Source organism: uncultured Microbacterium sp., assembly GCF_947632095.1.
In the GTDB taxonomy this organism is placed as follows: domain Bacteria; phylum Actinomycetota; class Actinomycetes; order Actinomycetales; family Microbacteriaceae; genus Microbacterium.
The window spans coordinates 1-84,736 of record NZ_CANROA010000005.1; the positions used below are offsets into that span (position 1 = coordinate 1).

An 84,736-nucleotide genomic window follows, 5' to 3' on the forward strand; every position below is an offset into this window, starting at 1 on the left:
GACATCCGCTTCCACCGCGAGATCGTGCGGATGACCGGCAACGCCTATCTCGCGAGCCTCATCGAGAGCCTCAGCAGTCAGACGGTGCGCGCACGCGTCTGGCGCGGCCTCACCGAGCAGAACGCCGTGGAGCGCACGCTTTCCGAGCATCGCGCGATCGCCGATGCGATCGCTCAGCACGACCCGAACCTGGCGACCTCGCTGGCCACCGCGCACATCGCGGGTGTCGAGCGGTGGTTGCGCCAGGCTGCGGCGGCCGGTACGACGCCGCCGGAGGATGCTTCGGCCTGAGCCGCAGCGTCAGGCCCCGATCCGCGCCATGGCGGCGTCGAACTCGGCAGCCGAGCTGTCGCTGACGGGGTCGTGGAGGAGCGCGTCGAGCACATCCGGTGCGGCGGTGAAGAACGGGATGCCTGCCAGACGCAGGGCCACGATGTCTTCGGGGGTGCGCAGGCTGGCGGCGAGCACGTCGGTGGCGCTGTCGGCGCACACCGCCTGCATTCGCGTGATGAGCGTTTCGCCGTCGACGCCGGCATCGCGCAGGCGCCCGAGGTAGGGCGCGATGTAGCGCGCGCCGATGCCGGCCGCGGCGAGCGCCTGCCCGACGGAGTAGACGGCGGTGATGAGCACGCTGGCGCCGTCGGCGACGAGGGCGGATGCCGCGGCGAACCCGGCGCTCGTGGCGGGGACCTTCACGGCCACCCGGTCTCCGAGTGCACGGATGCCCTCGGCGTTGCGCAGCAGCTCGTCGCGGGTCGTGCCCCAGGTCTGAAAGAAGATCTCGCGGGCGCCCTCGGATTCCCAGCGGGCGTAGAGCTCGGGGATCTCGGCGGCGGTGCGTCCACCGCGCTCGAGGATCGTGGGGTTGGTGGTGACGCCGTGGACGACGCCGGCGCTGAGGAGGCGGCCGACGCGGTCGAGATCGGCGCTGTCGACGTAGAGGCGCGGGGCACGGGGTTCAGACATGGGATGACTCCTGGGGACAACCTGTCGTTACAGGTACGGATTCGGCTAATGTAATGACAGGACTCGGCCAAGTCAAAGGAGCCCCATGACCGATTCGCCCGCTGCCGCCCGCACCGGCGTCGTCATCGTCGGAAGCGTGACGGCCGATGTGACCACTTTCTCCCAGCGCCTTCCCGCACGCGGCGAGACGATCCTCGGGGACCAGTTCACGCTCTTCCTCGGCGGCAAGGGCGCCAACCAGGCGGTCGCCGCCGGCCGCGCCGGAGCCCGCACGAGCTTCGTCGGCTGCGTCGGCGACGACCTCTTCCACGACCTCATCGTCGACGGCCTCACGAGTGCGGGCGTCGACATCACGCATCTGCGCACCGTGCCGGGCCCCACCGGAATCGCGCACATCCGCGTCGATGCATCGGCGCAGAACGACATCGTCATGGTGCCGCTGGCCAACGCCCACCTGAGCACCGAGCAGATCGACGCGGCCCTGGCCGAGCTCGCCCCGACCACCTCGGTGCTGCTGACCCAGCTCGAGACGCCGTCAGCGCTCACCGCGCACATCACCGCTCGCGGCCGCGAGCACGGCATGACCGTGATCCTCGATCCGGCACCCGCCGCGCCTCTTCCCTCCGAGGTGTGGCAGACGATCGACATCGTCACCCCGAACGAGACCGAGGCGTCCGTCCTCAGCGGCATCACCGTCACGGATGCGGCCAGCGCCGAGCAGGCCGGCCGCTGGTTCCTCGAGCAGGGGGTGGCCGCCGCGGTCATCACCCTCGCCGAGCAGGGGTCGTGCGTCGTCACGGCCGAAGGCACCGAGATCATCCCTCCGCTGCGGGTCGAGGCCGTCGATACGACCGCGGCGGGCGATGCCTACGCCGGCTATCTCGGTTCGGCGCTCGCGAACGGCGCCTCGCTGGGAGATGCCGTGCGTCTGGCCACGGCCGCCGGCGCACTCACCGTCACGAAGCAGGGCGCCTCGCCCAGCCTGCCGCTGCGCGGCGACGTCGATGCCTTCCGCGCCTCCCGCGCGGCCGTCTGATCCGGAGGAGAACGATGCGCAAGACATCCACCACGATCAACCCGACCCTCTCCCGCGTGATCAGCGAGACGGGGCACACCGACCTCATCGTCGTCACGGATGCCGGACTGCCGATCCCGCCCGGCTCGGAACGCATCGATCTCGCCTACCGTCCGGGAGCCCCGGCCTTCTTCGATGTGCTCGACACGGTGCTCGCAGAGATGGTCGTCGAGGGTGCGACGGTGTCGGCCGAAGTCGCCGAGCACAGTCCCGAGGTCCTCGAGGCGCTGCGCGAGCGACTGCCCGGCATCACGATCGAGCTGGTCCCGCACGTCGATTTCAAGAGGCGCACCCATGCGGCACGCGCTTTCGTACGTTCAGGTGAATTCACGCCCTACGCGAATGTCATCCTGCACGCGGGTGTGGCCTACTAAATGTCCGAGTCAACCTCCGAGGGCGGCATCGATCGGCGCTCGGCCGCTCCCATGTACGACCAGCTGCGCCAGCTGATCGTCGACAGCATCGAGCGCGACGGACTGCAGCCGGGTGACCCGTTGCCGAGCGAGCACAGCCTGTGCGAGCGCTACGGCATCTCGCGCACGGTCGTGCGTCAGGCTCTCGCCCAGCTCGAGCACGAGGGGCTCGTCGAGCGCGTCAAGGGCAAGGGCACGTTCGTCTCACGGCCGCGCACGGCCGAGTCCCTCGTGCACACGCTCATCGGCCTGTACGACGATGTCGAGCGCCGCGGTGGCCATGTGCACAGCGATATCCTGCGCCATGAGCGCGAGAAGGCGACGTCCGACGTCGCCGAGGCGCTCGAGATCCCGGTGGGCTCCCCGGTGATCGCGCTCGAGCGCCTGCGCCACGTCGAGGGCGAGCCGTGGTCGTATTCGACGACATGGATGCCGGAACAGGTCGGCGAGGTCACCCTGGGCGTCGACCTGTCGGAGTCATCGCTGTACCGGCTGCTCGCCGAGCACGGCATCACCGCGACGGATGGCGTACGTTCGGCCGAGGCGACGGTCGCCACGCACGAACAGGCACGGCAGCTGGGCGTGAGCACCGGTTCTGCGCTTCTTCGGCTGCGCAGCACGAGCCGCGATGCCCACGGCACCCCGATCGAGTACTTCATCGCTCTGCACCGCGGAGACCGCTCCCGGTTCGAGTTCCAGCTGCGGCAGGAGCAGTCCCAGGCGTCGCTGCTGCACGTCGACGGGAGCGGCATGACCTCGCGGGCCGGTACAGTTTCTGTCTGAGGCCGACCCGCGCGCACGAGAACGGGTCATTCGGGAGGGACGCTGATGACGGACGAACGAGTGCCGGACACTCCCCCGATCGAATTGGCGCCGCCTCTGGTCTCCGCTGCTCCTCCGAGCGCGCCGGCGGCTCCCCCCGTTCCTCCGGCAGCGGGCACCGGCCCGGCGCTGCCGCCCTATGCGACGGCATCCGCCCCTCCTCCCGGATACGGCGGCTATCCGGTGTCGCCGTACTCTGCTCCGCCGACTTCGCCCTCGGGCGGGAACAAGCGTGCACTGGTCATCATCCTGATCAGCGTGCTCTCGGTGGTCGTGATCGCGATCGCGCTCGTCGCCGCGATGGTCGCCTCCGTGCTGACGGCATCGCCCGAGCCGATGCCCGCACCGGTGTTCCCGTCGACTGCCGAGCCGCTTCCCAGCACCGCCCCGTCCGCGGGTGGGAATCCGATCTCCGACGGTGAGGACGATGCTCTCGCCGGTGCGGAGATCGCCGACAGGCTCGAGACCACGATCGAGGACTACAAGCGGGCCCGCAGCGACGGGTCCCTCTGGGACAGCATCCCCCAGACCGAGCGCAACGAGACCGCCGTCACGGCGTTCCTCTACCTCCTCACCGATATGAAGGTCGCGACGATCTGGGGCGTGGATGCGGCGACGGCCGCCCGATACGAGACCGAGATGATGCGCCTCGAGGATGCTCTGCTCGCCGAGCAGCCGCTCGGGAGCAGCGTGAAGATCGTGCTGTCCGACCGCACGTTCGAATACGATGGCGAGACGGGAGAAGGCGGGTACACGGATGAGTGATGAGCAGCACCAGAGCGTCCCTCCGCTGACAGATTTCTCCGACCGCGAGGGCCCGGCCCCCGGACCCCTCACCCGGCCGGCACCCGTGATCCGGCCGCAGAAGAAGAAGCGCCGCTGGGCCGTGGCGGTGCTCATCGCCGCGATCGTGGGCGCGATCGCCGTCGCCGCGGTCGCGGTGGAGAACGCGTACGGCACCGAGGCTGCCGCACCCTCGACCACAGCCGACGCACATCTCGAAGGCTGATCCGCTCCGACCGGTGCGCTTGAGCCCCGGCCCGGCTACGCTGACCGCATGACCACTCTGATCCTCACCGTCGCCGGATCCGATCGTCCCGGCCTCGTCGCCGCCGTCGCCGATGTCGTCGATGCGCACGGCGGCAACTGGGAGAACAGTCAGCTCGCCGAGATAGCCGGAGTCTTCGCCGGCGTCATCCAGATCTCCATCACACCCGAGCATGAGACGGCTCTCGCCGGTGCGCTGCGCACGCTCGACGGGCTGCTCACGATCGCGGTGCACACGGGTGCGGATGCCGCGACGCCCGCCGAGCGTCCGATCACGCTTCAGGTGCTCGGCAATGACCGCCCCGGCATCGTGCGCGAGGTCTCGGCGGTGCTGCGCGGGCACGATCTCAGCATCCAGGACATGCTGACCGAGACGCGGGACGCGGCAATGGCCGGCGGCCGTCTCTTCGAGGCGACCGTCTCGGCGACGGTCCCGGAGTCCACGGATCTCTCGGCGATTCGCGCCGACCTCGAACGGCTGACGGCCGAGCTGCAGGTCGACATCACGCTCGACTGAGCGATCAGGCCGCCGCCGCGGCCGGGGCGATGTCCTGAGCCTCTCGCCGTGCACGCAGGACGGTGACCGCGCCGATCACGATGGCCGCGATCCCGGCGAGAGCGCTGACGCCCGCGAGGTACGCCCCGCCCGGCGAATGGTCGCCGCCCGCGATCCAGAAGGTGTCGGCGAGCGCCATGCCCGGGCCGAACGAGGCGACGAAATAACCCGGCGCTCCAAGCATCACGAGCACGAGCATCGCGGACGCCGTCGCGAGGGGCGGTGCGGCCAGGACGACGCACACGATGGCCGTGATGAGCGTCACCAGCACACCGATCCCGAGGAAGAACACCACGCCACCGGTACCCGGAGTCTCATTCGCCGCCGCCATCCGCCCACGGATGTCCTCGATCGTCGCGCCCGGGACCGCGGCGAGCGGATTCAGCACGAGGATCTGGACTGCGGCGGCCACCGCATAGGCGCAGACCGCCACGACTCCGAGAACGGCGATCAACAGGGTGGGGCGACGATGCGATGCAGTCATGCCGGGCACCCTACCCCGCTGGGTCGGGAAAGCGCCTCAGGCCCCGGTTCCGTTGACGATCGCCGCGCGCTCACGGAAGCCCTCGGCGGTCACGCGGTCGAGGGCGACCTCCTTGCGCACCTGCGCGGCTCGCTCGTAGAGGGTCTTCTCGCCGTAGCTGGTGAGAACCTTCACGAGCACGGGCAGCAGCTCGATCATGAAGAACAGCGCAGCGATCAGCCAGTGCGCCCAGAGAATCGTCGGCTCGCGCTCGGAGAGCGCGTTCAGCGCGGTGATCTGGCTGAGCAGACCGGTCGCTCCGGCGTTGCCCTGGGCGACCGAGTCGGCCCGGGCGTTGTAGGCCGCGAGCGCGGCTTCATGGGTCTCACGGGCGGCGGGCAGCTGCTGCTCGGCCAGTTCGCGGTTCTGCTGCTCCGAGGACGCCGCGACGTCCTTCGCGGAAGCACTGGCCGACTCGAGGCCCTCGTTCGCGGTGCGCAGCTGCCCGGCGAGTGCGTCGTACGACTGCTGGGCCTGCGCGAGCTGAGCCTTCGCGGCATCGGAGCTCGCCCCCTCGCCCGATAGCCCGGTGCAGCCCGGGACCTCGCCGACGCCTTCACCGGTCAGCTCGCACTGGTAGAGCGCGCGGGCCTGGTCGATGACGAGCTGCTGATCCGCCAGCTTCTGCGTCAGACCGTCGACGGTCGACTGCGCAGCCGCCTGACCCGCGGACATCGGGTCGGTGCCGGTGACGATACCGGTCGCCGCCTGGTTCTCGAGCGCGTTCAGTCGTTCGGTCGCAGCATCCAGCGCGCTCTTCTCGGGGCCGGAGTCGAGGGCCTCCTGGTCTTCGAGCGACTGGGAGATGTTCGAGGTGGCGACTTCCTGGGCGATGTCGTTGTTGAAGATCTGCAGCACGAGCGGCTCGGCGACGACGAAGCCGATGATGACGGCCATCACGATTCGCGGAATTGCGAGGCCGATGAGCTTGAGAACCTTCGTGGTCGAGCCCATGGTCGAGGTGAGGAAGCGGTCGAGGTTGAAGATGATGAACAGCCACACGACGGCCAGAGGTGCAGCGATCCACAGGGACGCACCGGCTCCGGTCGACAGGGCGAACAGCATCGAGATCGCCGAGACCAGTGCGGTGCCGGCGAGCACGAAGAACATCTGCACGTAGCGGGTCGTCTCCAGCGGCACGGCGTCGATCACCTCGCCGTCGGCGCCGCCGAGGATCGCGAGCGTGCGCAGACGACCGCGGAGGCCGCCCGGGCGCGACGGGGCGTAGTCCTCGTCATCGTCGTAGCGGGGCGCGGCGACGGGGCCACCGGTGAGCGGCGAGATGCGTTGGGGCTGAGCAGGGGCGGCAGGAGCCGCAGGTGCGGAGGCGCGGGGCGATGCCGGTGCGGATGCTGCGGCAGCCGGCTGCGCCTCGGGCATGGGCTGCGCGGGGACCGGGGTCACCGGCAACGCCATGGTGGAGGTCATGTTCGCGGGCGGCGCGGCAGGTGCGAGCGCATCGACCGTCCCGGCGACCGAGAAGTCGACGAACGGCATCGGGGCGAGCAGCTGCGAGGCTCCCGCGGGAACCGCGGGCTCAGCATCCATGTTCTCCGACCCGGTGGGACGGTATTCACGGATGAATTCGAGCTCCTCCTCCGGGGTTTCCGGGGATCCGTCGAGCAACATGTTGCCCTGCGAGTCGAAACGTCCCGGGCGGTGAGCGGAATACGGCATCCTTCTAACTTACGAAATTCCGCCTGTATGAAACGTGCAAGCGCCTGCTGGCGCCGCTGTCACAGCGCTGCCGCGGCGGCTTCGTCCTCGGTCGTGGCGACCAGCTGGCCGCACGCCCCGTCGATCTCCTTGCCGCGGGTGTCACGGAGGGTCGTCGGAACGCCCGCGTCGTTCAGACGACGCACGAACTCGTTCGTGACCTCGCGGGTCGACGAGGTCCACACCGACTCGGGGGTCGGGTTCAGCGGGATCGGGTTCACATGCACCCAGCCGCGTCCGCGCTGGTTGAGCTTCTCGGCCAGCAGGTCCGCACGCCAGGCGTGATCGTTCATGTCCTTGATGAGCGCGTACTCGATCGAGACGCGACGCCCCGTCTTCGCGTAGTACTCGTAGGCGGCATCCAGCGCCTCGTCGACCTTCCAGCGCGAGTTCACCGGGATGAGCTCGTCGCGCAGCGTGTCGTCGGGCGCATGCAGGGACAGGGCGAAGGTCACCGGGATGTTCTCATCGGCGAGCTTCTTGATGGCGGGCACGAGGCCGACCGTCGACACGGTGATGCCGCGGGCGCTCATCCCGAGGCCCTCGGGCTGCGGGGCGACCATGATGCGCACAGCATCCATGACGCGCTTGTAGTTGGCCAGGGGTTCACCCATGCCCATGAAGACGATGTTCGAGACGCGCTCCATGGAGTGGTCGTCGGACTTCTTGCCGCCGAGGCCGCCCTCGGCGATGAGCCGGTTGGCGCGCACGATCTGCTCGATGATCTCGGCGGTCGACATGTTGCGGGTGAGGCCCGCCTGTCCGGTGGCGCAGAACGGGCAGTTCATGCCGCATCCGGCCTGGCTCGACACGCACAGCGTGATGCGGCCCGGGTAGCGCATGAGCACGGATTCGACGAGCGCGCCGTCGTGCAGGCGCCACAGGAACTTGATCGTGTCGCCCTTGTCGGTCTCGACACGACGCACCTCGGTGAGCAGCGTCGGCAGCATGCCGGCGACGAGCTCGTCGCGCTGCGCGGAGGGCAGGTCGGTCATCTCGGCCGGGTCGGACGTGTAGTGCGTGAAGTAGTGGGTCGCGAGCTGCTTGGCGCGGAAGCCGGGAAGCCCCAGCTCCTTCACCTTCTCGACGCGCTCAGCGGGCGTCAGGTCGGCGAGGTGCACGGGCGGCTTGCCGCGCTTCGGGCTCGCGAACTGCAGCAGCGGACGACCGGACTCGTCCTTCTTCTGGGTCCACCCCTCCGTGCGCGGTCGCACCTGGGTGGTGGCGGGCCCCGTGGAACGGATGCGGGTCGGCTCAGTCATACCTTCCAGGGTACGCGGTGACGGGTGAGAGGATGCTGGAGCCGCCGACTACGCTGGCGGGATGGAAGCGCTCATTCTGCTCGCCGTCATCGTGCTCGTGATCGCTCTGCTGCTGCTGGTCGTCGCCGCGGTCCTCGCCTCCGCGGCGCGTCGACGCATCCCGCGGTTGAAGTCCGCCGCGACGCAGGCGGTGACCACGCTGTCGGCCGATACCGAGGAGCGTGTGCGGCAGCTGCTGGCGGAGGGCAAGCAGATCGAGGCGGTGAAGCTCGTCCGCGAGCAGACCGGCGCCGGGATGCTGGATGCCAAGCAGGCCGTCGATCGCCAGGCATCCGGTCTTCCCGCCGCCCCGATGACGCTGCCGAGCACCGTTCCCTCCCCCGAGGCATCCGCGGAGATCGACCGGCTGCTCGATGCGGGACGGCACATCGAGGCGATCAAGGTTCTGCGCGAGAACACCGGACTCGGGCTCAAGCAGGCCAAGGACCGTATCGACGCCTGGCGCCCAAGCTTGTAATTACAGGCTGGCCTCGCCAGAATGGGACCGCACCCCGATGAAGGAGTCCCATGACCGACCGTCTCGCCCGCGTCCGCGAAACCGGCGTCCTCGCCGTCCTGCGCGCACCTTCTCCTGAGATCGCCCTCGACACGGCCGAAGCGATCATCCGCGGGGGCATCCCCGGCATCGAGGTCACCTACTCCACCCCCGACGCCCCCGCCGTGATCCGCGAACTGATCGCCCGCCACGGCGATGCCGCCGTGATCGGCGCCGGAACCGTCACCACGATCGAACAGGCCGAGGCCGCAGCCGACGCCGGCGCGGAGTTCCTCGTCAGCCCGGGAACCCTGCCCGATCTCACCCGCGCCATGATCGACACCGGCCGCACCGTGATGACCGGCGCCATGACCCCGACCGAGGTGATGACCGCGCTCGCGCTCGGCGTCGACGTCGTCAAGATCTTCCCCGCCTCCTTGGGCGGACCCGGCTACCTGGGCGCGCTGCGCGGCCCCTTCCCGGATGCCCCGCTCATGCCGACCGGTGGCGTGAGCCCCGAGAACCTCCCCGACTGGTTCGCCGCGGGAGCCGTGGCCGTCGGCGCGGGCGGCGATCTGGCGAACACGGCATCCATCCGGGCATCCGACTGGGACGACATCACCCGCCGCGCCGCACGCTTCGCCGACGCCCTCACCGCCGCGCGCGGTTGAGCCGGGCGCTCCGCCCGGCTCAGACCGGCCCGCTCAGTCCAGGAAGATGTCCGGGAACAACCGGTCGTCGGGCGTTCCCGGAACCGCGGCATAGCCGGAGAAGTCCGTCACGCCCGCGGCCTCGAGCACGTCCTCCACGATGAGCGTCTGCCCGGTCCGCGCGGACGCGGGCGCCGTGATCACGGCATAGGCGGCATCCGCGTAGATCTCCGGTGTGCGGCTGGCGGCCATCACCCGGTCGCCGCCGAGCAGGTTCTGCACCGCGGCGGTCGCGATCGTCGTGCGCGGCCACAGGGTGTTCGCCGCGACCCCGGCATCGGCGAACTCGGCGGCGAGGCCCAGCGTCGCCATCGTCATGCCGTACTTCGCCATCGTGTAGCCCGTGTGCGCGCCGAGCCAGCGCGGGCTGAGGTTCAGAGGCGGCGACAGCGACAGGATGTGCGGGTTCTCGGACTCGCGCAGCTGCGGGATCGCGGCACGCGAGAGCATGAACGTGCCCCGAACGTTCACGTCCTGCATGAGGTCGTACTTCTTCGCGGCGAGATCGAGCGAGGTCGACAGGTCGATGACGCTGGCGTTGTTGATGACGATGTCGATGCCGCCGAACTCGCCCTGCGCCGTCATGACGGCCTCGGTGATGTCGCTGTCGTCGCGCACATCGCCGACGATCGGCAGCGCCTGCCCTCCGGCTTCCCGGATCTGCCCGGCAGCCGTGTGGATCGTGCCTTCGAGCTTCGGGTGCGGTGCGTCGGTCTTCGCGAGCATGGCGATGTTCGCACCATCGCGGGCGGCGCGAAGCGCGATCGCGAGGCCGATGCCGCGACTGCCGCCCGACATCAGGATGGTCTTGCCGGCGAGTGTGGTCATGAGGTTCTCCTCGGTCGTTGTCGGGATCATTTCGGCGCCATGCGGATGGCGCCGTCGAGACGGATGGTCTCGCCGTTGAGGTAGTCGTTCGCGATGATGCTCTCGACGAGCGCCGCGTATTCGGCGGGGAGACCGAGACGCGCGGGGTACGGCACCTGCTGGCCGAGCGATTCCTGCGCGGCCTCCGGGAGGCCGGCGAGCATGGGCGTCTCCATGATTCCCGGGGCGATCGTGCAGACGCGGATGCCGTGGCGCGCGAGCTCGCGGGCGATCGGCAACGTCATGGCATGGACGCCGCCCTTGGAGGCGGAGTAGGCGGGCTGGCCGATCTGACCGTCGAAGGCGGCGACGGATGCCGTGTTGATGATGACGCCGCGGTCAGGTCCCTCACCGCGCGCCATGACGGCGGCGGCCTGCGAGACGACGTTGAAGGTGCCGATGAGGTTGATGCGCACGATGCGTTCGAAGGCGGCGAGGTCGGCGGGATTGCCGTCACGGTCGAGCACCTTCGCGGGCGGGGCGATTCCGGCGCAGTTGACGACGATGCGCAGCGGCGCCGCCGCGTTCGCCGCCGTGGCGGCGGCCCCGGCATCCTCGGCGTTCGTGACATCGCCCGCGATGAACGTGCCGCCGATCTCCGCCGCGATGTCGGCGCCGGGCGATGAGGGCAGGTCGAGGATCGCGACCTGCGTCCCGGATGCGGCGAGCGCGCGGGCCGTGGCGAGGCCGAGGCCGGAGGCTCCGCCGGTGACGAGTGCGGAGGTTCCCTGGATCTGCATACGTTCTCCCTTGAACAAGTGTGCGACGCAGTCCCAGCATACGCAGGTCTGCGTCTCAGCCCTCTGGCGGGATGCTCCGTCGGGGTGTTGGCTGAGGGCATGGATCTGCGTCGCAAGCGAGCCTATGACACGCCCTCCGATGGCGGTGGTTTCCGGGTGCTCGTCGACCGCCTGTGGCCGCGCGGGGTGTCGAAGGAGCGCGCGCACATCGATCTGTGGGCGAAGGAGACCGCGCCGAGCCCGGAGCTGCGCAGAGCCTGGCACGCGGCCTCCGATGACGCCTGGGGCGAATTCGCCGATCGATACCGCGCGGAACTCACCCACGAGACGGCGGATGCCGTGGCCGCTCTCGCCGCGGAGATCCGCGGCCACTCCGTGGTCACGCTCATCTACGGGGCCCGAGATCCCGAGCACAACCATGCCGTCGTGCTGGAGGAGGCGCTGCGCGCGCTGCTGTGAGCGGACCCGGTCAGACGCTCGGTCCGAAGATCGGATTCCACGCCCCGGTGATGACGGCAGCGGTGATCGCGATCGCCGAGATTCCGGCGCCGATGAGCAGCAGCATCCATTCCCGGAAGCCGAACGTCGACGGCCGCGCCCAGGTCCGGCGTCCTGAGGCGCCGAATCCCCGCGCCTCCATCGCGGTCGCGAGCTTCGCACCGCGCCGGATCGACAGCACGAGCAGCGCGAACACCATCCCGAGCAAGCGCCGGATGCGTCCTCGATCGGCGACTCCACGCGCCCGGCGGGCGAGTTCGAGGGCCCGCCAGTCGTCGAGGAACAGGCCGACCATGCGCAGCCCGGCGAGCGCGCCGAGCACGAAGCGGGCCGGGAGCCGCACGATCTGCGCCAGGCCATCCGCGAGGTCGGTCGGGTCGACCGTGACGAACAGCACGACCGAGGGCAGGGCGATCGCCAGCACCCGGAACATCGTCGCGAGGGCCAGCTCGAGCGATCCCTCACTGATGCGCACGACGAACCATTCGAAGAACAACGGCCCCGATGTCTCGCCGTAGAGGGCGATCGTCACACCCGTCAGGGGTGCGGCCAGCCACACGGGCCATGTGCGCACCCAGAACTCGCGCCAGCCGATGCCGACGAAGAGGAAGAGCACGCACTCGAGCAGGAGGGCGACCGCCGCCGAGACGATGTCGAGCGTGAGGATCAGCGGGATCGCGATCAGCGCGCTGACGCCGAGCTTCGCGACGGGGTTGATGCCCGCGACGATCCCCCCGCGCGCGCGGGAGGCGAGGAGCGTCACCGGATGCCGCCGAGCTCGACGCGTTCGGCGTGCAGCGCCGCGACGACGTCCGGGTCGTGCGTGACGGTGATCACGGCCGCGCCCTCATCCCGCAGGCGGGCGAGCATCGCGACGAGCTCCGCCCAGGTGCGGGCATCCTGCCCGAAGGTGGGTTCGTCGAGAACGAGGACGCGGGGTCGCGTCGCGAGGGCGGCCGCGACGGTCAACCGTCGCTTCTCACCGCCCGAGAGCGTGTAGGGGTTCGCCTCGGCGAGACGTTCCAGGCGCAACCTGTCGAGGAGCTCGTCGATGCGTGCGACGATCTCTGCCTCATCGAGCCCCAGTGCTCGCGGGCCCACCGCCAGCTCTTCCCGCACGGTCTTCGCCAGCAGCTGATGCTCGGGCTCCTGGAAGACCATTCCGATGCGTGTGAGGAGCTGGTGCGACGCCCAGCGGATCGGTCGCGGACCGGCGCCGGCGGCGAGCTCATCGGATGCCTCGACCTTCCCCGCCGCGGGCGGCAGGAGCCCCGCCAACGTGAGGCCGAGGGTCGATTTGCCCGCGCCGTTGGGGCCGGTGATCGCGAGGGCATGACCCGCACGGATGTCGAGGTCGATGCCGGATGCGACCGGCTTCCCCGTCACCCGCGACACCCCGAGATCGCGGGCACTGAGCAGGACATCCCCGGGGCTCTGCAGCGGAGGAGGGGGAAACGCGGGAGGATGCCCCGGCACCCACACCCCGTCAGCGGCGAGATCCGCACCCCGAGAACCGAGAACCTCTTCGGTCGTGCCATCGGCGAGCACTCCGCCCTCTCCCACGACGATCACACGCGTGATGAGCGGCAGCCAGATATCGAGTCTGTGCTCGACGACGATCAGCGTCGCGGGGTGCCGCTCCAGCATCCGTTCGACGGCATCGCGCACTTCGACGACGCCCGCCGGGTCGAGGTTCGCCGTCGGCTCATCCAGCAGGACGAGCCCCGGCCGCATCGCGAGGATGCCGGCGAGAGCCAGGCGCTGCTTCTGCCCGCCCGACAGCGCCGCCGTCGGATGATCCAGCGGGACATCGAGCCCCACAGCATCCAGGGCCGACCGCACCCGCGACCAGATCTCCTCGCGCGGAACACCGAGGTTCTCGCATCCGAAGGCGACGTCGTCGCCGACGCGGGCGAGGATCACCTGCGAATCCGGATCCTGCAGAACCAACCCCGCGCGTCCGCGCGCAGCTGCCGCCGGTTCGCCGTCGATCAACAGGCTCCCGACGCTCTCTCCCTCGTCATCACCGCCGAGAACGCCCGCAAGCCCGTGCAACAGGGTCGATTTTCCCGCCCCTGACGCGCCCAGCACGAGCACCCGCTCACCGGGATCGATCCGCGCCGAGACGTCGTTGAGCACCCATGCGAGCCGGCTCGCATGACGCCACCCCCACCCGCGCGCCTCGACCGCCGCGGGCCGCATCTCACCCGCTGGCACGTCAGACGCGTTTCCGGGCCTCACGGCCGGATCCGAAACGGTCGAGCGCGCCCGTCGCGGCAAGACCGCGCACGAGCGTCCAGCCGAGAGCACCCGCCAGCAGAGCACCGGAGACGACCGCGCTGATGAGATAGATGACCGTGAACGTCGCACCGGAGCCGGCGAACCACAGGATCATGTTGTTGATGCCGCCGAGCAGGCCCGCCATCGCGCCGGCGAGCATCGCCACCGGCAGAGACCAGTACCGGTAGGCCAACAGCAGGAAGACGATCTCAGCGCCCAGCCCCTGCACCAGGCCAGCCTCGATCGTGAGGAATCCGCCCCACTGCGCCCCGGCGAGCGCCGAGACGACCGCGGCGATGACCTCGACGTAGATCGCGGCGCCGACCTTGCGGATCACGAGCCCGCCGATGACACCGGCGATCAGCCAGGGCCCGTCGAGAAGGCCCTGGAGCCCCGGCAGGAGCGGTTCGAGCAGAGCCTTCGGCCCGAGATAGCCGACGTTCCATGCCAGGAACAGGAAACCGCAGGCGACGCCGAGAACACTGGCGACGACGATGTCGACGACGCGCCAGCGCCAGATCTCGGGCCGACGGGTCACCGTCCGGGTGGATTCGGACATGCGTGTAGACGTACTCATCATGAGCTCCTCCCTGCGCCGGCATTATCCGGATCAGGTTCGACGGTCGAAGCGCGGTTCGCTCCCTCTCAGCCCGACACTCCGGGCTCCCGTGGTTGTGCTGACGATCATACCCACGTCGCGAACACCCTGCTGACAGGCGATATGCCCTCGGATTAGGTAGCGTTATGACGTGACCCTTGACGATGCCACGCCGGAATCCGGCACTCTCTCGCGCCGGGCGCGTCGCTCGCTCCTGCGAGAGACGGGTGCCGACAGCACCCCGGCGTTGCCGTTCCGCGATTCGGCGGATTCCGATTCCGAGGTCGTCCCACCCCGGTACGCCCGCTCTCCCCAGCCGGATGCCACCGAGCCCGCGGCGGATGCCCCGGGGCCCCGACGCGTCGGTCCGGACGTCATCACCTCTGCCCTCTCCCTCGCCTCGGCCGTGCGCCGCTCCACGCCGGAGGTCGACTTCGACGACCTCGATCTCTCCTCCCCCGGCGCTCTTCCGCCCGAGGGCGGATCGACCGGCGAACCCTACGATCTGGGCGACCAGGTCGACGGCACGGCGGACTTCTTCTCGATGGTCGACGATCTGAGCTCAGCTCCCGATACCGGTGCGGTCACCATGCCCGCCCCCGTCGTTCCGGAGGCCCCGCTCTGGCCGGATGCCGACGTCCCTGCTTTCTTCGCCGCTGAAGCGGCCGCTCCCCCGGTCACCGACATCTTCGCCTCCGACGACGGCGACCCGGTGGACGAATTCCTCGAGGAAGCGGTGGCGCCCGAGCCCCCGGTGGCACGATGGGCGGATGCCGATCGTCCGGCCACCGCGCTGACCTGGCTCGAGACGGACGATGTCGCCGCGAGCACCCGTGCGGCAGACATCGATGCCGACGTCGAGGACGGCGGACCGGACATCCTCGCCGACGCCCACTTCGCCCCCGCTTGGCTCCGGCCGCGCTGGCTGGCGCCGATCGGCACGCTCGCCGCACTCGCGATCGGCTATTCCGCGACGACCCTGCTGTGGCCCCTGCACGAGGTGCCCCCGGTCATCCAAGCCGTCGAGGTGCAGACGATCGCCGCGGCGGCTGCCGCACCGACCTGGCCATCCACCGGCAGCGCCGGCGTCGGGATCGCCGGGATCTCCTCGGCGGCGTCCACGGGCGATGTCGCATCGATCGCGAGCATCACGAAGGTCGTCAGCAGCCTCATGGTGCTCGACCGACTGCCTCTGGCCCTCGGCGAGCAGGGGCCGGAGTTCTCGTTCGGGTACCGCGACAGCGCCGAGTACTGGGATTACCGCCGCTCCGACCAGTCGTCGCTGGACGTTCCCGTCGGTGGTGTTCTCACCGAGTACCAGATGCTCCAGGGCGTGCTGCTCGGTTCGGCGAACAACTACATCGACCGCCTGGCCCGCGAGCTGTGGGGATCGGACGAGCAGTTTGCCGATGCTGCGAAGGAGTGGCTCGCCGATCGCGGCCTCAGCGATATCACGATCGTCACACCCTCCGGCTTCGATGAGGGAAACGTCGCCACGCCCGCAGCGCTGCTGCGCCTGGGCGAGATCGCGATGAAGAACCCCGTTTTCGCGGAGATCGTCGGCACCGCCTCGGCCGATATCCCGGGCGCCGGCCGGGTGGAGAACACCAACGGGATGCTCGCCGATGCGGGCGTCATCGGCATCAAAACGGGAACACTCGTCGGGTGGAGCCTGCTCACCGCGAAGGACGTCGCGGTCGGCGACACGACCGTGCGCCTGTTCGCCTCCGCGCTCAATCAGAACGACAACGCGGCCCGTCTCGCGGTGACCCGGACCCTGTTCGCCGAGGTCGAGGCGGCACTGACCGCGCTCGAGCCCGCGGTGACCGAGGGAACCGTGGTCGGCGAGGTGACGACTCCGTGGGGTGCCGCCGTCGACGTCCGTGTGGATGCCGATGCCACGGTGGTGCTGTGGAACGCTGCGACCGCGACCGCGGATGTCGCCTTCGACTTCGGCGACGAGCGCACCGCGGGCGACCGCATCGGAACGCTGACCGTGACCGGCCCCGTCGACTCCGTCGAGGTCGCCGTCTCGCTGGGCGACGACATCGCCGATCCCAGCCCGTGGTGGCGTCTCACGCATCCGCTGGACCTGTTCGGCCTCACCTCGAACGGCTGATCCCCTTATGGGCGGTCGGTGGCCGCCTGTTCGAACTGCGACTGGTAGAGCCGCCAGTAGGCGCCCCGGGCGGCGATCAGCTCGTCGTGTGAACCCTTCTCGACGATGTCTCCGTGCTCCATCACGAGGATGAGGTCGGCGTCTCGGATCGTGGAGAGGCGGTGCGCGATGACGAAGGACGTGCGCCCTTCGCGCAGCGCCGCCATCGCGTTCTGCAGCAGCAGCTCGGTGCGGGTGTCGACGGCGCTCGTCGCCTCGTCGAGGATGAGGATCGACGGCTGGGAGACGAAGGCGCGGGCGATCGTGATGAGCTGTCGCTCGCCGGCAGACACGTTCGCCGCGTCTTCTTCGAGGATCGTCTCGTACCCTTCGGGGAGAGCATGCACGAATCGGTCGACATAGGTGGCCTTCGCCGCCGCCAGGACCTCGTCATCGCTCGCACTCGCGCGGCCGTACCGGATGTTCTCGAGGATGGACCCGGCGAACAGCCACGGGTCCTGCAGCACCATTCCGGTTCTCGAGCGCAGATCGTCGCGCGTCGTTTCGGAGATGTCCTGCCCGTCGAGCAGGATCCGTCCGCCATCGAGCTCGTAGAAGCGCATGATGAGGTTCACCAGCGTGGTCTTGCCGGCACCGGTGGGGCCCACGATCGCCACGGTCTGCCCCGGCTCGACGCGGAAGGACAGGTCGGTGATCAGCGGATGATCCGGGTTGTACGAGAATGACACGTTCTCGAACTCGATGACGCCGTCGCCCTCCGGCACAGCCGGCGCATCCTCGGCATCCGGCTCCTGCTCATCCGCATCGAGGAAGTCGAAGACCCGCTCGGCCGAGGCCGTTCCGGACTGCACCACCGCGGCCATGCCGCCGAGCTCCGACAGCGGCTGCGTGAACTGCTGCGAGTACTGGATGAACGCCTGCACATCGCCGAGCCGCAGCTGACCGCTGGCGACCATGAGACCGCCGAGCACGGCGATGCCCACGTAGGTGAGGCTCCCGACGAACGTCATGGCGGGCATGATGATGCCGGCCAGGAACTGCGCCCGGAAGCTCGACTGGAACAACTCCTCGTTCTCGATCTGGAACTTCTCCAGCGCGTCCTTCTCGCGGCCGTAGACCTTGACGAGGGCGTGCCCCGAGAAGGCCTCTTCGACCCGGGCGTTGAGGCGTCCGACCTTGCGCCACTGCATGCCGAAGGCCTTCTGCGAGCGCGGTCCGATGATCCCGAAGATGACGGCCATGAGCGGCAGCGCGACGAGCGCGACGAGCGCCAGCTGCCAGGAGATCGAGAACATCATCACGAGCACGCCGATCACCGTCAGCACCGAGGTCAGCGCGCCCGAGAGCGATTGCTGCATCGTCTGAGTGATGTTGTCGATGTCGTTGGTGACGCGGGATATCAGCTCGCCGCGCTGCACCTTGTCGAAGTACGACAACGGCAGCCGGTTGATCTTCGCCTCGACGTCCTCGCGCAGGCGCCACATCGTGCGCACCATGATGACGTTGATGACGTAGCCCTGGATCCAGGTCAGCAGCGCGGCGCCGATGTAGATCGACAGCACCGCGATGATGATCCAGCGCAGCCGCTCGAAGTCGACACCCGCACCCACCTGGAAGTCGCTGAAGGCCGCGACCATGTTCGCGAAGTCGTCCTGCCCCTGCGCGCGCAGCAGGTCGACGACCTGCCCCTGCGGCAGCCCGGCCGGAACGCCGCTGTCGGCGAGGCTCTTCGAGATGAACCCCTCGTAGATGATGTTGGTCGCCTCGCCGAGGATCTTGGGGGCGGCGACAGTCAGCACGACGCCGAGCGCTCCGAGGATCGAGACGAAGACGAACCACAGCGCGGACGGCTTGAGGAGCCCGATCATGCGGGCGAAGCTCTTGCCGAAGTTGTCGGCCTTGCCGGGGGCGACCGCATCGAAATCTCCGGAGGTGAGCCGCGCCTGCTCGGCGAGCTCCGCCTCGTACTGCTCCTCGGCCGTCAGCTCGAGCGGTGAACCGGTCGTCACGCTCGTGGGAGCCTGTTCGTCGGCGCTCATGCGTCCACCCCCAGCTGCGATTCGACGATCTCGCGGTAGGTCTCGTTGGTCGTGAGCAGCTCGCCGTGGCGCCCCATCCCCACCATGGTTCCGCCGTCGAGCACGACGATGCGGTCGGCGTCGATGATCGTCGAGACCCGCTGCGCGACGACGATCTTGGTCACGTCGGGCAGTTCGCGCCACAGGGCCTGTCTCAGACGCGCGTCGGTGGTCAGGTCGAGGGCGGAGAAGGAGTCGTCGAAGATGAGGATCCGCGGGCGGTGGACGATGGCCCGCGCGATCGCCAGGCGCTGCCGCTGCCCGCCGGAGACGTTCGTTCCGCCCTGTGCGATGCGCGAGTCGAGCCCCTCGGGCATCGCCTCGACGAAGTCGCGCCCCTGCGCGATCTCGAGTGCGTGCCAGAGCTCGGCGTCCGTGGCCTCCTCGCGCCCGTAACGCAGGTTGGATGCGACGGTTCCGGTGAACAGGAAGGGCCGTTGCGGCACGAGCCCGATGCTCTGCCACAAAGCATCGACATCGGCATCGCCGACCGCGGTGCCGCCCACGGTCACCGTGCCATCGGTCGCGTCGAACAGTCGAGGGATGAGGGAGATGAGCGTGGTCTTGCCGGCACCGGTCGAGCCGACGATCGCGACGGTCTCACCGGGTTCGGCCCGGAACGACACATCGGAGAGCACGGGCGCCTCCGCCCCGGGGTACGTGAAGCCGACCGACTCGAGGGCGATCGCACCGGGGACGGGGAAATCGACGATGCCGTCGACCGGACGTCGCATCGAGGATTCGGCCTCGAGCACCTCGCCGACGCGCTCGGCAGAGACGGCGGCCCGCGGGATCATCATCGCCATGAAGCTCGACATGATCACGCCCATCATGATCTGACCGATGTACTGCATGAAGGCGAACAGCGTGCCCACCTCGACGGCGCCCGCGTTGATCTCGATGCCGCCGAACCAGATGACCCCGACAACCGTCACGTTGAGGATGAGCATGAACAGCGGGAACAGCAGCACGAACAGTGAGCCGATCTTGCGGCCGAGCACCATGAGGACGGTGTTCGCCTCGCGGAAGCGGTTCTCCTCGATGCGCTCGCGCACGAAGGCGCGCACGACCCGCACGCCGGTGAGCTGCTCGCGCATGATGCGGTTGATGGCGTCGAGCTGGGCCTGATTCCGTCGGAACAGGGGAACCATCCGGCTGATGATGATGACCGCGACGATGAGGAGGACGGGCACCGAGACGGCGATCAGCCAACTGAGCCCCACGTCCTGCTGCACCGCCATGATGATGCCGCCGATGGCGAGCAACGGCGCCGTGACGAACATCGTGGCGCCCATCATCGCGAGCATCTGCACCTGCTGCACGTCGTTCGTGTTGCGGGTGATGAGCGATCCCGCGCCGAACTGCGAGACCTCCCGCTCGGAGAACCCGCTGACGCGCGAGAAGACATCGGCGCGGATGTCGCGCCCGGCGGCCATGGCCGCCCGCGCCGCGAAATAGGTCGCCACGATCGAGCAGATGATCTGTCCGAGGGAGACGACGAGCATGAACGACCCGGTGCGCCAGATGTAGCCCGTGTCTGCCTGCGCGACGCCCCGGTCGATGATGTCGGCGTTCAGACGCGGCAGGTAGAGCGTCGCCAGGGCACTGGCGAACTGGAAGACGATGACACCGAGCAGGAGCCACCGGTACTTCGACAGATACCGGACGAGGATCTTTCCGAGCATGAGGGCGTCCTTGTGGGAATGGGCCGCACCGACCACAAGACAGCGTGCCACGTGCCGCCGACATTGAGAACGGTGGTCCGCTCAGGGCGAAACGATCCGCAGGTGAGCGGCCCTTTCAGCTGAAGAGCGCGACGGCCGGCCGGAAGGCCCGGGCCCCCGCCGCGGCATCCGCCCTCAGCCCCGCGATCGTCGCCGGCTGCCAGCGCGGCGACCGATCCTTGTCGACCAGCTGAGCGCGGATGCCCTCGACGAGATCGGGGTGGTTCTCGACGAACCACATGACCCGCCGATACTCCCCGATCAGCGCATCGCGCAGATCTCCGGTGCGCGCTTCGCGCACCGCCTCGAGGGTGACGGCGAGTCCCGTCGGCGACAACTCGGCGAGGGTCGCGGCAGCGGCGGATGCCGCGACCTCGGGCCGCGAGGACAGACGACGCATGATGCTCTGCACGTCATCCGCGGAGAACACCTCGTCGATCCAGCGCCGGTCCTCGACGAGCCCGGACTGCTCCGGCGTCTCGTCGAACAGCAGAACGAGCTCGGAGGGGCTCGTCGGGTCGGCGCGCTTGCCGAGGGCCTCGCGCAGTTCATCGAGGTGGCGCGAGGGAACGAAGTGATCCGCGAAACCGGCGTAGACGGCATCCGCCCCGCTCATGACCCCGCCCGTCAGGCCCAGGTACTCGCCGAGCCGACCCGGTGCACGGCCCAGCAGATACGTGCCGCCGACGTCGGGGGTGAAGCCGATGCGCGTCTCGGGCATCGCCAGACGACTCCGCTCGGTCACGATGCGGATCGCCGCATGCCCGGCGAGGCCGATCCCCCCGCCCATCGTCACGCCGTCGGCGATCGCGACGACGGGCTTCGGGTACTCGGCAATCGCCAGGTTCAGCGCGTACTCGGCACGGAAGAACTCGGTGGTGCGCTCCGGGTGCCCGGACCGGATCTGATCGTGAAGAGCACGGACATCGCCGCCGGCGCAGAGGCCTCGGTCACCGGCCCCATCGATGAGCACGATGTCGATGTCGGCGTCGTCGCGCCAGGCGTCCAGCGCCGCGGACAGGCCGCGGATCATGCCGATGTCGAGGGCGTTAATCGCCTGCGGCCGGTTGAGGGTGAGACGTCCGAGGGAGCCCTCGGTGCGAACCAGAATGGTGGATGCCGCGTCGATGTCAGTCACGTCTGCCACGTTACCGCGGCACGAAGTGCTTGCCCCGCGCTCGTCAAAGGCGCGATTCTGCGGAATCTCCGGCAGGATAGAGAGCACCCACACGCAGGAAGGCCCCGGATGCCCCACGGACAGCTGATCGAGTTCGCCCACGTGACCAAGCGCTTCGGCGCGGTTGCGGCCGTCTCGGACTTCTCCGCCCGTGTCAACCCCGGCGTCGTGACCGGGTTCCTCGGTCCGAACGGTGCGGGCAAGACGACGACGCTTCGCATGCTCCTGGGACTGGAGCGTCCGACGAGCGGCACCGCCTCGATCGGCGGCACCCGCGTATCGGATCTGCGCAACCCCGGTCGTGTGATCGGCGCCATGCTCGAAGACCCGGGCTTCCGTCCGCGCCGCACCGTCGAGCGCCACCTCACTGCGGCGGCCAAGGCGAACGGTGTTCCGGTCCGCCGCGTCTCCGAGCTCATCTCGTTCGTGGGTCTCGGCTCCGATGCCGACACCCGCATCGCAGCCCTGTCGCTGGGCATGCGCCAGCGTCTGAGCGCGGCGACCGCGCTTCTGGGCGACCCGGGCGTCCTCGTTCTCGACGAGCCGGCGAACGGCCTCGATCCCGAGGGCATCCGCTGGATGCGCACCCTGATCCGCGGCCTCGCCGACGAGGGGCGCACGGTGCTCGTTTCCTCGCACGTGCTGTCCGAGGTCGAGCAGATCGCCGATGAGATCCTCGTGATCGCGCAGGGGCGGCTGAAGTTCGCCGGTTCGATGGAGGACCTCGCCGACCCGCGCACGGGTCCGGTCGTCGTCGATGCCAACGATCGCCGGGGGCTCTCGCGCATCCTGCGCGGCGCCGGGTACCAGCTCGAAGTCCTCCGCTCCGGACTGACGGTGCGCGGAGGCGATGCGGAGTCCATCGGCAACCTCGCCGCCCACGCCGGCATCGCCCTGTCGACCCTGCAGCAGCGCGGACCGACGCTGGAGGACGTCTTCCTCGACCTCGTCCACGACCGCTACGTGCGTCCGACGGCGGCGCCTGCGACCGCAGCCGTGCCGATCATCGCCGAACACGACGACCCCGTCGCGCTCTCCGAGCAGAACGTCGCGGCCCCACGGCCCGCTTTCCCGGTTCAGGATGCTCCGACGCCTGGCCCCGTTGAGGAAGAGGCCACCGTTCTCGCTCCCGTCGAGGACATCGTCGAAGAACCCGTCGCTCCCGCCGTCGAGGAACCCGTCGCTCCCGCCGTCGATAAGCCCGTGGCGCCCGTCGCCACGGAGACGACTGCTCCGGTCCCGGCCACGGCCGAAGAGACCGTCGAAGAGGCGTCGCCCGCCGACCAGGAGCCGACCGAGCGTGACGCGACGGAGGCATCCGCGGCCGCTGAGCTCTTCGCATCGACGCCCATCGCCGCGGCCCTCGTCGAGGAGCGCCCGCTTCCGGGCCTGGCCGGCCTCGCCGCCATGGCCAGCGTCTTCAACGCCACGCCGGTCGCAGAGAACGCCGAGCTCCCCGTCGCGGATGCGGAGTCCGAGACGGAGCCTGCTCCTACCGCTGAGGAGAGCACGCAGCCCGTGGAGGCTGAGACCGCGTCCACCGTCGAAGAGGCCGCCGGTGACACGGCTGTTTCCGACGAGTCGTCCGCCGAGGCGGAGCCGGCCGCTGCTGAGCCCACCGCCGCGGATGAGGGCGTCCCCGCAGAGGACACCGTCGTAGCGGATGCCCCCGCGGTCTCCGCAGTCGAGGCCCCCGCCCCCGACGCTTCGGTCACGGAGCCGTCGGCGGACGAGACCTCCGCTCCCGCCCCGGTGGAGCAGGACGCACCCGCCGAGGCGACCGTGCCCGGCACGGAGAGCAACGAGGTTCCGGCGGGAGCCGAAGCCGCTGCCGAAGAAGCGCCCGCAGGCGCCGATGCGGCACCCGTGGCAGCGCCCGCCGGTCCGCTGATCGACGCCCCGGTCCTCGGTGAGTTCCCCTCGTTCGCACCGGTGCCCACCTTCGACGAGCAGTTCCGCACCGCCGAGACGCCCGCCGAGGCGACGCCTCCGGCCGAGGCATCCCCTGCACTCTCCGCAGACGACGAGCCGCTCGACGTGGCCGATCTCTTCAGCGTGGTCCCCGATATCGTGACCGCGCCGATCCCCGCGGCAGACCCTGCTCCTGCGACAACGGAGCCCACCGCCGAGAACGCGCCCGAAAGCCTCACCGACGCCGAGCCGTCAGCCGTCGACGCGTTCTTCAACGCGTTCGCAGCGGATGCCGACGAGAACGCCGACGGCACGTCTTCCTCGGACGACGAGCAGCGCTGAGGTCAGGCCGGCCGCGGCCGGATGACGGGCCGCTGACGCCCGCGAACAACCGGGATCGACCCCGTCTGCGCGATCTCGGCGACATCGACGAGCTCTTCCGAGACGTCCAGGCGCAGGGCCTGGGTCAGAGCGAGCCCGTTCCGCGTCGTGAAGAGCAGCCGCTGGAACTCCACATCACCCTCGAGATCGATGACGACACTCGGCCAGCGTCGGCGGAGCAGGACGAAATCAGTCGTCGCCGCGCCCTTCCAGGTGCCGGCCGCGAGCAGGCCGGGCAGGTGGGTTCCGGGCCCGGGCGCACCCCGCAACCACGTCCACGGGTCATCGGTGAGCTGAACCTTGACAATCGTCTCGCGGACGATGCGCAGGTTCTCGCGACGGAAGCTCGCAGCCCGCTCGACCGGGGAGAGCACAACCTCGAGCTGTGTCTGATCCAGGAGCAGCGTCACCATGCTTCCAGTCTGCCAGTCCGCTCCTGCGAACGGACTGCAAGATCCTCACAGGAGGGCAACGATCGGCTGTCGGACGCGCACAGCGCCCGACAGCCGAGCAGGACGGTTCAGTCGCGCGTTGCCGCAGCTGCCGCGCGGGCGGCCGCGGGCAGAGCCGCCTCGATCGCGGCCAACGCCTCGTCGTCGTGCGCCGCAGTGAGGAACCAGGCCTCGTAGACGCTCGGAGGCAGCACGACGCCCTGCTCGCGCATCGCGTGGAAGAACGGGGCGTAGCGGAACGCCTCCTGCTCCAACGCCTCGGCGTAGGTGCGCGGCGCTTCGGCGGCGAACACGACGCCGAACAGGCTGCCGGCACGCGGGACGGCGTGCACGACGCCCGCTTCGGTCAGCGAGGCGTCCAGGGCGTCGGCGATACGGGCTGCCGCAGCATCCACACGGGCGTAGACGGCGGGAGTGGCCAGACGCAGGGTCGCGAGGCCGGCCGCGACCGACAGCGGGTTTCCCGAGAGGGTGCCTGCCTGGTAAACCGGTCCGATGGGAGCGAGGTGGTCCATGATCTCGGCGCGCCCGCCGAGGGCGGCCAGCGGCATGCCCCCGCCGACGACCTTGCCGAAGGTGATGATGTCGGGCAGGTACTCCTCGCCGAGCGAGGCCTGCAAACCCCAGAATCCCGCCGGGTGCACCCGGAAGCCCGTGAGCACCTCGTCGAGGATCATGAGCGCCCCGTGCGCGTGCGCGGTGTCGGCGATGAAGCGGTTGAAGCCGGCATCCGGCGCCACGACGCCCATGTTCGCGGCTGCCGCCTCGACGACGACGGCGGCGATGTTCTCACCGTGCTCGGCGAAGACCGCTTCGAGCGCGGCCCGGTCGTTGTAGGGGATCACGAGAGTCTGAGCGGCGATCGGCGCGGGGACTCCCGCCGAGCCCGGCAGGGCGAGCGTGGCGACGCCGGAGCCCGCCTCGGCCAGCAGCCCGTCGGAGTGTCCGTGGTAGTGGCCGGCGAACTTCACGAGCAGATCGCGTCCCGTCGCACCGCGGGCCAGACGGATCGCCGTCATGGTCGCCTCGGTTCCCGTCGACACCAGACGCACCTTCTCGACCGGCGCGAGGTCTCCCACACGCACGCGCTCGGCGATCGTGCGGGCGAGCTCGACCTCGCCCTCGGTCGGGGCGCCGAAGGAGAGGCCGCGCGTCGCTGCCTCCTGAACGGCCTCGACGACCTCGGGATGCGTGTGCCCGAGAAGCGCGGGGCCCCACGACGCCACGAGATCGATGTACTCGTTCGCCGAGGCATCCGTCACGCGCGCACCCTGCGCGGACGCCAGGAACCGCGGCGTGCCGCCGACGGACCCATAGGCGCGCACCGGCGAGTTCACCCCTCCCGGGGTCACCTCGCGCGCGGTCTCGAACAGGTCGTCATTGCGGTCGATCATGGATGCCTCCCGGACGTGGATGCTGGAGTGGAACTCGTGCGGCTGGATCAGCGCGCGTCGAGCCACTGGGCGGCCTCGGTCGCCCAGTAGGTGAGGATCGCGTCAGCGCCCGCGCGGCGGATGGAGAGGAGCGACTCGAGGACAGCCGCCCGACGATCGATCCAGCCGTTCGCGGCGGCGGCCTCGATCATCGCGTACTCGCCGGAGATCTGGTAGGCCCAGACGGGGATCTGCACGTTGTCACGGACCTCGCGCAGCACGTCGAGGAAGCCCATGGCCGGTTTGACCATGACGATGTCGGCGCCCTCGGCCTCATCGATCAGCGCCTCGAGCAGGCCCTCGCGGCGGTTGCCGGGGTCGAGCTGGTAGGTGCGCCGGTCGCCGGTGAGCTGCGAGTCGACGGCCTCGCGGAAGGGGCCGTAGAACGCGCTCGCGTACTTCGCGGCATAGCCCAACAGCATCGTGTCGGTGAAGCCCTCGGCGTCCAGACCCTGACGGATGACGGCCACCTGGCCGTCCATCATGCCCGACAGCCCCAACAGCTGGGAGCCGGCGCGCGCCTGGGAGAGCGCCATCGACACATAGCGGTCGAGGGTCGCGTCGTTGTCGACGGAGCCGTCCGCGGCGAGCACACCGCAGTGGCCGTGATCGGTGAACTCGTCCAGGCACAGGTCGGTCTGCACCACGAGCGCATCGCCGACCTCCTCGACCAGTGCGGTCGTGGCGAGGTTCAGGATGCCGTTCGGGTCATCCGCTCCGGAACCCTGCGCATCGCGCACTGCGGGAACGCCGAACAGCATGACGCCGCCGACCCCGGCCTCGGCGGCCTCGGCCGCCGCGCGGCGCAGCGAGTCCATGCTGTGCTGCACGACACCGGGCATCGAGCCGATGGGCTGCGCCTCGGCGAGACCTTCGCGCACGAACATCGGCAGCACGAGCTGACGGGCCTCGACCGACGTCTCGCGCACGAGGTTGCGCACCGCCGGACTCTGGCGCAGACGGCGCGGACGGATCTCGGGGAAGGAGCTCACGGCGCGAACTCGTCTGCAGCGTGCGGGAGGGTGAAGTGCGAGACCGCGTCGATCAGTGCGTCGACGGTCTGCTTGTCGGCGACGACCGTGATCGGCAGGCCGGCCTTGCGCGCATCGCTCGCGGTGCGCGGGCCGATCGCAGCGAGAAGCGTGTCATCGGGGATCTCCGGGAACTGCTCGCGCACCTGCTTGGCGACGGAGCCGCTCGTGATGAGGATCGCGTTGATCCGGCCGCTGTCGACATCGCGACGGATCCGGTCCGTGACCGGAACCCCGACCGTGCGGTAGGCAACGATGCTGGACACATCGTGTCCCGCCGCGATGAGCGACTCGGTCAGCACCGGCTTCGCGATCTCGCTGCGCAGAGTCAGGATGCGACGGGGCTCGGGTTCGAGCGCCATCATCTGCTGGGCCATGCCGGCCGCGGAGTTGTCTTTCTCGGGGACCAGCGCGACCTCGTAGCCGACGGCCTGCAGGGCGGCCGCGGTGGTCTCGCCGACCGCGGCGATCTTCGTGGTCTTGGGCACGACGGCACGGTGCGCGAAGAGCACGTCGACGGTCGTGGCGCTCGTCACCGTGAGCCAGTCGAAGGCACCGGCGGCCAGCTTCTCGAGCGCGTCGTCGAGCGCAGCCTGATCATTGGTCGGGCCGAAGTTGATCAGCGGTGCGACGACAGGGACCGCGCCCTGCGCCCGCAGACTCGCGGCGACGCCGTCGCCCCACGGGCCTCCTCGCGGGACGAGGACGCGCCAGCCGGTCAACGGCTTCTCATGGTTCGTTTCGGGTGTAGTGGTCATCAGAGTGCTCTCAGGAGACGTAGTCGGCCGCCCCTTGTTCGAGCAGCCGACGGGCGACAGAAAGACCGAACTGGCGAGCTGCGTCATTCGGGTCCGCACCATCGGCAGCATCCGCATCGTTGCCACTGCCGTTCAGACGAATATACCCCTCGTCCAGGCCTTCGGTGACGTCGAGGCCGATCCGGCCGGTGCCCGCGGGCTCGTAGACGATGGTTCGCAGGCGGACAGAGTCGCCGGTGACGACGGCATGCGCCGCCATGGGAGCCTGACAGCCCGCGTCGAGCCCCTCGAGCACCCCGCGCTCGACCGTGATGGCCAGACGGGTGGCCGCATCATCGATCTGCGCCAGCGCGTCACGCAGCTCCTGCGGAGCATCCGCCGTCGTCTCGACCGCGAGGGATCCCTGACCGGGTGCGGTGGGCCACTCGCTGAAGCCCAGGTCTTCACGCGCGAGCGTCAGCTCCGCTCCGAGACGGGACAGGCCCGCGGCCGCGAGGATGACGGCATCCAGCTCACCGGTCTCGACGCGTTCCAGACGCGAATCCACGTTGCCGCGGATATCGACGACCTCGACCTGCGGGGCGCGACGACGCACCTGCGCGATACGGCGGGGCGAACCCGTGCCCACCTTCGCACCCGCCGGGAGCAGGTGCAGCGGCGTGCCGTCGCGGGTGATCACGACATCGCGGGCGTCTTCGCGCACCGGCGTCGCACCGATCACGAGGCCTTCGGGCATCGCGGTCGGCAGGTCTTTGAGGGAGTGCACGAGGATGTCGCACTCGCCCGCGAGCAGAGCCTCGCGCAGACGGGTGGCGAAGACGCCGACTCCGCCGATCTCCGAGAGGGATGCCCGGTTCGTGTCGCCTTCGGAGACGATCGGGACGAGTTCGACACGACGGCCGGTGACCTCTTCGAGGGCGGCGGCGACGTGTCCGGACTGGGCTTGGGCCAGCGCGCTGCGGCGCGTGCCGAGACGGATCGGGGCGTTCATTTACTGCAGCACATCCGCGATCTCGTCGAAGCGCAGGCGGCGCCCGGTGTAGAAGGGCACCTCCTCCTTCACGTAGCGGCGGGCCTCCGTATAACGCAGGTCGCGCATGAGGTCGACGAGCTCGGTGGGGTCGTCCGCTTCGAGCGGCAGCAGCCACTCGTAGTCGCCGAGCGCGAAGGCCGCGACCGTGTTGGCCACGACGCCGCGGAACGCGGCCCCCTTGCGGCCGTGATCGGCGAGCATCGTGCGGCGCTCGCTCTCGTCGATCAGGTACCACTCCGGAGTGCGCACGAAGGGGTACAGGCACAGCCAGCCCTTCGCCTCGACGTCGCGGAGGAAGCCGGGCACATGAGCGCGGTTGAACTCGGCATCGCGGTGCACGCCCATGACGTTCCAGACGGGCAGGAGCGTGCGCAGCATCTCGGTGCGGCGCAGGCGACGCAGCGCCTGCTGAAGCTCTTCGGCGGTATCGCCATGCAGCCAGACCATGAGGTCGGCATCGGCCTTGAGACCGGAGACGTCGTAGAATCCGCGGATCGTCACGCCGGAATCTTCGATGTGGCCGGCGATGTTCTCCAGCTCGGTCGCATCCGCCTCGATGACGGGTGCGTCGGGATTACGGCGCCACACCGCCCAAAGGGTGAAACCGGACGGGTTCTCTTCGCTCACTTCGGACATGCATCCAGTCTGCCCCTTTCTTCCGAAAGGGGCCAATGCGCGTCCTGGTCAGCGTGCGATGGCGCGGGCGACGGCCCAGACGAGGCCGCCGATACCGGCAGCGAGGACGACCGCTCCGGCGATCGCGCCGGCCGGGTTGCGTTCGGCGAACGCACGGGCGCGGGCTGCGCCGCGCACCGATGCCTTCTCGATGCGTCGCGGCACGTTGCCCTTGATCTCGATCGCGGCGAGCGCCGCCTTCAGCTCTGCGCGAGCGGATGCCACGGGATCGGTGATCCCCGCCGGCACCGCCGTGCGGGGCAGATTCTGATCAGAAGTCGTCATCGCCCGCCTCCTTCACAAGTCGAATATCGGCGGCAACGGCCTGTCCGGGGTTCTCCCGACGCAGCGCCTTGCGGAATTTCAGCAGGCCGAGGATCACGCAGACGGCGAGGCAGACGATCAGCAGTCCGATCACCGCCAGCACCGCGAGCCAGGCCGGCCACCAGGAGGCGAGCCCAACGACGGCGAATGTCAGGAGCATCGGGACGAGCCAGAACAGGAAGAACAGCGCGATGAGGAACCAGACGCTGCCGATTCCCGCATCCTTCGCCGTGCGCGAGATCCAGGCCTTCGCCGCGTCGATCTCGGCCTTGACCAGGGTGGTGACGAGCTCGGGCAGATCGCCCAGCAGCGTCAGGAGACTGTCATCCGCGCGGTCGCGGTATCCGCGGGCCATGTCACTTGCCGTTCGTCGAGGTCTTCGCAGCCGCGGAGGACTTCTTCGCGGGAGTCTTCTTCGCCGCTGTGCTCTGCGCCTCGTCGACGGCGTTCTCGAGGTCGGCCGCGGCCTTCTTGCCCGTGGCGATCGCCGCGTCGAGCTTCGCGCCCGGAGTATCCGAGGAGCCCGCGGCCTTGGCGACCTTCACCACGCCGTTCCAGAGCGCGCCCGGAACAACGGCGGCCTTCTCGCCGACGTAGCTCTTGGCTCGCTGGACCTGGTTCTGCACGGGGTCGAGGTGCCAGACCTTCAGCCACTGCGTCTTGATCTGCTCGTAGCGTTCGCGTCCGGCACGCGTGCCGAGCACGTAGCCCACGCCGAGTCCGACGACGATTCCGATCTTCCCCTTCATGGGGTTCTCCTCACGTTGTTCCGCTCGAGCCGGGGGCGTATGCACCGCCGGCCAGGTCTCCCAGCGTAACGCCATATGCCGAGATCGGCATCTACTGGTTGACAGCGGCCCGGCTCAGCCCCAGAGGAGGGCCCGTCGCACGCGTTCTGTTTCATCGACGGCATCGGGGATGACCTGAGCCAGCCCCGTCCCCGACAGCCAGGCGCCGACGGCGCCGAGCCCGTCGATCTTCGCGACAGCCGCCCGGACGGACCGGCGCCGCTCGCCGGCGCCGAGCAGCGAGACCGGCTGCGACTGCGTGAAGCGGGACCGGTGCGCGGCGATGAGACTCTCCGGTGCGAGGTGAACGCCGAGAAGAGCGGATGCTTCGGACAGCGCGAGCTGCGCGGCGGCATCGTCGTCGAGAGCGGCCGTGGCCGCCGGCTCGCCCTGCGATCCGAAGGAGACCCGGACGATGTGGCGGCCCCCGGCGCTCTCGCGGAGCCACTCCCATTTGACGGTGGCGTGCGTGAGCGCCTTTCCGGTGTGGCTGCCGGGCACTGTGAGCACACCGGTTCCGCGGGGCGCGGCATCCAGCACCGGAGCATCGATCAGGAGCGAGACGATCTCGATCTCCGGCGCCTGGCCGGGAGTTCCGAGACCGGGTACATGATCGGCGAGCAGGTCGCGGGCGACGGGTTCCGCGGTGGCGATGATCACGGCATCCGCGACGATCGTCTCGACCGTCGGCTCCGCACCCTCCTCGGATGCTTCGTCGTCGCCGGCGACGGTGACGGTGACGATCCAGGAATCGCCCTCACGGGCGATCTGCTCGACCGCGGCCTCCGTGCGGATCGTCGCCCCGAGCAGTGCAGCATCCGCGGCGAGCGCATCGATGAGCGTGTGCATGCCGCCCGAGAGCGCCTCGACCGCCGAGCCCGGCGCCTTCCTCGCCCGCTCGGCCCGATCGGCGATCATCTGCGCGACCGCGACGGACAGCGACCCGGTTAGGGTGAGCGTCTCGTTGAGTCCGGGAGCCGCGATCTCCGGATCGACGTCATCCGGGTGCGCAGAGTACACGCCCGCCGTGACGGGCGCCACGAGCAGGTCGCGAACCTTGGCGCCCATGCGCGTCTCGACGAGGTGACCGAGGCTGCGGTCCTTGCCGATCGTCAGCAGCGGACGCACACGGTCGAGGTAGGCGCGCCACGCGCCGCCCCAGCCGATGATGCGGCGCACGTCCTCGGCGAAGGGGTTGGCCGGGATGCCGAGCACACCGCCCTTGGGCAGCGGAGCCGGCGCGATGCCGGGAGCGCCGACGAGCCAGGCACCGACAGGGTTCGGGGTGACGACACGATCTGTCAGAGCCAGCTCATCGATCAGTTCGCGGACGTGACCGCCGCGCGTCGCATAGCTCTCGGCTCCGGCATCCACCATCACACCATCGAGCTCCGCCCGCCGGATGGCACCGCCGAGAACGTCCGCGGCCTCGAGCAGAGTGACCCGCATGCCGACCTTGGCGCATTCGCGCGCCGCGACCAGCCCGCCGACGCCGCCGCCGACGACCACGACATGGCGCGAAGCCGCGCGGGCGGCGAGGTCCTCGGGGGCGTCCGTCATGCGCCCAGGCCCTGCTGGGCGTGCGCGAGCTCGACGATGCGCGTCAGCTGGTCGGGGTCGGTCTCCGGCGGAACGCCGTGACCGAGGTTGAGGATGTGGGCGCGCGCGGAACGGCCGCGGCGCAGAACCTCGAGGACGTGCTTCTCGAGGATCTCCCACGGAGCCTGCAGCAGTGCCGGGTCGATGTTGCCCTGCAGCGTCACATCCGGGCCGAGGACCGCCGCGGCCTCATCCAGCGGCATGCGCCAGTCGACGCCGACCGCCGAGGTGATGCCGTCGAGGCGCATGTCGCCCAGGAACGGTCCGGTGCCGACGCCGAAGTGGATGACCGGCACGGGAAGGTCGATGACCGACGCCTTCGAGTGCGGTGCGATGTGCGCTCGGTAGTCGTCCGGGTTCAGAGAGCCCGCCCACGAGTCGAACAGCTGCACCGCCGAGGCGCCCGCGTCGATCTGGGCTTCGAGGAACCGGCGCGAGACGCGGGAGAGCCAGTCGGCCAGACGATTCCAGGACTCGGGGTCGGCGTGCATCATGGCGCGCGCTCGCAGGTGCTCCTTCGACGGGCCTCCCTCGATGAGGTACGCGGCCAGCGTGAAGGGCGCACCGGCGAAGCCGACGAGAGGGGTGTCGCCCAGCTCTGCCGTGATGATGCGGATGGCCGCGGTGATCGCCTCGTGATCGAGGTCGGCGGGATCGATCGCCGTGATGCGGTCGACATCGGCGCGCGTGCGCACCGGGTTCGCGAACACCGGGCCCCGGCCCGGCTCGATCTCGACCTCGACGCCCGCCAGACGCAGAGGGATGACGATGTCGCTGAAGAAGACGGCCGCATCGACCTTGTGCCGGCGCACCGGCTGCAGGGTGATCTCGGCTGCGAGCTCCGGGGTCAGGCAGGCATCGAGCATCCGCGTACCGACCCGCAGCTCGCGGTACTCGGGAAGGGAACGACCGGCCTGACGCATGAACCAGACCGGGGTCTGCTCGGGGCGGTCACCGGCGAGAGCGCGCAGCATCGGAGAGTGTGTGGCAGCCATGCCTCCATCCTCCCATCCGTACTGAGGAATCGTCCCTTCAGCTCCCTCTACGGTTCGCGGCGTAGACTGGAGGGGTGCTGCTGTGCGTGACGGCGAGTCACAAGACCGCCTCCTTCGAAATGCTCGAACGATTGAGCCGCACCCCTGACGACGTCGCCCCCAATCTTCTGGGTCTGGCTTCGTGCGTGCAGGGGGCCGTCGTCGTCGCCACCTGCAACCGCTTCGAGGCGTACATCGAGGTCGACGAACCGGTGACCGCGGCCGGCGCCGTCGGCGTCGAAGCCGTGCTGGAAGCCATCGAGCAGACCGCCGGCATCCCCGCCGAAGAGCTCGAGGGCGCCTATGAGGTGCACTCCGGCCGCCATGTCGCCGAGCATCTGTTCGCCGTGGCATCCGGTCTCGAATCGGTCGTCCCCGGTGAGGGCGAGATCGCGGGCCAGGTTCGCCGCGCCCTGAAGTCCGCCCGCAAGGAGGGCACCACCTCCCCCGAGCTCGAGCGTCTCTTCCAGCGCGCCAGCCAGGCCCAGCGCAAGGTCAAGAACGTCACGGCGCTCGGCCGTGCCGGCCGCTCGCTCGTGCGCCTCTCGCTCGAGCTCGCCGACAGCCGCATCGCCGACTGGTCCGCCGAGAAGGTGCTGCTCGTCGGAACCGGCGCCTACGCAGCCGTCACCCTCGCGACCCTGCGCGAACGCGGCGCCGTCGACATCTCCGTCTACTCCCCTTCGGGCCGTGCGGCCGTCTTCGCCGAGAAGCACGACATCACCGCCGTCCCCGAAGACGACTACGCCCGCATCGCCTCGCGATCCAGCCTCCTCATCACCTGCACCAACGCCGCCGAGGAGCCGGTTCTCGGCCCGCAGCACCTGCAGGCGCCCACCGGTCCCGTCCCCGCGGGCTGCCCCATGGGGCAGAACTCCCAGCTCGTCATCGACCTGGGAATGCCCCGCAACGTCGACCCCGCCGTCGCCTCGCTCGAAGGCGTCGCCCTCCTCGACCTCGAGACGATCCGCCTGCACGCCCCGCTCGAAGAGCTCCAGGCCACCGATGCCGCGCGCTCCGTGGTTCGCGAGGCCGCCGACACCTTCAACGTCGTCGGCGACCGCCAGAGCGTGACCCCCGCCGTCGTCGCGTTCCGAACGCACATCCTCAGCCTCATGGAGGCCGAGATCGACCGGGCCCGCGCCCGCGGCGATGAGGACGGCCGGGTCGAGCAGGCCATGCGCCACCTCGCCGGGGTCCTCACCCACACACCCACGGTGCGCGCCCACGAGCTCGCCGCCGACGGCCGCAGCGCCGAGTTCATCTCCGCCCTCGAGACGATCTACGGCATCACCCCCGAGGTCCCGGCCGCGGCATCCGACATCGCCTGACTCCGCCGAGAGAGCTCGGGCGCGTGCTACGGTGGCGTCGCTCGAATCTCGAAACCGGAGTGAACTGTGTCATCAGCCTCGACGCCCGCGCGTCTGCTCGCCCTTCTGTCCGCGGGAGTCCTGGCTCTCGCCCTCGCAGCCTGCAGCTCATCCGCGCCGACGGCTGAATCGTCGAGCGCCGAGCCCGCACCGGTCGAAACCGTCGAACCGGCCGAGCCGACGGCCGAGGACATCGAGGGCCGCTGGTGCCCGACACCCGAGAGCGCCGCCACCGAGGGGTGCGTCACGATCGCCCTCCCGAACGCCGTCTACGACGACGCCGTCACGGTCGAGCTCAGCGAACCCGTCGCCGGCGACCCGGCCGATGGCTTCGCCTTCTCCACCCCGGGCGCCCCCTTCGGCACCTATTTCCCCGCCGGTTTCGAGATCCCCGGCGGCACCCCCGACTACTACCCGGGCGCCGACCTGCCCGATCAGGACCGCATCTGGAACGGTCAGACCGGTGCGCTCCTGCTGCGCGCGACTCCTCCCGAGATCACGGCCGCGAACTGCGCAGATGTCTCGGGCTCCGCAGCCCTCGCCGGATGGAGCGGCGAGCTCCCGGCAGCGCCGTCGGCCATGTGGGACATCCGCGACACGATGGGCTGGGCCGCCGAGACCTACGATGCCTGCACCGCCCTGTCATGGATCGTCGTCCCTCTGACCGATTGCTGCCTGGGCGGGTACCCGTTCGCGGTCATGCTCTTCCACGAGGGCGAGTTCGCGGGGATGGCCACGGAAGAGATCTACGGACGATTCCCCGAGGTCGCCCGCGTCGCCGACGACGAGCTCACCATCACCTGGTCGTGGGTTCCCGACGGCGGATCGAACGCCGGGCCCTACGACACCGCCACGTCGACCTTCACCTGGGACGACGAGGTCGTTCGCACCGGAGACCTGCCGCCGGTCTCGTTCTGAGTGCGGCGCCCTGCACGACCGCAGCAATGTCTGCGCCAGTACGGTCTAAGCCAGCAGCGCGCAGTCCGGGGCGGCCGCCGCGAGGCGGGCATCGAGCGTCAGCAGACGGCACTGCGCCGCCCGCGCGAGCACGACGTACATGGCGTCGTAGGCGCTGATGTTGTGGCGCAACGCGTAGACGGCCGGAAGTGACGCGACCATCGGCACCTGCTCGACCCCGAGGTCCTCGAACTCACGGAAGGCCCGCAAAGCGAGTTCGTCGCTGATCTGACCGCTGAGGGACCACCCGCGGACGACGGAGGCGACCTCCGCCGTCAGATGCTGCGGTGCGATCAGCTCGTGACCGTCGAGCAGCACGGCCGCCCGTCGCCCCTGTTCCGTTCCGAGCAGGATCTCGGCGACCGCGGATGCGTCGACGACGAGCGTCATCGACCGGGCCGCTGCTCGGCGAGCACTTCTACCGCAGGCTCGAGCACCGCGGCCCCGCGACTCGCGATCCGCTCCAGAAGCTCGGCTCGGCTCGGACGCGTCGCGAGACGGTCGAGCTCGCGCAGCAGGTAGTCGCTGAGCGAGCGGCCCTCGAGGGCTGCCTTCGCCTTGAGCGCTCGGCTCGTCTCCTCCGAGACGTTGCGGACCTGGATTGTTGTCATGCATTCAGCATACGTCGCATGTAGTTTGCATGTCGAGGCATTCGAACAGCCTGCACCGCTATTTCCGCGATTTCCGCTCCAGTACGAGACTTGCCGCATGGCCCTTCGCATCGCCGGAGACACCGCCGCCGACGATCTGCTGACCGACAACTCGCTCGCCCTGCGCGAAGCATCCGATCCCTAGGGCGACGAGGGCGCCTCCCGCAGCGTCGCAGACATCGTCCCGACGGGATCGCTCGCGCTCGTCCGCGCGAACAAGGAGGCGGTGAAGGCGACCGCTCAGGCTGCGAAGCAGAGGCCCGCTCCCGGTGTCAAGGGCGCTGCACGATCACCGCCCCTCGCGCAGACTCAACCCATGTCGACCAATGTGCGCCGCCTCGCCTGTACGCCCGATGACGTCTTCCGCGTCCTCGCGGACGGATGGATCTATCCGGGCTGGGTTGTCGGAGCATCCCGCATGCGCGACGTCGAGGAGACCTGGCCGCAGGCCGGTGCGCGGCTGCACCATTCCGTGGGGGGTCTGGCCGGCACTGCTCGACGACACGACCAGCAGCGTCATGTGGGACCCGCCGCGGCGGATGGTCATGACGGCGCGCGGTTGGCCGATCGGCGAGGCGCGGGTCACGCTCGATGTGCGCGATTCCGAAGGCGGATGCCTCGCGCGAATCCGTGAGGACGCCATCAGCGGCCCGGCGACCCTTGTTCCCGAATTCCTCCGCGACGCGATGCTCCGCGTGCGCAACGCCGAGACCCTGCACCGCTTGGCCTATCTCGCCGAGGGGCGCGCCGGAGACTCTCAGCTCCCGTAGCGGTCGGCGATCTCCTGCGTGAGCGCGGGCCAGACGCGCTTATGGTCCTCGCCGAAGGGCACCCCGGAGAGGAACGCCGCAGCGATGTCCCGCGATCGATCGATGAAGAGGAAACTGCCCTGCGCTCCGAAGTGCCCCGCGGTCTCGGGCGGGAAGGTGTCGGCGAGCCAGTGCGGCGACTTCTCGGCCTTCAACTCGAAACCGAGCCCCCACTGGCAGTCGGCGTAGGCACCGTAGCCGGGAACGATGCCCCGCAACCCCTGGTGCGATGGGCTCAGTGCCAGGTTTCGGAACGAGGCGGGGATCAGTGTCGGACGCAGCACCTCGCGCCCGAAGATCAACAGGTCGTTGATCGAGGCCCGCCCGCCCGCGGATGGACGCCCCGTCACGTCCGTCTCGGCCATCCCGAGCGGACCGGTCACCTCGCGCGCCATCCATTCGCTGAACGGGATGCCGACGGCATCCGCCACGTGCGCGGCCAGGGCGTCGAACCCGGCGTTCGAATAGATGCGCCGCTCACCGGGAGCCTTCTGCGGCTCGGCGCCCTCCATCGGCAGACCGCTCGTGTGATCGAGCAGGTCGAGCACCGTCGATCCTGCGGGGCCGGCAGGATCATCGAGGTCGAGCAGGCCGTGATCGATCGCGACGAGAGCACCCCACGCCGTCAGCAGCTTCGTCACCGAGGCGAGCGCCACCACGGCGTGCGGGTCGCCCTGCACGGCGAGCGTCTCGTCGGGGCTCGTCACACCGACGAGAGCGGTGTGCGGGAAGCCGTCGGTCGCGGCGAAGGTCGTCGTCTCCATTCCTCTATCCTGCCGTGCTTCCCGGAGTGCGGCGTGGCATGATCGAGCCATGCAGCCCACCTCGGACGACATCGGTGCGGTGATCGCCCGAGCGAAATCGGCCAAGCGTCGCCGTGACGCGCAGACGCTCGTCGCGCTGATGCAGCAGGTCTCCGGCCGCGATGGGCGCGCGTGGGGGACGATCATCGGGTTCGGCGCCTGCCACTATCGCTATCCGACGGGCACGGAGGGCAATTCGCCACTGCTCGCGTTCGCCCCGCGCGCGAGCGCGACGACGATCTATCTGCTCGATGGCGTCGATGCTCATGCGGATGCCCTCGCGGTCCTCGGGCCGCACACCACCGGCGCCGGATGCCTGTACATCCGCGACCTGGAGATGATTGATATCTCCGTGCTCGAGAGCATCCTGCATCGCTCTCTCGCCTGGATCGAGGCCGGCGGCTCAGAGGGCATGGCACTCACGGCGACCGACTGAGAGCAACGAAAGCGTCGAGCTCCCGCCCTGCACGCAGGACGGGAGCTCGATGGAAGGGCTTCGCGGGTCAGGCGCCCTTGAGACGCGCGGCCAGGTACTCGTTCAGCTCGGCGACGGGAACGCGCTCCTGCGCCATCGTGTCGCGGTCGCGCACGGTCACGGCGTTGTCCTCGAGCGAGTCGAAGTCGACCGTGACGCAGAACGGGGTACCGATCTCGTCCTGACGGCGGTATCGGCGGCCGATGGCGCCCGCATCATCGAAGTCGATGTTCCAACGGCCGCGCAGCGAGTCGGCCACCTCTCGAGCCAGCGGCGACAGCTTCTCGTTGCGCGAGAGCGGGAGAACGGCGACCTTGACCGGCGACAGCCGCGGGTCGAGCTTGAGCACCGTGCGGGTGTCGGTTCCGCCCTTGGCGTTGGGGACCTCTTCTTCGACGTAGCTGTCGACGAGGAACGCCATCATGGAACGCGTCAGGCCGAAGGACGGCTCGATGACGTAGGGCGTGTAGCGCTCACCGGATGCCTGGTCGAAGTAGGTCAGGCTCTGGCCGGATGCCTCGGAGTGGCTCGACAGGTCGAAATCGGTGCGGTTCGCGACACCCATGAGCTCGCCCCACTCGGATCCGGCGAAGTTGAAGCGGTACTCGAAGTCGATGGTGCCGGCGGAGTAGTGCGCGCGCTCGTCATCGGGGACGTCGAACTGGCGCATGTTCGCCGGATCGATGCCCAGGTCGACGAACCAGTTCCAGCAGGCCTCGACCCAGTGCTCGAACCATTCCTGGGCCTCGGCCGGCGGCACGAAGAACTCGATCTCCATCTGCTCGAACTCGCGGGTGCGGAAGATGAAGTTTCCGGGCGTGATCTCGTTGCGGAACGCCTTGCCGACCTGACCGATGCCGAACGGGGGCTTCTTGCGGCTCGCGGTGAGCACGTTGGAGAAGTTCACGAAGATGCCCTGCGCGGTCTCGGGGCGCATGTAGTGCAGGCCCGACTCGTCGTCGACGACGCCGAGGTAGGTCTTGACGAGGCCGGAGAACGACTTGGGCTCGGTCCACTTGCCGCGGGTGCCGCAGTCGGGGCAGGCGATATCGGCCATGCCGTTCTCGGGCTTGCGGCCCTTCTTGGCCTCGAAGGCCTCGAGCAGGTGGTCCTCGCGGTGGCGCTTGTGGCACTGGAGGCACTCGACGAGCGGGTCGCTGAAGGTTGCGACGTGACCGGAGGCCTCCCACACGCGCTTGGGGAGGATGATCGAGGAGTCCAGGCCCACCATGTCGCCGCGTCCGCGGACGAAGGTCTGCCACCACTGCCGACGGATGTTCTCCTTCAGCTCGGTGCCGAGGGGGCCGTAGTCCCATGCTGAACGGGAACCGCCGTAGATCTCACCCGCTTGGAAGACGAACCCGCGGTGGCGGGCGAGGCTGATGACCTTGTCAAGACGGGACTGTTCGGCCACGGTGGCTCCAATGGTCGCAAGAGGGAGTGGATGAAGCGGATCGCGGACATGCCGCGCCTGCTTCCATCTTATCCGCGCCCTCGCGGGGGTTCAGCCCTCGACGGATGCTGCGGATGCTGCGGATGCTGCGGATGCTGCCGCAGCCGCCCGGCCCGCCAGGCCGGAGGCCTTCCGGGGCGTGCGAAGGGCACGAGCCGCCCCGCCGCACTGTCTTCGACGAGCTGCTGCGCACGGGCGATGCGGGTCGCCGGCCGCTTCGCGGTGGCGATCCCTGCCGGCGCCATACGCCCATCGACGATGAGGCGCTCGGCATGCGCGACGTTGACCTTCGACCATGTGCTGCCGCGCTTGCGCGGCGTCCAGCGTTGCCGGCGTCGATCCTCATCGATGGGCTGCGACACCGAGTCGATCCATCCGAAGCACAGTGCCTCGGGCACGGCATCCGCCCATGTCAGTCCGCGATCGGCGACGTGCGCTTTGCGCGTCTCGATCCACAGCTCGCTCTCGTCGGCGTGATGGCGCTCCAACCATCGCCGGAACGCCCCCGCATCACGGAAGAATACCGCCGGCTTCTCCTCCGAGCCGCCCGGTCGCCCCATCGCATCGTCCATACCCGCCAGGTTGCCACCGGCCTCCGACATCACGACGCGCGGATGCCGGGTCAGCGATTCGGGAAGGCCTGCCCGCCGCCCGCGGCGAGCGCCTCGGCGACGATCTCGATGTGCTCATGCATCATCTGCTCGGGCATCTCCGTCAGCATCCCGTCCCAGTAGGAGAGCACGGCTCCGCGCCCCTGCATCATGCCCTCAGGGCGGGCGAACGCCCACAGGTGCAGATGCGCCGCACCATCGTTCCACCGAGAGAAGTGGCATCGGGCGACTGACGGAATCGTCTTCACCGCTTCGGAGATGCGCTGCATGAGCGGCCCGAGCCCCGCGAGCACATCTACCGGAGCATCCTCCAGCAGCCAGTGCTCGCGCGGTTGGATGGCGCCGATGAACGGGAGCCCGCCGGTTTCCCACCCGCCGTCGATGCGCCAGTGCTCGTCCTGCCAGATCGTGAACTCGCTCGGACGGCAGCTACGGCACGTGCTCGGGTCGGCTTCCCCGCCGCGCGGCTTCTCCGGGATGAGAAACGGTTCGAGGGGTCGCATCGCGACGCTCTCATAGGCTTTGGCGGGCCCGCCCGTCATCCAGGCGCCATCCGGCGTCTCGCCGACATTCTGCAGCCGGTGCCATGGAGTGTCGGCCGGATGCTGTACGAACTCGGTATCTGCGCTCACTCGAGCATTCAACCAGAGCCGCCGCCCCTCATCTCACTCGGTGAAGAGGTACCCGCGTGCGGTGTCGAAGCCGACGATCTTCAGACCGCGCTCGAGGAGCGGTTCCATCTCACCGCGCAGGCGCAGGCGCCATTCGTGTGCGGCCTCGGGATCGCTCTCGCGCATCGCCTCGATGTCGGTGGGGATCTCGAGCGTCGCCACGTCCGCGTCGTCCGCCGGGGGCTTGGCGATGTCGGCGAGCGCCCAGCGCACGTCGAGCCGGTCACTCGCGTCACCGGCGTCGCCGCCACCGAAGATGCCGTAATGGTTGACCGAGTACCCCGTCACACGCGCGCCGAGCACGGTGAGGAAGAAGTGCGCGTTGCGCGCGACCAGAGGGTCGAAGGTCCAGGTGATGTGGCCGACGTCGCGCGAGAACGCCCACTGGCGCTGGTGGCCCTTGAGTTCACGACCCCAGCCGCGGCCGCGGTACTCCGGCAGCAGCGCGGTGATGTGCGAGTGCATCGTGCGCTCTCCCGGGACCCCGAAGAAGGCGATGGATGCTCCGACCATGCGCTCGTCGCCGGCTTCATCGTCGAACAGCCCGACGACGTAGTTGCCCGACTGCTGGAGCGCACGCAGAGTACCGGCGTCGATGACGCGCTCCGGGCCGCGGATGCTGTCGAGCAGGGCCTGCGCCTGGATGATGAGTTCAACGGTGTCGAGTTCACGGATGCTTCGCACTCCCCCAGTCTGCCCCGCGAAACCCCTGAGACGGAACCCGAGGCGCGGGAACAGCCGCCGGCGCCGGAATGTCAGCGCACGACATCGCCGCATAACAGTGCAGTCACGGCCAAGGCATTCACGGTTGTGAACGCAAACATTTAGATGTTTAATGGTTCCCACAGGCACAGATGCCCGGCATCCGGCCTCACCGTCAGTCACATGACCCTCAAAGGGGAGAACACCTCATGGCCACCACACGATTCACCCGCACCGCCGCGGTCGTCACCGTCGGCGCGCTCTCGGCCTTCGGCCTCGCCGCGTGCAGCTCGTCCGACTCGGGCACCGCAGACGGCGAGCCGATCACGATCGAGTACATGCACCGCCTCGACAACGGCGAGAACATGGCCACGGTCGCCGAGATCACCGAGCGCTGGAACGAAGAGCACCCCGACATCCAGGTCAAGACGACCAAGTTCGACGGCGCCGCGACCGACATGATCCTCAAGCTCGAGACCGACGTGAAGGCCGGCAACGCGCCCTGCCTCGCCCAGGTCGGCTACTCCGAGGCCCCCCAGCTCTACGTCAAGGGCCTCCTCATGGACGTCACCGAGCACGCCGAGAAGTACAAGGACAACTTCTCCGCGGGCGCCTACGCAGGCATGCGCGTCGGCGACGTCGTCGTCGGCCTCCCCCAGGACGTCGGCCCCCTCGTCTACTTCTACAACGAGGCCGAGTTCGAGAAGCTGGGCCTGACCCCGCCGACCACGCTCGACGAGCTCAACGCCGACTCCGCCACGGCCGCAGCCGCCGGCAAGTACATCACCGCCTTCTCGGCGGACGAGGCCACCCACTGGCTGGCCGCGCAGTCCGCCGCAGCCGGCGACACCTGGTTCTCCACCGAGGGCGACGAATGGGTCGTCGACACGGAGGGCGAGGGCTCGCAGGTCGTCGCAGCCCTCTGGCAGGGCCTGCTCGACAACGATCACACCCTCAAGGCCGACCGCTGGGGCGAGCCCTTCACCGCCGCCCTCAACGACACGACCCTCATCGGTCACATCGGCGCAGCGTGGGAGGCGGGCTTCCTGCTCGACACCCTCGACGGCACCGAGGCCGAGGGCCAGTGGCGCATCGCGCAGCTGCCCGACTTCGGCGCTGGCCAGCTCTCCGGCCCGGACGGCGGCTCGGGCGTCGCAGCGCTGAAGGGCTGCGAATACCCGGCCGAGGCCATGGAGTTCACCAACTGGTTCAACACCCAGATCGACGACCTCTCGTCGCAGGGCCTCGTCGTCGCGGGCAACGGCACCCCCGAGACTCCCGAGAAGATGCTGCGCCAGTTCGGCAACCAGGACGTGCTCGCCGAGCTGTCGACCGCGACCGCGAACATGAACCCGGACTTCCCCTACGCACCCGGCTTCTCCACGCTGTCCTCGATGCAGGAGACCGCGGCCGGTGTCGTCGCCGGTGACAAGAAGGTCGCCGACATCTTCACCACTGCGCAGAACACGGCCGTCAAGGCGCTGACCGACCTCGGTCTGCCGGTCGCCGAGTAACAACCCGCTCTGCCCGACAGAGCAAGCAAGCGCCGGCGGAGGGCACGATAACGTGTCCTCCGCCGGACCATTTTCCCGAAAGGTGAGATCACACCGTGACCACTACTGCTGAGGCCGCGCCCCGACGGCCGCGCATGAAGAAGGGATTCCGCGCCCGCCAGGAAGCGCGCAACGGCTGGCTGTTCATGGCCCCGTTCTCCCTTCTGTTCATCCTGGTCTTCCTCGTGCCGCTGATCATCTCCGTGCGCTCCGCGTTCTTCTCGCAGGTGTCTTCCGGCGGCGGCCTGTTCGGCGGCGGAGAAGCCGTCGACACCTTCGTCGGATTCGACAACCTCGCCGCCGCGGCATCCAATGAGGCCTTCTGGCTCGGCATGGCGCGCGTCGTCGGTTACGCCGCGTTCCAGATCCCGGTCATGATCATCGCGGCCCTCGCCCTGGCCCTGCTGCTGGACTCGTTCCTCGTGCGGCGCCCGGCGTTCTTCCGGCTCTCGTTCTTCCTCCCCTTCGCGATCCCCGGCGTCATCGCCGCCATGATCTGGCTGTACATGTACACCCCCGAGGTGTCGCCGTTCATGCCGTTCCTGCCCGAGGGAACCGACTTCATGGCCCCCGGCACGATCCTCGCCTCGATGGCCAACATGACCACCTGGACCTACACCGGGTACAACATGCTGATCTTCCTCGCGGCCCTCCAATCGATCCCGAACGAGCTCTACGAGGCCGCCCGCCTCGACGGAGCCAACGGCCTGCAGATCTCCATGAAGATCAAGGTCCCGATGGTGCGCGGCGCCGCCCTCCTCGCCGTTCTGCTGTCGATCATCGGTACGATCCAGCTGTTCAACGAGCCCATGATCATGCAGGGCGCGAACCGTTGGATGGGCCTGGACTACACACCCATGATGCTCACCTACAACTCGATGATGGGTCAGATCTCGCCATCGGGCAGCGGTCCGGCATCCGCATACTCGCTGCTGATGGCCGTCATCGCCGGCGCCCTCGCCGTCGTCTATGCCCTCCTGCAGCGGAAGAAGGCCAACTGACATGAGCACCACCCGCCTGATCACCGCACCCGAGCGCGCCAAGAAGGCGCGCCCATCCAAGGTCTCGCACCCCGACATGCCCCCGCGCTCCATCGCCCCCGGTCCGGTCGCGAAGACCTTCGGCATCATCGCGCTCGTCGTCGCGACGCTGTACTTCCTCGTCCCCGTCTACTGGGTGATCGTCGCATCCACCAAGAGCAACTCCGACCTGACGCGCACCTTCGGGTTCTGGTTCGCCGAGTGGAACCTCGACGCCAACTACGACAGCCTCATGAACTGGACCCAGGGCCTGTTCTGGCGCTGGGTGGGCAACTCGATCCTGTACTCGACGACCGCCGGCGTCATCGGCACGCTGTTCGCGATCATGGCCGGATACGCCATCGCGAAGTTCGTCTTCCCCGGCAAGAAACTCGCGGTCGGCATCATCATGGCCGGCCTCCTGCTGCCCGTCGCCCTGCTGACGGTGCCCCTGTACATGGAGTTCCAGGCCCTCGGACTTGCGAACACCATGTGGGCGATCATCATCCCCTCGGCCGTCTCCCCGTTCGGCGTCTTCCTGGGAATGGTCTACGCCGAGACGTCGGTGCCCACCGAGCTGCTCGAAGCCGCCCGCATCGACGGCGCGAGCGAGGCGCGGATCTTCTTCACGATCGTGCTCCGCCTGCTGTCGCCGGCGATGGTGACGATCTTCCTGTTCATCTTCGTCGCCACGTGGAACAACTTCCTGCTGCCGTTGATGATGATCTCCAGCGCCGAGCTCAAGCCCGTGACCCTGGGCCTCTACGGCATGATGAGCTACTTCGCCCCGCAGAAGGGCGCCGTCATGCTCGGCGCGCTGCTCGGCGTGATCCCGCTGATCATCCTGTTCTTCAGCCTGCAGCGCTACTGGCGCTCGGGCCTGGCGGCCGGCGCCGTCAAGGGCTGACACCCGCATTCACGAAGGGCTCGCGACCTGCTGGTCGCGAGCCCTTCGTCGTCGTACCCGGCGTGCATCGGCGGCGTGCGCGGGTGCGCGGCGCGAGGGAGAAGGAAAACCTGGCTCCAGAGGCGTCCGAAGCCATGTCTTTCGTCCCGCATGCGCGAACCTCGGCCAGAGAGACAGTCTCGAAACGGCATCCACCGATCTCACTCACCAGATTGCTTAACTCCTCGTCAAGTGATTGACTCAACTTCATGGAAAGTGACTCCGAAGGCCAGCAGCATGTGACGTCCGCGCGCGAAGCACTCGATACCATCGCCAACGATCGCGAACGCGTCGGGAAGCGAATGAGAGCAGAGACCTGGTGGGGCGCTCCCGCGCAGGGTTTCGGGGTGGCACTGCTGGTCGCAGGCCCTGCCGCCGGCTTCCAGTGGGCCTGGCTGCTCTTCCTCTCGAGCACCTGGGTCTTCGTCGGTGTCGAGGTCTACTTCCGTCGACGCAGCGGCCTGAAGATCTCACGCCCTGCGGGCCCACGCGGTCTCGCGCTCCTGGTCGGCTTCACCCTGCTGATCCTCGTGTCGCTCGGGATGAGTGCGGTGCTCGCACTCATGGGCCTGCGCGGCTGGGTTCTCGTCGTCGCTGCGATCGCCGGCATTCTCGCCTGGCTCGGCGTCATCGCTTACGACCGCATCTATGCATCAGAGGTGCGTCGTGCGAAGTGAGCCCCGCTTCGACGAGGCGATCCACGCGCCGACCCGGCTGCGTCTGTGCGCGATGCTCCGGCCCCTGGATGGCGCCGACTTCTCGGCGATCGCGACGACCCTCCAGCTCAGCGAGGCGAACCTCTCGAAGACCGTTCGAAATCTCGTCGAGCTCGGCTACCTCCGCAGCAGCAAGCAGGCCTCACTCGAGCGCTCCGATGCCCGTCAGATCACCACCGTCACGCTCACTCCGATGGGGCGCCGCGCCTTTGACGGGCACCTGGCCGCGCTTCGCGCGATGGCAGGCGAGTAGGAAGCGACGAAAGGGCGGGATGCCGAAGCATCCCGCCCTTCTCGAATCAGCGTCAGGAACCGATGAACTCCTCGACGGGGCCGTACTCGGCCGTCTCGCGGATCTCGACGGCGCTCGCGAGGCCGTCGGTGTCGAGCACGACGATCTCGTTGGCCCCGGTCTTCCACAGCGGACCGGGTGCGTAGAGCGTGACCTGGGGACCACGGTTCCAGAGGCGGCCGAGCAGGAATCCGTTCAGCCAGACCAGGCTCTTGACTCCGCCGGGCAGGGCGATCCAGGCATCCGCCGGGGTCTCGACCTCCACCGTCGCGACCGCGAGGCCGTCGGTGCCGTCGGTGCCGTCAGTACCGTCAGCGGTCGGAGCATCGAGCGGGAGCGCGCGGTGCGTCCAGCCGTGCACGAATCGACGGCCGTTGATGCGAACCCCTCCGACGATGCCCTTGCGGGCACCGGTCTGCGGGCCGTAGTTGATGCGGCCGAGGCTCTCGACGAGCAAGGTCAGGATGCCGCGGCGCGCACCGCCGGGGATGGACAGCGTGTGCTCGCCGTCGTGCTCCATGACGCCGATGCGCTCGTCGTCGATGTAGACCACGGCGCGGTCGGCGAGACCGTCGATCGTGACCGTGCTGTCCGCGGGCACGTCGATGCGTGCCTGGTAGACGACGATGCCGTCCTCGACGCCGAGTTGCTCGAACGTCTGCGGCATGGCGCTCGCCTCGCCGACGGCGGGGAGCGTCTCCAGAAGCGCGCGCAGGCCCATGGTCGGAGTCAGCGCGACCGTCTGCGCGGGCTGCACCGGGTTCGCTGCCGGGACCGGCGGCAGCTCGTTCTCGTGGAACGGCGCGAAGGCCGCGCGCAGCGCGTCGAACTTCGCGTTGGTCGAGCCGTCCTCGCCGATCGGGGCGTCCGAGTCGTAACTGGTGATGGTCGGCTCGATCATGCCGAAGTGGTTCGCGCCGGCCCACAGACCGAAGTTCGTGCCACCGTGCGCCATGTACATGCTGACCGAGCCGCCGGCCGCGAGCAGTTCATCGACCGTGCTGATCATGCTCTCGGCCGAGCGCACGTGGTGCTGCTCGCCCCAGTGGTCGAACCAACCGCCCCACAGCTCCGAGCACATCAGGGCCTGGCCCGGCTTGCGCAGCGCCTCGGCCTCGTCGACGCCGGTGCCGAACGTGAACGTCGCCATAGCGCCGTCCACCGCACCGTGCGCGATCATGTCGCTCGTGTGGCCATCGGCGGTCGTCAACAGTTCGACGATGCCGCGCGAGGTGAGCGCGTCGCGCTGGTGGCGCATGTAGTCGTGGTCGCTGCCGAACGAGCCGTACTCGTTCTCGATCTGCACCGCGACGATCGGTCCGCCGAAGGCCGCCTGCAGCGGGACCATGCGCGGGATGAGCTCGTCGTACCAACGGTCGACGGCCGCGAGATACGCCGGGTCGCTCGAGCGGATCGCCTGGACGCGACCGGTCAGCCAGAACGGCAGACCGCCGTTCGACCACTCGGCGCAGATGTAGGGGCTCGGGCGCAGGAAGACGTCGAGGCCGACCTCGCCCGCCAGGCGGATGAACCTCTCGAGGTCGCGCCAGCCGGTGAAGTCGACGTCGCCTTCGGTGCGCTCGTGGAAGTTCCACGCCACATAGGTGTCGACCGTGTTCGCGCCCATCGCGGCGAGACGGCGCAGGCGATCCTCCCACTGGTCGGGGTGCACACGGAAGTAGTGCATCGCTCCGGACAGGATGCGGTGCGGCTTGCCGTTGCGCAGCAGCTGCCCCTCCTGCCACACGATCGCCGGGCTCTGGCCGGCGGCCGGCGAGACTGCTTCATTCATCAGGGACTCCTGCGTGACTATCGCGCCCGGGGTCGCCCGGCGCGTGATGGATGCCTGTCGAGCATGACCGCGCGCACGCCGCCGGAAGAGATCATCCGTCCTGAGAGGCGTCACTGCACTGTCTGGCATGACAAAAACTGTTTGCGTTCACATTATCTCATCACCGGGCGAAGTTCTCCTCGCCATGAAGGCTCTGAATCACTAGCATTAGAGGCATGTCACCCCGACGGTCCCCCGCTGATCGCGCTCCCAATCAGAACGATGTCGCGCGCCTCGCGGGCGTCTCCGCGCAGACCGTCTCCCGCGTCATGTCCGGGCAGAGCAATGTGCGCCCCGAAACGGCCCGGCGCGTGCTCAGCGCCGTCGAAGAGCTCGACTATCGCGTGCATGCCGCCGCGGCATCCCTCGCCTCCGGACGCACCCGCATCCTCGGCGTCATCGTGCTCAGCACCAACCGTTACTCCACCGCCGCGCTCGGCGTGGGAATCGAACGCGTCGCCGCAGAGAACGGCTACACCGTCACGACGGCATCCGTCTCGGATCACGCCCCGATCGAAGAGATCGAGGCCGCCTTCGACCTGCTCGAGCGCCAGGGCGCCGAGGGAATCGTGCTCGGCGTGCCCGTTTCCCTCGACCACCCCGGAATGAGAGCGCGAACAGAGCGCACCCCCTCGACCCGCAACGTGCGCGTCTCCGCCGACGAGGACGCAGCCTTCGCCGTCGACCAGACCCGCGTCGCGCGCCTCGCCGTCGAACACCTTCTCGACCTCGGCCACGAGACCGTCTGGCATGTCTCGGGCGATGAGTACTGGACCGAGAGCGTGCAGCGCCGCGAGACGTGGGAGCAGGTCCTGCGCGAGCACGGGATCGAGCCGCCGCCCGTGCTTCCCGCCGACTGGACGAGCGAATCCGGTTACCGCGCCGGACGCACCCTCGCTGCGATCCCCGGCGCCACCGCCGTCTTCGTCTCGAGCGACGAGATGGCATTCGGTGTCATGCGCGCGCTCCACGAAGCCGGACGCAGCGTTCCGGACGACGTATCGATCGTCAGCGTCGATGACATCGCCCTCGCCGCCTACGCCTCTCCCGCCCTCACCACGGTGCGCCAGCCCTTCGAAGAGGTCGGCGCGGCAGCCGCACGCCGAGTCATCGCGCAGATCGAGGGCGAAGCGCCCGTGGGCGAGATCCCCCGAGTCGAGCCCGAGCTCATCCTGCGCGCCTCGACCGCACCGCCCAACCTGCATCAGGACTGACGGCCCCCGACCCCGATCGGCACCGATAGCCTGGGGGCGTGACGGCGGACGACGATAAAGCCAGGAAAAGGCTTTCACGCGCTCCGAATCGGGCGCTGACCGTTGCCGTCCTCGCCTTCGCCGGTCTGTGCTCGTCATTCATGTTCACGCTCGTCGTGCCCCTGCAGGCCGAGCTGCCCATTCTGCTGAATGCCTCCCGTGCCGACACCACATGGGTCGTGACGATCACGCTTCTCGTCGCCGCGATCGCCACGCCGATCTCCGGTCGACTCGGCGACATGTACGGCAAACGACGCATCGTGCTCGTGCTCCTCGCCCTCCTCGTCGTGGGCTCCGTGATCGCCGCCGTCTCGGGATCGATCGTCGGCGTCATCATCGGGCGAGCTCTGCAGGGCGCCGTGACGGGCGTCATACCTCTCGGGATCGCGATCATGCGCGACATCCTCTCGGCCAAGCACCTGGGAACCGCGGTCGCCCTCATGAGCGCGACGATGGGCGTCGGCGGAGCCCTCGGCATGCCGCTGGCCGCCTACCTCGCGCTCAACGCCGACTGGCATGCGCTGTTCTGGCTCGCCGCCGCGCTCGGCGTCATCGGCCTCGTGCTCGTGTTCTTCTTCGTTCCCGAGGATGTGCTCCTCTCCCCCGGCCGCCTCGACCTGATCGGTGCGCTCGGCCTGGCGATCGGGCTCTCGGGCCTGCTCCTCTACGTCTCCCGCGGCGCGGAATGGGGATGGACGTCGCCCCTCGGGCTCGGCTTCGTCATCGGAGGAGTCCTCGTGCTGCTGCTGTGGGGCCGGTACCAGCTGCGCACCGCGGAGCCGCTGCTCGATCTGCGCGTCGCCGCCCGCCCCGCCGTTCTGCTGACGAACATCGCGGCGATCGGCATGGGCTTCGCCCTGTTCTCCTCCAACGTCACCTTCCCTCAGATGCTCGAGTTGCCCGTCGAGACGGGCTCCGGTTTCGGGCTCGACATGCTGACCGCCGCGTTCATCGTCATGCCCGCGGGTCTCGTCATGATGGTGATCTCGCCGCTCTCGGGATGGCTCGAGCGCACCATCGGGCCGCGTCCGCTGTTCACCGCCGGAACGGCCGCGATCGTCCTCGCCTACACGTATGTGCTGATCTGGTCGTCGGAGTGGGTGCACATCCTCATCGCCAACGCGATCATCGGCGTCGGGATCGGCTTCACATTCGCCGCGATGCCGATGATCATCATGCGCTCCGTGCCGGCGAACGAGACCGGTGCCTCGAACGGACTGAACGCGCTCTTCCGCTCGGTCGGCACCTCGAGCGCCTCCGCCGTGATGGGCGCGGTACTCGCGGCGATGAGCGTCGAGGTCGACGGGGTCGCGATCCCGACCCGCGAGGCGTTCGACGTGTGCTTCTGGCTGGCGATCGGCGCGGGCATCATCGCGCTCGTGCTCACGCTGCTGATTCCGAAGTCGCCGCCCGTCGAACCGCGCCCGTCGCTGCCGCGCTGAACCGACGTTGCCGACAGAATGGATGACATGGCAACACAGCTCAGCCGGATGACCCCGCAGCAGTCACGCGCCTGGCTCGCCCTGATCAGCACCGCCGAGCTTCTGCCCGCCGCACTCGATGCGCAGCTGCAGCGCGACGCGCAGCTCACGCACTACGAATTCATCCTGCTCAGCGCCCTGCAGCGCAGCGGCGCCATGCGGCTGAGCGATCTCGCCGCAGCGACCAACGCCACGCTCCCCCGCACCTCGAAGGTCGTGTCACGGTTGCAGAAGCGCGATCTCATCGCCCGTGAGGAGAACACCGAAGACCGCCGGTCAGTGCGACTCACGATCACGAAGCAGGGGCGCCGCCGACTCGTGCTCGCGACACCCGACCACTTCGCCACGGTGCACGAACTCGTCCTCGACCGGCTCGACGAGCAGCAGCTGGCCGCGCTGGCAGAAGCCCTCGAGCCGATCGTGGCGGGTCTGGATCCTCAGCGGAAGTTCGGCCCGTTCTGAGCCGGGAACCCGCACCGGTCAGTGCGTGTACTCCATGAGCTCGACGCCAAGCGTGCGGAACGCATCGTGCACGCGCAGGCGGTGGGTGATCGACAGATCATCGAAGCCGACCGTCATCGCGTAGGAGATGCCGGCACGGGGCCCGGCGAGCACACCGGCCTCGGAGCGGATGCCGCGGTCACGGCCGGTCTTGTTCACGAACAGGAGCCCGTGCGCGTCGTGATCGTGCGCGAACGGGTCGAGGCCGGTGGCGGATGCCACGAGGCTGAGGTCCTGGTTGAGGCTCAGCCATTCCGAGACCTGTGCGCTGACGGCGGCATCGACGACCCGTGAGTTCACGAGGGCGGAGAACAGCGCGGCGAGTTCACGGGTCGTTCCGACCGCGACGTGGGGCGCGTCATCCGGGCCCCGCTCATCACGAATCCGGTCGAGGACTGCGGTCCTGCGCAGCGCGAGGGACTCGAGGCGCGCGCGCACCCGGTGCAGACCGACACGGTTGAGGAGGATGTTCACCGCGATCGGGTCGCCGGCCGTGGCCGCGAGGATCGCGAGGTCGCCGAGCGGGAGTGCAGGGGCGCGCAGGTTGCGCCAGATCCCGGAAACCGTCACCGGTTCGGTGTCTGAGCGCTCGACGATCTCGAGCGCATCGAGGGAACCGCTCTCGAACGCTGCGGCGACTTCGATCAGCAGAGGCACGACGCCGAGCCCGCCGATCGGCATCGTCACATGGTCATCGCCCGCGAGGACCTGCTTGCCGCTGTCGAGGTCGGACACGTGCACCGAGACATGCGCTCCGGATGCTGCCAGCTGCTCCAGTGCCCGCAACGTCGCATCGAACGACCGCCGCCCTCCGGGAGGCCGTTGCGGTCGACGGCGTCCGCCGCGCTGTGTGCTGCGCAGCACATCGGACGGCGTCGGCTCGGGAGAAATGCCCACGCGTGTTCCTTCCCATGACGGGTATACAGGGAAAAGCCGTCACGAGGGAGACGCCCCCAGCGGCATTGGCTATCGTAGCCCTGCATACCCGCCCACCGTCACCACCTGTGGAAAATCACCAGATCGTCACCCGCTCGTCGCTCGGCAGGTAGAGGCCATCGCCCTCCGTGACGCCGAACGCCTCGTAGAAGACGTCGATGTTGCGCACGATCTGGTTGCAGCGGAACTCGTTCGGCGAGTGCGGGTCGATCGTGAGCAGACGGATCGTCTCGGCCTCCCGGCTCTTCTGCTGCCAGACCTGGGCCCAGCTCAGGAGCAGTCGCTGCACGCCGGTCAGCCCGTCGATCACCGGGTCGTCTGCTCCGCGGAGCGAGAGCTCATAGGCCTTCAATGCGATACCGAGGCCGCCGAGGTCGCCGATGTTCTCGCCGATCGTCAGCGCACCGTTGACGGTGTGCTCATCGGCGAGCCCTGCGGGGACGAGCGCGTCGTACTGGGCGATGAGAGCGGCGGTGCGCTGTTCGAACGCCGCACGGTCGGCGTCGGTCCACCAGTCCTCGAGCTTGCCGGTGCCGTCATAACGGCTGCCCTGGTCATCGAAACCATGGCCGATCTCATGGCCGATCACCGCGCCGATGCCGCCGTAGTTGGCGGCTGCGTCGCGCTCGACGTCGAAGAACGGGTACTGCAGGATCGCCGCGGGGAAAACGATCTCGTTCATCGACGGGTTGTAATACGCGTTCACCATCTGCGGCGGCATGTGCCACTCGGTGCGATCGATGGGAGCGCCGACCTTGTCGATGTTGCGGTCGTGCTCGAACGTCGAGGCTCGACGGACGTTGCCGAACAGGTCGACGGCGTCGATCTCGAGGGCGGAGTAGTCGCGCCATACCTCGGGGTGCCCGATCTTCGGGGTGAATGCGTCGAGCTTCGCGAGCGCACGCTCACGCGTATCGGGGCTCATCCACTCGAGCGTCGCGATGCTCTGCCGGTAGGCCTCGATGAGGTTCGCGACGAGCTCGTCCATCGCGGCCTTCGCCGTGGGCGGGTAGTGCCGCTCGACGTAGACCTTTCCGATCGCCTCGCCGAGTGCGCCTTCGGTGAGCGAGACGCCGCGCTTCCAGCGCTCGCGGATCGTCGGCACGCCGGTGAGCTCGGTGCCGTAGAAGGAGAAGTTCTCCTGCACGAACGCGGCAGGAAGGTAGGGGGCCGCGGCGTGCACGGCCTGAGCGCGCAGCCAGTCCTTCCACGCATCGAGACGCTCGGCGACGAGCAGGCCGCCGAGGCCGGCGAAGAAGCTCGGCTGCGAGACGACGATCTCATCGAAGGCTGCGGTATTGGTCGGCGCGACGGCTTCGCGCCACCCGGCGAGGTCGACGCCGACGAGGGCCTGCAGCTCGTCCCACGTCTGCAGGTTGTACGTCTCGACCGCGTCGCGGCTGCGCACGTTGTCCCAGTGGTGGGCGGCGAGCTCGGTCTCGAGCGCGATGGCGCGATCTGCGCGTGCCGCGGCGTCATCGAGGCCGGCGAGCGCGAGGAGCCGTTCGAGGTGCGCACGGTAGGCGGTGCGCGTCTCGGCGAAGCTCTCGAGACGGTAATAGCTCTCATCGGGCAGGGAGAGGCCTGCCTGAACGAGGATCGGCACGTATCGCTCGGGGTTTCCCGGGTCGCCGTCGATGTAGAGGCCGATGAGGTGGGCGCGACCGTCGCGCTCGTAGGCGCCGGCGAGGCTCAGAAGTGCCGGGATGCTGTCGACCCCGTCGATCTCGGCGAGGGTCTGGGCGAGCGGGGAGATGCCGTCGGCGTCGATGCGCTCGGTGTTCATGAAGCTCGTGAACAGATCGCCGATCTTGCGCTCGAGCGTGCCCTCGACCGCGTTCTGCGATTCTTCGATGATGGTGCGCACGTCGTCCTGCGCCTGTTCGGCGAGGAGGTGGAAGGACCCCCAGCGCGCCTTGTCGTCGGGGATCTCGGTGCGGTCGAGCCACCGCCCGTTGACGTATCGGTAGAGGTCGTCCTGCGGACGGATCTCGGTGCTGAACTCTTCGGTCGCCAGACCTGCGGGAAGGACATCAGTCATGCATCCACTCTATGCGCGGCATCCGACATCGCCCCGGCATCCACAGACGTCTTCGATACGCTGGTGTCTTCCGCCGTCCGAGAAGGAGCCCGCCCGCATGACCACCCAGATCCGCATCGGAATCGTCGGCTACGGCAACCTCGGCCGCGGTGTCGAGGCAGCCATCGAGCGCAGCGAGGACATGACTCTCGTCGGCGTCTACACCCGCCGCGATCCCTCCGACGTCGCGACCCGCGGCAGCGATGTGGCCGTGCACCGGATGGAGGCCCTCGACGAGGCATCCGAGGACATCGACGTGCTGATCCTCTGCGGCGGCTCGAAGAACGACCTGCCCGTGCAGTCGCCAGCCCTCGCCGCCCGCTTCAACCTCGTCGACAGCTTCGACACGCACGCGCGCATCCCCGAGCACTTCGCGGCGGTCGACGCCACGGCGCGCCCCGCCGGCACCACGGCGCTGATCTCGGCCGGTTGGGACCCGGGGATGTTCTCCCTCAACCGCGTCTTCGGCGAGGCTCTGCTGCCCGATGGAGACACCTACACGTTCTGGGGACGCGGCCTCAGCCAGGGCCACTCCGACGCGATCCGCAGGGTTGCGGGCGTCGCCGGCGGCGTTCAGTACACCCTGCCGAGCGAGGATGCCGTTGCCGCCGTCCGCCGCGGGGACCGTCCGGAGCTCACCACCCGCCAGAAGCACACGCGCGAGTGCTTCGTCGTGCTCGCCGAGGGCGCCGATCCCGCCGTCGTCCGCGAGGCGATCGTGACGATGCCCGACTACTTCGCCGACTACGACACGACGATCACGTTCATCAGCGCCGAGGAGCTCGCCCGCGACCACGCGGCCATGCCGCACGGCGGTTTCGTGATCCGCAGCGGCGTGACCGGCGACGGGGCGACGCAGACGATCGAGTACGGCCTGACGCTCGGCAGCAACCCGGAGTTCACGGCGAGCGTTCTCGTCGCCTACGCCCGCGCCGTGCACCGCATGAACGCCGACGGCCAGGTCGGCGCGCGCACGGTCTACGACGTCGCACCCGGCCTGCTGTCGCCGAAGTCGCCCGAGCAGCTGCGCGCCGAGCTCCTCTGATCCCCGTCTTTGTCCGCGCCCCTCGTTAGGCTCGTGGGGTGAGCAGACCCCTGACGCTGAACCGCGAAATCCTGCGGCTGGCGGTGCCGGCGCTGGGAGCGCTCGTGGCCGAGCCGGCGTTCCTGATGGTGGATGCCGCGCTCGTCGGGCATCTCGGAACAGTGCCGCTGGCGGGGCTGGGCATCGCGAGCGCCGTGCTGCAGACGATCGTCGGGTTGATGGTGTTCCTCGCGTACTCGACGACCCCGGCAGTCGCCCGCCGGTTCGGTGCCGGCGAGCACAAGGACGCGGTCTCCGTCGGCATCGACGGCATGTGGCTGGCGCTGGGACTCGGCGCGGTTCTGGCGATGGTCGGCGCGCTGTCCTCGCGGACGCTCGTCGACCTGTTCGGAGCATCGGCCGCGGTCTCGGAGCAGGCCGACACCTATCTGGTCATCAGCATGTGGGGTCTGCCGGCGATGCTCATCGTGTTCGCGGCGACCGGCCTGCTGCGCGGCATGCAGGACACGGTGACCCCGCTGTGGATCGCGGGCTTCGGCTTCGCCGCCAACGCCCTGCTGAATCTGCTGTTCATCTACGGCTTCGGCTGGGGCATCGCCGGATCCGCGATCGGCACCGTCACCGCGCAGTGGGCGATGGTCGCGGCATACGTCATCATCATCGGCCGCCTCGCACGCAGCCACGAGGCCTCGGTGCGCCCGCAGCGCGAAGGCGTGCGCGGATCGGCCCGCTCGGGCGGCTGGCTGTTCCTGCGCACCGTCAGTCTGCGTCTCGCACTTCTTCTCACCGTCGGCGCGGCGACGGGTCTCGGCACGGATGAGCTGGCCGGCTGGCAGGTCGTGTTCACGATCTTCTCGGCCGCTGCCTTCGCACTGGATGCCCTGGCGATCGCCGCGCAGGCGCTGATCGGCAAGGGTCTCGGGGCGGGCGATCTGCCCGGTGTGAAGAAGATCCTCGGCCGCACGGTCGCCTGGGGCGCGTGGTTCGGCGTGGCCGTCGGAGCAGTCATCGCCGCGCTCTCCGGGGTGATCGGCCTCGCCTTCACCGGCGATGCAGAGCTCGCCCGGCTCATCATGCCGGCGCTGCTCGTGCTGGCCGTGGCGCAGCCCATCGCCGGGGTCGTGTTCGTGCTCGACGGCGTGCTGATGGGATCCGGCGATGTGCGCTACCTCGCGCTAGCCGGCGTGCTCAACCTCGTGCCGTTCCTGCCCGCGCTGTGGATCATCACGGCGGTCGGAGTCACCGGCACGGCGGGCGTCACCTGGCTTGCTGTCGCGTTCTTCGGCGTCTTCATGCTCGCCCGCTTCGCAACGCTCGGATGGCGGGTGAAGACCGGCCGGTGGCTGAGCGCGGTGTGATTCCGCGATGCCGGAGGCCAGGGGCATCCGGCAGGATGGAACCATGAGCTACTCGTGGCCGCATGACTCCCGCACGGTCGAGCAGTGGCTGCAGGCGACGCTGTGCTCCTGGTCGACAGCAGATCAAGAAACGCGACTGCACGGCCTCGAGCGCATACGCATCGATGCCGCACTCGACGGCCTCGATCTGCGCCGGCTCGACCTCGACGCCCGCGATCTCGATCTGCGCGTCGACGTGCAGCCGGAGAATTCATCGGGCGCACGCTCGGAGGCGACGGCCGCAGAGCCGGAGCCTCTCATGCGCGAGAGCGGAATGCTGCGGGAGTTCCGCTTGCATGCTTCCCCGCTCCGCATAGAAGGAATGCCGATCGACGTCGATCTGCGTGCACGGGACGTCCCGATCGAATGGGCCGTGTTCGCCGAGCCGCTCATGGAGAATGAGCCGGCCAGCGACCGGATGCTCGCCCCTCGCGCCGGCGGAGGACGAGCATCCCTCGACGCTTCGATGCGCACGGCCGATATCGCCCCGCTGATCGCCGCGATAGCTCGGCCGTTGCTCGCGCAGGCCAACATCGGCCTGCGCAGCGTCTCGCTCGACGTGCGGGGCTCGGGGGCCTCTCGACTCAAGATCCGCGCATCAGCACGGGTGCAGTGGAAGCGGCTGACGGCATCGGTGTCGGCCACCGTGAGATTGTGCGTGTCACCGGATGCTGTCGTCGAGGTGCGATCGCTGAAGCTCAACAGCCGCAACCCGCTCATCGCCGTCGCGCTGCTCTTCGCACGTAAGCATGTCAACGAGGTCGTGGGCGATCCCCTCGGCCTCAACGCGGGGATCTCGGCCGCAGGCGTGAGCGGCCGCTTTCACAGCGTCGCGCTCACCGGGGGGGGGAGCGCGTCGCACTCTCCGCACGGTTCGGTTGAGGATCAGGCGTAGCGCCGGCACCACTCGTACATGATGACGGCGCCGGCTGCGCTGGCGTTGATGGATCGGGTCGAGCCGTACTGGGTGATCTCGATGTGCCCGGATGCCGCGGCGAGGGCTTCCGGGGTGAGGCCCGGGCCCTCCTGGCCGAACAGCAGGACGCAGTTCTCGGGAAGCTCCGCACGGTCGACGGGCACGGCCCCAACGACGTTGTCGACGGCGATGATCGGGAGGCCCTCTCCGGCGGCCCACGCGGCGAACGACTCGACGTCCTCGTGGTGGACGACGTGCTGGTACCGGTCGGTGACCATGGCTCCGCGCTTGTTCCAGCGCCGGCGGCCGACGATATGGACGGTATCGGCGAGGAACGCGTTCGCACTGCGCACGATCGATCCGATGTTCATGTCGTGCTGCCAGTTCTCGATCGCGACGTGGAACCCGTGCCGCTTCGTGTCGAGGTCGGCGACGATGGCCTCCATCGTCCAATAGCGGTAGCGGTCGATCACGTTGCGGGTATCGCCGTTCGCGAGAAGCTCGGGGTCGTACCAGTCGCCCTCCGGCCACTCGCCCTCCCAGGGGCCGAGGCCGTGCGTGGTGCGCTCAGGAGTTTCGGTCACTCAACAAGCGTAGTCCGGATGCCGCGGGGAGCCCTCGCCGCGGGAACGAGAAAGGCCGGCGAGGGGAGCCCCTCACCGGCCTTTCATCGAATCACACGGATTCAGGCGTATCGGCGACGCCAGGTGAAGAACACCGCAGTGCCTCCGAGCAGCAGCAGCACGGCCGCGGTCAGCACGTACGGCGTGACGCTCTCGCCACCGGTCGTGGCCAGCTCGTCGCCCGCAGGGGTCTGACCGGCGGGAGCCGCCGCAATGTCGTCGCCCGGAGTCTCATCGACGGCCGGGCCTGTCGGAGCATCCGGGTCCACAGGAGCCGGATCCACCGGGTCAACCGGGTCCACCGGGTCCACCGGGTCAACCGGATCCACCGGATCGTCATCCGCCTCGACGGCGAAGTCGACCGAAGCGGCAACCGAGGTCTCAGCGTTGAAGGTCTGCGTGACGGAGAGCACGTACGATCCGGTGCCATCGGTGGCGATCGTCTCGGTCCAGGTGCCGTCTGCGGCGACCGCGGCGTGAGCCTCGACGGTCGCACCGATGGCCGCCTGCGACAGTGCGGTCGCGCCGAGCGCACCGGTGACGGGAGCCTTGTCGCTGACGACGACGGTGATCGTCGCACCGGGCAGAGCCGTGCCGGAGACCGTGGTCGGAGCATCCGTCTCAGCGAACACCTCGTCGGAGGCGATCGAGGTGATCACGGGCGAATCGGGGGCGACGCGCACCGTGAGGGTCGCGGTCGGCGAGGGGACGCCGGCGACGGTCTGCGTGATCGAGAGCGTGTACAAGCCGATCGAGAGGTCGACGTCGGCGCTCCACGTGCCGTCTGCGGCCACCGTCGTGTCGCCGAGTCCGGCGATCGTGATCACCGCTCCGGGCGTTCCCGTGCCCGTCAGCGCGACGGTTCCCTCGGTGCCGCCGACGGCCACGACCATCTCCGGGCCGGTGACGACCGGCGCGGCAACGGCCTCGGGCTGCACCGTGATCGCAAACGCGACCGAGTCGGAGCGGCTGAAGCCGTTGACCGCGGTCAGTTCGTAGGAGTACGTTCCGGGCGCCGTCGGCGCCGTCAGCACGGCCGCGCCATTCGCGACCGCGATGCTCGCGGAGGCGTCGCCCGAGACCTCGAGATCGAGGGCGTTCTCCGGCATCGTGACGGTCACGGCTGCGCCGGCATCCACTGTCGAACCCGATGCGATCGCCGGGGTCGGCTCATCGACGTCGAGGGCGATCGTGTATCCGCCGGTCATCTCGAGAGCGTCGCTGAGGCGCGTGTACCAGGCCCAGTCATCGCCCTGCGCGGGGGTCTCCGCCGGCCCGCCGCTGACGATGCCGACGGCGTTGCCGCCCTGGAACACGGCCCCGCCGCTATCACCGCTGGAGGTCTCAGCACCGCCCAGGAAGCCGTGCACCCACTTGCCGGAGACCTGCAGGTAGCCGTCGAGCATCTCGATCTCGCCGATGCTGCCGTCCGTGTACGGCATCTTCACCTTCGTGCTGCCGGTGGTGAAGCCGGTCGTGCGACCCGACTTCGAGACCGTGCCGGAGACGGGGTCGGAGACGCCCGTGATGGCGATCGTGCTCGCCGCGAGGTCGTTCGCGGCCGACGTCGTCCAGTCGGTGACGGCCGGCAGCAGGTTCAGGTTCGTGTTCGTGATGTCGATGACCGCGATGTCCGTCGACGTCGGAGTGTTGTCCGCACCCGGGGTGTTGCCCGGGCCGCCGAACTGCGAGAAGCCGAACTTTCCGGCGAGCGCCGTGCCGTTGGACTCGATGCCCTTCCCACCGCCGGCCGTGTCGCCGGTGGGCTTGGTGAGGTGCACGAAGTCGTTCGTGCCATTGCCGCCGCAGTGGCCGGCGGTGACGAGAGCGGGATCTCCTGTCGGGCTCCACGCCGTGAAGCCGATCGAGCACAGAGCGACCTGACCGGCCAACTGCTCGGTCGGCACGCCGGCGTATCCGGCTCCGCCGACGACGTCGGTGTTCGCCCGTGCGACGACCTCGCCGAGGTACGCCACCTTGTCGACGTCGAGCTTGTCGGTGAAGGCCACGAGGCCGTCATCGCCGATGTAGGTCTCGTTGACGAAGACGACCGAGTCGCCATCCGTCGTCCGACCGTAGCCGACGACGCTGTCCTCGTCACGGGTCTCGGTCAGGATCTCCGCGGCCGCGGTTGCGGCGAGCGCGATCGGATCCGCCGGAGCGGTGTCTTCTGCGGAGGCCGGCGCGGCAGCCAGAAGACTGCCGAGGCCGACGGTGAATGCCGCGGCAAGCGCGACAGGACGTCGTGAACGCACGAGTACTGCTCCCAGTATGGGTAGAGGGGGATTCGGGTGAGATCTCGGCACTGCCTCGGGTGACCCGTGGGTAGCGGGACGACAGCGGAATCCGATGATCCGTTTCCGACTGTAGCGGAACGCCGGATCACGCCCGGGCGTGTCCTAGCGCCGCCGGATCACGCGGCTCTCGGCGTAGGGTGGAGCCGTGGCATCCCCAGCAGCAGACGACTATCTCAAGACCGTTTACGCGCACACCGAATGGCAGGATGCCCCGATCACGCCGTCGCAGCTCGCGGGAAAACTGGGCATCGCCCCCTCGAGCGTCACCGAGATGGTGAAGAAGCTCGCGGCCGCCGGCCTCGTCTCGCACGTGCCCTACGGCGCCGTGCGCCTGACCGAAGCCGGCGAGGCGCGCGCCCTGCAGATGACGCGGCGCCACCGACTGATCGAGACCTGGCTCGTGCGCGAGTTCGGATACGGCTGGCACGAGGTGCACGACGAGGCCGAGGTGCTCGAGCACACCATCAGCGACCGTCTGCTCGAGGGAATCGACGCGCTTCTGGGCCGCCCCCGCTTCGACCCGCACGGCGATGCGATCCCCGACGCCGACGGCTCCGTCGAGCGCGTCCCCTTCGTTCTCCTCGCGGATGCCGCCGCCGGGCACACCGGCCGCGTGCTGCGCGTGAGCGACGTCGACCCCGACCTGCTCTGCCTCCTGCAGGACGCCGGCATCGTCGTCGGCGCAGAGGTTCGCTCGACCACCACCGGCATCGCGGTCGACGACGCCGAGATCGAGCTGCCGGACGGCGCCGCCGACAACATCTGGCTCACGGCGTAGCATCCACCCCCGAGCCAATAGGCTGGGGCCATGGTTGAACGCGCTGAGATCGAATGCTGGCTCACCGACATGGACGGCGTCCTCGTCCACGAGAACGATGCCATCCCGGGTGCGGCTGAGCTGCTCGCCGGATGGGAGGCCTCCGAGACGCCGTACCTGGTGCTCACGAACAACTCCATCTTCACGGCGCGCGACCTCTCGGCCCGCCTCCGTGCCAGCGGCCTGAACGTCCCCGAGGACCGCATCTGGACCTCGGCTCTCGCCACGGCCGATTTCCTGGCGCACCAGAAGCCCGGCGGATCCGCGTTCGTCATCGGCGAGGCCGGAATCCTCACCGCCCTGCACGATGCGGGCTTCATCATGACCGAGACGAACCCCGACTTCGTCGTCGTCGGCGAGACACGCAACTACTCCTTTGACGCGATCACCAAGGCGATCCGCCTCATCAACAAGGGCGCACGCTTCATCGCGACGAACCCGGATGCCACGGGCCCGAGCATCGACGGGCCGATGCCCGCGACCGGCGCGATCTCGGCGCTGATCACCAAGGCCACCGGCAAGGAGCCGTACGTGGTCGGCAAGCCGAACCCGATGATGTTCCGTTCGGCGCTGAACAAGATCGGTGCGCACTCCAAGCGGACCGGTATGATCGGCGACCGCATGGACACCGATGTCGTCGCCGGCATCGAGGCGGGACTGCACACCGTGCTCGTGCTCACCGGAATCAGCGACCAGACCGAGATCGAGAAGTACCCGTTCCGACCGAGCGAGATCGTGAACTCGGTGGCCGATCTGCTGCCCGGGGCCTCCGCCCAGGAGTGACCATGACGCAGCAGGATCTGCTGTTCCTCGTGCTCATCCTCATCGGGGTGAGCTCGCTCACGATCGTCATCGTGCAGATGGTGCGCTCGCGCCGCGGGCGCGGTGACGGCGGCTCCGGCAACTGGTGGGAAGGCCCCTGGGACGAGGACGACCGGCGCTGAGCGGTCGCCTACCGCAGGACGAGGGCGGCGGCGCCGATGAGCGGCCCCTCATCGCCCAGCGCCGAGCGGACGACGCGCGCACGACGTGAGTAGTCGTGCGCGGCGGATGCCACGAGAGCATGCCGAACGAGATCGATGTAGTCGTCGGACACCCGGGAGAAGCCGCCGCCGATCGCGATCATGTCGAGGTCGACGAGGGTCGCGGCATCCGCCAGCGCCTCGCCAACGGCTTTCGCCGACCGCTCGATCGCGGCTCGGGCGATGGCATCGCCGGAGGCGGCATCCCGCGCGAGATCCTCGCCGGTCGCGCCCGCCCACCCCTGGGACTGCGCCCAGGCCGCGCTCGCGGGACCGGAGGCGATCTCCTCGAGCATCAGCGCGCCGCCGAGGCGCACCTGCCCGAGATGCCCGGCGTTGCCGGAGGCGCCCGGCGCATACTCGCCGTTCATGACGAATCCGCCGCCGACCCCGGTCGAGACGACGATCGACAGCGATGCCTTCGCTCCCCTCGTCGCGCCGAGCCACGACTCGGCGAGGGCGAGCGCACCACCGTCGTGGCCGAAGGCGACAGGAACCGGACGGCCGAGGATTCCGGATGCCGCGCGCGTCACCGCAGCCGCGAGCCGGTACCCGTGGGCATCCGGCATGTTGACCGGGAAGATGCACCCCGAACCGCGATCCACGGGCCCGGCGCTGCCGATGCCGGCGCCGACGAGTTCGGCGTCCTCGGGCAGACGGGACAGCGCATGCGCGACGACGGCTGCCAGCGCGTCGTCCAGCGACGCCGCCGTCGCCGCTCTGCCGGTCTCGCGCCGGCTGCGGCTGCCCCGGATGATCTCTCCCGACTCCGTGACGAGGGCGCCCTCGAGCTTCGTGCCGCCGACATCGACGGCCAGTGCCACCCGCGTCACGATTTCACGGAACCGCTCATGAGGCCGCCGATGAAGTACTTGCCGAGCAGGATGTACACGATGAGCGTGGGCACCGAGGCGATGAGCGCGCCGGCCATCGCCGCACCGTAGTTGGCCAGCTGCGCGCCCTGCGAGAGGTTCACGAGCGCGAGCGAGACCGGCCCGCCCTGCACGTTCGTGAGGAACAGGGCGAACAGGTAGTCGTTCCACGCCGAGGTGAACTGCCAGATGATCGTGACGACGAAGCCGGGCAGCGACAGCGGCAGCACGATGCGCCAGTAGGTGCCGAGCATGCCGGCGCCGTCGACCCGGGAGGCCTCCATGAGCTCGTGCGGGATCGAGGCGTAGTAGTTGCGGAAGATGAGCGTGCAGATCGGCAGGCCGTAGATGATGTGCACGATGAGCAGCGTCGAGATGTCGCTCGGCAGCCCGAGCGAGGTCTTCATCTGCACGAGCGGGGTCATGATCGCCTGGTACGGGATGAACATGCCGAAGAGGATGAACGTGAACACGAGGTCGGCGTGCGGGAAGCGCCACCGGGAGAGCACGAACCCGTTCATCGACCCGAGCATCGCCGAGATGAGCGACGCGGGGATCGCGAGCAGGAACGTGCGCCCGAGGGGCGCGGCGAGCGCCGACCACGCGGACTTCCAGTTGTCGAAGCCCGTCGCGCCGCCCTCGGTCGCGGCCTCCCACGGCCAGCGCACCGGCAGGTTCCACGAGGTGCCGGGGCTGACGTCGCTCGGCGGCTTCAGGCTCGTCACGATGAGCACGTACACGGGCATGAGCACGACGATGACGAACGCGATGAGCAGGACGTACTTCGCTGTGCGGCCGATGCGCCGCTTCCCCCGACCGGATGCCGCGGGCGCGGCCGTGCGGACGGGTGCGGTGAGTTCGGTGCTGACGCTCATCGGGCGTTCCTCTCGGCGCGGGCCGTGTGGACCAGGTACGGGACGATGAACACGCACACGAGCACGAGCAGCACGGTGGCGATGGCAGCCGCCTTCGCGTAGTCGTTCGAGGTGAGCGCGACCCACATGTACGTGTGCGGCACCTCGGTCTGGAAGATCGATCCCGTCACCGACATGATGAGGTCGAACACCTTCAGCGACATGTGCGCGACGATGACGAGCGCCGATAGGGCGACAGGGCTCAGCTGCGGGAAGATCACGTGCCGGTACAGCTGCCACTCGGTCGCACCGTCCATGCGGGCAGCCTCCCGCAGCTCGTCGGGGATGCCGCGGAAGCCCGAGAGGAACAGCGCCATGACATATCCGGACAGCTGCCAGATCGCCGGCATCGCGATCGCGGCCATGCCCCAGATCGGGGTGTTCCACCACGAGTTCTGCAGGAAGCCGAGCCCCATGCCCTCGAGCAGACGGTTCAGCCCCGATGCGCGGTCGCCCTCGGCCGAGTTCAGCAGCCAGCGCCAGACTACACCGGATGCCACGAACGAGACCGCCATCGGGAAGAGGTAGATGCTGCGGAACACGCCCTCGGCGTTCACGCCCTTGTCGAGGATCCAGGCCCAGAGGAACCCAAAGACCATCGTGCCGATGATGAACACGACCGTGAAGACGGCGAGGTTCGCGAGCGAGTGCAGGAAGCGATCCTCCTGCAGCAACGAGATGAAGTTGTCGAGTCCGACGAACTCCGTCGCCGGTTGCAGAGAGTGCCGGTTCGTCATCGCCACCTGCACGTTCATGCCGATGAGACCGTAGACGAAGATGCCGAGGACGATGACCGTGGGTGAGATGAGGAGCAGCGGCGGCCCCCAGTTGCGGATGCCCTTGTGCATCGCTTGTCCCTTCTGCCGCGCGGAGCGCGGGCGACGGGCGGGCGGACGCCGGGGCTCGGGCCCGCGGCATCCGCCCGCCGTGCCGTGTCTTAGCCGAGCGCCTTCGCTGCCGCGTCGACGAGCGCGGTCTGCAGGGCTGCGGCGTCCTTATCGGTGCCGAACTTGCCGATCGCCGAGGAGATGTCGGTCGACCACGAGATCTTCGCGGCGGCGCCGTGCGCGAGCGAGCTGACGACCGTGTCGCTGGCCCACGACTCGATCGCGGTCTGCTGGTAGGCGCCGTAATCGGCCGGGTCGGCGTCGGTGCGCGCCGGGATCGATCCCTTGGCCTGGTTGAAGGCCTGCTGCCCCTCGGCCGAGCTGACGGTGCGCAGCCAGTCGTGGGCCGCGTCCTCGTGCGGTGCGCCCTCGGGGAGCGTGAACGAATCGGCGAGGAAGTCGAACGTCCCCTCGGTTCCGGCCGATGCCCACGTGGTGTACTCGGTCCCGTAGGTCCACCCCGCCTGCACGAACGCGGCCTCGGCCCAGTCGCCCATGACGTTGTAGGCGGCGGCGCCGTCGATGAGGATCTGCGTCGCAGCATCCCAGTCGAGCCCGGCGAAGTCGCTGTTCACGTACTCGAGCAGGTCGCCGTAGTGGCCGATCGCGGTGGCGACGCCCGCGTCGTCCCAGGCGGTCGTGCCGTCCCAGAGGCCCGAGTAGCCGTCCGCACCGAGGTCGGCGAGCAGCACGGTCTCGAAGAGCTGCATCTGGGTCCACTCGGTGCCGAGGGACAGGGGCGACTCGACTCCCGACTTCTTGACCTTCTCGAGGTCGGCGAGCCATGCATCGATGTCGGCGGGGGCCTTCGTCGGGTCGATGCCGGCGGCGTCGAGCAGCTCGGTGTTGACCCAGGTGACATTGGCGCGGTGGATGTTGCTGGGCACCGAGTAGATCTTGCCGTCGACCGTGATGCGCTCGATGAGGGACTCGGGGAACACGTCGCCGAGGGACTCGTCGGCGAAGAACCCGCTGAGGTCCTGCAACTGGCCCGCCTCGATGTAGTCGGTGAGCTCAGCGCCCGCGTGCGCCTGGAAGGAGTCCGGCGGGTCACCGGCCTCGAGGCGTGAGGCGAGTGCCGCCTTCGCGTTCGAGCCCGCACCGCCCGCGACCGCGGCGTTGACGAACTCGATATCGGGGTACTGAGTGTTGAAGACGTCCACGAGCGCGTCGAGGCCGATCTTCTCGGATCCGGCTGCCCACCAGGTGAAGACCTCGACCTGATCGGCGGAGCCGCCGCCGTTCCCATCGCCGCTGGAGCCGCTGCATCCCGCCAGCATGAGTCCTGCTGCTGCGAGACCGGCGACCGCGGCCAGTGACTTCCGCATGTGATCCTCCGTTGGATTTGCGAACACCCGCACCCTCGGCGGGAGTCCTGCCACCCTAGTCTGAAAACGTTGCCAGACTCAAGGGTGCGAATGTCACGATCCGGGAGTCATTCCGGAGCCTGTTCTCCCGAACCGCGCACGATGAGACGGGTGCCGAGATCCACCCGGCGCCACGGCCCCCGAAGCCCCGCGATGCGCTCGAGCAGCAGCTGCGCGGCCGCATCCCCGATCGACCAGGGATCCTGCGAGACGGTCGTCGTCGGCGGGTGCATGAGCTCGGCGAGGTCGAAGTCATCGAAGCCGACGAGCGCCGGCGACCGGCCGACGAGGCGCAGGGCCTTCAGGACGGCCTTCGTCGTGCGGCTGTTGGTGATGAACAGCGCCGTGGGCGGATCGGGCAGTGCGAACAGCTCTCGCAGCGCCTCGACGCACACCTCGACCTCGTCCTCGACGGTCACGACGAGCGCCGGGTCGAGGCGGATGCCCTCGGACGCGAGACCCGTGGCGTACCCGTCCTGTCGCCGCTCCGAGGTATACCGCCCCGATGCGTGCGCGATGCAGCCGATGCGGCGGTGACCTGCCGCGACCAGATGGTGCACGGCATCCGCCGCGCCACCTTCGTTGTCGACCATGACGATGTCGGCGGCCAGTCCCTTCGGCGGCCGGTCGACGAAGACGATCGGCATGCCGGCTTCCCGTTCCGCGGCGAGGAAGGCGTGGTCGGTCTCCTCATGGGCGACGACGATCACCCCGTCGAGCCGGCGGCCGAGCACGCGTCGCAGCACGCGCTCGCCCTCATATGGGTCGTCCCCGCTGGAGGCCACGAGCACGAGCAGGTCATGGCGCTGGGCACGGGCCTCGACCGCGGCGATGAGCTCCGAGTAGAACGGGTCGGATACGCGGGTCGCGACGACGCCGATCGTTCGGGCCGATCCGGTGCGCAGCGTGTGCGCGAATTCGTTGCGGCTGTAGCCGAGTTCCCGCACTGCGCGCTCGACGGCGCGAACCTTCGCCGGCGAGACGCCTCTCTTTCCCGAGACCACACGGGAGACCGTAGACAGGCCGACTTTCGCGCGGGCGGCGACGTCCTTCATGGTCGGTCGCCTGCCGCCATCGGTGTGGTCGCCCATGTCGCACTCCTCCTCAGGGAGAATCCCATGAAAACGTTGCCACGTCCACGGGGGTCCGCCGGCGGACGGTGCCCACGAGGCTACTGCGGGTCGAGCCCCAGGTCGTCGAGGTCGAATGCGGCGAGCCACTGCAGACCCTCGGCCTCGATCGCGGCCTGCGCGCCGGTCTTGCGGTCGACGATCACGGCGACGGCGACGGCCTCGGCGCCCTCGCGGCGCAGGGCCTCGACGGCTTTGAGCGCCGACTGGCCGGTCGTGGAAGTATCTTCGAGCACGACGACGCGCTTGCCGGCGACGTCGGCGCCCTCGATCTGGCGGCCGCGGCCGTGGTCCTTGGGCTCCTTGCGCACGACGAACGCATCGAGCGGACGCTCTGTCGCGACGGAGGCGTGCATGACGGAGTTCGCGATGGGATCGGCACCGAGGGTCAGACCGCCGACGGCGGCGACATCGAGGTCACCGATCAGGTCGAGCATGATGCGCCCGATCGCGGGGGCGGCGCGGTGGTCGAGGGTGAGCTTGCGCATGTCGACGTAATACGTCGCCTTCTTACCGCTGGACAGCGTGAAATCACCGTGGAACACCGCCTCATCCGTGATGAGGGCGAGCAGGGACTGGCGGTCTGCGTCGAGGGTCACGGCATCCAGTGTATGACTCCTGTCCCTCGCGCGCCGTCTGCCCTAGGGTGGCGGGGACACCGGATGCCGAGGAGGCCCCATGTTCTCGTTCGATCCCTATGCGGAACTCGCCGAGCTGCGCCCCGTCGCGCCGTTGCAGCTGACGAGCCCCGACTTTCGCGCCGGGTCGCCGCTGCCGCTGTTCGCCTGGTCGGCTGACCGGGGCGGAGAGGACCGGGCTCCGGCGCTGGAGTGGTCGCAGCCTCCGGCGGGCACGAAGAGCCTCGCGGTGAGCTGCTTCGATCCGGATGCCCCGACCGGATCGGGTTTCTGGCACTGGGCGGTCTACGATCTGCCCGCGGGAACCATGTCGTTGCGCGGTGGCGACGGGACGACCGCTTCGCTGCCCGGAGGCGCGAAGGTGCTGCCGAACGAGGCGCGTCTGGAGCGCTTCATCGGCGCAGCTCCGCCCGCAGGAACCGGCGTGCACCGCTACTTCTTCGTCGTCGATGCCCTGGATGTGGCATCCCTCGAGATCGCTGCCGACTCGACGCCGGCCGTGCTCGGCTTCAACCGTCATTTCCACACGCTCGCCCGCGGTGTGCTGATGGGAACGGCCGACCCCGCCGAGCGCTGAGCGTCGACGTGCGGCACGCCGACGATGTCGGCCGACGCCCGTAGGCTGGATGCATGCGCCTGGCCACCTGGAACATCAACTCCATCCGCACCCGTGTCGACCGCACGGTCGAGTTCCTCGTCCGTGAAGACGTCGATGTGCTCGCCCTGCAGGAGATCAAGTGCAAGCCGGAGCAGTTCCCCTACGCGCAGTTCGAGGCTGCGGGTTACCAGGTCGAGGCGCACGGGCTGAATCAGTGGAACGGCGTCGCGATCGCGAGCCGCCTGCCGATGAGCGACATCGAGACGTCGTTCGCGGGCCAGCCCGGGTTCAAGAAGGGCTATGACGGGCCGGATGCCCCGCTGGAGGCGCGTGCGCTGAGCGCGACGATCGACGGCGTGAAGGTGTGGAGCCTGTACGTTCCCAACGGCCGTTCGCTCGACGACCCGCACTACACGTACAAGCTGCACTGGCTCGACGAGCTGCGCCAGGCCGCGGCATCCGACCTGCAGAAGGATCCGGATCTGCCGCTCGCCCTCGTCGGCGACTTCAACATCATCCCGTTCGCCTCCGACAACGGCGATCCTGACATCGCCGAGGGCGTCTCGACGCACGTCTCCCCCGAGGAGCGCGCGGCGTTCTTCGCGTTCCAGGATGCCGGTCTCACCGATGTCGTGCGCCCGCTGATCCCCGAGGGCTTCACCTATTGGGACTACCAGCGACTGAAGTTCCCACGCAACGAGGGCATCCGCATCGACTTCGTGCTCGGCTCCCGGGCGCTGGCCGATGCCGTCACGGGCGCGAAGATCCACCGCGACGAGCGCAAGGGAACGCAGCCCAGCGACCACGTCCCGGTGGCCGTCGATCTCGACTTCGGCGGCGACGATGACGACGACGATCTGCCGATGATCTTCGCCTGACGCTACGCTCCGTCGGCGAGGAAAGCCTCCGGCCCCTGCTCTGCGGCCTCTTCGGGCATGTGCATGAACTCGAGGATGTTGCCGTCGGGGTCCTCCAGGACGCGCGAGTACATGAATCCGAGATCCTGGGGCGGCTTCGGTTCAGCCCCGCCCGCGGCGAGACCGGCGGCGAGCACGGCATCCACGTCATCGCGCGATTCACGACTGATCGCGACCATCACCTGCGCGGCGCCGGCGGGATCGACGACCTGCTTCGTGGTGAACGTCGCGAAGTACTCGCGGGTGAGCACCATGAAGAACACGTCGTCGCTCCACACGACGCACGCCGCGTTCTCGTCCGTGAACAGCGGATTGATCTCGCAGCCGAGGGCTGTGTAGAACCGCTTCGCACGGTCGAGGTCGGCCGTGGCCAGATTGACGAACACCTTCGTGGACATGCGTTTTCCTCTCTCGACTCCCCCTGTGCCAGCATCCACCCGTCATGAACGCGTGTCCACCCCTTCTCGTCGCGCCCTCGAGATCCGCCGCGGGGCGGATGTGCGGGGGCGCGCACGGGCATAGCGTGGAGATCATGGCCGAAGAACTCCCCGCGCTCACACCGCGCGAACGCCGTTACGACCTGCTGCTCGCCGGCGTCGTGTTCATCGCCGGTGTCGTCAGCGCCGCCCTGTCGGCGATCTCCGAGATCTACGGCGAGGCGCAGGCCCCCCCTCTGGCAGGCCCTCGTGTACCTGGTGTTCGCCTCGGCGCCGCTGGCGTGGCGTCGCGTCTGGCCGGCGGCCGTGGCGGTCATCGTCTCTGTCGCGTACTTCGTGGCGGTCACGATGCATCTTCCCGAGATCTTCGCCGGCAACATCGCCGTGTTCATCGCGCTCTACACGGTGGGCGCGTGGATGCGGAACCGCCGCGGTGCGATGATCGTGCGCGTCGCGATCATCATCGGAATGTTCATCTGGCTGATGTTCTCGGCCTACTTCTCGGTTCTCGAGGTCGCCACCGAGGCAGAGGTCGTCGCCGGTGCGATGTCGCCCTACGTGGCGTACATCATGCTTCAGGTGCTGATCAACGTGCTCTACTTCGCCGGCGCCTACTACTTCGGCGAGCGCACGTGGAACGCCCGCCTGCAGCGCACGGCTCTCGAGCAGCGCACCGCGGACCTCGAACGCGAGCGCGAGATCACGGCCGCGCAGGCCGTGGCCCTGGACCGTGTGCGCATCGCCCGGGAGCTGCACGACGTCGTCGCGCACCATGTCTCGGTGATGGGCGTGCAGGCGGGTGCCGCACGCCTGGTCATCGAACAGGATGCGACGAAGGCGAAGGAGCTTCTCGGTGATATCGAGAAGTCGGCGCGCACCGCGCTGAGCGAGCTGCGGCACCTGCTGGAGACGCTGCGCGCTTCCGGCGAGGAACCGGAGGATGCGGCATCCACCGTCTCCCTCTCGGACATCCCGCGTCTCGTGGATGCCGCGAACGCCGCCGGCATGCCGACGGTCTTCACGGTGGTCGGTGACGAGGCCGCTGTGCCGTCCGTGGTTCAGGTGAACCTGTTCCGCATCGCTCAGGAGTCGCTGACCAACGCCCGTCGGCACGCCGGGCAGGAGGCGAGCGCGGATGTGCGACTTCGCTACCTCGGTGATGCCATCGAGCTGGAGGTCGTCAACACCGGTCGCATCGCGTTGACCCCGCGACCGGGGCTCGGACAGCTGGGCATGCGGGAACGCGCTCTCGCCTCCGGCGGTACGATCGAGTCCGCACCCCGCGAGCGCGGCGGGTGGCGCGTGCGCGTGCAGGTTCCGCTCGCGACCACCGCCGAGCTGACAGGATCCCCCGCATGACCGACCCCATCCGCGTGCTGATCGTCGACGACCATGCGATGCTGCGGGCGGGATTCCGCACGATCCTCGACATCCAGCCCGACATCACGGTCGTCGGCGAGGCGGCGAACGGGGCGGAAGCGGTGCGCCTGGCTGCCGAGCTGAACCCCGACGTCATCAGCATGGATGTGCAGATGCCCGATATGGACGGCATCGAGGCGACGCGTCTGATCGTCGCCGACCCCGATGTGCAGTCGGCGATCGCGATCGTGACGACCTTCGATCGGGATGACTACCTCTTCGAGGCGCTGGATGCCGGGGCCAGCGGCTTCCTGTTGAAGAACAGCGGCCCCGAGGATCTCGTCGCCGCGGTCCGCGTGCTGGCGGCCGGCGACGGAATGCTGGCTCCGGAGGTGACGCGACGGGTCGTGCAGCGGTTCGCGACGACGCCGGCGCCCGTGAGCGCCGTCCCCGCGGCATCCGGCCCCGCTCTCACCCTCGCCGAGCCGTTCACGGATCGTGAGGCCGAGGTGCTCGAGCTGATGACCGAGGCGATGAGCAATGCGGAGATCGCCGCCCGGCTGTTCATCGGCGAGGCGACCGTGAAGACCCACGTCTCGCGGATCCTGCAGAAGCTCGGCGCCCGCGACCGGGTGCAGGCCGTCGTGCTGACGCTGCGTCACCGGTTGGTCGGCTGATACTCGGCCTTCTGCGTCGAGCCCCGTCTACGCGCCGAGCCCCCGTCTTGCCGGTGCCCCGAAACGGGACTCGCGGAAAGACGGGGGCTCGGCGGAAGCGGGATCAGGAGATCACGCGACGCGGGATCGAGTGATCAGGCGCTGAGCTGGTTCGCGTGCTGCACGCGCGAGATCAGCGCGTTGAACGCCTCGAGGTAGCCCGAGAGGAAGCCGGTGGTCGAGTCGTCCGTGACCTGACCGTCCTCGGTGAACAGGCCCGGGCGGTCCTGGATGAAGCCTTCGGGCTGACCCATGGTGACAGCGCTGAAGTGTCCGAGGATCGCGCGCAGGTGCTGCTGGGCGGCGGCGGTGGCGACGCCCGAGCCCGAGGTGCCGATGACGGCGACCGGCTTGCCGTAGAACGACATCTCGCCGTAGGGGCGGGTCGACCAGTCGAGGGCGTTCTTCAGGACGCCGGGGATCGAGCGGCTGTACTCGGGGGTGATGATGATGACGCCGTCGACGTCGGCGATGGCCTGCTTGAACTTCGTGGCGACCTCGGGGAATTCGCCGTCGTAGTCGGGCGAGTAGAAGGGCAGGTCCTTGATCTCGATCTCGACGAGCTCGGTGCCCTCGGGGGCGAGGTTGGCCAGCACGCGCGCGAGGCGACGGTTGATGGAGGTGCTGGAGATGCTGCCGACGATGTAGCCGATGGTGCGGGTCACAGGAGATTCCTTCTGTTTCGGGCTCGGAGAGCCGTGGACGTTCTACCGGGTGTCAACGAGCACCCCGGCAGATTCTATTCCCACGAATGAAAGACTTTTCCCGAACCCGCTAATCTCACCCCTATGCCCGATGCGCCCGCACCGCTGTCGCGACCGATCCTCGCGGGCATCGTCACGGCGCTCGTCGGTTTCACCAGCTCTTTCGCCGTCGTGCTCACCGGGCTCGCCGCGGTCGGCGCGACGTCGGCGCAGGCGACGAGCGGCCTGATCGCGCTCAGCGTCACGATGGGCATCGCCTGCATCGTGCTGGCCGGCTGCTTCCGGATGCCGATCACCGTCGCCTGGTCGACGCCCGGCGCCGCGCTCCTCGCCGCGACCGGCGCCGTCGAGGGCGGATGGCCCGCCGCCGTCGGGGCGTTCATCCTCGTCGCGGCGCTCACCCTGCTCGCGGGCCTCTGGTCGGGTTTCGGCCGGGTGATCACCCGGATTCCGGCATCCATCGCGCAGGCCATGCTCGCCGGAGTCCTGCTGCCCCTTTGCCTCGCCCCGTTCCTCGGTCTCACCGAGAACCCCGCGGGCGTTCTGCCCGTTCTCCTCACCTGGCTGATCGCGGCCCGTTTCGCGCCGCGCTGGGCGGTGCCGCTGGCCTTCGTCGCCGCGACCGTCGTGATCGCGATCGCCCTCGCAGGCTCTGGCAAGAGCGTGGATGCTGCGCTGCTCGTGCCGCGTCTGGAATTCGTCGCCCCGACGTTCACCGCCGGAGCCGCCCTCGGCATCGCACTGCCGCTGTTCATCGTGACGATGGCCTCCCAGAATGTGCCGGGTGTGGCGATCATGCGCAGCTACGGGTACACGGTCCCCTGGCGTCCGGCGATGCTCGTGACAGGGATCGGCACCGCCCTGGGCGCCCCGGCCGGTGGTCACGGCATCAATCTCGCCGCGATCAGCGCGGCCCTCGCCGCAGCACCGGATGCCGACCCCGATCCGCGGCGACGCTGGGTCGCGGGAGTCACGACGGGCGGCGGATACCTGGTGCTCGGCGGATGCGCAGCAGCGTTCTCGGCGCTCGTGATCCTCGCCCCGGCTGCCGTGATCCCCGCGGTCGCCGGAGTGGCCCTCTTCGCCGCGTTCGGTGCGGCCATGCAGCAGGCGGTCGCGGATGCCGAGGAGCGGATGCCCGCCGTCGTCACTTTCCTCATCGCCGCATCCGGCCTCTCGATACTCGGAATCAGCGCGGCTTTCTGGGCGCTGGCCGCGGGCCTTCTCGTGCGCTTCGCGCTCCGGCGCTCGATCCGCTGAAGCGCCCTCCCCCGCAAGACGGACGCGAAGAATCCACCGGGCGGGGGATGGGGCGGCGCCGGCGATTCCGTAGCGTGGAGGTATGACCTCAGGAACCCTGCAACTGTCAGGAATCAGCAAGAGCTACGGCGAACGCCGGGTGCTCGACGACATCACCTTCCCGGTGGCCGCCGGACACCTCACCGGCTTCGTCGGCGGCAACGGCGCGGGCAAGACCACGACGATGCGCATCATCCTCGGACTGCTCACCTCGGATGGCGGCTCGGTGACGCTGGGCGGGCGCGAGCTGACGGCCGAGGCGCGACGCCAGTTCGGCTACATGCCCGAGGAGCGCGGGCTCTACCCGAAGATGAAGGTGCTCGAGCAGGTCACCTATTTCGCACGTCTGCACGGTTTCTCGAAGGCGGATGCCACGCAACGCGCCACCGCGCTGCTCACCGAACTCGGACTCGGCGAACGCCTCGGCGACAACATCGAGGCGCTGTCCCTGGGCAACCAGCAGCGCGCCCAGATCGCCGCATCGCTCGTTCACGATCCCGAAGTCCTGATCCTCGACGAACCGTTCTCGGGCCTGGACCCGCTGGCGGTCGAAACAGTGGCGGGCGTTCTGCAGGAGCGCGCGGCGCGCGGCGTCTCGGTGCTGTTCTCCTCGCACCAGCTCGACGTCGTCGAGCGCCTGTGCGATGACCTCGTCATCATCGCGGGCGGCACGATCCGTGCGGCGGGCCCCCGGGAGCAGCTGCGCGAGCAGCACTCGGCTCCCCGCTGGGAACTGGAAACCGCAGCGGACCTCGGCTGGCTGCGCTCCGAGCCGGGTGTCAGCGTCGTGGACTTCGAGGGCGGCAGTGCCGTCTTCGATGCCGAATCCCCCGAGATCGCGCAGCGCGTGCTCCAGCGGGCACTCGCGGGCGGCGCCGTGAACCGCTTCGCCCCGCAGCATCCGACTCTTTCCCAGATCTTCAAGGAGGTCATCCAGTGAGCACCTCGACCCCGCCGACCCTGTCGACCGCGCAGGGCATCTGGCTCGTCGCCGAGCGCGAGATGAGCACCAAGCTGCGCAGCAAGGCATACATCATCTCGACCGTGATCCTGCTGCTCATCGCCCTCGGGGGTGTGATCTGGGCAGGCATCGCCACGTCGAACCCCAGCAGCACGCCGATCGTGGCGACGGGGTCTGCGGCCTCCGCGCTCGAGGACGTTCCCGGTTACGAGGTGACCGCGGTCGCCGATCGGGACGCCGCGGAGCAGGCCGTCCGCGACGGCGATGCCGACGCGGCGCTCGTCGAGGACGCCTCCTCCCCCACCGGCGTCACGATCATCGCGGAGTCGTCGACGCCGACGCAGCTGATGCTCATGCTGTCGGAGACTCCGCAGGTGGAGCTGCTCGCCGAGGACGGCGATGACGGCGGTCTGCGCTACCTGCTGGGCCTGGGCTTCGGCCTCGTGTTCATGATGTCGGCGCTGTCGTTCGGCACACCGATCACGACGAGCGTCGTCGAGGAGAAGCAGACCCGTGTGGTCGAGATCCTGCTGTCGGCGATCCCGGCACGCGTGCTGCTGGCGGGCAAGGTCATCGGCAACACGATCCTCGCGATCTCGCAGATCATCCTGCTCGTCGCCGTCGGCACGATCGGACTGATCGTGACCGGTCAGGCCGAGGTCCTGCAGCTGCTGGGCGCCCCGGTCGTCTGGTTCGCAGCATTCTTCCTGTTCGGCTTCGTGCTGCTGTCGGCGATGTTCGCCGCGGCCGGCGCCCTGGTCTCGCGCCAGGAGGATGTCGGCGCGACCCTGACCCCGGTGATGTATCTGACGATGATCCCGTACTTCCTGGTGATCTTCTTCGGCGAGAACCCCGTCGTGATGACCGTGCTGTCGTATGTACCGTTCTCGGCTCCCGTGGGCATGCCGATCCGGTTGTTCTTCGACGAGGCCGCGTGGTGGGAGCCGCTGCTGTCGATGGCGATCATGCTCGCCGCCTGCGCGATCGTCATCGCGCTCGGCGCGAAGATCTACGAGAATTCGCTGCTGAAGATGGGCGCGCGGGTGAAGTTCCGCGATGCGCTGAAGGGCTGATCGGGCGATTGCAACCGGAGAGGGTTCTCTGAATTCTCCCCAGCTCGGGAAACCTTCACCGGATGCACGCCGATGGGCATTAGCATGGCGCGGTACTGAATTGTTTTGGCTGCACGATGGACGAGGGGGTCCGCACCGGCACCGACCCCCGAAAGGCACCATGAGCACGTCCGTCATCGAGCGCACCGCTTCGACCTCCGTCCCTGTCATCTCCGCCATCGCCGAGCGTTGGAGTCCCCGCGCTTTCGACGCCGAGACCACGATCGACGAGGACAAGCTGGCCGCCGCGCTCGAAGCCGCCCGTTGGGCGCCGTCCGCGTACAACAGCCAGCCCTGGCGCTTCGCCGTGGCCCGTCGCGGCACCGATCTGCACACGGCCGTCAGCGCGACCCTGGTCAGCTTCAACCAGATGTGGGCTCCCGCGGCCTCGGCGCTGGTCGTCGCGATCGCCGAGACGGCGGCTGCCGACGGCACCCCGATCAGCCACGCCGCCTACGACCTGGGTCAGGCCGTCGCCGGCTTCTCCGTCCAGGCGCAGGAGGAGGGGCTCGCCGTTCACCAGATGAGCGGTCTCGACGCCGCCGCCCTCGCTCAGGTTCTCGAGCTGGAGGAGCGCTTCGTGCCGTTCACCGTCATCGCGGTCGGCGACCTGGGCGACGCTTCGGCTCTGCCGGAGGCCCTGCAGGAGCGCGAGAACGCTCCGCGCGAGCGCCGCCCGCTCACCGAGACCGTGATCGCGAACGCCTGATCTCGCGGGTGCCGGCTCCCCTCGCGATGGGCGGGAGCCGGCGCCTCACCCTCGCAGCGCGAGGGCGAAAGGCAACACGGCCGTGGCGCCCGACTGCCGAAGAGTCCGCGCCGCCACCGTCAGCGTCCATCGACTGTCGACCTGGTCGTCGACGAGCAGCACGGGGCAGGGCGGGATATCGAGGTGGTCGGCGCTGAACCGACCCCAGACGCCCGCGAGCCGGAATACGCTGTTGCCACCGGGTTGCCCGGACGGACCGCCATTGACCGGGGCCAACGCGCCGAGGTAGGGCAGCCGGCCGATCCCGGCGATGCCCTGGGCCAGGGAGTCGACGAGTTCGGGCCGCGAGCGCGACGGCATCGCGACGACGGCGACCGGGCGCTCGGCCCAGCCCCACCCGGCGAGCACGCGCACGCAGGCGTCGAGCATGGGTGCCGGCACCGGGCCGTCAGATGCTCCCGCGGCGAACAGCGTGCGCAATGAGCCTCCCCAGCCGAGGTCGGTGAGCCGGGCCAGCGCCCGCCCCTCGTCCGCCTGTTCCCCGGCCGGGATGCGCCCCTTCACCGGTACGTCGAGCCGGTCGGCGCCCGTGGGCCACATGCGCCGCGGCTCGATCGCGACGCCGGCGCGGTCGAGGGAGTCGGATGCTGCGGCAGACGATGTCGTGGAGACGCCGCTGTCGAACCAGATGCCCGCGCAATTGTCGCAGCGTCCGCACGGAGCAGCCGTCGTGTCGTCGAGCGTGCGCTGCAGGAACTCCATACGGCAGCCGCGGGTCTGCTCGTAGTCGAGCATGTGCTGCTGCTCGGCCCGGCGCTCGGCGGCGATGCGCTCATAGCGTTCGCGGTCGTAGACCCAGTCGGCGCCGGTGGATACCCAGCCGCCCTGCACCCGCTGCACGGCGCCGTCGACGTCGAGGACCTTGAGCAGGAGCTCGAGCGGGGTGCGGCGGATGTCGACGAGCGCTTCGAGCGCCGGGGTCGACAGGGGCTGGTCGCCGAGGGCGGACAGCACTCGCATCGCCCGTTCCTTGTCGGGCATCGAGGCGGTGGCGAAGTAGTGCCAGATGTCGCGGTCTTCGACGCCGGGCAGCAGCAGCACATCGGCGTTGTCGCTCGCACGGCCGGCACGGCCGACCTGCTGGTAGTAGGCCACGGGCGATGAGGGTGCGCCGAGGTGCAGCACGAAGCCGAGGTCGGGTTTGTCGAACCCCATGCCGAGCGCGCTCGTCGCGATGAGCGCCTTGACCTCGTTGCGTTTGAGCATGCCCTCGGACTCGGCGCGCTCATCGGCGTCGGTCTGCCCCGTGTATGCGCGCACCTCGTGCCCGTGCTCGCGCAGCAGCCGGGCGGTGTCGACGGCGGCCGCGACCGTGAGCGTGTAGATGATGCCCGAGCCGGGCAGGTCGTCGAGGTGGCTGAGCAGCCAGGCCAGGCGGCTCTTCGCATCGGGCAGGCTCAGGACGCCGAGTCGCAGGGACGCCCGGGCCAGGGGGCCGCGGATCGTGAGCACCTCACTCGCCCCGCCCAGCTGCTCCTCGATGTCGGCGACGACACGGCTGTTGGCCGTGGCGGTCGTCGCGAGCACGGGGACTCCGGCGGGCATCTGAGCGATGAGGTCGCGCAGGCGCCGGTAGTCGGGACGGAAGTCGTGGCCCCAGTCGCTGATGCAGTGCGCCTCGTCGACGACGAGCATGCCGATGCGTCGTACGAGTTCGGGTAGCCGCTGCTCGCGGAAGGCGGGGTTGTTCAGCCGCTCGGGAGAGACCAGCAGCACGTCGACCTCATCGCGGTCGAGTTGGGCGAGCACGTCGTCCCACTCGTGCGCATTGGTCGAGTTGATCGAGACGGCGCGAACACCGGCGCGCTCGGCTGCGGAGATCTGGTCGCGCATGAGCGCGAGCAGCGGCGAGACGAGCACGGTGGGCCCGGCGCCCTGGCTGCGCAGCAGCGCCGTGGCCACGAAGTAGACCGCCGACTTGCCCCATCCGGTGCGCTGCACGACGAGCGCGCGGCGCCGACCGCCGACGAGCGCCTCGATCGCCTCGAACTGCCCGTCGTGGAAGCCGGCGTCGTCGCGCCCGACGAGTTCGCGCAGCGCCGCGAGGGCGGCCTCATGAGCCGAGGTGGTCGAGGGTTCTGCGGTCATGCTTCCAGCCTGCCGCAGGCATCCGACATCAGGAGAATCCGGGCGGAGGCGGCGGGGGCCCGGGCGTGGACGGCGGCTTCGGCGCGTAGGGGTCCGCCACCGGGGCGCGCGGGGCGAAGGGATGCTGCGGGAGCGGTGCTGCGGGTGCGAGCATCGCCCTGCGCCCGACGACGATGCCGATCACGGCACAGACGATGGCGGCGATCCAGCCGCCGATCATGATGATCCCGAACGCGATGAACAGCGTCTCGTTGAGGTCCTGGGCCATTCCCCAGGCTGTGAGCACCGAGCCGCCGCTGTCGCCGCGGTCTCCGACGTCGACGAGTGTGAAGGCGAGGCCGAGCACCGCCGCCCACGCGACCCAGCTGGCGATGTTGTACGCCATGCGCGTCGATTTCAGGGCGCGCGCCTCACGGTCGAAGGCGGTGAGCACGGGAGGGATGTACAGCGCGATCGTCAGGATCGGACCGAGGATGACGCCGAACACGAGGAACCACCCCGGGGGGCCGCCGAAGAGCAATCGCCCGTAGAACAGCATCACCGGGAGCACTGCCGGGGCGATCCACTGGAAGACGCGCACGAACCGACCGGAGAATCTCATGCCCCGAGGGTAGCGGCAACGGCCGAGGCGCCGCGGGATCGATCCCGCGGCGCCTCGTTTCTGTGGCTTCCGATGCGCTCACACGGCGGTGAGCACGAGCCCCGATCCATCGGCGGCGACGTCGACGCGCACCGTGTCGCCGTCGCGCACGCCGCCGGAGAGCAGGGCGGTGGCGAGCTTATTCTGCACCTCGTTCTGGATGAGCCGGCGCAGCGGGCGGGCTCCGTACACCGGGTCGTAGCCGCGCTCGGCGAGCCAGGACCGGGCATCCGGGGTGACGGCGAGAGTGAGCCGGCGCTCGTGCAGGCGCCGCTGCAACTGGTCGACCGCGAGCTCCACGATCTGCGCGAGGTCGTCCTCGCTCAGCGCCTGGAAGATCACGATGTCGTCGAGCCGGTTCACGAACTCGGGCTTGAACGCCTGGCGCACCATCGTCATGACGCTCTCGCGCTTCACATCGAGGTCGAGCGTCGGATCGATGAGGATCGGTGAGCCGATGTTCGAGGTGAGGATGAGGATGACGTTGGAGAAGTCGACCGTGCGGCCCTGCCCATCGGTGAGGCGCCCGTCGTCCATGACCTGCAGCAGCACGTCGAAGACCTCGGGGTGCGCCTTCTCGACCTCGTCGAGCAGCACGACGCTGTAGGGGCGTCGGCGCACGGCCTCGGTGAGCTGCCCGCCCTGCTCGTAGCCGACGTACCCGGGAGGGGCTCCGACGAGCCGCGAAACGGAGTGCTTCTCGCCGTACTCGGACATGTCGATGCGCACCATGGCGTGCTCGTCGTCGAAGAGGAACTCCGCCAGGGCCTTCGCCAGTTCGGTCTTTCCGACGCCCGTCGGGCCGAGGAACAGGAACGACCCGGTGGGGCGACCGGGGTCGCTGATGCCTGCGCGCGAGCGGCGCACGGCATCCGACACCGCCTGCACGGCCTCCTTCTGGCCGATGAGGCGCTTGCCCAGCTCGCCCTCCAGGTGCAGCAGTTTCTCGGTCTCGCCCTGCAGGAGACGGCCGACGGGGATGCCGGTCCATGCCGCGATGACGCCGGCGATGTCCTCCTCGGTCACCTGGTCGTTGACCATGCGGTCGGCGGTGTCGGCATCCGCTCTCTCCGCCTCCGCGATCTGACGGTTGAGCTCGGGGATCTCGGCGTAGAGGAGGCGCGAGGTCTTCTCGAGATTGCCCTCGCGCTGCGCGCGCTCGGCCTCGATGCGCGCGGCATCCAGCTTCGTCTTCAGGTCGCCGACGCGGTTGAGCGAGGCGCGCTCGCGCTCCCAGCGGGCCTGCAGCTCATCGAGCTTCTCCTGCTGGGCCGCGAGGTCCTCGCGCAAAGCCGCGAGGCGCTCCTTCGACGCGGCATCCTTCTCTTTCTTCAGCGCGAGCTCTTCGAGCTTGAGCCGGTCGACGTGACGCCGCAGCTCGTCGATCTCGACGGGGGCCGAGTCGATCTCCATGCGCAGGCGGGACGCGGCCTCGTCGATGAGGTCGATGGCCTTGTCGGGCAGCTGGCGGGAGGGGATGTACCGGTTCGACAGGGATGCCGCGGCGACCAGCGCGCTATCGGAGATCGCGACCTTGTGGTGCGCCTCGTAGCGCTCCTTGAGTCCGCGCAGGATCGCGATGCTGTCCTCGACCGTCGGCTCGCCGACGTAGACCTGCTGGAAGCGGCGCTCGAGAGCGGCATCCTTCTCGATGAACTCGCGGTACTCGTTGAGCGTCGTCGCGCCGATGAGGTGCAGTTCTCCGCGGGCGAGCATGGGCTTGAGCATGTTGGATGCCGCGACCGAGCCCTCTCCGCCGCCGGCGCCCATGAGCGTGTGCAGCTCGTCGATGAAGGTGATGATCTGCCCGTCGGAGTCGACGATCTCCTTGAGGACCTGCTTGAGGCGCTCCTCGAACTGGCCGCGGTACATGGCACCGGCGACGAGGGCGGAGATGTCGAGGGTGATGAGCTCCTTGCCCTTGAGGGATTCGGCGACGTCGCCGGCGACGATGCGCTGGGCCAGCCCCTCCACCACAGCGGTCTTGCCGACTCCCGGTTCACCGATGAGCACGGGGTTGTTCTTCGTGCGGCGGGTGAGCACCTGGCTGACGCGGCGGATCTCGCCGTCGCGGCCGATTACCGGATCGAGCTTGCCCTGGCGGGCGCGATCGGTGAGATTGATGCCGAACTGCTCGAGCGCGGACTGCTGTTCTTCCTGGGCGGGATTGGTCATCGGCTCCTCCTGGAGGTCTCCTTAAAAGTTGAGTGGTAGTGACTCAAGTTTAGCGGAGGGTGTGGCGGGATGGCAAGGGTTCGCCGTTTGGTTATGGTGGGGCTCACAAGGGGGTCTCCTATGTCGTCGCCTGCGCACTCTCAGAGCCGTCAACGTCTCATGCACATCATCGGCTTCATCGCCATCATCGCCGTCTGCATCGTGGTCATCTGGCTCGATATCGCCACCGGGCTCTGGCAGCAGGCCGTGATCCTCTCCGGCATCGCGGCCGGCGTGCTGACGTTCCTCCTCACCTCGCTGTTCATCGAACGGTGGATGAACGCAGCCGCCCACAAGCGCTGGCTGCCCGTCACCCGCCTCGCCCTCATCGACATGCTGCACGCGCTCGCCGACGAGGAGCACAGCCACATCGCCCGCGGCCGCATCGTGACGCGCACGATCGACGTCTCCGGCGGCCCCGAGGGAGTGCTGCACAGCATCCATGCGGAGCGGCGCGCGATCAGCCACGCCCTCGCCCGATGGACCGGCTTCCTCGCCGCGAGCGCCGACGTGCAGCCCCTCATGGATCACGTCGCAGAACTGGCCCTCCTGCTGGATGCCGCACAGGACGCCGTGCTCGCAGCCGATGAGCACCCGACGGATGCCGGTGCCACCGCACGCATGCATGCCGCCGTGTCCGCGGTCGACACCTCGATCGCCGCAGCTGCCGGCGAGATCCAGGAGGCGCTGTCCCGCATGCGCTCCACCACCTGACCGACCAGCACCGGCCGTATCAGCGATGCCCGCCCGGAGCATCGCCCCAGTGGATTCCGAGCGCGCCCGGCCCCCAGGGCGCACGCACCACATTCGCTGCGCCGCCCTGTCCGAGCGGGAACGGCGTGACATCCAGCGCTTCTCCGGGCTGGTCATCGACGAGGTTGCACCAGCCTGGAAGCGCATCAGGGGTGAACCGCACCCACAGCAGCAGCTCTCGGATGGATCGAGCCGCACCGTGGCCGACCTCTCGCACGGGCGGCCCGTCTGCGGGAAACTCGACGCGCGTCTCGAGCATGACGGTGTCTCCCGGGGTCAACGGCTGATCCAGTTCGACGACTGCGCCGAACACGCGACCGCTGGAGTGGGCCGCGGTCTGCGCGATCCTCCCACCGCTGACGGCGTGGAAGGTGGGCGCGGTGCCCGACGCCCAGGGCATCACCTCGAGGATCGGGATCGCCGTGACGACCCCCGTCGTCGACTGCAGCAGCGAGCGCGTCGCCCGCTGGGTCACCCCGAGGCCTGGGCCGACATCGGCGACGACCTGCGTCGTCAGCTCACGGGTGCGCAGGGGCCGCTCCAGAGGGAACTCCGCCAGCACCTCTTCCACCGCGGCGCCCAACTGCTCGTCGCCCCAGGGGAACTCGACTTCGCCGACACGGCCCGTGCGCCGACTCGGTCCGATCAGTCCGGTCAGTGCGCCCGACGGCATCCCGAGCGCCTGCTCCAGCGCCTCGACGGCCTCGCGCGAGCGCTCCCCCTCGGGCATGCGCGCTCCCGATCGCCAAGAGCTGAGAGTGGCCACCGAGACCGGAGCACCCTGTGCGGCGATCGCATCGTGCACCCAGGTCAGCGTGACGCCGCGCACCTCGATGCCGCGCCGCAGCGCCTGCGCGAACGGATGCGTATACGACTTGACGTTCTGCTTCTTGACGGCCACGGGCGTCCCTCCGACACGGTGCTCACATCTCGTCTGAGACTAGCGCCCGGCACGCCTCGGACGACTTCACATATCTCCGTGTTGATGCGTATCGATTCGGGCGCATCGCCCCGACCCCGTGGCTACATTGACGCCATGCTCCCCCTTCCGGAGGCCGCGCCGGGCACGCCCACCGAGGCGGCTTTCGACCTTGTCTCGACGCTCATCGGCCCTCAGCCGACCCCGCACGCGTCGGACGCCCTCCTGAACCGCGTGCCCTCGCAGGAGAGCCTGGCCCGGGCGCGCGCGGCGCTCGCCCAGCTGCGGCGGCTCCCCTCATCCGAGGATCCCGCGCAGTGCTTCAGCATCCGCGCCGCGGAGCTCATCCTGCTCTCCGGCACGGCCGACCATGCCGCCGCGGCCGGGGCCGCCGATGCCCTGCGGGCACTCATCCCGGCGCTGCCCGTCGCGCAGCAGATGAACCGCATCGATGAGATCCGGCGCCTGCTCGGTCTCGCCATCGACGCCTACATCAACGACTGCCGACTGGATGACGCCGAGGACGCGCTGGACGAGCGCGGCCCCGGCCCCGACGAGACCTCGGCTCGGCACGCACTCGGCACTCGAGCGTTCATCCTCGCGATGCGCGGCGATGAGGCCGGCGCTGAGGCCATTCTCGATGCGGCGCGCGCAGCATCCTCCGATGACACGATCCGGCCCCGTGAACACCTCGCCCGCGCAGCGGCTCTCCTCGACCGGGACTCCCCCGCGGAAACGGTGGAGATGCTGTGCGACTTCACCACGGCACATCCGGCATCCCTCGAATGGCCCTATGCGGCGCTGCTGGCGGCTCGGGCATTCACCGCGACCGATCCGGTCACCGGGATGGAGCACCTGCGACGTTTGATGCATGACAATCGCAACGTGCCGATATCGGCCCGCCTGCGCAACCTGATGCGCGCGGCCCTCGCCGATCTCGCCCTCTCGGCGGATGACGTCCCCGCGGCGCAGCGGATGACGTCCCCGCGGCGCAGCGGATGATCGGGGATTTCAGGCTCTTCGGACATTCGGTGGGGGTGAGGCGCGCCGGGTGATGGTCGGCGGGTAGGGGTCGAGGTCCCCGAGGATCA

The 84,736-nt window shown here is 69.1% G+C and carries 86 protein-coding genes, 1 pseudogene and 1 riboswitch; of the genes and pseudogenes, 40 read left to right on the plus strand and 47 right to left on the minus strand.

Going from position 1 to position 84,736, the window contains the following annotated elements:
- On the plus strand, positions 1–291 hold a 291-nt coding region (locus Q0Z66_RS02760; RefSeq protein ID WP_298037473.1), incomplete at its 5' end, for an FCD domain-containing protein.
- 9 nt (positions 292–300) lie between these two features.
- Here Q0Z66_RS02760 and Q0Z66_RS02765 read toward each other — a convergent pair.
- Positions 301–966, minus strand: a complete 666-nt coding sequence (locus tag Q0Z66_RS02765) for a transaldolase family protein (RefSeq protein ID WP_298037475.1) — start codon at positions 964–966, stop codon at positions 301–303.
- A gap of 85 nt (positions 967–1,051) precedes the next feature.
- Between Q0Z66_RS02765 and Q0Z66_RS02770 the strand changes: the two genes are divergently transcribed.
- The 6 genes from Q0Z66_RS02770 to Q0Z66_RS02795 are packed head-to-tail and all read left to right on the plus strand — an operon-like array spanning position 1,052 to position 4,840.
- The gene (locus tag Q0Z66_RS02770; RefSeq protein WP_298037477.1) at positions 1,052–2,002 is read left to right on the plus strand and encodes a ribokinase; all 951 of its coding nucleotides are present in this window, start codon (positions 1,052–1,054) and stop codon (positions 2,000–2,002) included.
- Between the two features lie 14 nt (positions 2,003–2,016).
- Positions 2,017–2,415 (plus strand): D-ribose pyranase, encoded by a 399-nt coding sequence (gene rbsD / locus Q0Z66_RS02775; protein ID WP_298037481.1) that lies wholly within the window; start codon positions 2,017–2,019, stop codon positions 2,413–2,415.
- A complete protein-coding gene (locus Q0Z66_RS02780) occupies positions 2,416–3,237 on the plus strand; it encodes a GntR family transcriptional regulator (protein ID WP_298037484.1) in 822 nt (273 codons plus the stop codon).
- A 45-nt stretch (positions 3,238–3,282) separates the two neighbouring features.
- On the plus strand, positions 3,283–4,041 hold the full coding sequence (locus Q0Z66_RS02785; RefSeq protein WP_298037486.1) for a hypothetical protein: 759 nt from the start codon (positions 3,283–3,285) through the stop codon (positions 4,039–4,041).
- The gene (locus Q0Z66_RS02790; RefSeq protein WP_298037489.1) at positions 4,034–4,285 is read left to right on the plus strand and encodes a hypothetical protein; all 252 of its coding nucleotides are present in this window, start codon (positions 4,034–4,036) and stop codon (positions 4,283–4,285) included. Before Q0Z66_RS02785 ends, Q0Z66_RS02790 begins: the two co-directional genes overlap by 8 nt.
- Positions 4,286–4,333: 48 nt before the next feature.
- A complete protein-coding gene (locus tag Q0Z66_RS02795; protein WP_298037491.1) occupies positions 4,334–4,840 on the plus strand; it encodes an ACT domain-containing protein in 507 nt (168 codons plus the stop codon).
- Positions 4,841–4,844: 4 nt separating this feature from the next.
- On the opposite strand, the gene Q0Z66_RS02800 is transcribed toward Q0Z66_RS02795, so the two are convergent.
- The 3 genes from Q0Z66_RS02800 to rlmN are packed head-to-tail and all read right to left on the minus strand — an operon-like array spanning position 4,845 to position 8,380.
- Entirely contained in the window at positions 4,845–5,363 is a 519-nt protein-coding gene (locus Q0Z66_RS02800; protein ID WP_298037494.1) for a hypothetical protein, read from the minus strand.
- 36 nt (positions 5,364–5,399) lie between these two features.
- Entirely contained in the window at positions 5,400–7,079 is a 1,680-nt protein-coding gene (locus Q0Z66_RS02805; RefSeq protein ID WP_298037497.1) for a DUF4407 domain-containing protein, read from the minus strand.
- 59 nt (positions 7,080–7,138) lie between these two features.
- Entirely contained in the window at positions 7,139–8,380 is a 1,242-nt protein-coding gene (gene rlmN, locus Q0Z66_RS02810; RefSeq protein WP_298037499.1) for a 23S rRNA (adenine(2503)-C(2))-methyltransferase RlmN, read from the minus strand.
- Between the two features lie 61 nt (positions 8,381–8,441).
- Between rlmN and Q0Z66_RS02815 the strand changes: the two genes are divergently transcribed.
- Together Q0Z66_RS02815 and Q0Z66_RS02820 are read left to right on the plus strand one after the other, a co-directional pair.
- Positions 8,442–8,897, plus strand: coding sequence for a hypothetical protein (locus Q0Z66_RS02815; protein ID WP_298037502.1), 456 nt, complete (start codon positions 8,442–8,444; stop codon positions 8,895–8,897).
- A gap of 50 nt (positions 8,898–8,947) precedes the next feature.
- Positions 8,948–9,586 (plus strand): bifunctional 4-hydroxy-2-oxoglutarate aldolase/2-dehydro-3-deoxy-phosphogluconate aldolase, encoded by a 639-nt coding sequence (locus Q0Z66_RS02820; RefSeq protein WP_298037505.1) that lies wholly within the window; start codon positions 8,948–8,950, stop codon positions 9,584–9,586.
- A gap of 33 nt (positions 9,587–9,619) precedes the next feature.
- On the opposite strand, the gene Q0Z66_RS02825 is transcribed toward Q0Z66_RS02820, so the two are convergent.
- Positions 9,620–10,453 carry an NAD(P)-dependent oxidoreductase gene (locus Q0Z66_RS02825; protein WP_298037508.1) on the minus strand — a complete coding sequence of 278 codons (834 nt, stop codon included), beginning with the start codon at positions 10,451–10,453 and terminating at the stop codon, positions 9,620–9,622.
- A gap of 26 nt (positions 10,454–10,479) precedes the next feature.
- Positions 10,480–11,232 carry an SDR family NAD(P)-dependent oxidoreductase gene (locus tag Q0Z66_RS02830; RefSeq protein WP_298037511.1) on the minus strand — a complete coding sequence of 251 codons (753 nt, stop codon included), beginning with the start codon at positions 11,230–11,232 and terminating at the stop codon, positions 10,480–10,482.
- A gap of 99 nt (positions 11,233–11,331) precedes the next feature.
- Between Q0Z66_RS02830 and Q0Z66_RS02835 the strand changes: the two genes are divergently transcribed.
- Positions 11,332–11,691, plus strand: a complete 360-nt coding sequence (locus Q0Z66_RS02835) for a DUF488 domain-containing protein (protein ID WP_298037513.1) — start codon at positions 11,332–11,334, stop codon at positions 11,689–11,691.
- Positions 11,692–11,701: 10 nt separating this feature from the next.
- Here the strand turns inward: Q0Z66_RS02835 and Q0Z66_RS02840 are convergent, their stop codons facing one another.
- Genes Q0Z66_RS02840 through Q0Z66_RS02850 form a run of 3 tightly spaced genes read right to left on the minus strand, consistent with a single transcriptional unit; the run spans position 11,702 to position 14,569 of the window.
- Positions 11,702–12,493, minus strand: coding sequence for an energy-coupling factor transporter transmembrane protein EcfT (locus Q0Z66_RS02840; protein WP_298037517.1), 792 nt, complete (start codon positions 12,491–12,493; stop codon positions 11,702–11,704).
- A complete protein-coding gene (locus Q0Z66_RS02845) occupies positions 12,490–13,932 on the minus strand; it encodes an ABC transporter ATP-binding protein (RefSeq protein WP_298037665.1) in 1,443 nt (480 codons plus the stop codon). Before Q0Z66_RS02845 ends, Q0Z66_RS02840 begins: the two co-directional genes overlap by 4 nt.
- Before the next feature lie 16 nt (positions 13,933–13,948).
- A complete protein-coding gene (locus Q0Z66_RS02850) occupies positions 13,949–14,569 on the minus strand; it encodes an ECF transporter S component (protein WP_298037520.1) in 621 nt (206 codons plus the stop codon).
- An 11-nt stretch (positions 14,570–14,580) separates the two neighbouring features.
- A riboswitch (TPP riboswitch) is annotated at positions 14,581–14,690 on the minus strand.
- A gap of 69 nt (positions 14,691–14,759) precedes the next feature.
- Here Q0Z66_RS02850 and Q0Z66_RS02855 point away from each other — a divergent pair.
- Complete coding sequence (locus Q0Z66_RS02855) at positions 14,760–16,727, plus strand: D-alanyl-D-alanine carboxypeptidase (RefSeq protein WP_298037523.1); 1,968 nt, start codon at positions 14,760–14,762, stop codon at positions 16,725–16,727.
- A 5-nt stretch (positions 16,728–16,732) separates the two neighbouring features.
- Here Q0Z66_RS02855 and Q0Z66_RS02860 read toward each other — a convergent pair whose 3' ends face one another.
- The 3 genes from Q0Z66_RS02860 to Q0Z66_RS02870 form a co-directional block, all read right to left on the minus strand.
- Positions 16,733–18,766, minus strand: a complete 2,034-nt coding sequence (locus Q0Z66_RS02860) for an ABC transporter ATP-binding protein (protein WP_298037525.1) — start codon at positions 18,764–18,766, stop codon at positions 16,733–16,735.
- Positions 18,763–20,490 carry an ABC transporter ATP-binding protein gene (locus Q0Z66_RS02865; RefSeq protein WP_298037668.1) on the minus strand — a complete coding sequence of 576 codons (1,728 nt, stop codon included), beginning with the start codon at positions 20,488–20,490 and terminating at the stop codon, positions 18,763–18,765. Before Q0Z66_RS02865 ends, Q0Z66_RS02860 begins: the two co-directional genes overlap by 4 nt.
- Before the next feature lie 115 nt (positions 20,491–20,605).
- Positions 20,606–21,667 carry an enoyl-CoA hydratase/isomerase family protein gene (locus Q0Z66_RS02870; RefSeq protein ID WP_298037527.1) on the minus strand — a complete coding sequence of 354 codons (1,062 nt, stop codon included), beginning with the start codon at positions 21,665–21,667 and terminating at the stop codon, positions 20,606–20,608.
- 108 nt (positions 21,668–21,775) lie between these two features.
- Here Q0Z66_RS02870 and Q0Z66_RS02875 point away from each other — a divergent pair, with 108 nt between their 5' ends.
- Positions 21,776–23,959, plus strand: a complete 2,184-nt coding sequence (locus Q0Z66_RS02875) for an ATP-binding cassette domain-containing protein (protein ID WP_298037532.1) — start codon at positions 21,776–21,778, stop codon at positions 23,957–23,959.
- Between the two features lie 2 nt (positions 23,960–23,961).
- On the opposite strand, the gene Q0Z66_RS02880 is transcribed toward Q0Z66_RS02875, so the two are convergent.
- From Q0Z66_RS02880 to hemE, 11 genes are all read right to left on the minus strand, one after another.
- A complete protein-coding gene (locus Q0Z66_RS02880; RefSeq protein ID WP_298037534.1) occupies positions 23,962–24,411 on the minus strand; it encodes a hypothetical protein in 450 nt (149 codons plus the stop codon).
- Positions 24,412–24,518: 107 nt separating this feature from the next.
- Entirely contained in the window at positions 24,519–25,844 is a 1,326-nt protein-coding gene (gene hemL, locus Q0Z66_RS02885; protein WP_298037672.1) for a glutamate-1-semialdehyde 2,1-aminomutase, read from the minus strand.
- A 47-nt stretch (positions 25,845–25,891) separates the two neighbouring features.
- On the minus strand, positions 25,892–26,875 hold the full coding sequence (hemB, locus tag Q0Z66_RS02890) for a porphobilinogen synthase (RefSeq protein WP_298037537.1): 984 nt from the start codon (positions 26,873–26,875) through the stop codon (positions 25,892–25,894).
- Positions 26,872–27,672 carry a uroporphyrinogen-III synthase gene (locus tag Q0Z66_RS02895; protein ID WP_298037539.1) on the minus strand — a complete coding sequence of 267 codons (801 nt, stop codon included), beginning with the start codon at positions 27,670–27,672 and terminating at the stop codon, positions 26,872–26,874. Before Q0Z66_RS02895 ends, hemB begins: the two co-directional genes overlap by 4 nt.
- A gap of 10 nt (positions 27,673–27,682) precedes the next feature.
- Entirely contained in the window at positions 27,683–28,663 is a 981-nt protein-coding gene (hemC, locus tag Q0Z66_RS02900; protein WP_298037541.1) for a hydroxymethylbilane synthase, read from the minus strand.
- The gene (hemQ, locus tag Q0Z66_RS02905; protein ID WP_298037543.1) at positions 28,664–29,341 is read right to left on the minus strand and encodes a hydrogen peroxide-dependent heme synthase; all 678 of its coding nucleotides are present in this window, start codon (positions 29,339–29,341) and stop codon (positions 28,664–28,666) included. It abuts the gene before it with no gap.
- Between the two features lie 48 nt (positions 29,342–29,389).
- Positions 29,390–29,665, minus strand: a complete 276-nt coding sequence (locus tag Q0Z66_RS02910) for a hypothetical protein (protein ID WP_298037546.1) — start codon at positions 29,663–29,665, stop codon at positions 29,390–29,392.
- Positions 29,652–30,059, minus strand: a complete 408-nt coding sequence (locus Q0Z66_RS02915) for a phage holin family protein (RefSeq protein WP_298037548.1) — start codon at positions 30,057–30,059, stop codon at positions 29,652–29,654. Before Q0Z66_RS02915 ends, Q0Z66_RS02910 begins: the two co-directional genes overlap by 14 nt.
- A gap of 1 nt (position 30,060) precedes the next feature.
- Positions 30,061–30,453, minus strand: a complete 393-nt coding sequence (locus Q0Z66_RS02920; protein WP_298037550.1) for a hypothetical protein — start codon at positions 30,451–30,453, stop codon at positions 30,061–30,063.
- A 114-nt stretch (positions 30,454–30,567) separates the two neighbouring features.
- Complete coding sequence (locus Q0Z66_RS02925; protein ID WP_298037551.1) at positions 30,568–32,052, minus strand: FAD-dependent oxidoreductase; 1,485 nt, start codon at positions 32,050–32,052, stop codon at positions 30,568–30,570.
- Complete coding sequence (gene hemE / locus Q0Z66_RS02930) at positions 32,049–33,086, minus strand: uroporphyrinogen decarboxylase (RefSeq protein WP_298037553.1); 1,038 nt, start codon at positions 33,084–33,086, stop codon at positions 32,049–32,051. Before hemE ends, Q0Z66_RS02925 begins: the two co-directional genes overlap by 4 nt.
- 74 nt (positions 33,087–33,160) lie before the next feature.
- On the opposite strand from hemE, the gene Q0Z66_RS02935 reads away from it, so the two are divergent.
- The gene (locus Q0Z66_RS02935) at positions 33,161–34,456 is read left to right on the plus strand and encodes a glutamyl-tRNA reductase (RefSeq protein WP_298037556.1); all 1,296 of its coding nucleotides are present in this window, start codon (positions 33,161–33,163) and stop codon (positions 34,454–34,456) included.
- Positions 34,457–34,522: 66 nt separating this feature from the next.
- On the plus strand, positions 34,523–35,413 hold the full coding sequence (locus Q0Z66_RS02940) for an LppP/LprE family lipoprotein (RefSeq protein WP_298037557.1): 891 nt from the start codon (positions 34,523–34,525) through the stop codon (positions 35,411–35,413).
- Positions 35,414–35,458: 45 nt separating this feature from the next.
- Here the strand turns inward: Q0Z66_RS02940 and Q0Z66_RS02945 are convergent, their stop codons facing one another.
- Complete coding sequence (locus Q0Z66_RS02945; RefSeq protein WP_298037560.1) at positions 35,459–35,842, minus strand: type II toxin-antitoxin system VapC family toxin; 384 nt, start codon at positions 35,840–35,842, stop codon at positions 35,459–35,461.
- Positions 35,839–36,063, minus strand: a complete 225-nt coding sequence (locus tag Q0Z66_RS02950) for an antitoxin (protein WP_298037562.1) — start codon at positions 36,061–36,063, stop codon at positions 35,839–35,841. Before Q0Z66_RS02950 ends, Q0Z66_RS02945 begins: the two co-directional genes overlap by 4 nt.
- A gap of 355 nt (positions 36,064–36,418) precedes the next feature.
- Between Q0Z66_RS02950 and Q0Z66_RS02955 the strand changes: the two are divergent.
- Positions 36,419–36,872 (plus strand): annotated as a pseudogene (locus tag Q0Z66_RS02955) (SRPBCC family protein).
- Here Q0Z66_RS02955 and Q0Z66_RS02960 read toward each other — a convergent pair.
- Positions 36,860–37,675, minus strand: coding sequence for a serine hydrolase (locus Q0Z66_RS02960; protein ID WP_298037566.1), 816 nt, complete (start codon positions 37,673–37,675; stop codon positions 36,860–36,862). The pseudogene Q0Z66_RS02955 and the gene Q0Z66_RS02960 sit on opposite strands and share 13 nt — an antisense overlap.
- A 49-nt stretch (positions 37,676–37,724) precedes the next feature.
- Between Q0Z66_RS02960 and Q0Z66_RS02965 the strand changes: the two genes are divergently transcribed.
- The gene (locus Q0Z66_RS02965; protein WP_298037568.1) at positions 37,725–38,150 is read left to right on the plus strand and encodes a DUF1801 domain-containing protein; all 426 of its coding nucleotides are present in this window, start codon (positions 37,725–37,727) and stop codon (positions 38,148–38,150) included.
- 67 nt (positions 38,151–38,217) lie between these two features.
- Here Q0Z66_RS02965 and Q0Z66_RS02970 read toward each other — a convergent pair whose 3' ends face one another.
- The 4 genes from Q0Z66_RS02970 to Q0Z66_RS02985 all read right to left on the minus strand — a co-directional run bounded on the left by Q0Z66_RS02970 (position 38,218) and on the right by Q0Z66_RS02985 (position 41,608).
- Positions 38,218–39,603, minus strand: a complete 1,386-nt coding sequence (locus Q0Z66_RS02970) for a glycine--tRNA ligase (protein WP_298037569.1) — start codon at positions 39,601–39,603, stop codon at positions 38,218–38,220.
- A gap of 68 nt (positions 39,604–39,671) precedes the next feature.
- Positions 39,672–40,244, minus strand: a complete 573-nt coding sequence (locus Q0Z66_RS02975; protein ID WP_298037675.1) for a hypothetical protein — start codon at positions 40,242–40,244, stop codon at positions 39,672–39,674.
- Between the two features lie 20 nt (positions 40,245–40,264).
- On the minus strand, positions 40,265–40,885 hold the full coding sequence (locus tag Q0Z66_RS02980) for a hypothetical protein (protein ID WP_298037572.1): 621 nt from the start codon (positions 40,883–40,885) through the stop codon (positions 40,265–40,267).
- A 33-nt stretch (positions 40,886–40,918) separates the two neighbouring features.
- Positions 40,919–41,608, minus strand: a complete 690-nt coding sequence (locus Q0Z66_RS02985; protein ID WP_298037575.1) for a GNAT family N-acetyltransferase — start codon at positions 41,606–41,608, stop codon at positions 40,919–40,921.
- Positions 41,609–41,835: 227 nt separating this feature from the next.
- On the opposite strand from Q0Z66_RS02985, the gene Q0Z66_RS02990 reads away from it, so the two are divergent.
- The 5 genes from Q0Z66_RS02990 to Q0Z66_RS03010 all read left to right on the plus strand — a co-directional run bounded on the left by Q0Z66_RS02990 (position 41,836) and on the right by Q0Z66_RS03010 (position 46,113).
- Positions 41,836–43,140: an extracellular solute-binding protein gene (locus Q0Z66_RS02990; protein WP_298037577.1), complete on the plus strand. Its 1,305-nt coding sequence runs from the start codon at positions 41,836–41,838 to the stop codon at positions 43,138–43,140.
- A gap of 95 nt (positions 43,141–43,235) precedes the next feature.
- Positions 43,236–44,180 carry a carbohydrate ABC transporter permease gene (locus Q0Z66_RS02995; RefSeq protein WP_298037580.1) on the plus strand — a complete coding sequence of 315 codons (945 nt, stop codon included), beginning with the start codon at positions 43,236–43,238 and terminating at the stop codon, positions 44,178–44,180.
- Between the two features lies 1 nt (position 44,181).
- Positions 44,182–45,105, plus strand: coding sequence for a carbohydrate ABC transporter permease (locus Q0Z66_RS03000; RefSeq protein ID WP_298037582.1), 924 nt, complete (start codon positions 44,182–44,184; stop codon positions 45,103–45,105).
- Between the two features lie 248 nt (positions 45,106–45,353).
- Positions 45,354–45,821 (plus strand): hypothetical protein, encoded by a 468-nt coding sequence (locus Q0Z66_RS03005; RefSeq protein ID WP_298037584.1) that lies wholly within the window; start codon positions 45,354–45,356, stop codon positions 45,819–45,821.
- Positions 45,811–46,113, plus strand: a complete 303-nt coding sequence (locus Q0Z66_RS03010; RefSeq protein ID WP_298037586.1) for a transcriptional regulator — start codon at positions 45,811–45,813, stop codon at positions 46,111–46,113. The genes Q0Z66_RS03005 and Q0Z66_RS03010 overlap by 11 nt, the downstream gene beginning before the upstream one ends.
- Before the next feature lie 52 nt (positions 46,114–46,165).
- Here Q0Z66_RS03010 and Q0Z66_RS03015 read toward each other — a convergent pair whose 3' ends face one another.
- Positions 46,166–47,944: a beta-galactosidase family protein gene (locus Q0Z66_RS03015; protein WP_298037588.1), complete on the minus strand. Its 1,779-nt coding sequence runs from the start codon at positions 47,942–47,944 to the stop codon at positions 46,166–46,168.
- A 215-nt stretch (positions 47,945–48,159) separates the two neighbouring features.
- On the opposite strand from Q0Z66_RS03015, the gene Q0Z66_RS03020 reads away from it, so the two are divergent.
- The 3 genes from Q0Z66_RS03020 to Q0Z66_RS03030 all read left to right on the plus strand — a co-directional run bounded on the left by Q0Z66_RS03020 (position 48,160) and on the right by Q0Z66_RS03030 (position 51,179).
- Complete coding sequence (locus tag Q0Z66_RS03020; RefSeq protein ID WP_298037590.1) at positions 48,160–49,197, plus strand: substrate-binding domain-containing protein; 1,038 nt, start codon at positions 48,160–48,162, stop codon at positions 49,195–49,197.
- Between the two features lie 95 nt (positions 49,198–49,292).
- The gene (locus Q0Z66_RS03025) at positions 49,293–50,678 is read left to right on the plus strand and encodes an MFS transporter (protein WP_298037677.1); all 1,386 of its coding nucleotides are present in this window, start codon (positions 49,293–49,295) and stop codon (positions 50,676–50,678) included.
- Positions 50,679–50,705: 27 nt separating this feature from the next.
- On the plus strand, positions 50,706–51,179 hold the full coding sequence (locus tag Q0Z66_RS03030; RefSeq protein WP_298037593.1) for a MarR family transcriptional regulator: 474 nt from the start codon (positions 50,706–50,708) through the stop codon (positions 51,177–51,179).
- Positions 51,180–51,197: 18 nt separating this feature from the next.
- Here the strand turns inward: Q0Z66_RS03030 and Q0Z66_RS03035 are convergent, their stop codons facing one another.
- Positions 51,198–52,115 (minus strand): serine hydrolase, encoded by a 918-nt coding sequence (locus Q0Z66_RS03035; RefSeq protein ID WP_298037594.1) that lies wholly within the window; start codon positions 52,113–52,115, stop codon positions 51,198–51,200.
- Positions 52,116–52,230: 115 nt separating this feature from the next.
- On the minus strand, positions 52,231–54,195 hold the full coding sequence (locus tag Q0Z66_RS03040; protein ID WP_298037597.1) for a M13-type metalloendopeptidase: 1,965 nt from the start codon (positions 54,193–54,195) through the stop codon (positions 52,231–52,233).
- 97 nt (positions 54,196–54,292) lie between these two features.
- On the opposite strand from Q0Z66_RS03040, the gene Q0Z66_RS03045 reads away from it, so the two are divergent.
- From Q0Z66_RS03045 to Q0Z66_RS03055, 3 genes are read left to right on the plus strand one after another with little or no spacing between them, the layout of a single operon-like run.
- The gene (locus tag Q0Z66_RS03045) at positions 54,293–55,279 is read left to right on the plus strand and encodes a diaminopimelate dehydrogenase (protein WP_298037599.1); all 987 of its coding nucleotides are present in this window, start codon (positions 54,293–54,295) and stop codon (positions 55,277–55,279) included.
- Positions 55,280–55,317: 38 nt separating this feature from the next.
- Complete coding sequence (locus Q0Z66_RS03050) at positions 55,318–56,637, plus strand: MATE family efflux transporter (RefSeq protein WP_298037601.1); 1,320 nt, start codon at positions 55,318–55,320, stop codon at positions 56,635–56,637.
- A gap of 43 nt (positions 56,638–56,680) precedes the next feature.
- Positions 56,681–57,571 carry a hypothetical protein gene (locus Q0Z66_RS03055; RefSeq protein ID WP_298037603.1) on the plus strand — a complete coding sequence of 297 codons (891 nt, stop codon included), beginning with the start codon at positions 56,681–56,683 and terminating at the stop codon, positions 57,569–57,571.
- Here the strand turns inward: Q0Z66_RS03055 and Q0Z66_RS03060 are convergent.
- Positions 57,562–58,176 carry a TrmH family RNA methyltransferase gene (locus Q0Z66_RS03060; protein WP_298037604.1) on the minus strand — a complete coding sequence of 205 codons (615 nt, stop codon included), beginning with the start codon at positions 58,174–58,176 and terminating at the stop codon, positions 57,562–57,564. The genes Q0Z66_RS03055 and Q0Z66_RS03060 overlap by 10 nt on opposite strands.
- 101 nt (positions 58,177–58,277) lie before the next feature.
- The gene (locus Q0Z66_RS03065; protein ID WP_298037606.1) at positions 58,278–60,470 is read right to left on the minus strand and encodes an LAETG motif-containing sortase-dependent surface protein; all 2,193 of its coding nucleotides are present in this window, start codon (positions 60,468–60,470) and stop codon (positions 58,278–58,280) included.
- A gap of 187 nt (positions 60,471–60,657) precedes the next feature.
- Between Q0Z66_RS03065 and Q0Z66_RS03070 the strand changes: the two genes are divergently transcribed.
- Genes Q0Z66_RS03070 through Q0Z66_RS03080 form a run of 3 tightly spaced genes read left to right on the plus strand, consistent with a single transcriptional unit; the run spans position 60,658 to position 62,273 of the window.
- A complete protein-coding gene (locus tag Q0Z66_RS03070; RefSeq protein WP_298037607.1) occupies positions 60,658–61,290 on the plus strand; it encodes a metal-dependent transcriptional regulator in 633 nt (210 codons plus the stop codon).
- 30 nt (positions 61,291–61,320) lie between these two features.
- Positions 61,321–62,112 carry an HAD-IIA family hydrolase gene (locus Q0Z66_RS03075; protein WP_298037609.1) on the plus strand — a complete coding sequence of 264 codons (792 nt, stop codon included), beginning with the start codon at positions 61,321–61,323 and terminating at the stop codon, positions 62,110–62,112.
- A 2-nt stretch (positions 62,113–62,114) separates the two neighbouring features.
- Positions 62,115–62,273 carry a hypothetical protein gene (locus Q0Z66_RS03080; protein ID WP_298037610.1) on the plus strand — a complete coding sequence of 53 codons (159 nt, stop codon included), beginning with the start codon at positions 62,115–62,117 and terminating at the stop codon, positions 62,271–62,273.
- 8 nt (positions 62,274–62,281) lie between these two features.
- Here the strand turns inward: Q0Z66_RS03080 and Q0Z66_RS03085 are convergent, their stop codons facing one another.
- The 6 genes from Q0Z66_RS03085 to pyrE all read right to left on the minus strand — a co-directional run bounded on the left by Q0Z66_RS03085 (position 62,282) and on the right by pyrE (position 68,120).
- Positions 62,282–63,184, minus strand: a complete 903-nt coding sequence (locus tag Q0Z66_RS03085) for an ROK family protein (protein ID WP_298037612.1) — start codon at positions 63,182–63,184, stop codon at positions 62,282–62,284.
- On the minus strand, positions 63,181–64,098 hold the full coding sequence (locus tag Q0Z66_RS03090) for a carbohydrate ABC transporter permease (RefSeq protein WP_298037614.1): 918 nt from the start codon (positions 64,096–64,098) through the stop codon (positions 63,181–63,183). The genes Q0Z66_RS03085 and Q0Z66_RS03090 overlap by 4 nt, the downstream gene beginning before the upstream one ends.
- A complete protein-coding gene (locus Q0Z66_RS03095; protein ID WP_298037615.1) occupies positions 64,095–64,985 on the minus strand; it encodes a carbohydrate ABC transporter permease in 891 nt (296 codons plus the stop codon). The genes Q0Z66_RS03090 and Q0Z66_RS03095 overlap by 4 nt, the downstream gene beginning before the upstream one ends.
- Positions 64,986–65,074: 89 nt before the next feature.
- Positions 65,075–66,352, minus strand: a complete 1,278-nt coding sequence (locus tag Q0Z66_RS03100; RefSeq protein ID WP_298037618.1) for an extracellular solute-binding protein — start codon at positions 66,350–66,352, stop codon at positions 65,075–65,077.
- 107 nt (positions 66,353–66,459) lie between these two features.
- On the minus strand, positions 66,460–67,482 hold the full coding sequence (locus Q0Z66_RS03105) for a LacI family DNA-binding transcriptional regulator (protein ID WP_298037619.1): 1,023 nt from the start codon (positions 67,480–67,482) through the stop codon (positions 66,460–66,462).
- An 80-nt stretch (positions 67,483–67,562) separates the two neighbouring features.
- A complete protein-coding gene (pyrE, locus tag Q0Z66_RS03110; protein WP_298037621.1) occupies positions 67,563–68,120 on the minus strand; it encodes an orotate phosphoribosyltransferase in 558 nt (185 codons plus the stop codon).
- 79 nt (positions 68,121–68,199) lie between these two features.
- Between pyrE and Q0Z66_RS03115 the strand changes: the two genes are divergently transcribed.
- Together Q0Z66_RS03115 and Q0Z66_RS03120 are read left to right on the plus strand one after the other, a co-directional pair.
- Positions 68,200–68,736 carry a YbhB/YbcL family Raf kinase inhibitor-like protein gene (locus tag Q0Z66_RS03115; protein ID WP_298037624.1) on the plus strand — a complete coding sequence of 179 codons (537 nt, stop codon included), beginning with the start codon at positions 68,200–68,202 and terminating at the stop codon, positions 68,734–68,736.
- A 53-nt stretch (positions 68,737–68,789) separates the two neighbouring features.
- Entirely contained in the window at positions 68,790–69,635 is an 846-nt protein-coding gene (locus tag Q0Z66_RS03120; protein ID WP_298037627.1) for an exodeoxyribonuclease III, read from the plus strand.
- Between the two features lie 2 nt (positions 69,636–69,637).
- Here the strand turns inward: Q0Z66_RS03120 and Q0Z66_RS03125 are convergent, their stop codons facing one another.
- Complete coding sequence (locus tag Q0Z66_RS03125) at positions 69,638–70,072, minus strand: VOC family protein (RefSeq protein ID WP_298037630.1); 435 nt, start codon at positions 70,070–70,072, stop codon at positions 69,638–69,640.
- A gap of 288 nt (positions 70,073–70,360) precedes the next feature.
- Between Q0Z66_RS03125 and Q0Z66_RS03130 the strand changes: the two genes are divergently transcribed.
- Entirely contained in the window at positions 70,361–71,470 is a 1,110-nt protein-coding gene (locus Q0Z66_RS03130; protein WP_298037633.1) for a sensor histidine kinase, read from the plus strand.
- A complete protein-coding gene (locus tag Q0Z66_RS03135) occupies positions 71,467–72,147 on the plus strand; it encodes a response regulator transcription factor (RefSeq protein ID WP_298037636.1) in 681 nt (226 codons plus the stop codon). The genes Q0Z66_RS03130 and Q0Z66_RS03135 overlap by 4 nt, the downstream gene beginning before the upstream one ends.
- A 134-nt stretch (positions 72,148–72,281) precedes the next feature.
- Here Q0Z66_RS03135 and Q0Z66_RS03140 read toward each other — a convergent pair whose 3' ends face one another.
- The gene (locus tag Q0Z66_RS03140; RefSeq protein WP_298037638.1) at positions 72,282–72,851 is read right to left on the minus strand and encodes an NADPH-dependent FMN reductase; all 570 of its coding nucleotides are present in this window, start codon (positions 72,849–72,851) and stop codon (positions 72,282–72,284) included.
- Positions 72,852–72,974: 123 nt separating this feature from the next.
- Between Q0Z66_RS03140 and Q0Z66_RS03145 the strand changes: the two genes are divergently transcribed.
- From Q0Z66_RS03145 to Q0Z66_RS03160, 4 genes are all read left to right on the plus strand, one after another.
- Positions 72,975–74,150 carry a benzoate/H(+) symporter BenE family transporter gene (locus tag Q0Z66_RS03145; RefSeq protein ID WP_298037640.1) on the plus strand — a complete coding sequence of 392 codons (1,176 nt, stop codon included), beginning with the start codon at positions 72,975–72,977 and terminating at the stop codon, positions 74,148–74,150.
- An 82-nt stretch (positions 74,151–74,232) separates the two neighbouring features.
- Positions 74,233–75,129, plus strand: coding sequence for an ATP-binding cassette domain-containing protein (locus Q0Z66_RS03150; RefSeq protein ID WP_298037643.1), 897 nt, complete (start codon positions 74,233–74,235; stop codon positions 75,127–75,129).
- Complete coding sequence (locus Q0Z66_RS03155; RefSeq protein WP_298037645.1) at positions 75,126–76,223, plus strand: ABC transporter permease; 1,098 nt, start codon at positions 75,126–75,128, stop codon at positions 76,221–76,223. The genes Q0Z66_RS03150 and Q0Z66_RS03155 overlap by 4 nt, the downstream gene beginning before the upstream one ends.
- Positions 76,224–76,383: 160 nt before the next feature.
- On the plus strand, positions 76,384–76,971 hold the full coding sequence (locus Q0Z66_RS03160) for a nitroreductase family protein (protein WP_298037647.1): 588 nt from the start codon (positions 76,384–76,386) through the stop codon (positions 76,969–76,971).
- Positions 76,972–77,016: 45 nt separating this feature from the next.
- Here the strand turns inward: Q0Z66_RS03160 and Q0Z66_RS03165 are convergent, their stop codons facing one another.
- The 3 genes from Q0Z66_RS03165 to Q0Z66_RS03175 form a co-directional block, all read right to left on the minus strand.
- Positions 77,017–79,119, minus strand: coding sequence for a RecQ family ATP-dependent DNA helicase (locus Q0Z66_RS03165; protein WP_298037650.1), 2,103 nt, complete (start codon positions 79,117–79,119; stop codon positions 77,017–77,019).
- A gap of 28 nt (positions 79,120–79,147) precedes the next feature.
- Complete coding sequence (locus Q0Z66_RS03170) at positions 79,148–79,720, minus strand: hypothetical protein (protein ID WP_298037651.1); 573 nt, start codon at positions 79,718–79,720, stop codon at positions 79,148–79,150.
- Positions 79,721–79,798: 78 nt separating this feature from the next.
- Positions 79,799–81,934: an AAA family ATPase gene (locus tag Q0Z66_RS03175; protein ID WP_298037654.1), complete on the minus strand. Its 2,136-nt coding sequence runs from the start codon at positions 81,932–81,934 to the stop codon at positions 79,799–79,801.
- A 120-nt stretch (positions 81,935–82,054) separates the two neighbouring features.
- On the opposite strand from Q0Z66_RS03175, the gene Q0Z66_RS03180 reads away from it, so the two are divergent.
- On the plus strand, positions 82,055–82,687 hold the full coding sequence (locus tag Q0Z66_RS03180) for a hypothetical protein (protein WP_298037656.1): 633 nt from the start codon (positions 82,055–82,057) through the stop codon (positions 82,685–82,687).
- Positions 82,688–82,706: 19 nt separating this feature from the next.
- Here Q0Z66_RS03180 and Q0Z66_RS03185 read toward each other — a convergent pair whose 3' ends face one another.
- Positions 82,707–83,627: a hypothetical protein gene (locus tag Q0Z66_RS03185; RefSeq protein WP_298037660.1), complete on the minus strand. Its 921-nt coding sequence runs from the start codon at positions 83,625–83,627 to the stop codon at positions 82,707–82,709.
- A 135-nt stretch (positions 83,628–83,762) separates the two neighbouring features.
- On the opposite strand from Q0Z66_RS03185, the gene Q0Z66_RS03190 reads away from it, so the two are divergent.
- Positions 83,763–84,647, plus strand: a complete 885-nt coding sequence (locus Q0Z66_RS03190) for a hypothetical protein (RefSeq protein WP_298037662.1) — start codon at positions 83,763–83,765, stop codon at positions 84,645–84,647.
- Positions 84,648–84,736 lie beyond the last annotated feature (89 nt).

What these genes read in the sequence shown, in the direction of transcription:
- Q0Z66_RS02765 (WP_298037475.1), bottom strand. Translation starts at nt 966, where the DNA reads ATGTCTGAACCCCGTGCCCCGCGCCTCTACGTCGACAGCGCCGATCTC.
- Q0Z66_RS02770 (WP_298037477.1), top strand. Translation starts at nt 1,052, where the DNA reads ATGACCGATTCGCCCGCTGCCGCCCGCACCGGCGTCGTCATCGTCGGA.
- rbsD (WP_298037481.1), top strand. Translation starts at nt 2,017, where the DNA reads ATGCGCAAGACATCCACCACGATCAACCCGACCCTCTCCCGCGTGATC.
- Q0Z66_RS02780 (WP_298037484.1), top strand. Translation starts at nt 2,416, where the DNA reads ATGTCCGAGTCAACCTCCGAGGGCGGCATCGATCGGCGCTCGGCCGCT.
- Q0Z66_RS02785 (WP_298037486.1), top strand. Translation starts at nt 3,283, where the DNA reads ATGACGGACGAACGAGTGCCGGACACTCCCCCGATCGAATTGGCGCCG.
- Q0Z66_RS02790 (WP_298037489.1), top strand. Translation starts at nt 4,034, where the DNA reads ATGAGTGATGAGCAGCACCAGAGCGTCCCTCCGCTGACAGATTTCTCC.
- Q0Z66_RS02795 (WP_298037491.1), top strand. Translation starts at nt 4,334, where the DNA reads ATGACCACTCTGATCCTCACCGTCGCCGGATCCGATCGTCCCGGCCTC.
- Q0Z66_RS02800 (WP_298037494.1), bottom strand. Translation starts at nt 5,363, where the DNA reads ATGACTGCATCGCATCGTCGCCCCACCCTGTTGATCGCCGTTCTCGGA.
- Q0Z66_RS02805 (WP_298037497.1), bottom strand. Translation starts at nt 7,079, where the DNA reads ATGCCGTATTCCGCTCACCGCCCGGGACGTTTCGACTCGCAGGGCAAC.
- rlmN (WP_298037499.1), bottom strand. Translation starts at nt 8,380, where the DNA reads ATGACTGAGCCGACCCGCATCCGTTCCACGGGGCCCGCCACCACCCAG.
- Q0Z66_RS02815 (WP_298037502.1), top strand. Translation starts at nt 8,442, where the DNA reads ATGGAAGCGCTCATTCTGCTCGCCGTCATCGTGCTCGTGATCGCTCTG.
- Q0Z66_RS02820 (WP_298037505.1), top strand. Translation starts at nt 8,948, where the DNA reads ATGACCGACCGTCTCGCCCGCGTCCGCGAAACCGGCGTCCTCGCCGTC.
- Q0Z66_RS02825 (WP_298037508.1), bottom strand. Translation starts at nt 10,453, where the DNA reads ATGACCACACTCGCCGGCAAGACCATCCTGATGTCGGGCGGCAGTCGC.
- Q0Z66_RS02830 (WP_298037511.1), bottom strand. Translation starts at nt 11,232, where the DNA reads ATGCAGATCCAGGGAACCTCCGCACTCGTCACCGGCGGAGCCTCCGGC.
- Q0Z66_RS02835 (WP_298037513.1), top strand. Translation starts at nt 11,332, where the DNA reads ATGGATCTGCGTCGCAAGCGAGCCTATGACACGCCCTCCGATGGCGGT.
- Q0Z66_RS02845 (WP_298037665.1), bottom strand. Translation starts at nt 13,932, where the DNA reads ATGCGGCCCGCGGCGGTCGAGGCGCGCGGGTGGGGGTGGCGTCATGCG.
- Q0Z66_RS02850 (WP_298037520.1), bottom strand. Translation starts at nt 14,569, where the DNA reads ATGTCCGAATCCACCCGGACGGTGACCCGTCGGCCCGAGATCTGGCGC.
- Q0Z66_RS02860 (WP_298037525.1), bottom strand. Translation starts at nt 18,766, where the DNA reads ATGAGCGCCGACGAACAGGCTCCCACGAGCGTGACGACCGGTTCACCG.
- Q0Z66_RS02865 (WP_298037668.1), bottom strand. Translation starts at nt 20,490, where the DNA reads ATGCTCGGAAAGATCCTCGTCCGGTATCTGTCGAAGTACCGGTGGCTC.
- Q0Z66_RS02875 (WP_298037532.1), top strand. Translation starts at nt 21,776, where the DNA reads ATGCCCCACGGACAGCTGATCGAGTTCGCCCACGTGACCAAGCGCTTC.
- Q0Z66_RS02880 (WP_298037534.1), bottom strand. Translation starts at nt 24,411, where the DNA reads ATGGTGACGCTGCTCCTGGATCAGACACAGCTCGAGGTTGTGCTCTCC.
- hemL (WP_298037672.1), bottom strand. Translation starts at nt 25,844, where the DNA reads ATGATCGACCGCAATGACGACCTGTTCGAGACCGCGCGCGAGGTGACC.
- Q0Z66_RS02895 (WP_298037539.1), bottom strand. Translation starts at nt 27,672, where the DNA reads ATGACCACTACACCCGAAACGAACCATGAGAAGCCGTTGACCGGCTGG.
- hemC (WP_298037541.1), bottom strand. Translation starts at nt 28,663, where the DNA reads ATGAACGCCCCGATCCGTCTCGGCACGCGCCGCAGCGCGCTGGCCCAA.
- hemQ (WP_298037543.1), bottom strand. Translation starts at nt 29,341, where the DNA reads ATGTCCGAAGTGAGCGAAGAGAACCCGTCCGGTTTCACCCTTTGGGCG.
- Q0Z66_RS02910 (WP_298037546.1), bottom strand. Translation starts at nt 29,665, where the DNA reads ATGACGACTTCTGATCAGAATCTGCCCCGCACGGCGGTGCCGGCGGGG.
- Q0Z66_RS02915 (WP_298037548.1), bottom strand. Translation starts at nt 30,059, where the DNA reads ATGGCCCGCGGATACCGCGACCGCGCGGATGACAGTCTCCTGACGCTG.
- Q0Z66_RS02920 (WP_298037550.1), bottom strand. Translation starts at nt 30,453, where the DNA reads ATGAAGGGGAAGATCGGAATCGTCGTCGGACTCGGCGTGGGCTACGTG.
- Q0Z66_RS02925 (WP_298037551.1), bottom strand. Translation starts at nt 32,052, where the DNA reads ATGACGGACGCCCCCGAGGACCTCGCCGCCCGCGCGGCTTCGCGCCAT.
- hemE (WP_298037553.1), bottom strand. Translation starts at nt 33,086, where the DNA reads ATGGCTGCCACACACTCTCCGATGCTGCGCGCTCTCGCCGGTGACCGC.
- Q0Z66_RS02945 (WP_298037560.1), bottom strand. Translation starts at nt 35,842, where the DNA reads ATGACGCTCGTCGTCGACGCATCCGCGGTCGCCGAGATCCTGCTCGGA.
- Q0Z66_RS02950 (WP_298037562.1), bottom strand. Translation starts at nt 36,063, where the DNA reads ATGACAACAATCCAGGTCCGCAACGTCTCGGAGGAGACGAGCCGAGCG.
- Q0Z66_RS02960 (WP_298037566.1), bottom strand. Translation starts at nt 37,675, where the DNA reads ATGGAGACGACGACCTTCGCCGCGACCGACGGCTTCCCGCACACCGCT.
- Q0Z66_RS02965 (WP_298037568.1), top strand. Translation starts at nt 37,725, where the DNA reads ATGCAGCCCACCTCGGACGACATCGGTGCGGTGATCGCCCGAGCGAAA.
- Q0Z66_RS02975 (WP_298037675.1), bottom strand. Translation starts at nt 40,244, where the DNA reads ATGTCGGAGGCCGGTGGCAACCTGGCGGGTATGGACGATGCGATGGGG.
- Q0Z66_RS02990 (WP_298037577.1), top strand. Translation starts at nt 41,836, where the DNA reads ATGGCCACCACACGATTCACCCGCACCGCCGCGGTCGTCACCGTCGGC.
- Q0Z66_RS03000 (WP_298037582.1), top strand. Translation starts at nt 44,182, where the DNA reads ATGAGCACCACCCGCCTGATCACCGCACCCGAGCGCGCCAAGAAGGCG.
- Q0Z66_RS03005 (WP_298037584.1), top strand. Translation starts at nt 45,354, where the DNA reads ATGGAAAGTGACTCCGAAGGCCAGCAGCATGTGACGTCCGCGCGCGAA.
- Q0Z66_RS03015 (WP_298037588.1), bottom strand. Translation starts at nt 47,944, where the DNA reads ATGAATGAAGCAGTCTCGCCGGCCGCCGGCCAGAGCCCGGCGATCGTG.
- Q0Z66_RS03020 (WP_298037590.1), top strand. Translation starts at nt 48,160, where the DNA reads ATGTCACCCCGACGGTCCCCCGCTGATCGCGCTCCCAATCAGAACGAT.
- Q0Z66_RS03030 (WP_298037593.1), top strand. Translation starts at nt 50,706, where the DNA reads ATGGCAACACAGCTCAGCCGGATGACCCCGCAGCAGTCACGCGCCTGG.
- Q0Z66_RS03040 (WP_298037597.1), bottom strand. Translation starts at nt 54,195, where the DNA reads ATGACTGATGTCCTTCCCGCAGGTCTGGCGACCGAAGAGTTCAGCACC.
- Q0Z66_RS03045 (WP_298037599.1), top strand. Translation starts at nt 54,293, where the DNA reads ATGACCACCCAGATCCGCATCGGAATCGTCGGCTACGGCAACCTCGGC.
- Q0Z66_RS03055 (WP_298037603.1), top strand. Translation starts at nt 56,681, where the DNA reads ATGAGCTACTCGTGGCCGCATGACTCCCGCACGGTCGAGCAGTGGCTG.
- Q0Z66_RS03075 (WP_298037609.1), top strand. Translation starts at nt 61,321, where the DNA reads ATGGTTGAACGCGCTGAGATCGAATGCTGGCTCACCGACATGGACGGC.
- Q0Z66_RS03080 (WP_298037610.1), top strand. Translation starts at nt 62,115, where the DNA reads ATGACGCAGCAGGATCTGCTGTTCCTCGTGCTCATCCTCATCGGGGTG.
- Q0Z66_RS03090 (WP_298037614.1), bottom strand. Translation starts at nt 64,098, where the DNA reads ATGAGCGTCAGCACCGAACTCACCGCACCCGTCCGCACGGCCGCGCCC.
- Q0Z66_RS03095 (WP_298037615.1), bottom strand. Translation starts at nt 64,985, where the DNA reads ATGCACAAGGGCATCCGCAACTGGGGGCCGCCGCTGCTCCTCATCTCA.
- Q0Z66_RS03100 (WP_298037618.1), bottom strand. Translation starts at nt 66,352, where the DNA reads ATGCGGAAGTCACTGGCCGCGGTCGCCGGTCTCGCAGCAGCAGGACTC.
- Q0Z66_RS03105 (WP_298037619.1), bottom strand. Translation starts at nt 67,482, where the DNA reads ATGGGCGACCACACCGATGGCGGCAGGCGACCGACCATGAAGGACGTC.
- Q0Z66_RS03115 (WP_298037624.1), top strand. Translation starts at nt 68,200, where the DNA reads ATGTTCTCGTTCGATCCCTATGCGGAACTCGCCGAGCTGCGCCCCGTC.
- Q0Z66_RS03120 (WP_298037627.1), top strand. Translation starts at nt 68,790, where the DNA reads ATGCGCCTGGCCACCTGGAACATCAACTCCATCCGCACCCGTGTCGAC.
- Q0Z66_RS03125 (WP_298037630.1), bottom strand. Translation starts at nt 70,072, where the DNA reads ATGTCCACGAAGGTGTTCGTCAATCTGGCCACGGCCGACCTCGACCGT.
- Q0Z66_RS03135 (WP_298037636.1), top strand. Translation starts at nt 71,467, where the DNA reads ATGACCGACCCCATCCGCGTGCTGATCGTCGACGACCATGCGATGCTG.
- Q0Z66_RS03145 (WP_298037640.1), top strand. Translation starts at nt 72,975, where the DNA reads ATGCCCGATGCGCCCGCACCGCTGTCGCGACCGATCCTCGCGGGCATC.
- Q0Z66_RS03150 (WP_298037643.1), top strand. Translation starts at nt 74,233, where the DNA reads ATGACCTCAGGAACCCTGCAACTGTCAGGAATCAGCAAGAGCTACGGC.
- Q0Z66_RS03160 (WP_298037647.1), top strand. Translation starts at nt 76,384, where the DNA reads ATGAGCACGTCCGTCATCGAGCGCACCGCTTCGACCTCCGTCCCTGTC.
- Q0Z66_RS03165 (WP_298037650.1), bottom strand. Translation starts at nt 79,119, where the DNA reads ATGACCGCAGAACCCTCGACCACCTCGGCTCATGAGGCCGCCCTCGCG.
- Q0Z66_RS03170 (WP_298037651.1), bottom strand. Translation starts at nt 79,720, where the DNA reads ATGAGATTCTCCGGTCGGTTCGTGCGCGTCTTCCAGTGGATCGCCCCG.
- Q0Z66_RS03175 (WP_298037654.1), bottom strand. Translation starts at nt 81,934, where the DNA reads ATGACCAATCCCGCCCAGGAAGAACAGCAGTCCGCGCTCGAGCAGTTC.
- Q0Z66_RS03180 (WP_298037656.1), top strand. Translation starts at nt 82,055, where the DNA reads ATGTCGTCGCCTGCGCACTCTCAGAGCCGTCAACGTCTCATGCACATC.
- Q0Z66_RS03190 (WP_298037662.1), top strand. Translation starts at nt 83,763, where the DNA reads ATGCTCCCCCTTCCGGAGGCCGCGCCGGGCACGCCCACCGAGGCGGCT.